Source organism: Dongia sp., assembly GCF_041905885.1.
Lineage (GTDB): Bacteria > Pseudomonadota > Alphaproteobacteria > Dongiales > Dongiaceae > Dongia.
On the sequence record NZ_JAYRKD010000001.1, the window covers coordinates 228,259 to 340,606 of the forward strand.

The following is a 112,348-nucleotide window of genomic DNA, read 5'->3' on the forward strand; positions in this document are numbered from 1 at the left end:
AATAGCCGCAGGCGGTGGTCCTGACCGCCGCCAGGAAGCCGGTCACCGCCGGCGCGGGCTGATCGGCCGGGCGGACGGCGAGGCGGCGGCCGTCGGCGAGGGCAAAGGCGGCGAGGTCGAGGGCGTTGCCCTTGGCGTGTTCGCTGATCTTGCCGGTCGCCTGGTTGTTGCGCTTGCGGCAGACATAGCCCGGCCCGCTCTCGATCGCCGCCAAGCCGGACCCGAGGTGATGGCGCGCCAGCGGTTCCACGACATTGCCGATCCAGTCGGCGAGCCGCTCCGCCAGCCGGCAATCCAGGACCGGCGCCTGGCTGAACGCGATGCTCTTGTCGCCGATCGCGAGCGACCGCAGCCGGACCGGCAAGGGGATCGCGCATTCACCCTCGACGACCGGCAGCGCGAAGGAGAAGGTCAGGCCGCGGGCATCGAGCTGCTGCCGGCAGGCTTCGGCGCTCATGACGCTTGCGGTGTTGCTCTGCGCGAGGCCGGGGCGTACCGGCATCCAGCAACCCAGTGCGATGGCGATGAGAAGAGTCGTCCTGGCGAAGCGCATGTTACCAGGGGAGCATAGCCCGAAGCCTTGTGCAAATGGGGTCGACCGGCGGCCGGCGGTGAGATATTTGTCCAGGCTCGCCGCAAGAAGCATCCCCGGTCATGTCCCCCGCCGCACTTTACCGCCAACCGCTGCGCGGCCTCGCCTACATGGCGGTGGCGATCCTGCTGTTCTCGGCCATGGATGCCGCGGCGAAGTGGCTGACCACGGGATACAGCGTGGTCGAGATCGCGCTGTTCTCGCGGCTGCTCTCGCCCTTCTTGTCCCTGGGGGTGGCGCTGCATCAAGGCGGCATCGGCACGTTGCGGACGCGGCATCCCGGCTGGCACCTCGCGCGGGCCACGGCCAACGGCGTGACCCTGGTCACCTTCTTCGCGGCGCTCATCTATCTGCCGCTGGCGGATACGGTGGCGATCACCTTCGTCAGCCCGCTGATCATGTGCGCGCTCGCCGTGCCGCTTCTCAAGGAGCGGGTCGGCCCGCGGCGCTGGATCGCGATCGTCATCGGCTTTGCCGGGGTGCTGGTCATCACCCAGCCGAGCGGCGTCGGCTTCGGGCTGGGCGCGGCCCTGGCGCTTGCCGCCGCATTGGGCAGCGCGTTCGAGATCATTCTGACGCGGCGGATGAGCGGCACCGAGAGCAGCCACAGCATCCTGTTCTGGTCGTCGTCGCTGATGATCCTCGCCTTCGGGTCGGTGGTGCCGTTCGCCTGGACCACGCCGGTGCCGGCAGACTGGCCGGCGATCGCGGTCCTGGCGCTGTCCGGGAGTTGCGCGCAGTTCGGCCTGGTGCAGGCCTTCCGCTATGGCGAAGTCTCGATGCTGGCGCCGCTGGAATACAGCGCGCTGATCTGGGCGACGCTGTTCGGCTATCTGTTCTGGGGCGACCTGCCGACGCCGACCGTGCTGGGCGGCGTCGCCATCATCGTCGCCAGCAGCGCCTATGTCGCGCATCGCGAGGCCCGGGCCAAGGGACAGGCGACCGCGCCGACCCGGGACCTGATCTAGAGAACGCGGCGGTACTGGATGAAGCCCGACTTGTCGGCGATCCGGTCATAGAGCTGCATCGCCGTCTCGTTGGTTTCGTGCGTGAGCCAATAGACGCGGGCGCAGCCGGCCTGCTTCGCCACGGCGTAGACATGCTCGATCAGCTTGCGGCCGACCCCGCCGCCGCGCAGGTCGGGCGCGGTGAACAGGTCCTGGAGATAGCAGTAATTGCCGATGGTCCAGGTCGAGCGGTGCTCGATGTAATGCACCAGGCCGACCGCGCGCATGCCGGCCCAGGCCAGCGTGCCGTTCATCGGCTCTTTGGGGTCGAGCAGGCGCTCGAAGGTGGTCGCGGATACCTCCTGGGCGATATCGACCTTGTAGAATTCCTGGTAGCCGCGCCAGAGCGGCATCCAGGCATCATGGTCCTCGCGCCGGATCGGGCGGAGGACGAGATCAGCTGCGGCAGTCATGATGACTTCTTTCTTCAAAAGCTGAGCTTGCGGTATTGCTGCCCTGCGGCGTCGAAGTTCCCAGGCTCCAGCCACTTCTCGTAGCCGGCTTTGAGGCGCGGCCAGTCCTGGTCGATCATGGCAAACCAAGCGGTGTCGCGGTTCTTGCCCTTGACCACCATATGCTGGCGGAAGATGCCTTCGAAGCTGAAGCCGAAACGCTCGGCCGCCCGTTTCGAAGGTTCGTTCAGGTTGTTGCACTTCCATTCGAAGCGACGGTAGCCGAGATCGAAGGCATATTGCGCGAACAGGAACAGGGCTTCGGTGGCGATGCGGCTGCGCGCGATCGCCGGACCCCAGAGGATGTTGCCGATCTCGATCACGCCGTGGACGGGGTCGATCCGCATCAGGGACTGCCGCCCCTCGGCGCGCCCAGTCCGCTTGTCGATCACGGCGAAGAACAACGGATCGGCGCCGGCCGCGGCTTTCTCGATCCAGGCGTTGAAGGCCGCGGCATCGGCCGGCGCTTCCTCGAACAGATAGCGGAACCGGTCCGCGGCGCCTTCGGCGCGCGCCGAGGCGAAGAGCTCGGCGCCGTGCCGCGCGGGGTCAAGCGGTTCCAGGCGGGCGTAACGGCCGTCGATGGGCGCGCGGTCGGGGCGCGGCACGCCCTTCCAGTTCGAGAGATTCATGAGAGATATCCTGGGGTGAATGCGTCCCCTGGATGTGCGCCATAAAGCGGTATCCTGTAAAATACCACTTTCGACAAAATCAGGGATCCACTTTGGGGCGGGGCCGCAACGGGAACGCCGCTGTCGAAAGAACTCGAGTGAGACAACGCGCCGTCGCCGGCGAAGGTCGCGCGGCTGCGTCAGGTGTGCAGGTTCCGCGGGGCGGCAGCGGCAGTGAATTGGCCAATTGCAGCGGTTCTCTGCGGAGCCGATGGTGGGTGCGACAGGGATTGAACCTGTGACCCCTACCGTGTGAAGGTAGTCGGCAATGACAAATTTACTATCTAAATCAAATAGTTATAGAAAACCCTCGATCTGCTGCACGCGTTTTGCACACTCTCCTACGAGCGCCTTTGCGAGGCTGGTTCGTGGCTTCAGTTACTTCGAGTCGCCGCTCTTTAATCGCGCGGCGACGAGGCGGGCGATCTCAGCGGGCACTTGATCTGGAACTGCGAAGACCGAGCTGACGTTGATTTCACACAAGACATAAGTGTCCTCACCCGATGCGGTACGCGGTCCATAGAGAAAGTCCGCGTCCCAGATGATCGGCAGGGAAGCCTCGTCGATCCCGAGAACCTCCATCATCTGCGGAGTCCACTCGGCCTCCATTTTCTCTCTCAATCTCTGAAATGGCTCGGCCGAAGCGAGGTGCATGATCTTCGAACCCGGCTGTGCCGCCGGAGAGGCCGGGCCTTCCGGCGGTGGCGGGATCAATGCCCTGATCAGCTGATGGCCAAACCCGACGACCCGGTCGGCGCCCATGTAGCAGCGGATCATGCCCTCGGCCAGGCGCATCTGGAACGGCTGGTCCACGATGCATGCGTCCGATGCGAGATAGGCCTCGCATCGCGTCATGAAGGCGGTCAGCGGCATCTCCTCGGGGATGCTTCCGCTCTGCGCCTGGAGGACCCGGACGTTGGCCGTGCCGCCATCTCCATCGAGGCTCTCGACCTTCCAGACGCCCTGACCCGCATTGCCCCGATTCCGCTTCAATACGCGCGAGCCCGACGCTCGCAGGCGGCGTGGAAACTCTATCCGGAAGGTCTCGGCGGACTCATATATATGGGTATCGCTGCCCCACCCGAGATGCTTGGTGCGGTACAGCACTTCCTTGGTGCCCATCTTGGGGATCACGTCGGGGTGCGCGCTCACCCAAGGCCCGCGTGACGCGACGTCGCGAAGCAGGGTATCGAGCGATTTGCGCGTTTTCCCCTCTTGCAGTGGATTGACCCAGACCAGCACGCCATCGACGGACAAAAGCTGGTCACGGACTTCGTCCGCGAATTCCTCGTCATAGACCGCGGGCTCGGGGCGAATGCCGACAGCTTCAAGTTCCTCGAAGACGCGGAAGTACCGGTTGTTCCCGGGCGTCGCCGTGCGACGCGCCTCCCAGTCGCCGCGCCAAACAACCGCCACCTTTGATGTCATTGTCGTTGTCACCTTGATATGTCGTCCCAGCTCTTGGAAGCGCCGCCTTCTCGGCCGCCGGCGATGTGGACCTTGGCGGTGTAAAGCAGGTCTGAAACGCCGCAGGTCTGGCAGATCCTCATCGACCCCGGATTCTAGTTTCTCTTGGATGGCCTCTGCAGGACACCGTCAATTGTCTGTCCCGTTCCATCTACGTCACGCAACTCGATCGTCGCTCCGGACAGCCAAACCAGATAACAGCGCTCGTCATTGTTCAGAGTAATGCAGAGCTGGTCGTTTTCGACACGCCATGTTCCGTCGCCCTTTTTCTCGAGGTAGTACGACGTAATGTGCCCATCGCCCCCGTAAACGTCTGCCCAGTGGAAGGTGTCGGTGAATTCCATTCCAACGAACATGGCTTTGATCTGCTCGCCATTCAGCTGCCTGAATGTTTCATCCGCGTATGTCATCTGCGGGGGCAGAGGAACCAAGATGAAGCTTACCGCAAGAGCCCAAGCCTGGCTCAGCAATCGCGAGGGTGAACCTGATTCAAGCAAGATGTGCAATCGGGGAGTACCGGTGACGCGCGTCTGATCGTGGGCGTGTCCGGCATCGCACGTTCGCGATGCCGGACATCCGTTTCCGGGGTTAGCTTTTCGCGATGGCGACTTTATCGAGCGCTGCGCGTAGACCCCTAGCCAGCTTTGACGCGTCGTCATTGGCCCAGAAATGCATGAAGTAGAGGCTGGGCTGCTCGTCCAGCATGTGGCTGTGGAGGGCTGTCACCTCGATCCCGTTCTCCCGCAGTGCCCGGAGCACGGGATTGACCTCCGAAGCGATCAGCACGAAATCGCCGGTGATGGCAGCCTTGCCGTCTCCGGTCGGCTGGAAGTTGATGGCGATACCGGTTCCCATGGCAACCGGGATGGTCATGCCTGCGTCGGTCACCGCACCGGCGCGCGGGATGGTGAACTGATAGACGCCGCCGTTCGCCTTGCCCGCGTGGCCCAGGGTCTTTTCGATGGCCGCGGTATCGAGATCGATCGGCGGCGGCGTTGTTGCGGCAGCGGCCGACCCGAGCGGCGTCTTGCTGAGACCGAGCGCCGTATGCAGTGTCTCGGCAAGCTTCACCGGATCGCCCTCGCTCTCGACATGCATATACATCGTCGCCGGCTCCGCGCGGAGCAGATGGTTGTGCAGCGCGGTGATCTCGAAGCCGCCTCCGCTGAGACTGGTCATCACCGGCTCGATTTCGTCCTGGGTCAGGACCAGATCGCCCATCACCATCGCGCCATTGCCCATCGGCTGAAAGGCGACCCAGCCGCCGAGAGCGAGCGCCGGCTTGATCGCGACGCCGTCCACCGTGACCTTGAGATCGCTGCGCGGCAGTCCCACGCGGTAGACACCGCCGGGCATTTCGGTGCCGGTCTTGCCCAGGGCCGCACCGACCTTGCTCCAATCCGGGTCTCCAAGGGCAGGGTGGGCGATCAGCAGCGGCAGAGCGATGACGAGAAGTGATTTGATCGAGAGTCTCGACTGCATGGCTGTTCTCCTGGTTTGAGGTACCCCGAAACCCCCCGAAACTCTGAAATGATCGCTGGCGACCAGCGGAGGCCGCTCTCAGCGCGCGGTCGCGGCCCCCGGCGTCATTGCCGGCGGCCAGCTATGGGCCTCCTTCTGCCGTCCCTTGGCCCAGGCATAGAGCGCGTCATAGATGACGAAGCCGTGTCGCAGCACCTCGTGATCGTCCGGCGTCACGTCGCGCAGACCCTGCGAGATCGCCAACAGCCCCGCCGATTGCGGGGTCAGATCGTGGCGGCTGGTATCGGCGCCGCGCACGATCGGTGCCAGCACCATGATCGCCGGATCGCCATTAAGCGCGTATTTGGCGATGAAGGTGTCGAAGCTGCATTGGTCGCCGACATGGGTGAGCTCGACTCCGGGAATGTCATAAGGCGTCGCTCCGGTTTCCTCGGCGACCGCCAGCACACGGTCCGGCGGCGCGAACAGAAACTGCGGCGCCTTGTCAATGAACCGCGCGATCAGCCAAGGACAGGCGATGCGGTCGATGACCGGACGTTCGCGTGTGATCCATTTCATGGTGACCTCCTCCTTTTGTCGCGGAGCCGGCATTCGAGCGGCCGGGTCACGAGATCCAGAACCGCTTGTGCGCTTCTGCTTCCGCTTCGTGGCGCGAGACGCCGATATCCCGCAGCAACCAGTCTTCGAGCTCGCCGAGGCGGCGCCGCTGCCGGCTGCGCTCGCTCCAATCGCGGACGAGGGACAACAGTCGCTGCGGCACCAGCGCCAGCGGGGCATCGGTCGGGACAGCCGGCCACTTGCGCGCCCAGGTGTAGAGCGCGTCATAGACCACCAGCCCGTGTTCCAGCATTTGCCGGTCATCACGGAAGTTCCGTGAGAGGCCATGCGAGATCGCGAACAGGCCGGCGGATTGCGGCGTCATCTCCAGCTTGCCTGTGTCGGCGCCGCGCACGATGGCGGCGACGCGGTGGAGTGCCGGATCGTCCAGCCGGTACTTCGCGATGAAGGCATCGAAGCTGCAGCGCCCGGGCTTGTGCGACAGCTCCGCCCCGGGCACGTCGAACGGCGTCGCGCCCGTGCGACCGGCTGTTGCGAGAACGGCGTCTCCGGGAACAAACAGGAATTCCGCGGCATGGTCGATGAACCGGTTGATCAACCAGGGACAGGCGACCCGATCGATCTTTGGGTGCTCGCGTGTGACCCATTGCATGGGCTTTCCCTCCCTCAGGCTACGATCGCGGCAGACAATGCGCCCGAATAAAAAATGATACAAGTGTTGCATTAATGAATTTTTTGAGATACGGTATGACTATGGTCGGGGGCGAGATACAAACAGGCGAGCGTTGGCTGCTGCTGATCCATCAGCTGCCGACCAAGCCGGCCTATTTCCGGGTCAAGGTCTGGCGGCGGCTGCAGGGCATCGGCGCCGTGGCGGTCAAGAGCACGGTTTACGCACTGCCGGCCAACGCCGAGACCCAGGAGGACTTCGAATGGCTGCTGAAGGAGATCGTGGAAGGCGGCGGCGAGGCCATGGTCTGCGAGGCGCGGCTGATCGACGGCCTGTCCGACCCGCAGGTCAGGGCCCTGTTCGACGCGGCGCGGGATGAGGACTATCAGGCGGTCACCGATGAGCTGCGCGCGCTCGTCGCCAAGCTGGCCGCAAGTGCAAGCCGCGAGGATTTCGCCGACGCCCGCAACCAGGCGCGGCGCCTCAGGAAGCGCCTGGCGGAGATCGTGAGCATCGATTTCTTCGGTGCGACGGGCCGCCTCTCGGCGGAGAGTCTGATCGCAGAACTGGAACAGCGGACGGCGGAGGACGAGCGGATGCCGGAAGAGCAAAAACAGACGGTCTCATCCGCGGTTGAGGATTTCAAAGGCCGCGTCTGGGTCACGCGCAAGGGCGTGCATGTCGATCGCATCGCGTGCGCCTGGCTGATTCGCCGCTTCATCGACCCCAAGGCGACCATCCGCTTTGTGCCCGGAAAGGGCTACGTCCCCGCAGAAGGCGAGCTCCGCTTCGACATGTTCGAAGGCGAGTTCACCCATGAAGGCGATCGCTGCAGCTTCGAGGTGTTGCTTGCCCGCGCCGGCCTTTCCGATCCCGCGCTCGCGTCGATTGCCGAGATCGTCCACGACATCGATCTCAAGGACGGCAAGTTCGGCCGTGAGGAAGCGACCGGCATCGCGCATCTGATCGCCGGCATCGCCATGGCGAATGACGATGATGAAGAACGGATCGCACATGGGGGTCCGGTCTTCGACAATCTCTACCAGTATTTCCGCACCAAGCGCGGATAGCCGAAGAAGAGGAAACGGATGAGCAAGGTGGAACCGATCGACGCCATCGCGGCGCCGGCGAGCGCCACGCCCGCGCACGGCGTCCCGTTCGGGGAAGCCGTGCGGGTCTGGGCGCGGGTTGCCGCCCTGAGCTTTGGCGGGCCAGCGGGCCAGATCGCGGTGATGCACCGGATCATCGTCGAGGAGAAGCGCTGGATCGGCGAGACGCGGTTCCTGCATGCGTTGAACTACTGCATGCTGCTGCCGGGCCCCGAAGCGCAGCAGCTCGCGGTCTATATCGGCTGGCTGATGCACAAGACCCGCGGCGGGCTGGTGGCCGGCACGCTCTTCGTGCTGCCGGGCATCATCGCCATCATGGTCTTGAGTTGGATCTACGCGATCTTTGGCGATGTCGGCGCGGTCCAAGCGCTGTTCTTCGGGTTGAAAGCCGCCGTGCTGGCGATCGTGCTCGAAGCCGTCGTCAGGGTCGGCAAACGCGCGCTCAAGAACCGGGTGATGATCGGCCTCGCGGCGGCGGCCTTCTTCGCCATCTTTTTCCTCCATGTGCCGTTCCCGATCATCATCCTTGCTGCGGGCGTGATCGGATTCGTCGGCACCAAGGCTGGGATGAAGGCATTTGTCGTCGGCGGCGGTCACAGCAAGGTCGGCGACAAGCAGGTGGCCGATGCCGACAGCCTGCTCGGCGAATCCGTCCCGGAGCATGCCCGGCCCAATCTCGCCTGGTCGCTGAAGATTGGTGCGGTCTTCCTGCTGCTCTGGCTGGTGCCCGTCGCCGCCTTGCTGCTGCTCGCCGGTCCTGGCGATGTCTTCAGCCAGATCTCGGTCTTCTTCTCCAAGATGGCGGTGGTCACCTTCGGCGGCGCCTATGCGGTGCTCGCCTATGTGGCGCAGCAGGCGGTCGGCACCTATGGCTGGCTCCGGCCCGGCGAGATGCTGGACGGGCTCGGCATGGCGGAGACGACGCCGGGGCCGCTCATCATGGTCACGCAGTTCGTCGGCTTCATGGGCGCCTTCCGTGCGCCAGGTGGTCTCAACCCGCTGCTCGCGGGAACGCTGGGCGGCCTGCTGACGACCTGGGTCACCTTCACGCCGTGTTTCCTCTGGATCTTCGTCGGCGCACCCTTCGTCGAGGCGCTGCGCAGCAACAAGGCGCTCTCGGCGGCACTGGCCACCATTACCGCCGCGGTGGTCGGCGTCATCCTCAACCTCGCCGTCTGGTTCGCGCTGCATGTTCTCTTCGGCGAGGTCCGCGGTGTCGCCGCGCTCGGCACGACGCTGGACGTGCCCGTTCTCTCGTCGGTGAAGCTGCCATCGCTCGTCCTCACGCTCGGCGCGATGCTGGCGGTCTTCCGCTACAAGGTCGGCATGTTGAAGGTGCTTGCCGTCTGTTCGGCCATCGGCCTGATCTATGGCCTCGCACTGGGAGGAGTCTAGGATGTTGCACGCCGTCAAGCCATTGGCGTTCAAGCCGCCGCGCCTCGCCGGCCTCTCCGAGCGCCTGCTCGCCAGCCATTACGAGAACAACTACGGCGGGGCGGTGCGCCGGTTGAACGCGATCGAGGCGCGCCTGGCCGAGCTCGACTGGTCGAAGGCACCAGTCTTCGAGATCAACGGGCTGAAGCGCGAGGAGCTGATCGCCGCCAACTCGATGATCCTGCACGAGGTCTACTTCGACGGGCTCGGCGGATCGGGCGACCCGTCGGGCGAGATCGCTGCGCGCCTCGAGCGCGACTTCGGCTCCGTCGCGCGATGGCAGGCGGAGTTCTCCGCGATGGGCAAGGCGCTGGCCGGCGGATCGGGCTGGGTCTTGCTCACCTGGTCCGACCGCCACGGCCGGCTGGTCAACACCTGGGCCGCCGATCACACCCACGGCCTCGCGGATGGTCGGGCGCTCGACATGTACGAGCACGCCTATCATCTCGATTTCGGCGCCAAGGCGGCAGCATATGTCGATGCCTTCATGAAGAATGTCCAGTGGGACCGCGTCGGCGCGCGCTATGCGCGCGCGATGCGCGGCGGAAATGCCGAAGCCCCGTCCGTTGCCGACCATATCTCGGTCGAATCCCTGCGCGCACGGCTGGAACGTCGCGAGGACATCCTCGTGCTCGACGTCTGCCTGCCGGAGGATCTCGCCAAGCGCTCGGACATGCTCCCGACAGCGCAGATCCGGGCACCGGAGGCGATCGATGCCTGGGCGACGGAGTTGCCGCGTGGCAAGGAGATCGCCGTCTATTGCGTCTATGGCTTCCAGGTCAGCGGCGATGCGGTCGCCGAGTTGCGGCGCCGGGGCTATGACGCCAAGAGCGTTGCCGGCGGCATCGCCGCCTGGCATGCGATGGGAGGGCCGACGGTACCGCTCGCGCATTGAGCGCTCGCCGCAGTAGTGGAGTTTTCCATGGCTTCCACCAACCTGATGCGGGTCGATCGACTGACCAAGTGATACGGCGATCAGCTTGCCCTCAGCGCCGTCGCGTTCGACATCCGCGAAGGCGAAGTCTTGGCGTCATCGGACCGAACGGATCCGGCAAGACCGCCCTGCCGAGCCTGTCTAGCTCAGGTCGAATCGACCATGAACTGACGCGGCGACAAGCGGCGTCTCGTGATTGCTGGGAGTGATCCGCTCGGCCGCGGTGGCTTATGCGCGGCCGGCCAGCCCCAGGACTGAAATCACACCGATCAGCAGGATGATGAAGGCGCTACCGATTTCCAGGGCGCTCAGAAGGCTGGCAAAGCCGTCTAGCCGTTGCCGCAGGCCGGCAAGGGTGCGCCGGATGACGATCGCCACCGTGCCGATGACGGCGATCGTGGTCATGATGCCGAGGGCCATCACCGCGACCAGGATGAAACCGATGCCCAAGCTTGCATGTGCAAAAGCCATGCTGAGCACCATGATGGTGAGCGGGCAGGGTAGCAGTCCGGCCGCGAATGCGATGCCCGTGTGATGGTGCCGTGCTTCGACGGCAGCCCGAGGGCGGAGCGCGCGCCAGACGTACCAGCAACCTGCCCCGGTCACCGCGAAGGCGCTGACCGCTTCCAGGACCGTAGCCGCGCCCGAAGGTCGGCCCAGCATGGTCGAGGCACCACCGAACAACAGGACCAGCATGATGGCCGTCCCGACATGGGTGCTTGCGAGCTGCGCCGCAGCGGCGATGCCGGTCAAGGGCCGGGCTTCGCGCCCGAGGAAATAGGTGAACAGGATCGTTTTGCCGTGGCCGGGTGTCAGCGCATGGACCATGCCGAGCAGGAACGCTGCGGCTGCCAGGGAGAGCGCTGCCGACCGCCCTCCCTCGGCGGATTGCAAGGCCGCCGAGAACGCCCCTTGGAGCTGCCGGTGAAGTTCAAGAACCTGATGGACGATTGAGGCCAGGAAATCCATGCGCTGTCCGGGTTGCCGAGAGTCTTGCGGCTCCCAACCTGCCACGGAGCGAACACCTGGACCACCAAGTCCCGCATCGGCTCGCCGTCTGCCAGGCAAACCGGCGCACGACCCGGAACGTCGGACTATCGCGGCGAAAGACTAAGCTGCGCGCACAGCTTCGAGGAAGCGCTCGACTTCGCCCTTCAGGCGCTCGCTGTTCTTCGCGAGCTCGGATGCGGCGCCGAGCACTTGGGATGACGCGGCACTCGTGCGCTTCGAGGCTTCGGTGACGCCGGAGATGTGCGAGGAGACATCCTCGGTGCCGCCTGCCACTTCCTGCACGTTGCGGGCGATTTCCTGCGTGGCGGCGCCCTGTTCCTCGACGGCCGAGGCGATGGTGGTCGAGATCTCGCTGACCCGGCCGATGGTCTGCGTGATGTCCTGGATCGATTGCGCGGAACTCGAGGTCGCTTCCTGGATCGAGCGGATCTGCCCGGAGATCTCGTCGGTTGCTTTCGCGGTCTGGGTCGCGAGGTTCTTCACCTCGCTCGCGACAACCGCGAAGCCCTTGCCGGCTTCGCCGGCGCGCGCTGCTTCGATGGTGGCGTTCAAGGCGAGAAGGTTGGTCTGACCGGCGATCTCGCTGATCAGCGTGACGACGGCGCCGATCCGCTGCGCCGAATCGGCCAGCGCCTTGACCTTATCGTTGGTCTCATCGGCCTGGGTGACCGCCGTGCCGACGATCCGGGTCGATTCAGTCACTTGGTTGCCGATCTCGCGGATGGAAGATGTCAGCTCTTCGGTGGCCGCCCCGACCGTCTGCACGTTCTGGCTCATTTTCTGCGCCGCGCTGGCGACCGCGTTCGACTGCTCCGAAGCTGTGTCCGCGGTCTTGGAAAGGCTCTGGGCGGTGGACTGCAGCTGAGTCGCCGCGGAATTGACCGAGGTCACGATCTCAGAGATCACGCGGTCGAAAGCGGATACGGCGGCCTGCGTCTTGTTCGCGCGCTCGAGCTGGCGGCTCTGCTCCGCCTGTTCACGGGCGGCCAGATCGCGTGCCTTCAAAGTGTTGTCCTTGAAAACCTGAACCGCCCGCGCCATCACCCCGAGCTCGTTGGGACGCTCGACGAAGGGGATCTCCTGACTGACATCACCATCGGCCAGGGTCGTCATCGAAGAGCTGATCCGCGCCAGGGGTCGAATGACGCCGGTCAAGGAGAAGAGCGCCAGCAAAGCGGAACAGGCGATCAGCAAGGCGACAACCCCGGCCACGGTCCACCAGGTCTGCGCGTATGTGACGTCGCTGCTTTCGTTGACTTCCGCCGCCTCGTTGCGGTGGCGCTGAATGAGGTCGGCGACGCCGGCGGTGACGATGTCGAAGTCCTTGTCCATCTGGCCGCGGAAAAGCGCACCGGCCTTCGCGGTATCGCCGGAGTTCACCAGTTCGAGGAACTGCGCATTGTTCTTGCGGTAGTCCTGATAGGCATTCGACATGTTGGCATAGATGCCGAGTTCCTCGGTGGCGTCACTCGGGATTCGCGAGCTGAATTCCTTGCCCCATTTTTCGAAGTCCGCAGCATATTGCTGCATGGATTTCTGGGTCTCGGTCCGCTCCGCGTCGGTGACGGCCATCAGATATTGTGCGCCGTCGATGCGCATCTCGCCGAACGCGATCCTCATCTCCTGCGCCGAGGTCGCGCCGGGGAAGAGATCGTCGGAGAAGGATTTCTCGCCTTCCAGGATGATCCCGAGGCTGCGGAGCCCGATGAAGCCGACGACGATGGAGAGCAACATCGTGGCCAGAGCGGCCGACAGGAGCGCGGTTCGCAACTTCAAGGATTTCATGAGACGAGGTCCGGTTATTACCCGTGCGGGCAGTGTTGTGGGCGTGCTGCTTCATATTCTGGAAACCACTAATAAATTCCTAAAATTGATGCCCAAATCCACAGTGGGGACCATAATATCCTCCAGGATAGGTTTGATTCCGTCGGCTCTAGTGCCTGTTCACAAGCTTGCTATGCGGTGCCGCGGACTGTGCATTTACATCCTCCAGGATAGGTTTTAACCTTTGTGGTCATGATGAGCGCCGATCCAAGGCAACTCTTGGCGCGTGGCCGGCGAAATGCGGCGGCCTCAAGATTTGTGCTGTGCTGGGCCGCCACCGCCATGATCGCGACGGGAGCGAGCGGCGAGGAGGGGGCGCCGCCTGCTGTACCGAGCGGCCTGTTGCTGGGAAACCTCGCTTGGCTCCGGGCCGCAGCTTCGGTTTGTGAACAGGCCTTTCCAAGCGCTTCGGATGGCGTTGGTGCCGCGTATGACGTCTGGCTCCGCAGCAACCCGCAGGTGAAGGCCACGCTCACTTTGCTGGACGAGGAGCCGCGATCCCCGATGCAGGGAGAGACGCGACAGAAATATGCGCGCTCCTATGCGCAGGCCTTTCGCATCTTCGATGAGAAGAGAAAGTACGACCCGGAGGATCTCGCGAATCAGTGCAAGACCACGGTCCAGGAACTGGCCGACGGAGTCTACGATCTACCCAAGGCGGCCCCGTGAACGAGGACCGGGTCCCCTGGACGGCGGCACTATTGCGGCGTCTGGCCCATGCTCTGATGCTCGTTGCGGCGCTTGCCACGGCGATCGCTCTGCCTCTGCATACGATGGGGATCGAGCATGCGATCGAGCACCTGCAGGAGACGCAAAGCGCCAGTGCGGCCGGGTATGATCAGAACGGCGCCGGCGGTGATTTCGAAGCCACATCCCACGACAGTCTGAGTGGATGTCATGTCATTGCCGCCGCGCACGTCGCTTTGGCATTCCCGTCCTGTGATCGCGGAAAGGCGCGCGCCTCGACAAGTGACCAGAGCTGGCGGTCCGCCAATGCGATCTCGCTTCAGCGCCCTCCCATCTCCTAGTGCGGATCCCGATCCGCCCGCCTTCCACTAACCAGGAAGGCCGATCGCGCATGCAAATCCGCGCGCGACCCTCGGTGACCGACGATCCGGGGAGCGTTGCCGAAGGTATCTGACCAGGCCATGAAGCGAAGTCACGACGATGTCGTCCAAGCCCTGAAATGGCTCGAGACGCGACCAACTCTTGAAGCACTGCGGCAGAAGTATCCCGACGACTGGCACTGGGTCGAGAAGGAACTCGCCACGGCGGTCGAGGTCAAGGATCACGCCCGGCTCCACGCATTGATGCGCCCAATCGAGAGCGCCAGCATCAAGCGCGGCATGCGCCTGAAACCGACCGAAGCCGTCCGGATCACGCGGGCTCTGATTCGACAGCGGATGGCGGCGACCGCGATCCAGCAGTTTGTCCGGGAGGCCCTGCCGGAAGGCAGCATTCGTGCCGGCTGGTCGGATCGGCTTCTCTTCAGACGGCTTTTCTTCACCCGGCAACACCAACGCAAGATCGTGTCGGAAACCGCGTTCCGGCTGCTTTGGCCGCTCGTGCGGCGACCGAGCGCGCTGATGCCTCTTGCCGAGGCAAATGGCATTTACGGGTTCTTCACAGCGCGCTTCGTCTCGGCGCTGGCGGGCCGGATCGACGGATCCTGCCTCGAGATCGGCGCCGGAGACGGCGCCCTGGCGCGCTGTCTGCGCGATGCGGGCGCCGATATCGTCGCCACCGACGATTACAGCTGGTCCGGCAAGATCGACTATCCACCCGAAGTCCAGAAGCTTCCGGCGGTCGAGGCATTGTCGCAATACCGGCCGGAATCCGTGCTCTGCTCCTGGCCGCCCGGGGGAAATCCCTTCGAGGCGGCGGTATTCGAAACGCCATCGGTCCGGCGTTACATCGTCATCGGCAGCCGCCACCAGTTTGCATTCGGCAACTGGCGCAGCTACCGGGCCCAAGCCGCCTTCTCGATGCAGCTCGATGAGGCGCTCAGCGGAATGCTGCTGCCGCCGGATTTCGGCGGCGCGGTCTATATCTTCGACCGAAGATCGATGGTGGTCTGAGGCCGCCGGGAAGCGGCCTCAGCCGACCCTAGAGAGCGTTCTTCAGCTTCTCGTAGTTCCCGTTGGTGCGCAGGGTGACCGTAACGTCGCGCGTCGTGCGGTTACGCCAGAACCAGCCATGATTCCCGTCGAAAGCGGCCTGAATGACGCCGGTGTCGGATTTGACGCCCCGGCCCTTCGCGTAGGAGATCTTGCTGCCGCCGCCGTCGCCATGCGTGTCATAGTTCACGACATCTGTTGCGGACCAAGCATAGGCTGCTTTCGCGCCTTCGCGCATCACCAGCTTGACCTCGAGCCCTTCGCCCGGCGTCAAGGTGAAGCTTACCTCATCAGTCCGACCGGCCGCGGCTGTTGCGGCCTGTTGGGCGGGGGCATTGGGAATCGCCGGTGCGGCTGCCGGCTGTGTCGGTGCTTCCGCCTGCTGCGCGGGCGCGGGCGCTGGCACCGGGGCCGGAGCGGGCTGAATCGGTGCCGCTGGTGGTGGAACGGCCGCGGCCTGCGCAACCTGCTGGCTCTTGGAGGCGTCCATCGCGGCTTCGGCGGCGAGCTGCATCTTGATCTCGCCCATCTGCGTCAGGCCGAGCAGCCGACCGATCCCGGTGGGATCGAGTGCATATTCGGCGGGCAGTACGATGAATGCCAGAATGATCCCGGCGATCGACGCCGCGATGCTGGAGGAGCGCTGTAGTTGAGCGGCGGTGGGGAGGTCGGCGCGCCGGGGAAGATTCGAATTATACATCTGGGAATTCTCCGGATCACATTACGAAGAAGCCGGTCAACTGATAGCCGATCAGCACGAAGCCGGCGGTCATCATTGCGACATTGGCGGTATAGGCGTACGTCCAGAAGCTCTTGGTGCCGCGCCAGTAGCCCATGACGATGAGGATTGAGCCGAGCGCCAGCATCTGGCCGATCTCGACACCGACGTTGAAGGCCAGCAGATTGGGGATGAGGCCGTCGCGCGAGATCTGGTAGTCTAGAATCTTGGTCGAGAGGCCGAAGCCATGGAAAAAGCCGAAGATCAAGGTGGCGGCTTTGGTGTTCGGCTGGAAGCCGAGCCAACGCTTGAAGGCGCCGACATTGTCGAGCGCCTTGTAGACCACCGAGAAGCCGATGATCGCGTCGATGATGTAGCTGTTGACGCCGATCTCGAAATAGACGCCGAGCAGCATGGTCGTGGAATGCCCGATCGCGAACAGGCTGACATAGATCGCGATATGCTTCATTCGGTAGAGGAAGAAAATCACGCCGAACAGGAACAGGATGTGGTCGTATCCAGTCACCATGTGCTTTGCGCCAAGATAGAGAAACGGCAACAGGTGGATGCCGGTGATTTCCTGAATGTAACCCTTGTCACCGGCAGTGACGCCGTGCGCGAGTGCCTGACTCGCCGTCGCCATTAGGGCGAGGACGGCAAGTCCTATGCGGAATGCGGCGTTGCGCGCCGGGGGGCGCGTGGTAAGCGTCATTTCAGAGCTCCGAGAGAAATGCGGTTGCGGCCGGTTGGGCCGGATGGGCCGGCCGTCAGGCCCTCGGGGGACGCTCGAATCCGTCGCCTTTGCGCGCGACCCGGAGCATTGTCGGCTGCGCGAACCAGTTTCTGGGCAAGTCGAAGAAGGCGCTCTCGCTCGCCGGAGCCTCGCGCCCGACCTCATGGTGGTCCAACGTCTCGCCATGATGATCGAACGGGGTGTCAGGATCAGAATGGCTGGCGGCCGAGGCCGAATTCAGCCGCTCGAGTGAAATCCCATGCGGAGCCTTGGCGCCTGGAAGAAGACCGCAGGTCACCGCCAGCAACGCCGCGAACAGGACGCGAAGCCCCGATCGCAGAATCGCGTCTGGCAACCAAGCTCGATTTCGGGCTTCCGTTCGGGCCATGCTGGTCTCTTGGTGAGCGAGTCGACTCGCGCTGCTGCAATCTTATCCTCTCCAGGAGGATGCTGCGCAAGAAAGAAAGCTGCCGCTCCGGCCTGCCGATGTGGGAAGCCCCTCCCAGGGGTCAGGAGGGGCTTCGTGAGAGCACCGGTGTGGGGATGCTTCCGGCGCTACCACCGGACATCACGCTAGTGATGATGTCCGACCGGCTCAGACATATGGAACGGGACGGTCGCCGTCCTGTCGCCCGCCGCCTTCAGCTCAAGATTCGCTTCGAACTCATGCGGCTCGGCCGGGGCGGACTGACTCTCGTAGATGCGCGCATCGTCCTTCGACCGGAGCAGCGGCAGGATCTCGGTCGTGCTCCCGCGAAAAATATGCACGACCGCCCGGATCTCGGAATCCGGCTTCGTGAGCGACAGGCGCATCCGCTCGCCGAGGTCGGTGTCCACAATGGCGATGGTGCCGGCTCCGAACGCGCAATCGAAGGCGAACGGCTCCGGTGCATGATGTCCGGCCGGTGCCGCCGGCATGGCGTCGCCCGGACCGTCCGCGTCAAAGATGACCGTCGCGGCGCTCAGTGGCGGGATATGCGCGGCAAGTTCGCTTTTGAGGTTGCCGGCGATCTCGTTCGCGGCTCCGACGCTGAGGCTGTTGTCGACGGCGACGGTGATCTCGGCGCGCAGCTTGTGGCCCAGCCAACGGGCCTTCACATCGGTGACCCCGCGAACGCCAGCGACATGTTCCGCGGCGTGCCGGATCTCGGCCGTCACCTCGGGCTGGATCCCGTCCAGCGAGCGCTTGATCACGGCCTTGGCCGACTGCCAGACGATCCCGAAGATCGTCAGGGTGATGAGCAGGCCGACGATCGGATCGGCCAGCGGGAAACCGAGCCAGACGCCGGCCGCACCCAGCACCACGGCAAGGCTGGTGAGCCCGTCCGTGCGGGCGTGATAGCCGTCGGCAATGAGAGCGGTGCTGTTCATCTCCCGCCCGACGCGAATGCGAAAGATCGCGACAGCTTCGTTTCCGATGAAGCCGACAATCCCCGCGATCGCAACGGCCAGCAGCTGGGTGACCGGTTGCGGATGGATCAAGCGGTCGATCGCTTCATATCCGGCGATCAGCGCGCTCACCAGAATGATGAAGACGATGACGAGGCCGGCGAAATCCTCGACCCTGCCCAGGCCATAGTTGAAGCTCGCCGTCGCCTTCCTCCGCACCAGGACAAAGGCAATCCAGAGCGGCACGGCGGTGACGGCGTCGCCGACGTTGTGGATCGTATCGGCGAGCAACGCCACGCTGCCCGTGTAGAAGACCACGACGAGCTGCAGGATCGACGTCACGGCCAGGATGGCGAATGACCATTTGATCGCCCAGACGCCGCGCTCCGATGAGGAAAGGGAGGGATCTATGACGCCATGGGTGTGACCGTGCGACCCCTGCTGCCCGGCATGGGCCGCCGATGTCTCAAATGACAGCGCATCCTGCCTGCCAAAGCCGAACCACTCCTTCATGCGTCCAATCATCGTATCACCTGGTTTTGAGCGAATAGGCGGGCATCTGCCAGCATGTCGAGCCGGCCGGGTTCTCTGCACGGGGGCGCCGGCCATGGGCATTGGTCAGAAGCCGCGATGGACATAACCTATCCTCCAGGGGAGGATATGGCAAGAGCCAATCCCGACGATCCGGGTCCGATACCCGTGACATCTTCGCTCACCCCGCCCAAACCTCGCGCGACCGCTGCGCGGCAAGGAAAATCAGGCGGCGGCTCGCCTGGCGCGCCTTGAATAGCGGGCTCAATGCGGCTCGGGCCCGGGACGCCGGCCCTGGACTTCCGGTTCGGTTTGTGATCTATCCTCTCCAGGAGGATAGGAAATATCATGACTGACGAAGATTTGCACGGAAGCCACCCCGATATCGTGAAGCGCCTGAAGCGCGGGCAAGGCCACCTCCGCAGCGTCGTGGAGATGATCGAGGCCGGCCGCCCCTGCCTCGAGATCGCGCAGCAGCTGTACGCCGTTGAGAAGGCGATCAGCAAAGCAAAGCGGGTGCTGATCCAGGACCATATCGATCATTGCCTCGAGCATGCGGTCAACGGCAGCCGTCGCGCGCCGTTGGGTGAGTTCAAGGAAATCTCGAAGTATCTCTGACCGAGGCTAAAACATGACATCCTTCACCGATCTGCTGCAGCAGGGCTCGGCTCACGCCTGGCTATTCATCCCGAGCGCCATTCTATTGGGGGCGCTGCACGGGCTGGAGCCCGGCCACAGCAAGACCATGATGGCGGCCTTCATCGTCGCCGTCCGCGGCACGGTTGCGCAGGCCGTTCTGCTCGGAATCATGGCCACCATTTCGCACACGCTGATCGTGTGGGTGGTGGCTTTGGGCGGCATGTATCTCTGGAACGGGTTGAGCGCCGAGACCGTGGAGCCCTATCTGCAGCTCGCATCCGCCGTCCTGATCATCGGCGTGGCGCTGTGGATGTTTCTGCGGACACTGCGCGACAACCAGCAGGCCAAGATGGCGGTCGCCGGCCATGACCACGGACACGATCATGGGCATGACCACAGTCACGACCATGGGCATGACCACGACCATCCCCATCCCCATCCCCATCCCCATGGCGAGGGCGCGCACGCCCATGCCGCGGATGTGCGCAAGATCGATACCGGCCACGGCATCATGAATGTCGAGGTCTTCGAGGATGGTGTTCCGCCGCGCTGGCGCATTACGCAATCATCCGCGTATGGCTGGAAGGCAGCCGAGGTCTCGATGCGAACCGATCGGCCGGACGGAAAGACCCAGACTTTCCGCTTTGTCGATCGCGGCGGCTTCATGGAATCGATCGAGGAGATTCCCGAGCCGCATGAATTCACCGCAAGGCTGACCCTCGCGCATGGCGGCCACAGCCACGATTACGACCTTACCTTCACCGAGCACGCCCATGGCGAATCGCATGGTCATGCCGAACTCGAAGGACTGGATGTGTCGTCGAGCGACTATCAGGATGCACATGAAAGAGCGCATGCCAACGATATCCGCAAGCGATTTGCCAACCGCAATGTCACCACCGGCCAGATCGTTCTGTTCGGATTGACCGGGGGCCTCATTCCCTGTCCGGCTGCGATCACCGTGCTGCTGCTCTGCCTGCAGCTGAAGGAGATCAGCCTCGGAGCGGTCCTGGTGCTCTGCTTCAGCATCGGGCTGGCGGTCACTCTGGTCGTGGTCGGTGCCGTCGCCGCGCTCGGCGTCCATCATGCGTCGAAGCGATGGAGCGGCTTCAGCACCTTTGCCCGGCGGGCGCCCTATTTCAGCAGTGTTCTCATCGCTCTGGTCGGAATCTATCTCGGCGTGCAGGGTTGGTACGGTCTTCAAGCCCTCGGATCAGCCACTTAGGAGCGGGCGGCAGCGCGCGTCCGGCGCGCTGCCGCAGGCCCACCGGCTGTGCCAATCGTCCGGAGCTTGTCGTTTGCAACGCCATATTCCTCGCGGGTAAGATGAACCTGAGCGCAATGCGAGGAATGGCTTATGAAGCGGGACGAAAAAACCAAGTCTAAACAAGGGGAAGGGCACGCTGCCTCGGAAGGCACCGTCCATCGAAGCCATAAGCAATTGATCAACCGGCTGCGCCGCGCCGATGGGCATCTGAAGAAGATCATTGCAATGCTGGAGGGTGGCGAGAGTTGCTTGTCCATCGCGCAACAGATGCAAGCCGTCGTCAGTGCCCTGGACACCGCCAAGACGGTCCTGATCCACGACCATATCGATCACTGCCTGGAACAAGTGACCGGTCCGATCGAACGCAGCAAGCGCGGACCGATCGACGAATTCAAGGAGATCACCAAGTTCCTGTGATGCCGGCATGAAAGCCCCGAGGGTCGAAGTGTCACGTCTGCACTTCATTTTTCCGGTCTCGATGATCCTCGCCGGCCTCGCCTTGTCGGGCCTATCGGCGTCGGAACTGCAGGCCCAGAATGCCGCCCATCAGATCGACCACGACACGCTCAGCAGGTTGGCTTGGGTGCGCGCCGGCGTGAAGGCCTGCCGTGACGACTCTCCCACCATGGCCGGGCATCTCGTTGAGGCTTACGAGGGTTGGGTCGCCAAGACCCCTGTCATGGAAACCCTGATCAAGCAGATCGACGATCCCGCGGACGCGGCGCTGACCGCGGAGACGCGCGGGCAATACGGCGAATCCTTCAAGCAGGTCGCGCAGATATTCGAATGGAAGCGCGTCAACGAGCCGGAGGATTTCGCGGAACTCTGCGACAAGCTCACCAAGGATCTGGCCGGGTTCAGAGACGACAACACTGCCGAATAGGCGCTTTTTTAGGCGCGCGTGCCTCGGCTGAAGGCAACGTCCACCGCCGCGCGAACAGCACACTCCGCCGCGGCGCTTGCGACCACAAAAGCGCAAGCTTGGTTTCAATTGTATAGACAAGTATCCTCCCCCAGAGCATTCTGAGTCAAGCGCACGGCCGGGCTCAACGGCCGTCTTCGACTCGAAAACAGGGAGACAAGAATGGACAAACTGCACCGTCGCGACTTCCTCGCCGGCTCCGCGGGGCTCGCTTTCCTGGCGGGGCTGCCGCGCCTCGCCATCGCCGAAGCGCATAATGTGCTGAAGATCGCGATCGCTTCAGAAACCGGCGATCTCGACCTGCTGCAGAACGTCTCCAGCCTCAGCTCATACACCGTTGTGTTCGACGCGCTCATCCAATACGGACCGGATGGAAAGCTCGAACCCGGCCTTGCTACCAAATGGACCGTTGCCGAGGACCAGAAGTCGATCGCGTTCGATCTCCGCGAAGGCGTCAGCTTCAGCGACGGCACGCCCTTCGACTCCGCCGCGGCGGAGTGGAACCTCCGCCGCTGGATGGGTGTGGCGGACTTCTCCTGGATCGGTGTCTCCGACGCCTTCGACACAGTGGCGGTCGATGGCCCGAACAAGATCACCGTGAAGCTGAAGCGACCGGTTCCCGCGGCGCTTCTGGAGCTGACGATCGTGCGCCCGGTGCGCTTCCTGTCGCCGAAAGCGGTGGATGCCAGCGGCAAGCAGAAGGCACCGATCGGCACCGGGCCCTGGATCGTCGAGAAATATGATGCGAGCGAGACCATTCTGGTCCGCAACGACAAATACTGGGGCGAGAAGCCGCAGATCGAGCGCCTCGAATTGAAAGTGGTGCCGGACGAACTGGCGCGGGCCAATGCGCTGCGCTCCGGCGACCTCGACGTGATCGGCGGTGACTGGGTCGCGACCCTCTCGCCGCGGCGGGCGAAGGCCTTGAAAAGCGAGGGGATGGAAGTCTTCGCGGCGCCGGGCACCGCGACACTGATCGTCGGATTCTCGCCCAAGTCCAAGAACGTGGCCGACAAGGCGGTCCGCCAGGCCGTCAACCTCGGCATCGACCGGGCGGCCGTCGCCAAGGTGTTGTTCGAGGGCTATGCCGATCCGATCAACGATGTCTTCCCGGCCAATGTCCCGTCATCGGGCAAGCGTCATGAGATCCCGGCACGCGATGTCGCCAAGGCCCAGAAGGCCTTGACCGAGGCCGGCTGGGCGCAAAGCGGCGCCGCCTGGTCCAAGGATGGGGCGCCGCTGGCGCTGGACTTCCTGGTCTCCGAAGAATCACTGCCCGGCTCGCGCCGCATCGCCGAGATGCTCCAGGCGCAGCTCCGTGAGGTCGGTTTCGACGTGAAGGTGTCCTCGGTCGACAACGCCACGATGCACGAGCGCCGGCCGGCCTTCGACTACGACCTCACCTTCTTCCCGACTTACGGCGCGCCCTACGATCCGCATGGGACGCTCGGCAATGCCTTCGTCTCGACCGTCGATAGCGGCCCGGATGGAAAGATCTATGTGGCCGACGCGCTCGACGCCATGGTCAAGGCGGCGCTGGACGCGGGCGGCGCGGAACGCGAGACCAAGTTGCAGGCGGTTTACGACTGGCTCTACGACAATGCCGCCGTATGCCCGCTGGTCGTGGCCCAGCGTCTCTGGGCGCACAGCAAGCGGGTGCAGAACTTCTCGCTGCCGGCGACGGATTACGATCTGCCGTTCCAGGGAATCTCGTTGAAGGCCTGAGGCCCGAGGCTGGATTCCGAAGATGTGGCGTAACATCCTGCGCCGGGTGGCGCTGGCCTGTCTGCTCGTGGTGGCCGCTTCCGCCGTGACCTTCGGTCTGGTCACGGCGGCGCCGGGCAACGTCGCTGCGCTCATTGCGGAGCGCGCCGCGGGGCCGGGCGCCGATGCCGAGATGATCAAGAAGATCGGCAACGAGCTCGGCCTCTACGATCCTCTGCCCGTGCGTTACGGGCGCTGGCTGCTCTCCGCTGTGACCGGCGATTTCGGGGTCTCGCTGCGCACCGGCAAGCCGATCTCGGAAGAGTTCGCGTCGCGCCTGCCGATGACCGGGGCATTGCTCGCCGGCGGCGGTGTGCTGGCCTTCGTCCTGTCGCTCGGGCTCGGGCTGGCGGGTGCCATCAGCAACGGCGGTCCGACCGACCGACTGCTCCATGGCTTCTCCCTGATCGGCGCGTCGACGCCGAACTTCTTCGTCGCGGCGCTGCTGGTGATCCTGTTCTCGGTGATGCTCGGCTGGGTTCCGACCTTCGGCGTGAGCGGCTTTACCTCCTGGCTGCTGCCATGGGTCACGGTGGCGCTGTTTCCGGCGTCGGTGCTGAGCCGGGTCGTGCGGGTCAACCTGCAGGAAGTGATGTCGCGACCCTTCGCGACGACCGGATTCGCCAAGGGCTACACCCGGACCAATGTGCTGGTTCGGGAGGCGCTGCCGAACATCGCCGTTCCCTTCCTCACCACCTTCGGCGCGCAATTCACCCTGATGATGATCGGTGCCATCGTGGTCGAGACGGTGTTCGCGCTCAGGGGCATCGGCGCCTTCTTCATCGACGCGATCCGGTTCCGCGATTTTGTCGGCATGCAGGCGGTCCTGCTGCTCTTCGTCGTCTTCTTCGTGTTCGTGAACCTCGCCTTCGACATCATCTGCGTCTTCGCCGATCCGCGGCTGCGCCGGACGAGGGGGTAGGGCCATGTTCGAGCGCATCCGACATTGGCCCTGGCTGCTGCTGACACCAGTGCTGCTCTTCGTGCTGGTCGCGGTGCTCGGCCCTTCCCTGGTGCCCTACGACCCCGCGGCGCAGGACTATGACGTCACGCTCCAGGGTCCGAGCTGGGTCCATTGGCTCGGCACCGACTATCTCGGCCGCGACATGCTGAGCCGTATCGTCGGCGGCGCGCGGGTTTCGCTGATCGCGATGTCGATCGTGCTGGTCGCGGCATTGGCCATCGGCGTGATGATCGGCTCCTTCGCCGGCTATGTCGGCGGCCGGGTGGAGCTGGCGCTGATCAGCATCATCGACATCGCCCTGGCACTGCCGAGCTTGGTGATCGCGCTGGCGCTGATCGGGATCCTCGGCGCCGGCTATTGGTCGATGATCGTGGCCCTGACGCTGGCCTGGTGGGCGAATTACGCCCGGATGAGCCGGGCGGTCGTGATCGCCGAGCTGCAGCAGCCCTATATCGAAGCCGCTCGGATAATGGGCGCCAGCCATCTCTGGATCTTCGTCCGTCACCTGCTGCCGCATGTGCTCGGCCTGGTGGTCGTTTACGCCAGCGCCGATGCCGGGGCGCTGGTGCTCGCCATCGCCACCTTGAGCTTCCTCGGCCTCGGGGTGGCGCCGCCGACGCCGGAATGGGGGCAGATGCTGGTCGATGGCATGAGCTATATCGAGGAGTTCCCGCGTCTCGTCGTCATGCCCGGCATCGCCCTGACCTTGGTCGTCGTAAGCTTCAATGTGTTGGGCGAAGCCTTCGCGCTGCAGAAGGTGCCGAAGCCGGTCCGTGGCCGGTCGCTCCGCCGGCGGAAGACCCTGCGCCAGCGCGAAGAGGTTGCCCGCGCCGTAGCCGAGCACGGGACGCACCCGGCATGACCAGCGCGGAATCCATCTACTCGGTCGAAGACCTGGTCATCGATCTCTATGCGGCCGATGTGACGGTGCGGGCCGTGGACGGAGTCTCCTTCGGTGTCGGCGAAGGCGAAACGCTGGCGATTGTCGGCGAGAGCGGCTCCGGCAAGACGGTCATGACATTGGGGCCGCTCGGTCTGCTGCCGGAAGGGGTCGCGGTCAACATGCGCGGTCGGGCCCAGGCGAACGGCAGCGAGCTCCTGGAAATGGACCAGGGCCAGCTCTCTGTGCTGCGCGGCGGATTTTTCGGAGTCGTGTTCCAGGACCCGATGAGTGCACTCAACCCGATGCTGAAGATCGGCCCACAATTGGCCTCGCAAGCGATGCGTTTCGCCGGTCGCACCAAGGCCGAGGCGCGCCGCGATGCGGTGTCGCTGCTGGCCCGCACCGGCATCCCGGATCCCGAGGACCGGTATCATCGCTATCCGCATGAGCTCTCCGGCGGCATGCTGCAGCGCGCGATGATCGCGCTGGCTTTGGCGGCGAAGCCGCGGGTCTTGGTCGCGGACGAACCGACCACAGCGCTCGACGCGACCGTTCAGGCGCAAATCCTCGCCCTGATCCGGGACATTCAACGGGATGAGGGGGTTGCGGTCATCCTGATCACCCATGATATCGGCGCGGTTTCCTCGGTCGCCGACCGCGTGGTCGTGCTCTATGCCGGGCAGGTGGCGGAGACGGGAACCGCCCTCGATGTCCTGACCCGGCCGGTGCATCCCTATACGCGCGGTCTTCTCGCATCGGTCCCGGATTTTCGCTCGGCCGACGCGGCGCAGGCGCTGCGCGAGATCCCGGGCAGCCCGCCCAGCCAGATCCGTTTGGAGGCCGGGTGCCGTTTCGCCGATCGCTGCGCGCTCGTCGAACCGGCCTGCCGACAATCGCGTCCCGTCCTTCAGCCGGTTCCGGGATCTTCCGCGGGTCACAGTGCCGCCTGCCCGGTCGTGCTGCGGGAGCAGGGTGCGGCTCATGGCTGAAACTCCGGCCATCGAAGTCAGAGGGCTGAAGGTGCATTTCCCTGGCCGGGCCGGCCGGGGCGTCGTGCGCGCCGTCGATGGAGTCGATCTTTCGATCCGGCGCGGCACATTCCATGGCGTCGTCGGCGAATCCGGTTGCGGCAAGACCACGCTGGCACGCGCGATCATCGGCTTGCAGAAGGTGACCGAGGGCCAGGTTCTGATCGAGGGACGCGACCGCGCAGAGTGGCAGCGCGACGATCGCAAGGGCTTCAGCCGCGCGGTGCAATTCGTGTTCCAGGATCCACTGGGTTCATTGAGCCGCCGCCAGACGGTTCTGCAGTCGATCGAGGAGCCGCTGCAGATCCATGGCGCCGGGAGTCGCGATGAGCGAATGCGCCGTGTCGAAGAGTTGCTGGATCTCGTCGCCTTGCCGGCCACGGTGCTCCACCGATTGCCGCGGTCGCTGTCCGGCGGGCAGCGTCAGCGGGTTTCGATCGCGCGGGCGCTCGCTCTGCAACCCTCCATGCTGATCTGCGACGAGCCGCTGAGCGCGCTCGATGTCTCGATCCGGGCGCAGATCGTCAATCTCTTCAAATCGCTGCAGGAGAGGCTCGGGCTCACCATCGTTCTGATCGCCCATGATCTCGCGATCGTGCGCGAGATCTGCTCGACGGTCACCGTCATGTATCTGGGCAAGGTGGCGGAAGCCGGCGAGGCGCGGCCGCTGTTTCACGACCCGTCGCATCCCTACAGCCAGGCGTTGCTCGCCGCGGTCCCGTCGCCCGATCCCCGCATCGAGGCCGAGCGCCGCCGGGTGATTCTCGCCGGCGATCCGCCGAGCCCGAGCGCGCCGCCGCCGGGCTGCCGCTTCAGCACGCGCTGCCCGGTCGCCCGCGACATCTGCGGTCGCGAAGAACCCGCACTCCGCGCGGTTTCGCATGGCGGCCTGGCCGCCTGTCATTTCGCGGACCCGGAGGGTCATCCGCACGTCTGACGCGGGGCGCGGATCAGGTCCAGCTGAGTACGATCGCCGCCAGCACCAGGTAGCGTCCCACCTTGGCGATGGTGACCAGCAGGAGAAAGACGCCCAGCGGCTCGCGCAGGATGCCTGCGGCGAGGGTGAGCGGGTCGCCGATGATGGGCGCCCAGCTCAGCAACAGCGACCACTTGCCGTAGCGCCGATACCAGGTCTGGGCGCGTTCCAAGGCTTGGTTGCTGGCTGGAAACCAGCGGCGACCGCGGAAACGCTCGACGCCCCGGCCGAGCAACCAGTTGACGGTCGATCCGAGAACGTTGCCGATGCTGGCCACCAGAATCAGAAGCCAAGCCGGCTGGCTGCCGGCCAGCAGCAGACCCGCCAGCACGGCTTCGGATTGCATGGGAAGGATGGTCGCTGCGGCCAGCGCCGTCACGAACAATCCAGCATACACGGCGAGTTCGGTCATGCGCCGAAAATAGACGACCGGCGCGGCGTTGCCCTTGACGAAATCGTCCATATGACAAAGTTCTTGTAGGGACTTCCTCTGCCACGACGTTGAGGTCGCTCTTTGTTCCGCAATGCCGCATTCATGATGGTGCTTGCGCTTGGCAATACGTCGCCGCGACTTGCGCGTTTGGCGACACCGTCTCTTACGCCGACCCCACCAAGGTCGACATCTCGGTGTTCCGCCAGATCGCCTGGGTCCGATCCGCGACGGATATGTGCATCGATGACTCGAAAACGCCTAACGACAGTCTAATCGAAGCCTATACTGATTGGCTGGGCAGCAACCATGAAATCGAAGGACTAGTGGGTTGGCTTGATAGGCAGGCGGTGCGGGGCGAAGGGGAAGATGGGCGCCTAGCCTACGCCCGTGCCCTCGAAGTCGCGGCGAGCCTCTTCGCCGACATCCGAACGCAAAGTCCTGACCGCCTGGCTGCTCTCTGCGACGCGCTGACGGAGGATCTCGCCGGAGGAAAGTACGACTTTCGTCAGCCTCATTGAACCCCAGCCCGGCCTCCCGCCCGTCGTCGGAGCACATCGCGGCTGCTTAGGTGGTCGTCTCCGGCGCCTGGCGCTATTTTACGCGCGTTCAGACCGGTGAATTTCGCCCCGCCGCGTTATAAGATCGGCGATGTCCATCGAGACAATGGGGAGGCGCGCATGTTCAAGCGAGTCACATTCGCATCGGCGCTGCTTGCCTCGATGGGTGACACGTTGCCCGCTTCGGCCTTCGAAGTGGATGGCTTCAAATCTGGCATGACCGAGAGCGAGGCGCTGGAACGGCCCGGAGCCGCGGAGTTCGCACGAGGAAAATCCGACCCGGAAAATCGGGCCGAGCAGTACGTGGCCCAGTCGCCGCTGCGCGTCCTTACGTTTTGCGACAAAGAGCTGATCGCCTATCAACGCGACTTCTCCAGTGACTGGCACAGTTTCGTGCAAGCGCTCGAGAAAGCCTCGCGTGATTTCGGGGCGGGGTCGAACTCCGAGCGCATACGGGATGTCGCCGGCCTTGGAACAAGCAGCGTCCTTTCCATGGTGTGGGAGCGACCCGGCGGCGACTTATACGAGATTGCCCGAGGACAGGTCGGCGACAACGCCGCGCAGAACTACGAGTACTATTTCGCCCCGAACAAATGCTTCAAGCGGGGAACATGAGCTTCGAAGGTCGTCCAACCGGAGGCAGTCGGCCGGCATGCCCAGATGGTTCAAGATAACGTTGTTTGTGTTGAGCCCGTTCATTCTGGCGGCCCTTGGGTTCAGCGTAGTCAAGCTGTTGAACCACCCGAATGAGCACCGCGCCGAGGCCGTGCAAGAATGCATTTCGCTCAGCGGCTATGGCCACTGGGTTCCTTCCGCGCGGCAAACGCTGGAAGAATTCTGCGCCGAAACGCAGTGGTCCTACGAAAACGATCTCGCTCACCGCCGTTGATCTCGGTCACCGGACCCCGTTCATCGAGTTCCCAAACGCTTGCCGGCTCCGCGGAGTTTCAAACCATCCGGCCGTCGGCGTCGCGCAGCGCGAGACTGGGTCATCTCCCCTTGCTAGAATGCCCCGAATGAACAGCTTCATGCCCCATGAACAGCGGAGGCCTGACCCATGGGCCAGCACAAGAGACCTATTGCGGCGGTAGCCTATGCCCTGGGATCCGCCGCCCTATTCGGCCTCAGCACGCCTTTTGCCAAGATGCTGCTTGGCGATGTTTCGCCTTGGCTGCTGGCCGGTCTGTTCTATCTTGCGTCGGGCCTCGGCCTCGGCGCCATTCGCCTGTTCAGGCGCAGCGGCGAAGCGCAGCTCAGTCGAGGCGATGTTCCCTGGCTGGGTGCGGCGATCTTCGCAGGCGGCATCTGCGGCCCGGTCCTTCTGATGTTCGGACTGACAGTGACGCCCGCATCGCAGGCGGCGCTCCTGCTCAATCTTGAAAGCGTGCTGACCCTCTTTATCGCCTGGATCGTGTTCAAGGAGAACGTGGATCTCCGCCTTTTCATCGGCGCGGCAGCGATCGTCGCTGGGGCGGTCATTCTGTCCTGGCCGGGAAAGATCGATACGGATTGGGGCTGGGGGCCTGTATTGATCGCCGGCGCCTGTCTCGCCTGGGCGATAGACAACAACTTGACCCGAAAGGTGTCTAGCGCCGATCCGGTCCAGGTCTCGATGTTGAAGGGACTGGTCGCTGGCAGCGCCAACGTCGCGATCGCACTTGTGCTCGGGGCGGCATTTCCATCGGTCGCTCTCCTGGCGGGAGCAGCGGTTGTCGGTTTCCTCGGCTATGGCATATCGCTGGTGCTGTTCGTCTTCGGTCTACGGCATCTCGGGACGGCGCGGACCGGTGCTTACTATTCTCTGGCACCCTTTATCGGCGCCGGCGCTGCGATCGCCTTTCTGGGTGAAAGCGTCACGACGACGTTCATCATCGGCGGTATCTTGATGGCCGTCGGCCTATGGATGCATTTGACCGAACGTCATCTGCATATTCATGACCACGAGCCGTTGGAACATGAGCATGCACATGTCCACGACGCGCATCACCAGCATAGCCATGCGGAACCCGTCGGCGCCGAGCCGCACAGTCATCCGCACAAGCATGGAAGGCTGTCACACGGCCATGCTCACTATCCCGATCTGCACCATCGGCATCCGCACCCGCACTGACTGACATACGGGCGGCGTGCCGGCGTTCGGCCGACTATCCCTGGGCCTGGCTGATCAGTGCGAAGGATCGCGACGGTCGCCGGAGCGTGCCGCGCAGCATGACGGTCCCGCGCGAGACGGCGGGCAGGCCGCGCTCGTTCGCCCATTCGCGCAAGGCCACATGCTCGACCGGGATGTCCAGCCGCGCGAATTCAGCGTCCGGGAGCACGCTCTGCACCAGCGCCGTGGCTTCAGTCTCGGTCTCGGCGACGACCGGTCCGATCACGCTACCGGCGCCGAAGCGCCGGCGGAATGCGAAGCCTGCGATCCGGCCGCCGTCCAGAAGGACGCTGCCGGATGCGATGCCCATGAGGCGCGAGAGAATCTCCGGGCGCGGGTAGCCGAGCTGCCGCGCGTCTAGTTCCGCGACGGTGTCGAAGTCCGCTTCCGTGATCGGCCGGATGCCGCCGCGGCTCTGACCCGGCGCCAATCTTGCGATGCCTTGATGCTGCTCGACCTCACCGATCGTGACGAAGCCCAAGGCTTGATAGAGGGCGAGGCCCGCGGTGGTGGAAACCAGTTGCAGCGATCTCGAGCCGGCATCCTCGAAGATGGCGGCCATCAGCCGGCGGCCGATGCCGGCGCGCTGGGCATCCGGCGAGACGACCACCATGCCCACCGAACCGTGCTTCTCTCCGAACGGCCACCAAAGTGCTGCACCCACCAGGGCGTTGTCGGTGTTCCAGGCGCCGAAGCCGCGCGCGGTCGCTTGGAGAAACGCCCAATCCTCCAGGCGATGGGCCCATTTGAGTGCTGTCGTCAATCGATGCGCATCGGGCAGATGCGCCGCGTCAAACACATCGATCCGGATGCCGGATTGGGAGGTCATCGTCTGGCCGTTGCGCTCTGTGCTATCACGGTGCGGGGGCCCGCCAGCGGTCGATCGCATCGCGGACCTGGAGATAGCTGCCGACCGCCGGCAGGAACCAGGGCGTTCCGGTATAGGCGCGGTGACCTTCGAAAGGGCTTGCCTCGAAGGCGCTGACCGGCATCCGGTCGTCGCCGGCGATCTTGCCGCTCAGCGCGTGGCCGAGATGCGTCATGAGCGAGATGCCGCTGCCGTTGCAGCCGACGCAGTGGTAGAGCCCGTCATGCGCGCCGATATGTGGCACGGCGTCGAAGGTGAGACCCACCAGACCGCTCCAGACATGCGCGATGCCGACATCTTTAAGCTGGGGAAACCGCTCGACCATGGCGCGGCGCAGCAGCATGGCCGCGCGCGCCGGCGATATCGGGTAGAACCGGGTGCGGCCGCCGAACAGCAAGCGTCTGCCCGACGGCGTGAAGCGGAAGTAGTTCAGGACGCGGCGGCTCTCCGAAATGCTGCGCCGCTGCGGAATGATTTCCGCGGCGATCCGCTCCGGGATCTCCTCGGTGACCACCACGTGGCTCGCGACCGGAATGATCCGGCGCTTGAGATAGGGATCGAGGCCATCGCGGTAGCCGTTGGTGGCGAGAACCACGGCACCGGCATCGATCGGACCGCGGCTGGTCGTGATCCGGAAACCGGCAGGCCGCCGTTCCAGGCGCAGCGCCGGCGTGCCGCCGGCCAGCCTGGCGCCATGGCGGCGCGCCGCCTCGGCCAGGCCAAGCGCCAGCTTGCCCGGATGGAGCTGGGCCGCGCGCTTGATGAGCAGGCCGCCATGGTAGAAACGGCTGCCGAGCTCGGCTTCGGTCTCCGCCTTGTTGAGGACCGAGGCTTCGGCGCCGGTGACGGTGTTCAGCTCCTCGATGCGCGCGCCGAACTCGTCCGCGTGCTGCGGCGTCCAGGCAGCCGTGATTCGCCCGGTCGACTGGTAGTCGCAGTCGATCGCGTGCCGGGTGATCGTCTCTTCAAGGAAGGTCATGGCGCCGGCGGCTTCGCGCAACATCGCGCGGCGCTGTTCCGGCGAACTGTTCGGCAGCTTCCTGCCGGCCAGCGACTTGCCGGTGGTGACGCCGCCGGACACCTGTCCCGCCGACCGGCTGCTGGCGCCATGCCCGATCTTGCCGGAATCGATCACCGTCACCGATATGCCGCGCTCGGCGAGGCCCAGCGCGCAGCTCAAGCCGGAAAGTCCGGCCCCGATGACGACGACATCGTCGCGTTCCGGCAGATCCGGCGCAGTCTCGGGCGGATCCGCATCGCGCCACCAGAAGGAGGATTCCTGCGGCGAGGCCACTTGCGCTCGACCCGCGGTCAGAGATGCCGCATCTGCGGGCTCTGTCCCATGATCCAGAGAATCTCGGCGGGCTCGCTGGCCTCGTTGATGACCTGATGCTCCAGCGTGCTTGCGAACTGGAAGCTGTCGCCGGGGGAGAGTTCGGCCTGTTCTTGCCCGACCACCAGCCGGATCTTGCCCTTCAAGACCAGCCCCGCCTTCTCGCCCACACCCATCACCACTTCTTCGGACTTGGCGCCGGGCGGGAAGGCGATCAGCATGAACTGCAGGCCTTGGGTGTCGCGCGGCGAGAGCAATTGCTTGGCCAGCGCGTGCGGCCCGACATTGAAGTGCGGCCGATCGCCGAGACGGCGCACGAAGGAGGGATCCTCGGCATGTCCCGACGGTGCATCTTCCAGCAGAGCGCTCATCGAGACGCCCAGCGCCTTGCGGATCCGCTCCATGGTCTTCAGCGATGGGTTCGCCCGGTCGCGTTCGATCTGGCTGACGATGCCGACTGAGAGGCCCGATTTCAGCGCCAGTTCATTGACCGTCCAGCCGCGATCGCGGCGAAGGGTTCGCACCCGTAGGCCAATCGAAGGGCCGAGTTCCCCATCCTCGTCGTTCGGTTCAATATTCTGCGTCATCGCGCTGTCCCTGACCTGGCTTTAGCCGCTGATTTTCAACCTAATGCGTTTTTTCTGACCTGTCGGTCGCGGCACGCTTCTACAACGGCCGGCGCGGTTGCGCAATATGCCTCAGTTAAGTGTATGTAATGCATAAATTTTTATCCTGAGTACGGCAAGGCGCCGAGGATTTGGCGTTACCGGGCGCTCCAGATTTTTTCACTATCTTGAGATTCGCGGCTCGTTGTGGAAGAGTTAAATGAACAACAGCGATGACGGCCGCATCATGCCGCTGCCTGCTCCCCAGTCGATGGATTTCAATCCGGACGAGGTGCCGATGCCCGAGGGGCATTGGATCGACGGCGCCCTGCTCACCGCGGGCAGCGACCGGATCCCGGTCCGCCGGCCTTCCGACGGCAAGATCTTCGCTGAAATCCCCGATGCCTCGGAGGATGTCGTCGATCGGGCGGTCGCCGGCGCGGCCGCGGCCCTGCGGACCAGCGGATGGGCCGAGCAGCCGCCGCGCGCGAGAGCGCGGGCGATGCGGCGGTGGGCCGATCTGATCGATGCCGATACCGAGCGGCTGGGGCGGTTGGAAGCCGCCGGGACCACCCGTCCGATCGCCGAGATGCTGGCGAACGACGTGCAGTTCACCGCCGAGGGCATCCGCTTCTTCGCCGAATACGCCGACAAGCTCGGCGGCGAGGTCCTGGCGACCCAGGCCGACCATTTCGCGATGTCGGTCGCCGAACCCTACGGCGTGGTCGCGGCGATCGCGCCCTGGAACTTTCCGCTCTCGCTCGCTTCCTGGAAATGCGCCCCGGCTCTGGCGGCCGGGAACGCGGTCGTGCTGAAGCCTTCGGAGCTGACACCCTTCTCGGCGGTGCGGCTGGCTGAGCTCGCGATCGAGGCCGGGATCCCCAACGGCATCCTCAATGTGATCCAGGGCCGGGGCGCCACGGCCGGCCGCAGCTTGGTCCGCCACGGCCAGGTCGGAAAGATCACCTTCACCGGCTCGCCCGCGACCGGCGCCTCCATCATGGCGGAAGCGGCCTCAAGCGGTATCAAGCCGGTGACGCTGGAGCTTGGCGGCAAGAGCCCCCAGCTGGTCTTCGGCGACGTGCCGGATGTGGCTTCGGTCGCGCATTGCATCGCCCGCGGCATCCTCGGCAATGGCGGACAGGTCTGCGTCGCCGGGTCCCGCCTCATCGTCCAGCGCCGGATCGCGGACGAGCTGCTGGCGCGGGTGTCCAGCCTGATGCGGCAGGTGCGCCCCGGTGCGACCTGGTGCGGCGCCACCAAATTCTCGCCGATCATGAACAATGCGCAGCTCACCCGGATCGAACGGATCGTCGCCGAGAGCCGAGCAATGGGCGCCGTCCTCGAAACCGGCGGCCGGCGCATGGAGGAAGGTCCGGGCGGGGACTTCTACGCACCGACGATCCTCTCCGGGGTGCGGCGGGATATGCCCTGCGTGAAGGCGGAGATCTTCGGGCCGGTCCTGACGGTGCAGACCTTCGACACCGACGAGGAGGGGATCGGACTCGCCCAGCATGAGGACTACGGCCTCGCCGCCGGAATCCACACCGAGAATCTCGGCCTCGCCCTCTCCGCCATGCGGCGCATCCCCGCCGGGACGGTCTGGATCAACCGCTACGGCCGCACCCATGATTTCATCATCCCGACCGGCGGCTTCGGCCGTTCCGGCTTCGGCAAGGATCTCGGCCGCCAGGCCGTGGAAGCCAATCTCCGGCACAAGAGCGTGCTCATGGATCTGGGCTTTCGGCCGGCTGCACAGGCAGTATAGTGAAATATCGGCCGCCAAAGCCTGCGGAAATTTCATTTATATGAATATTGGACTCGACAAGGTGCCGAATCTGGGCGCATTCTGATCATCAAGGCTGAAAGACGACAAGAATCAAACAGCCGTCACGCGTTCGCTAACAGGGAGAATGCAAAATGATGAACCTGCCTCGCAGAGCCTTCAACCGGGCCGTGCTGCTTGGATCGCTCGGCGTTGCCAGCACGCAGGCCTGGCCCGGCATGGCCGTCGCCGCCGAAGGCGACACCCTCAAGATCGCCCTGATGAAGCCCGCCGGGAATCTCGACCCGCATATCTATCGCGGGGTCTGGGGCGTGCAATCGATCATCTACGATCCGCTGGTGGTCTACGGCGACAACGGCACGCTCAATCCAGGCCTGGCCGAATCCTGGTCCGTCTCCGAGGACGGCAAAGTGCTGACCTTCAAGCTGCGCAAGAATGTGAAGTTTCACGACGGCACGCCCTGGAATGCCGAAGCGCTGAAATGGAACTTCGACCGCTGGATCGGCAAGGAGGATCACAGCTGGATTGTGACCTCGGCGAATTACGACAGCCTGAAGATCGTCGATCCAGAGACCGTCGAGCTGCATTTGAAGAAGCGGATCCCGCAGGCGCTCATGGAGCTGACCGTGGTCCGCCCGGTGCGCTTCCTGAGCCCGGCCTCGGCCGCCGCCGACGGCAAATACCAGACGCCGATCGGAACCGGTCCCTGGAAAGTGGAGAGCAGCGACGAAGGCAAGACCGTGATGGTCCGCAACGAGGACTATTGGGGTCAGAAGCCGAAATTCGCGAAGATCGAGTTCGTCGTCATGCCGGACGGCCGCAGCCGCACCGCGGCCCTGCGGGCGGGCGAGATCGACATTGCCGGCGGCGACTATGTTTCGCCGATCACGCCGGAAGATGCCGATATCCTCAAGTCCGGCGGCGTCGGCGTGGTGACCGTCGAAGGCACCAACACCTTCGTGCTGGGCTTCAACACCCAGCGGCCGAAGCTGCAGGATCCGCGGGTCCGCCAGGCGATCTCGCTCTCGGTCGATCGCACCGCCATCTGCAATGTGATCTATGCCGGTTACGCCTCGCCGACCGCCAACCTGTTCCCGGCCTCGGTGCCCTATGGCGGCAAGCGCATTCCGGTTCCGGCGCGCGACGTCGCGGCGGCGAAGAAGCTGCTCGACGAGGCGGGCTGGACCGGTGACGGGACGCGCAGCAAGGACGGCCAGCCGCTGGCCTTCGAGCTGGTGCTCTCGGAAGAAGCGGTGCACGGTTCACGCGCGGCCGGCGAGGTCATCCAGGCGGAGCTTCGCGAAGTCGGCATCGAGGTGACCATCCGCTCGCTCGACCATGCGACGCGGCACGGCGACATTCCGGAAGGCAAGTACGACCTCACCTTCTTCTACAGCATCGGCGCGCCCTACGATCCGCACAGCACGCTGACCAACTATTTCCTCTCCACCTTCTACAACGGTGCCGACGGGAAGATGTTCACCAGCACGGAGCTCGATCCCTTCCTGACCGAGGCGATCGAAGGCACGGGGGCCAGTCCGGAAGAGAGCTACCAGAAGGTCTACGACTGGATCGAGAAGAACCACGCCATTGCGCCGCTGTTGCACCCGCAGCGGATCTGGGCGCACACTGCCCGGGTTCAGAACTTCAAGATTCCTCCGACGGAATACGACATGCCGTACGAAGGAATTTCGCTGCAGAGCTGACGGATCATGCCGCAGTTCATACTTCGGAGAGCCGGACTGGCCGCGGTGCTTCTGCTCTTCGCGTCGGTCCTCTGCTTCTCACTTGTCATCGCCGCGCCGGGCAACGTGGCGGTGCTGATCGCCGAGCAGCGATCGGGCACCGTCACCAAGTCCGACGTGGAGAAGGTGGAGAAGGAGCTTGGGCTCAAGGATCCGATGCCGGTGCGCTATGCGCGCTGGCTGGGGCAAGCGGCCCAGGGCGATCTCGGGCCGTCGCTCCGGACCGGTGAGGACATCGTCACGGCGTTCTGGAAGCGGCTGCCCAACACCGGGCTCCTCTTGTTGGGCGCCGGGATCGTCTCGCTGGTGGTCGGCGGGGTGCTGGGATTTGCCGGCGCCCTGCTGCCCGGTTCCACCTTGGACAGGCTGCTCCGGGCGGCGGCGATGCTCGGAATCTCGGTGCCGACCTTCTTCACCGGCGCCTTGCTCATTCTGATCTTCGGCGTGGTGCTGCGCTGGCTGCCGGTCTACGGCTATGACGACATCAAGGGCTGGATCATGCCCTGGCTGACCCTCGGCATCTTCCCGGGCTGCGTGCTCAGCCGCTTGATCCGCGTCTCGATCGAAGACCTCGCGACCCGCCCCTTTGTCATCACCGCGCGGAGCAAGGGATTCGGACAGCTCCACGTCATTGCCAAGGAGATCCTGCCCAACCTCGCGCCGATCCTGGTCACGGCCTTCGGCACTCAGTTCGGCATCATGATCTTCGGGGCCATCGTGGTCGAGCCGATGTTCTCGATTCAGGGCGTCGGCTACTACTTCATCGAGGCGGCGAAGTTCCGGGACTTCACGGTCGTGCAGGCCTGCCTGCTGCTGTTCGCCGCCTTCTTCATCGTGCTGAATGCCACGGTCGATGTATGCGCCATCGCCGTCAACCCCAAGACGCGCCGGATCTGACCCATGTCGCTTATCACCGAAGTCGTCCGGGAGATCTCAAAGCTGCCGCGCGCGGCGAAGATTCCGGTTGGACTGTTCCTGCTGGTCGCTATCTTCGGCCCGATGCTGGCGCCCTATGATCCGGTCGCCCAGAATCTCCTGGATGCGAAACAGGGCTTCAGCTGGACCCATCTGCTCGGCACCGACAACCTCGGCCGGGACACTTTGAGCCGCCTGCTGGCGGCGGCGCGTGTCTCCGCGGTCGGCATTTCCTTCGTGCTCGGCATCGCACTCGCGATCGGCGTCACGCTTGGCGCGATCGCCGGTTTCATGCGCGGCGTGGTCGATGAGTTCATCATGCGGCTCGTGGACGTCGGCCAGAGCGTTCCCAGCCTGGTCGTGGCGCTCGCGGTGATCGGCGTGTTCGGCACCGGCTTCGACATCATGATCCTCGCTCTGGCGCTGGCCTGGTGGCCAGGCTACGCTCGCGTCAGCCGCGCGGTGGTGACCTCGGTCCTGCAACAGCCGCATATCGAGACTCTCTACGTGCTCGGTGCCCATCCCGCGCGCATCTTCCTGCTGCATCTCCTGCCGACCGCGATCGGCGCGGTCATCGTCTATGCCAGCGCCGATGCCGGCGCCATCGCGCTCACCATCGCCACCTTGAGTTTTCTCGGCCTCGGCATTCAGCCGCCCACCGCGGAATGGGGGCAGATGGTGGTCGATGCGCTGCCCTTCCTGGAGACCCATCCCTTGCAGGTTCTGCTGCCTGGTGCTGCGCTGACCCTGGTCGTGGTCGGTTTCAATGTGCTCGGCGAAGCGGTCGCGCTCGGCAAGACGCCGCGGCCGCTTGCACGCCGGACCATCCGGGAGCGTCGCACCGAGGCCTTGAAGGCGGGGCTTGCATCATGAATCGCATTGAGCCCGTGGCGACGGCACTGCTCACGGCACGAAATCTTTCCGTCATGCTGCACACCCGCTCGACCAGTGTCAGCGCGGTCCAGAACGTGAGCTTTTCCTGTCGGGCGGGATCGACGCTTGCCATCGTCGGCGAGAGCGGCAGCGGCAAGACCGTTCTCAACCTGGCGCCGCTCGATCTCATGCCGGTCGGGGTCACCGTCGATCTCGGCGGCGAGCTGCTGCTCGACGGCCAGGATCTCCTGAAGATGTCGGCCGGCGAGCTCCGGAAGGTCAAAGGCTCGAAGATCGGCGTCATCTTCCAGGACCCGCTGAGCGCGCTCAACCCGGCGCGCCCGATCGGGCGGCAGATTGCCGAGGTGGTGGAGCGGCATCTGGGCGTGAGCGCCGCCGCGGCCGAGGCGCGCACCGTCGAGCTGCTGCGCACGGTCGGCATCCCCGATGCCGAGACCCGGATGCGGCAGTACCCGCATGAGCTCTCCGGCGGCATGCGGCAGCGCGTGATGATCGCGATCGCGATCGCCGCCGAACCCAAGATCCTGATCGCCGACGAGCCGACCACCGCCCTCGACGTGACGGTCCAGGCCCAGATCATCCGCCTGCTCAAGGATCTGCAGCAGCGTTTCGGCATGGCGATCATCCTGATCACGCATGATATCGGCGTGGTTTCCGGCATGGCGGACGATGTTGCGGTCATGTATGCCGGCCGCTTCGTCGAGACCGGCAAGGCGGCGGATGTGCTGGTCGATCCGGCGCATCCCTATACGAAGTCGCTGCTCGCGGCGATTCCGCGGGAATCCGATCCGGTCGGCGCGCCGTTCCGGGGCCTGAGCGGTATGCCGCCCAATCTCAGCCAGAAGATCGTCGGCTGCGCCTTCGCGCCGCGCTGCGAGTCCGCGATCCCGATCTGCGGCACCGACCGGCCGGCGCTCGGCGGCGTGCCCCTGATGACGGATCGGTTCGCCGCCTGCCATCTGCTGGATGCCGCGGTCGTCAATAAAAGGGCCCGCGCATCATGACGGCACTGCTGAAGGTCGAGCAGCTGGTGACCCGCTTCGCGGGTCCGAAGCCGGGAACCTACTTCCACGCCTGCGATGGGATCGATCTCGAGGTCCGGCAGGGCGAGATCCTGGGCCTGGTCGGCGAATCCGGCTGCGGCAAGTCGACGCTCGGCCGGAGCATCATCGGGCTTGAGAAGCCGGCGAGCGGCCGGGTCATCTTCAACGGCGTCGATCTTGCCACCTTGCGCGGCGCGATGCTCCGGAAGACCCGGCGGCGGATCCAATACATCTTCCAGGACGCCTATGCCTCGCTCAACCCGCGGCAGACCATCGGCCAGACGCTCGATGAAACCCTCATCATCAGCGGCGAGCGGAGCGATGCGGCGCGGTCCCGCGCCATCGAAGGCCTGCTGGACAATGTCGGCCTTGCCGGCGAGATCGCCCAGCGGTTTCCGCGCGAGCTCTCCGGCGGACAGCGCCAGCGCGTCTCAATCGCGCGGGCGCTGGTCATGAAGCCCGAGCTGCTGATCTGCGACGAGCCGGTCAGCGCTCTCGATCTCTCCGTGCGCGCCCAGGTGATGAATCTCATCATCAAACTGCGCGAGACCATGGGCATGGCATGCATCTTTATTGCCCATGACCTCGCCTTGGTGCGGCAGGCGGCACAACGGACCATGGTCATGTATCTCGGGAAGATCGTCGAGCTGGCGCCCAGCGACGAGCTCTATGCGACGCCGGGCCATCCCTACACGAAGGCCCTCCTGAGCGCGATCCCGGACCCCGATCCGCGGATCGAAAGCACACGCGAGCCGATCCTGCTCTCGCGCGAACTGCCGAGCCCGCTTGATCCGCCGAGCGGATGCCGTTTCCACACCCGCTGCTGGATGCAGACCGAAACCTGCACCGCTTCGGCGCCTTCGCTCGATGCCGTCGGCAAGCCGGGCCATCTGAGCGCCTGCCACTACCGCGACCAGGTCCTGCAGCAGGCCGGCGCCCGGTAGGGGTCCAGGATCCCAACTTCATCAATTTGATTCGCTTGGAGTTTCCGGAGAGCGACGTCCGGTCGCAAGCCCCGGCATTTACATTCGGCCTCTTATAGGATAGGGGTCTACCCTATGCATACGAAGTCGAACAAGGATCTGCTCGCCCGCATCCGGCGCATCGCCGGCCAGGTGGCGGCCATCGAGAAGGCGATCGAGGGCGACGCCGGCTGCTCGGCGATCCTGCACCAGGTCGCCGGCGTCCGCGGTGCGGTGCGGGGCCTGATGGATCAGCTGATCGAAGACCATGTGCGCGAGCACGTGGCCAAGCCCGGCCTTTCCGATCGGCAGCGCTCGGAAGGCGCGGAAGAGCTGGTCGACGCCGTACGGCAATACACGAAATAGGACCAGCCATGACCGCTCGTTTTCATTCTGACCCCGCCTTGGGGCACGACCATGTATTTCTCGGCGATGCGCATGATGCCAATGCCCGCCGCACGCTGTGGGTCGTCGCCCTGACCGCCGCCATGATGGTCGGCGAGATCGTCGCCGGTTTCGCGTTCAACTCGATGGCGCTCCTGGCCGATGGCTTCCACATGGCGACCCATGCCGGTGCCCTCGGCGTCGCCGCGGCCGCCTATGCCTATGCGCGGCGCCATGCCCGCAGCCGTCTCTACAGCTTCGGCACCGGAAAGGTGGGCGACCTTGCCGGCTTCGCGTCGGCGCTGGTGCTGGGGATCGTCGCCCTCGGCATTGCGATCGAATCCATCGGCCGCCTCGCCGATCCGCGGCCGGTCGCCTTCATGGAGGCGACCGCGATTGGGGTCGTGGGTCTGCTGGTCAACATCGCGAGCGCCGCGTTGCTCGGCCATGCCGGTCACACGCATGACCATGACCATCATGCCGGTCACGGCCATGACCATCATGCCGGTCACGGCCATGACCATTCCGATCGGAAGCGACCGCGGGACAACAACCTCCGTTCGGCGTACATGCATGTTCTGGCGGACGCGTTGACGTCGGTCCTGGCCATCGGCGCCCTGCTCGGCGGCCGCTACCTCGGCTGGGTCTGGCTCGATCCGGTGATGGGTGTTGTCGGCGCCGTTGTCATTGCGATCTGGTCGTTGAACCTGCTGCGCGACACGTCGGCCGTGTTGCTGGATGCTTCGGACCCGGCGCTCGAGGCGGAGATCCGCGAGCAGGTCGAGGGGCCGGGCGACGCCGCGATCACCGACCTTCACCTCTGGCGGGTTGGACCGGGCGCGCATGCCGCGATCGTCAGCGTGACCGGCGCCGACAACCAGACGGTCCGGGAACGCCTGGCGCCGGTTCACGAGATCGCCCATCTGACCGTCGAGGCCAACTAGGGTTCGCGAAGAACCCGTGGCCCGATCCAAGCTCCGCGCCGGCGCGCGAAATGGCACGGGTGAAGCAGGGATTTGCGCGTCGGCTTCTCTGGGCCGCGCCGCGGGGGGCCGAGTCTGCTGTCGGCGCAATGTATGGTTCGGCCGTGCGTCGCAAGGGTGTTTCGTCGAACTGGCGGTGATAGTCCTGCATCAATGTATCCGGCATCTGATTTGAAGCGGTCGCCTCGGGCCATCATGTCGCCGACGACCGAGAACTCCATCGCGCTGCTCGGATACAAAGAACGAATACGCCGAGTGATTGATTCGGCGAATCTCACATGGGACGCTGGACGGACACCACGCGGAATCGGCGACCGTACTTGGGATACGTGTCCATCTGGGACCGCATTCTCGGCAAGGACAGCGCGCTTGAGGTCAAGCGCGGAATGAACGGCCCTGCAACGGCATGGCCGCGACAATTTTCCGGTCCCCTGGGATTGATCCCGAACCTGCGGCGGGGCAGGGGCGTAGTTCCCCTCCCCGCCAATCCGGTCCGCCGACAACCGGGTGGTGCTGAGATGCTGAGAGAATCCAGAAGCTGGAAATGGTTCGCTCAGATCCTGCTGCTCGCCGCCGCTGCTGGTCGCATCCACTACCGTTATTGCACTGAGATCGAGGCGCCTCCGCAAAATCGGCAAGCCGCGCACGCAGCTGAGTTGAGTTGAATACTATTCGGAAGGATTCTGCTCAGAAGATCCCAGATTCTCAACACGCGTCAGAAACTCTGCAGCGGTTAGGACCTCTGCATACTTCTGCTGCATGTCGAACAAGTTGGCTTCATGAGGCGCCAGCGCGCGATCCCCGACGCAATCGCTGAGCACAAAGGGCCGTAATCCGAGCTGCATTGCATCGACCACGGTGGCCCGAACGCAGCCGGAGGTGACACAGCCGCACACTGCCAACGTCTGAACGCCCTTTAAGGTCAACCACGCAGCGAGCCCTGTGTTGGCAAAAGCCGAGGGCGTGCTCTTCCGTACGACAAACTCGCCTCTTGCCGCCCGCAGCTCCGGCACCAGTGCACTCTCGCGCGCATTCTCCGTCAGGCGCAGCATTCCGGGTACTTTTTCGCAGAATATGTTGGCATCGCTGCCATCTTCGGCGAAGACGATCCGGGTATGTGCGATGGGCCATCGCTTGGCGCGCGCGTAAGCGAGGATCGGCTGAGTGGCCGAGATCGCGCTGGCAATATTGCCGCCGCCGAATACTGCAGGATCGGCAAAGCCATTGATAAAATCGATGACCAGCAGGCCGATCCGGCTGCACAACTTCAACGAACCATTGAAGCCTTGTGCCTTGTAGATATCATCTCGGTCAGTCATCCGGCCCCCGGTTAACTCATACGGACATTATTAATCGGTTGGTGAATTCTGGCAAGAAGATTGGAATCTTTCTCTTACTGTGGCAGTTATGCTGTCGAATTGAAGGGGTTGGATTGTGACGACAGGGAAAATTCGAACTTCGAAATCTCGGGGAAGGGGTCGCCCGTCGGAGCAATTGGGCATGGAGGAGCGAATTCTCGATGCAGCCGAGTGTATCTTCGCGGACAATGGTTTTTCCGAGACGACAACGCGCATGATTGCAGAGGCGAGCGGAGCGAACCAAGCCCTCATCCGGTACTACTTTGGAACGAAGGAGAAGTTGTTCGAGAAGGTCTTCAAACGCCGCGGAATGGAAATATCGGGCCGCCGCCATGTGCTGCTCGACGAACTGGAGATGGCGCCAACGGCGCCGACGGCACGTCAAATTATCGAGGCCTATTTACAACCTCAGTGGGAACTAAAGAAGAAGGGTGCAAAAAATGGCGGCGCTTTTGTGAAGTTGCAGGCGCGTCTACACAATGAACCGATCGAAGCGGCATTTAAACTGCGACGAGAAGTTTACGACCTTCCGGTCCGGCGATACATCGCTGCACTGCAGCGGGCGCTCCCCAACGTTGACCCAACCGAAGTCGCGTGGCGCATGGTTTTTCTAATCGGTACCTATCTTTACATGCTAAGCGATGTCCATCGCTTCAGCGACATCACAAATATTCGTCTGCCAAAGGACGACAAAGTGGTGCTCGACCATCTGGTCCGGTTTCTCGAGGCGGGTATGGCAGCGCCCGGGATTCCTGATGGTCGAACCAAGGGGCCCTCGACTCGCCGATAAATGCGACAAGGCGCCCGGATCGGGGGCGGACCCCCTTATGCGGTGCGCAAATGGCAACTTGTAATTCGTCAGTCGATTAATTATTCTCCGGCCGAGAAAGCTGCCGGAGCAAGACTGCATGATAACCACTTTCCGGATCGGCCAAATCGTGCCGAGCTCGAACATAACAATGGAAACCGAGATTCCGGCGATGTTGACGGCGCGTCAGCTGATTCGCCCGGAACGATTCACGTTCCATTCGGCACGCATGCGAATGAAGCATGTAACGAAGGAACAGCTGGCCGCGATGGATGCACAATCCGACCGTTGTGCGCTGGAGCTGTCGGACGCGAAGGTGGACGTCCTGGGCTATGCGTGCCTGGTAGCGATAATGTCGATGGGGCAGGGCTATCATCGTAAGAGCCAGGCACGGCTCGCGAAAGTCACCGAGGAAAACGGCGCTCCGGCCCCGGTCGTTACCAGCGCAGGGGCGCTGGTTGAGGTCCTAAGCGTGATGAAAGCGAAGAAAATCGCTGTTGTCGCGCCCTACATGAAGCCGTTGACGGCGATGGTGATCGACTACATGCAGGCGGAGGGGCTTGAAGTGGTTTCTCATCGGGCGCTTGAGATCTCGGACAATCTCAAGGTCGCGGCGCATGATCCCACGCGTCTGCCGGCCATCGTCGCGGAACTCGACACCTCGGGAGCAGATGCCATCGTTCTATCGGCCTGCGTCCAGATGCCGTCGCTTGCAAGCGTGGCGAAGGTCGAAGCACTGACGGGCAAGCCGGTGGTCAGCGCGGCGATCGCTACGACTTATCAGATGTTAAGGGCACTCGATCTGGAGCCTGTCGTCCCGGGCGCAGGTGCGCTTTTGTCGGGCGCTTACTGAAGGGGCGAACTCATGAATCCGAAGGGCTATAACGTCAACGCAAATGGAATCCGGCATCACCTGCTGCGCTACCAGGGGCCGGGGCCGACGATGCTGCTTGTGCCCGGCATCACCAGTCCGGCAGTCACTTGGGGCTTCGTCGCAGAGCGACTTTGTGCGAGCTTCGACGTGCATGTCCTGGACGTGCGTGGCCGAGGGCTTAGCCAAGCGGGCGAGTTGGACTATTCACTGGATGCTATGGCGCAGGATATTCTGGCCTTGGTGGATACCCTGGATTTCAAGAACTGTGTCGTGCTCGGGCATTCAATGGGCGCCCGAAACGCCATTCGTGCCCTGGCCGGACAAGACAGCAACCGCATCGCCGGGATTGTGCTGGTCGACCCCCCGGTCAGCGGTCCCGGCCGACGCGCCTATCCGGCAAAGCTGGACTGGTACATGGATTCCATCGCGCTCGCACAAAAGGGATGCTCCGCGCAAGACATGAAAGCCTTCTGCCCGACTTGGACGGAGGAGCAGCGCGCGTTACGCGCCGAATGGCTGCATACCTGCAATGAGGCCGCCGTGCGGATCACGTTCGCGGGATTCCACACGGACGACATCCATCATGATTTGCCGGCAATAAAGATTCCGACGCGGCTGGTTGTTGCGGGTGGCGCCACGGTGATCGGCCCTGACGATATCAGCGAGATCAGATCTCTTTTACCGTCGATCGAGGTCCGCACCGTCGAAGGTGCTGGGCATATGATCCCTTGGGACAATTTGGAAGGATTTCTCGACGCAGTCATGGATTTCACTCCGCGGCTTGACTGATGACTCCGTTGAATTTCGTGGTGAGTTGACACGGCATCGACATTTGGACCGCGCATCAGAGGAAAGACCCATGGACGCCAACGGGATGACGGAGATTTGCCTGCACCAACTCACGCTCAGCGGCGTGCGCGAGGGTGAGCGCGTGATCGTACTGTCTCAGGGAAACCAGCGCATCGACTACGCCGATGCATTCCTGGCGGCTGGTCAACGCCTTGGTGCAATCACGTATCATATGCGGCTCCCAGCTCCCATCCCCACCGACGGGACCTGGTCTGTCGGCAAGACGGGATTGGCCGCCAATCCCGAGGCGGTCGAGGCGCTCAAGCAAGCGGATATGGTGGTTGACCTCATCTTTCTGCTGTTCAGTCCGGAGCAGATGGCGATCCAGGCTTCCGGTACCCGCGTCCTGACGGCTGTCGAGCCGGCGCCCTTGTTGGCAAGACTGCCGCCCACAACGGCGTTGCGCGAACGAGTCGAGATCGGCGCAGAACTTTTGGCGAAGGCCGGAACAATGCGGATTACGTCGAAGCATGGCACCGATGTCACGTACAAGATCGGCATGTACCCGACGGTAGCTGAATACGGTTATACCGATCAGCCTGGTCGCTGGGATCACTGGCCGGCGGCTTTCGTTTTCACCGGAGGCGCCGATGACGGCGTAGATGGGCAGATCGTGCTGGCACCCGGAGATGTCGTGTTGCCGTTCAATACCTACGTCCGCGAGCCCGTGACCTACACGATCGAAAAGGGATGGATCACCGATATTCGCGGCGGTTTAGAAGCGGAGCTGATCAAGAGCTATATGGCCGAGTTCAGGGATCCCCGAGGCTTCGGCATGAGTCATGTGGGGTGGGGTCTGGATCATCGTGCTCAATGGCACGGTCTCACCCAATTCCCCGGCGGCATGGGGATGGAGTTGCGCTCCTTCTATGGGAACGTGATGTTTTCCACCGGGCCGAACAATGAGCTGGGCGGGACGAACAATACGCCTTGCCATCTCGACATTCCGATGCGCGGCTGTTCCTTGTTTCTCGACGATGAGCCGATCGTTCTCGATGGCGACATTGCCGTTAAGGAGATGCAACAGCGCTGAGGCCGATTCATGTCATCGGCGCCCGACTGGCATCGTTGTTCGCTTCAATCAGGCGGTAAAGGATGTCCAGAAAATATTTGCGTTCTTTAATCGTCAACGGCGCGATCAATCTTTCCTGGGCGCGCTGCATCGCGGGGCGCAGATTGCGAACCATCGCTCTTCCCGCTCGCGTGATTTCCACGATCTTTGCGCGACGATCGGTCTTCGATACCTGCCGGCTCACCAATCCGCGGCCGACCAGCCGCCTGATGACATCCGCACCGCTCACGCGATCTACGCCGACAGCCATTGAAAGGCTGAGCTGATCCAGGCCGCTGTTCTTCTCGAGTATGGAAAGGACCGCATATTGTACGGCTGTCAGATCGCACTCGGAAAACTCTTCGGCAAACAACCCGACGTGAATTTGATGCAGTCGTCGGATCAGGAAACCTGGCCTGTCCCAGAGATCGTCGTACTCCGAGGATGGTCCCAAGATTGTCTGGTTCATCGTGAGCTCCATGTGCCGGGTGAGTCGAGCAAATTTCTAATGGTCGGCCGCGGTGATGTTGCCAACACACAAAATAGGACGTACGCTTCGTATATAGAAACCGTCGCGACTTCAAGTCTTAACAGCGGTTCTCAGGTCGCGTCATCAGGGAGTTGCCCAGTATGACTACGGGAATCGGGGATCGTGTGCCACGCAAAGAAGATGCGAGACACCTTTTCGGCAAAGCTATGTTCGTTGGCGACATAAAGATGCCGCGGTTGTGGGAAGCGGCCTTCCTTCGCAGCCCAGTGGCGCATGCCAAGATCCGCAAGATCGTTAAGCCGGCCGGTCTCGAGTCACAAGTCTTTGCTGCCGAAGACATGCCCGATCTCCTGCCGATGCGCGCGCGGTCGACACTGCCTACCTACCGTATCTCCAACTATCCGGCGCTCGCCCGCGAGAAGGTTCGTTTCGTCGGCGAATGCGTGGCGATCTGCATCGCTCCCACACGAGCCGAGGCGGAAGATATCGCTGAACGGGTGGAGCTGGAACTCGATCCTCTGGAACCCATCATATGCGCGAAGGATGCGCTGAAGCCCGACGCGGGAAGGATACACGACGAGTGGGAAGACAATCTCTTTCTCAGAACGGTGCATCCCGGAAATATCGACGCCGCTCGTCAGAACGCCGCGGTCGTCATCGAGCGCGAGTTCGTTACTGCGCGGCAATGCATGAGCCCGATGGAAGGCAAAGGCGCGCTCGCCTACTGGGATGCGCGGGCCGACCAGCTGGTTGTCTACACATCGACCCAGGTTCCGCATCTAATAAGAACCGGCCTCGCCGATTTCCTTCAGCTCAGCCAGGGACAGGTGCGGGTCATAGCGCCGGACGTCGGCGGCGGTTTCGGATACAAATGCGTACTTCAGCCTGAAGAATTGTCGGTGTCATGGGTCGCGCGAAAAATCGGTCGCCCGATCCGCTGGACCGAAGATCGCCGCGAACATCTGGTGGCCGGCGCCAACACGCGTGAGCACCACTACAAGATTACGGCCTACGCCGACGCAACCGGGCGCTTGTTGGCCATGGACGCTGATGTGACCGTCGACATCGGCGCCTACTCCGTCTGGCCGTTCACGGCATGCCTCGAGGCTGCACAAGCAGGCGGCAATCTGCCAGGCCCATACGTGCTCGCGAACTATTCCTGTCGGACATATTCCGTGGCTACAAACAAGCCGGCATTTACGCCTTATAGAGGCGTAGCCCGACCTGGCGTCTGTTTCGCAATGGAACTGACCATGGATGCCATCGCGCGCGCCGTTGGCCGCGAGCCGCTGGAAGTACGGTTAGAAAATCTAGTGCCTCCTGCCGCGATGCCATACACGAATGTGACGAAGAAGTTCTACGATTCCGGCGACTATCCGGCAGCCGCGAAGGCGGCTGCCGATATGATCGATCTCATGAGCTTTCGGACCCGCCAGGCGGATGCCCGCGCGCAAGGCCGCTACCTCGGACTGGGACTCAGCTGCTTTACCGAACAATCGGCGCATGGCACCAAGGTCTTCGCGTCGTGGGGGCTGCCGCTGGTGCCGGGCTACGAGCAGGCCATGGTCAAGATCACGCCATCGGGCTCGATAGAGGTCCGGTCGGGCAATCAAGGATTCGGACAAGGATTAGAGACGACCTTGGCTCAGGTCGCGAGCGAATGGCTGACCGTGGACGTTTCTCAAATCAAGGTGACCATGGGCGACACCGCGACCACCCCGTATTCGACCGGCGCCTATGCGTCGCGGGGCATGGTCATGGCCGGCGGAGCCGTATCCAAGGCCGCGGAGGAGCTGGCTAGGCGCGTGCGCATCCATGCCGCACACCTCCTGCAATGCAAACCGGATAACATCGTTCTGCGAGACGGCGCCGCCTTCCACGGCGCCACCTCGGTGACCTTGGCCGAGATTGCCTACGCATGGTATTTGCGCCCAGATCAGCTCGCCAGCGACGTCAACACACAAGGCCTCGAAGTGACCGAAGGCTACAAGCCCGATGTTGACAGTGGCGTCTTCACCTACGCCACTCATGCCGCGACAGTCGAAGTGGATGTCGAGACCGGGCAGACCCGGATACTCGATTACGTGATCTTCGAGGACTGCGGGCGGCGCGTGAACCCTTTGATCCTCGAGGGGCAGGCCTATGGGGGCGCCGCGCAGGGGATCGGCAGCGCACTGTTCGAGGAGGTGCTCTACGATTCGGCTGGACAGCCGCTGACGTCCACTTTCGCCGATTACATTCTACCAGGTCCGGCGGAGTTGCCGCAATTCCGGCTTGGGCATGCCGAGACACTCTCGCCCTACACTCGACATGGCATTAAGGGGGTGGGCGAAGGCGCGGCGATTGCGCCCGGCGGAGCCATTGTCAACGCAATCAATGACGCGCTCTCGCCGCTTGGCGTGGAAATCAACCAGATCCCAGCCACACCTGACCGCGTCTTGGCGGCGATCATCAAAAGCAAGGGGCGCGAAAGGAGCGCCGCATGAAGCCCGTCGCATTTGAGTATCAGATGGCCGACAGCGCCAAAGAGGCGGCGCAGGTGGCAGCCAAGCCGCAAAGCGGCGCGAAATTCATTGCGGGTGGTCAATCCCTCGGCCCGATGCTCAATCTTCGTCTTGCCAGGCCCCAGCGGCTGCTCGACCTGACGAAGGCCAGCGATCTCGCGCGCATCGAGCGAAGCGGAGACAGCATCCGGATCGGGGCGGGAGTTTCGCATGCGCGGATAGAGGACGGCGAGGGGCCTGATGGCTTGCCGCCGCTGCTCCCTTATGTTGCGCGCGGCATCGCCTATCGTGCGGTGCGAAATCGCGGCACCGTCGGCGGAAGCCTCGCTCACGCGGACCCGGCCGCGGACTGGATTGCGACGATGACGGTGCTGAACGCAAAGGTCGAAGCAGTTTCTTACGACAATCGCCAGCGCCTAAGATCGAGACAGATCGCAATGGCCGACTTCATGCTGGGCGGCTTCCGTACGGCTCTCGGCGCTGATGAACTTATCGCGGCTGTGGAAGTGCCGGCCTGGAGTGGTGGCGAGCGCTGGGGATATTACAAGATCTGCCGCAAGGTCGGTGAGTTCGCGGATGCGATCGGCGCCGTCGTCATCGATCCGCGACGTTCATATGCCTGCGTGGTCGCCGGCGCCACAGGCGGGGCGCCTATTATCCTGGACGAGCTGGCGTTTGAATTGGCCCGCACGGCGCGCCCGCTGCCGGATCCCCGCGTTCGTGACGCCGTCGCGGCCGGATTGGCCGGCTTCGGCGACGACGTGAAGCTCCAGAAGCTCGTTGTTGCCTTGCAGCGAGCGATCAGCAAGGTCCTGCCCCAATGATTGTCAGGATGAATGTGAACGGCGAGCAATGCACGCTTGATGTCTCCCCCCGCACACAGCTTGCAGAAATGCTGCGCGACCATCTCGATCTGACCGCGACGCATCTTGGCTGCGAACACGGCGTCTGTGGCGCCTGCACGGTCATGCTCAATGGGAGCCCGGTTCGGTCTTGCATCGCGTTCGCCGGTTCGTGCGACGGCGCGAAGGTCGAGACGATCGAGGGCTATGTCGGCGATGCCTCGATGGACCTTCTTCGCGAGGCATTCGCGCGACATCACGCGCTGCAATGCGGCTTCTGCACACCAGGCATGCTGGCAACGGCGCGTGATCTGGTCGCGCGACTGCCGGACGCCGATGAAACGCGCATCCGCAATGAGTTGAGCGGCAATCTCTGCCGCTGCACCGGATACATCGGTATCGTCCACGCAATCCAAGAAGTGATCGGACGGCGTAACGAGCTCGGAATCGAGCCGATACTGCCGCGGCAGCCGGATGCAGTGCAGCCGCGCGGTTTTGGGCCATTCGAAGCCAAAGGCGTCAGGCGCAAGAGCACCGATATCGCCGCTGGCGGTAAAGTAAGGCTGGAGAGGGGGTGGACCGTTGTCGAGCGCGAGGTAGGACTTGCGCATGATGCCGAGGCCGTCTGGAGGCATTTCAGCGACTTGCACGCGGTCGCCCGCTGCCTGCCGGGCGCAGTCTTAAGAGACGTCGCGGGCGAAACCTTCTCCGGGTGGATGGAGGTTCGCTTCGGCCTAATCTCGGCGAAGTTCGAGGGTGAAGGAACGTTCGGTTTCGATCATGCGAACCGGAGTGGTGAACTGACGGCTCATGGCAAGGATAAGGGCGGTCAATCCAACGTAACCGGCAACATGAAGTATCAGGTCCAAGGCGACAGGCAGTCCGGCAAGTCTCGCGTGAGCGTGATATTGCGGTTTCGCATCGAGGGCAGTTTGGCGCAATTCAACCGACCGGAACTCGTAACCGGCTTCGTCGATTTTCTCCTGGCCCAATTCGTCGCCAATTGCGACGCCGTATTGTCAGGCGGCACGGTGCGTTCCGGTGGGGTGAGTGCTTTCGCCCTCGGCAAGGCGGTGCTGATTGGATTGCTGCGCAATCTCTTCAGACGGAAGTAGACACGTCTAGGGTATAAATTTCTTCTTGCGAATAATTATAAAGGAAGCATACTTCGTATTCAAGCAATCGCCCGCGCCTAAGCCCTAGTTCAGCACGGAGGCCATCGATAATGGTCAAGACCGGTAAGATCGCGTTTGAAGAGCACTTCATGGCGCCGGGTTTCGAGAAACATTCGCTGAACTTCATTCGGCATCTGTCCGCGGAAACCGCAGCGACCCTCAATAGGCGCCTGAACGATTTCCATCACGAGCGGATCGACGAGATGGACCGGGGAGGGATCAGCTACGCGATCCTCTCCCTCACTGGGCCCGGCGTCCAGGGCGAAGACGGTTCGCCGACGCAAGCCGCCGAGCGCGCCAACGATTTTCTGGCGCGCCAAATCGAATCCCGGCCGGATCGACTAGGCGGCTTCGCCGCGTTGCCTATGCAGGATCCCAAAGCGGCTATCGCGGAATTAGAGCGCTGCGTCCGGCAGCTCGGCTTCAAAGGCTGTCTGGTCAACGGTCACACGGCAGGCGTCTACTATGATGACGTCAAGTATGATGTCTTCTGGGAGGCTCTGCAGGCGCTCGACGTGCCCTTCTATCTTCATCCGGCCAATGCCTACCGGAACCCTTACGTCCTCGAGGGCCATCCGGAACTGTTTGCCGCAAGCTGGGGCTGGGGGGTCGAGACCGGGAGCCATGCCTTGCGGCTGCTGTTCGGGGGCGTGTTCGACCGCTTTCCACGGATCAAGGTCATTCTCGGCCATATGGGAGAGGGACTTCCCTTCCTCCGCTGGCGCTTCGACAGTCGCTTTGCCGCTTATCCCATGGGCGTGTCGTTGAAGAGAACTCCGTCTGAATATTTTGGCAGCAACATTCTCATCACCACGTCCGGTGTCTGCTCGCACCCGGCTCTCATCGGAGCGATCGGGGAAATGGGCGCTGAAGCTGTGATGTTTTCGGTCGACTATCCATACGAGAACACCAAGACAGCGGCCGATTTCATCGAGACAGCGCCAATCGACGCGGCGACCCGCGATCTCGTTTGCCGCGGGAACGCGGCCCGGCTTTTCAAGCTGTCGATGGGAAGCTAGGAAAGGAGACCCGGAATGCCATGGTTTGCGACAATACCCTTGGCGACGCTTAAGGAGAAAAGGGTTATTCCGGTAGAAGTCGACGGCCTGCGCCTGGCGCTCTTTGATCTCGAGGACGGCGTCTATGCGACGAGCAATGTCTGTACTCATCAGTTTGCGCTGCTGACCGATGGATTTGTCGAGAACGGCTGCGTGGAATGCCCGCTACATCAGGGCCTTTTCGATATTCGCACGGGAAAGGCGCAAGGAAGCCCGGTTACCAAGGACATCACGACTTATCCGGTCAAAATCGAAAATGGCATCGTACATGTCGATGTCACTCCAAATGCGCCGCACGGGATAGCAGCGCCACCCGCCATGAAAGCAGGCCGCGCCTACGGCCGCCTTGTTGTCATTGGAGCAGGTCAGGCCGGAGCACAGGTGGCGTCAACCGCGCGCGAGCACGGGTTTGCCGGTTGGATCACGATCATCGGCGATGAGGCAGAGCTTCCCTATGAACGGCCACCATTGTCCAAGGATTTCCTTCTTGGCAAATGCACGCTGGAAGACGCGCGCGTGTTCAAGGCGGTCGATCAGCAGAAGCTCGATATCGACCTTCGCACTGGGGTCGCCGCAACCGGAATCGATCGCGCGGTACGGCGCGTGACGCTGTCGACTGGAGAGGCGATAGAATACGATACCCTCGTCATCGCAACCGGCGCCAGGCCGCGGACACTGGCGATCCTGGGTGCGGAAAGAGAGGGCGTCCATCTTTTGCGCACCGGGGACGACGCGGCGGCCCTGAGCGCGGGTTTGTGCGCGGCATCGCGTGTCGTGGTCATCGGGGGTGGATTCATCGGCATGGAGATCGCTTCCAGCGCCCGGACACTGGGTAAGGACGTTACCGTTCTGGAAAGCCAGTCTCGCCTGATGACGCGCGTTCTGCCCGAGCCGGCGGCAGCGCACTTGGCTGGAATAGCAAGGAGTGCCGGGGTCGAGATCAAGACCGGTGTGGGCGTTGCACGCATAGACGGTGATGAGAATGGCGTGACGGCGGTCGTTCTGACCGACGGAGCCGTCTTGCCGGCGGACGTCGTGATTATCGGCGTAGGCGCCATACCCAATACGGAATTGGCGATTGCAAGCGGGCTCACGGTCGAGAGTGGCATTGTCGTCGATCATGAGGGCAGAACAAGTGACCCGCTGATCTTTGCAGTCGGCGATGCGGCGTCGCGGCGCGATCCGGCGACCGGCGCGCTCCTTCGACTTGAATCGTGGCAAAACGCCAAGAACTCCGCCATCAAGGTAGGGCGCCTCATCGCCGGGACGAGCGGGGGCGCAGATGAGGTTCCCTGGTTCTGGTCGGATCAGTTCGGACGGTCGATCCAGATCGTGGGTATTCTTGGATCGAACGACGAGACCGTGGTCAGGCCATCCGCCCACGGGCCGAGCTTTTTCTGTATCGCACCGGACGGCAAGCTTGCGGGCGCGGTCACCTTCGGCGATGCCGCCGCGCTCCGTCTGGCGCGCGAACTTCTGGAAAGCGGAACGCGCGACGCTCGCAATGCGCTCGCACATGGATCCCATGAAATGACGCTACCGAGATCACCCGCCAATGCGATTAGGAACTCCAAGATGGAACACGCTGCCAGCCTGGAACAGCGCTATGTGTGGCCGAATACCGGACTCACGACCATACCGGATTGGGTTTATACAAGCGAAGAGATCTACAAGCGCGAGGTCGAGCGCATTTTTCATGGACGCACCTGGAATTTCGTGGGGCTCGAAGCCGAGTTGCCGAATGCAGGTGATTACATGCGCTCGAGCGTGGGACCGACCCCGGTGGTGGTGACGCGCGCCGAGGACGGTTCCATCAACGTGTTTGAGAACCGCTGCGCTCATCGTGCCGCCGAATTCTGCCGCGAGCTGCGCGGCAACGCTGCCGAAATCGTATGTCCCTATCACCAATGGAGCTACGATATGAAGGGGAACCTTAAGGGCGTTCCATTCAGGCGCGGCGTCGCGGGACAGGGTGGGATGGGAAAAGACTTCTCTCCCGAGGAGCACGGGCTGCGCAAGCTCTTTGTCACCACGCGAAACGGCGTCATTTTCGCATCGTATCAAGCGGAGATGGAATCGATCGAAGACTATCTCGGCGAAGAAATGCTCAAGGACTTCGACGCCGTCTTCAATGGCCGCAAGCTGAAGATTCTCGGTTACTACCGACACACGCTGCTCGGCAACTGGAAGCTCTATCCTGAAAATCTCAAGGACCCGTATCACGCAACTCTATTGCATACTTTCCTCGTGACGTTTGGGCTGCTCGTCGCGGGTAACAAGTCGGCGATGATCGTCGACCCGCGAGGCCGGCACTCGACCATGGCCTCGGCGAAAAGCGACTCCGGAAACGTTGCGGACGAAAACAAGAAAGAGATGCGGGCCTATCGCGAAGGTATGACTCTCCAGGATCCGCGGTTGATGGATTTCATACCGGAGTTCGAGTCGCCATGGTCGGTAACGATGCAGGTGATATGGCCGAACCTGATCGTGCAACGTGAGATGAATACATTGGGCGTACGTCATATCATCCCGAAAGGCCCCAACGATTTCATCATGACCTGGACCATGTTCGGTTACGAAGGCGATGATGATGAGACCACGCGCCATCGTCTGCGGCAGGGTAACCTCATGGGGCCGGCCGGATTTCTTGGCGTCGAAGACAACGAGGCAATTAAATTCGTACAGGACGGGATGCTGAACGCAACCCCGGACCGGCACTATGTCGCGCTGGATCCTGCAGTGGAGGCAGGCAGTTCGGACACGCTGATCTCAGAGGCAGCGATCCGGGCCATGTACCAACACTGGCGGCAGGAGATGGGGCTGTGATCAATCCAGTTTTCCTGCGGGCGCACGCCAATCGGGCAGCGTTCCGGGAAGCGCGATGGGAAATCGAAGAATTCAACGCGGAGTATTGTGCAGTTCTTGACGACGGGAGGCTTGAAGATTGGCCGCACTTCTTCGAGAGGGATGCATTCTATAACATCACATCCCGTGAGAATTACGATCGCGGCCTACCTGTTGGGCTCGTCTATTGCGAGGGCCAAGCGATGCTTTTCGACCGCGCATTGGCGATCACGCGGACTACGATGTTCGGGCCCCGTTATCTGCGGCACTACCTGGCCAACACGCGGGTGACTGACATCGATGAGGCGGGCGGCCTTATTTCCTCGGAGACGAATTACATCCTGATCGAAACGGTGGCCGACTCGCCGTACGGCCGTTTGCATCAGGCGGGTCGCATGCTGGACAAGTTTGCACGCCAGCCGGATGGCCGCCTGCTGCTGCGCAGCCGCATCTGCGTTTACGACACATTGCTTGTGAATAACGCGCTGGTTCTTCCGGTTTGAGAATCCCCAACCACGCCGAACTGCCTGCACCCCCTGGTTGCGCTCCTGACGCGGGTCAGCCCGCGCTAAGAACGCAGAGAATTTGGCAGTCCAGCGGCGCCGAGTTGCAGAAGATTTCGTCAATCGATTAATTATCGTTGCGCTTCGGAGAAAACGGAGTACCCTACTTAAGAATATGAAGCGATGGCTCGACCTTGCGTCGATTGTCAGAAGAATTCGCTCTAACAAAGGCAGAGACAGGGAACAGGCAGAAAGTGAGGCGGGGCCCCGCAACGGGACTCAAGCTTCCGAAGCCCAGGCGTTAGCAAAGGACCTGGCGCAATCTTTCAGAGGTAGGTAGCTGTGTTGTTATTCGGTCAGTTCGTGGTCACGGGTATTGTGACCGGCTGTTTCTTGATTCTTGCAACCATCGGCTTTTCGCTGACCCGGCGTGTTGAAGGTTTCCTGAATATCGCGCACGCCGAACTCATCGGAGTTTCGGCATTTACAACCTGGGCTCTCAACGCTGAACTCGGGTGGCATATTTTGCCGGCCGCTTTGTGCGGCATCCTCGTCACGGCTCTGTTGGGCCTTGCAATCGGGAGGCTTGTGTATGAGCCAATTCGCAGCCGCGGCCCAGCAACGCTCCTGATTTCGTCGGTTGGAGTCGCTTTCGTTATAGGAGGTTTCGTTGACGTCATGGTTGGCGTCGGCATCCGCAGCTTCGATATTCCGCTCGCCAAGAGCCTGCGGTTCTTTGGCCTCCGCATCACCAACTACCAGCTGATCCTGGTCATCCTCGCAACACTTTCGGTCATCGCGATCGCTATATTCCTGAACAAGACCAGGATCGGCCTTTCAATTCGGGCCATGGCGACGGACCCCAAACTGGCGTCATTGCGCGGCATCGATATTCGCAAGACTTCTCGCGCGGCCTGGCTCCTCGCATCAGGCCTCGCAGGTGTCGCGGGTGTCGTGCTGGGACTTATTTCTACGCTCTCGACTGACATCGCGTTCGGCCAAATTCTACAAATCATCGCCGTTGCAATTCTTGCGGGCCTGGGATCGCTCTATACGGTCATTGTCGCCGGGCTGATCGTGGGCCTGACAATGGATCTCTCGGTGCTCTGGTTGCCGGCAGGTTACCGCCCGCTCATAGCTTTTGCCCTGGTCATCCTCGTTCTCGTATTCCGCCCTGAGGGACTTGCAGGAAGGAAGAAGCAATAATGTGGACGCAGCTCGTTACCGCCGTTCTTTTGTTCGGCAGCGTCTATGCAGTTTTGACGCTGGCTTTGAATCTCCAGTACGCACGCGGTGGCATGATCAACTTCGGCATCGTCGCCTATTTCGCGGCGGGGGCGTATGCCTATGCGATTGTCACCCAGGACCCGCCGACTGAAACGGACCAGTATATGTTTGGTTTCGCGGCGCCGTGGTGGATGGGGTTGATAGGGGCTGCAGCGGCCTCATTCACCTTCGCTGTGATAACCGGATGGCCGACGCTGCGTCTGCGCGGTGAGTATCTCGCGTTGACGACATTCGCTTTCGCCGAAGTCCTCGGGTCCCTGCTTCTGAATGACAGCAGGATAGGAAATGGAAACCTGGGCCTTTCGAACATCAGGCGTCCGGACATCAGTTGGACGGGGTTAGATGACAGTATTGCCTATGCACTCGCTGCGATGCTGTTGATGATAGTGACGATGCTGCTGTTTAGGCGCATTCTCGCTTCGCCCTACGGCCGCGTGATGGATGCCATCCATGATGACGAGTTGGCCACACAGGCAATCGGAAAGCGCGTCACTCGGATACGCCTGGAAGTTTTCCTTATTTCAGCGGTTCCCGTCGGTCTCGCCGGCGCAATGTACGCGATGATCACGACGCTCGTCGCTCCCAGCCTCTACACGGCCGAAGTTACCTTCACAGTATGGATTGCATTGGTCATCGGCGGTGAGCGCACCATTCTCGGTGCGATACTGGGCACCATGTTGCTCATTTTGATTCAAGAAGGCATCCGGGTCTATCCGTTCGAAACGGTGCGTGGCGCGCAGATGGCGTCGTCCGCTCAGGAAATCCTCACCGGCATCCTGTTCATTGTTATTCTGCGTTGGCAACCGTTTCAACGTCTGTTCAGGAAGGAACGCGATGCATGAGCGATCAGTTTCTGTTCGTTGATCGGGTGGCGAAGCGCTTCGGCGGTCTGAAGGCGGTGGGCGGAGACAATGGCCTAAGCTTCGCGGTCACCAAGGGATCATTTGTCGGCTTGATAGGTCCCAACGGTGCTGGAAAGTCCACCTTATTCAACTTGATCAGTGGATTTCTGAAGCCTACTTCGGGACGGGTCGTGCTGGAGGGCAGGGATCTTTCAACCTGCCCATCCTCCGAGATTGCATCTTTGGGGATCGGGCGGACATTTCAGACACCGCGTGCTTTCCACTCTCTGTCCACATTGGACAATGTCCTGGTCGGGTCGGACAATATTGGAGAGAACCTGGTGTCGGTGCTCAACGGCGGCTGGCGTTCCGCCGATGCAGCTCTAAAGCAGAAGGCACTCGATATTTCGGCCCGAGTGGGCTTGAAGGATCGGATGAGCGCCTCCGTCTCGAAGTTGTCGGGCGGTGAGTTGCGCATGCTGGAAGTGGCTCGGCAGTTGATGCGCTCTCCCAGAATATTGCTCCTCGATGAACCGACCGCCGGCGTAACACCAAGCTTTCAGGTCAAGTTGAAGAACCTACTCGTAGACCTCAACAAGGAGGGCGTTACTTTAGTTGTCGTCGAGCACAATCTGCGCTTCCTCCTTGAAATTGCCGACAGCGTCGTCGTGCTCCAGAACGGCCAGCTGCTGTCACAAGGCTCGCCAGCGCAAGTCCGCGCTGATCCCAAAGTGGTCGCGGCGTATCTTGGAGCTGACAATGCAGCTTGACGTTACTAGCCTCAGTGCCGGCTACGGCCGAATGACCATCTTGCATGACCTGAATTTCGCCGCGAAGCCTGGCGAGATTACGTGTCTTCTCGGTCCCAACGGGGCGGGCAAGAGCACATTGATGAAAGCCCTCGCCGGTCAACTGGCTGTGACGGCAGGGGACATTACGCTGGATGGCAGATCTGTCGTCGGCCTGGGTCCGCTACAGATTGGCAAGCTGGGCGTGGGGTATGTGCCTCAGGAACACAATGTATTCACTGAATTGTCGGTGCAGGACAACCTCAGGGCGTCTTCGTTGGCCTTCAGGGGCGGCGAGGGCAGGATCGAGGAGGTATATAAGCGCTTCACGATCCTGAAGGATCGGTCGCGGCAGATGGCCTCGACATTGTCGGGCGGCGAGCGCCAAACGCTCGCGATTGCGACGGCACTTCTTGCCGCGCCAAAGATCCTGCTGCTCGACGAGCCGACCGCTGGCCTTGCCCCCATATTCATCGACCGGATCGTCAAATGGATCGGCGAATTGGCTTTCGACGGAATGGGCGTGGTCTGGGTGGTGGAGCAAAATCCGGAACATATCCTGTCGTCCTCTACCATGACGTTTGTTATGGAAGCCGGACGGATCCGCGAGGTACTCGAAAGCAAGCGGCTCCTGGAGCCGGGCCGCCTAGAGGCAGCCATGCTTTAATCCCATATCTTCGAGTGCTGGTGGAAATATTTAAGAACACTGAATCAACAGCGCACTAAATGGAAAACAGAGGAGAAAGGCACAATGCAACACGGAGCTGTTCTTCGAAAACTAATGCACGCCTGCGCCGCGGCATCGCTCGTCGTCACATCGACTGCAGTCGTCGGGATCGGTGCAGCAGCAGCCAAGGATATCACGGTCGGGGTGCTCGTTCCCCTTACCGGTGAGCTCGGTCGGTTTGGCGAGATCGTCGCCTCAGGTTTTGATCTGGCCTTAGACGAGATCAATGCGGCTGGCGGGACGAAATGTGGCAATCTCCGCTTCGTTGTGGATGATACTCGCGGTCAGCCCGATCACGCCCTCCGAGCTGCGTCAAAAATGATCGATACGGACAAAGCCGTTGCCATCATTGGCCCGTCCTCGAGCGAGATGGTGGCGCTGGTTGACCTGGCGAAGCGCAAGAAGGTTGTGCTTGCGTCCTCAATCGCCGGCAGTATTACCCTCAACAAGCTGGGCGGCGACTTTGTCTATCGCACCGTTTCCTCGGATCTCGGGGACGGCATCGCCGCCGGCCTGTGGCTGTCGGAGCGTGGATACAAGCGTGTTGCATTCCTCGTTCAGAACGAGGAGTCGACCATTTCGACGGCGCAAGCCGCTAGGGCGCGCGTCGAGGCCGCGGGTATTGCGATCACTGACTATGTTGTCTTCAATTCGAACCAGCCGTCCTATCAGGCGGAGCTTGTTTCGGTGCTGGCCAATCAGCCGGACGCGATTTATCTCGCAGGTGGCCAGGTTTCGGGCGTCACGGTGATCAAGGAGGCCAGTGTCGGCGGCTTTGAAGGGCAGTGGCTCCTGTCTGCCGACCTCGCGGTCCCGGAGACCTTCGGTGCGGTCGGAGCGGACCTCCTCAATGGTCGCGCTTTTGTGGAATTTGCCGATGCCGACAATTCATTTCCTGAGTTCAAGGCGTTCCGGGAGAAATATCTCGCGAAGACCAAGAACGAACCAGGCCCGTTTGCCTCCAACTCCTATGATCTCGTAAATTTGGTCGCGCTCGCGTTGGAAGCCAGTGGTGATTGCACCGGCAACGGCATCAACGCCGCTATCAGGAACGTCTCGGAAGGCGGAGAGCCGGTCACAACTTTTGCTGAAGGCAAGGCAGCTTTGGCGCAAGGCAAAGACATTGACCTCGTCGGCGCCTCCGGTTCGCTCACCTTTGACAAGAGCGGAACCGTGTCGGGCGCTTACACGATCCAGGGTGCCAAAGACGGTGCCTGGGTGACCGAAAAGTTCTATCCCGCAAGCACCTTCGAACAAAAGTAGCCGGGCATTCGGGAGTCCATGCCGCATCCAACACTCCGCTGGCCGTCTGATAAGACGGGCGGCCAGCGGATCCGAGGGGCTCGAAGCGCGCCGGCACCGAGGCCGTGTCAGCCAGCCTCGGCACGGGTGAGAGTGATACTCGTGCCGCCCTGTTTATGCTTGGCGCTGGCACCCGGCTTGCGATAGTCGTGGCAATGTTTTCCGTATCCTTGGTCCACTTCAGCTGCCGCTCGGAGGACTCCCATTATTGCGGAGACTGTCTAGCCATTTAGTTAGGCCACGGGCTCAACGGAACCGAAATCGCTTCGAACGTCCGCACGTCTCCCCATGTCCGCCAGAGTCTGTTGTTGGCGCCAACAGCGGACTTTAGCTCCTCAGAAAGCTATAGTCTCGGTGGGTGCCCCGATAATTCCACGCTTGAGCACAGTCATTTGCCAACGTGCTTGCGTGCAGCCGTCTTGACCGGATTCTTTCTGGACGCGACCGGAGCCGATGGCATGCCATCCAGCGACACCGTTTCTGCGAGCTCTTTCGACTCACTTTGACCGAGATGCGAGTAGCGAGCGATCATCTGCGGCGATCGATGTCCACTGACCGCCATGATCTGACGGTCGCTCATGCCCGCAAGAACGGCGCGACTGATCATCGAATGTCGGCCCCAATGGCCGGTAGCGCGTTTGGCCATCTTGATCCAATTCACGAGTTCGCGGATCCTGACGTCGTTTCCTCGTCGCTTCGCCGCCTCCAAGTCCAACGTCAATTCGTAGATAACCTTCCGGCGGGTTGAGTTCCACGCTGAGCGGAACTGAGAGCCCCTCTGCACCCTGGCGCGCTTGTACGGCACACCCTTGTCGGTGAGGAAGAGGGCGTCATGGCCATCCTTGCGCGCTTTCAAAGCCTGCTCCATGCGCCGAGCGAGCCGACCGGAAATCGACCGGGTTATCGCTTTGCCGTCTTTCGTGACACCAAGGTGGAGGAACTCACTGCCTTCCTCGAGGGAAAGGCCGCTCCGGCGCGGGTCGTCATCGTCAGGCTCGGTGCGATTGAGGAAGAGCAGCTCACCGCCCCGAAGTCCGGTGTCGAATATGGTTTCGAAAAGCAGCTTGGCATGCTGCGGCGCAAATTTGATGAACAAGTCGATGACGGAGCGCGGCAAATTCTTGTTGACCGGAATCTTGCGCGGATCGTAATTCGGCAGTTCAGGCATAGGGAAATCCGCCCCACAATACTCTTCCGCGACCGCCCAGTTCATGACGGCCAAGTAGTTGTTGCGGCAGCGGTGGAGGTATGAAAGCTCTTTGCCGCGCAGATGATTGTTGAAGTAGGCTTGGATGTCCTCGAGCCTAAGGTCGCCGATGGGGCGACCAGCCGCCTTCCGCCTGATCAGGAAGTTGGTCAAGCGCAGCACATAGCCAGCTTCCGGATCGATCGTGCCCTCTAGCTCCGGCCGCTTGCTGATGCGGCTGAGGGCGCGAGCTTTACAGTAAAGCATGGCCACTTCGGTCCAGGAAAGATCCCGAGCTGGCTTCCCTGAGGTCAACTCCTCTAGGAGTTCAGATTGCCGCCGGATCAGGAGTTCTTGCGCCCTTGCTTTTGCTCCGGGCGTGCCAATGCGAATGCCTGTAGTCTCGTATATGCGGACCCGCTTGCGGTTCGCTTTGACGGTGCCGCGTAAATAATAGTACGGGCGGCCTTTATAGGTCTTGAGCTTAAGAGGCATGCGGTTCTCTCTACGATGCGGTCATAGTGGAATTTCTCGAACCTTTGAGCGCGACGGCTTCCGAATGAGAAGTGCTCGTCCGGGAATTTGATGCGGAGTTCCTGGAGCCACGAATTCAAGGTCCGCTTGGAGATGAGCAGCTTCGCGGCCATTGCTGACATGGTGATGGGCCACGCCTCAGGACCTCGCGCAGACGTCTCAGCGTCTTCGCGATCGAATCCTCGGTCCAGCATGATGTCAGTGCTCGCTCTCATGACTCTGATATAGAGCCGTGAGCTACGCTGTGGTCGCGCTGGGCCTAGAAATTCCAATATCTAGGCGAAAAAACTTTCGATCCATCAGGATACGATCTCAAGAGATTGGACCTGCCAAGGGATTTGACCCGAGGATTCATTCATCGTACGTCTAACCAGCCATCCGCAGCTGGCCGGCGTTTACGGGCCAAGCCAGCATCATGATCACTTCCGCCGCCGTCGTCCCGAAGAGCGGCGGTGAGCGGAAGTGCCCGAGATTTCTAAGCCTGTCGGCGATCTTCTCGGTTTCATGTCCCAGTCGTCTGACATCGCTCGCTTCCTCGGCATTTCGCGAGTGGAGCCTATCGGCTATCGTCCACTGCCACGGGACATCATCGCTCATGACGTCGTTGGCGCTCGAGATCGGCCGAAAGGCCGCATCGTAAGTTTCACCGACGCCGATGCGCGGACGCGATCCCGCAGGGGAGCCGCGCAATCGACCCCTGAAAACCACCGCGGAGTTCTCGATAGCTTGCAAGCTTTCTATCAAACAGATCAAAGTAGACATTGGTCCGTGCCGGGGGGCCGATTGGAAGCCAGTGCAAGCAGGTTTATCGGGTTGGATCTGCGGTGCTGCAGACCAGCGCTGGCAGCCCTGAAAAGACCCGGCGAATGGCTGGAGCACTGAAGAGAGCTCCAACGGGTGTAGCGCTCCGTTCGAGAGCACCGAGATCTTCGAGGTCGCTCAAGAGAATTCGTCCGTTCTCCTCATCCCTGAGACTCTCAATGAAGATGCATCCAAGCATCTCTTCTGCTCGCTTCCACACCAGATCATCGGAGACACCAGGACCGAGGCAATCGGGATCGCGAAGTGCATCGATAAGGCGCGTACGCTCGGGCACGATCACCTGCATCATCCGGTCACCGATGGCGATTGCGTCCCCCCAAACCTTGAACATGGTTTTGAAGAATCCATCCAATTGGCCAGACAACAGAGCGTCGCGAAGGGTCGCGATGTAGAGGTCGAAGTTGCATTCGATGGCGGCTTCCCATGGCAAGATCGGCCAACCGGCACGGTGCAGATCGAGACTAAAAAGAAGCCGCCCGATGCGGCCATTCTCGGACTGGAGCAGCGAGAGCTCAGCGAACTTGAGATGTGAAAGCACTGCCCAGATAAAGGGGTTTACACTCAGCCAGCGCCCGGGATCGCGGTCCGCCAGCCAGAGTTCGGCCGCATGCGGCAAGGCCTCGACTGGCATATAGCTCGGGACTGGAAGCCGTTGCCGCAGGTCGTCATCCAACCAACATTGGAGCCGCCATCTCGGGATGGTTCGCAGGCGCCGCGCCGTCGGCTGAACCTCATCATGGATTGCAACCAGCTGCTTAATCAGCTCAAGCGGCTGGTAGTGGATGGCGAGGGGGTCGTATCGGCTCAATGCGCTACAAGTCGCGTCCGACAGTTGGGTCGCATGGTCGATGCTCTGGCGCAGCGACCCACGCCGGCTCTGTGACATAAGCCGAGCGACCGAGCCCCGTCGTCCGTCGTTCCGAGTGTCCAGCGCGAGCCGAATGCCGAGCTCAGCATGGCAGGAAAGAGAGGCGATCAACATCTCGCAATCGGCGACGGCGAGGCGCGATCGATAGCTTTCAAGCTTGCTGGCAAGCTCCCCCAGTTCGGTCGCGTAGGCCACGCTCAGCCACTGGCCTTGCTCGAGCAGTTTCGGATGCCAGGGACTGATGGACTCTTCGGGCATTGTGGGCCTCAGTCCGGTCTCGGGTCCGGAAGTGGCTGCGCCGAACCGGTCTATGAGCGCACACCGGTCGTGCGCGGTGAAGTCGTCCGACTCTTCGATGACAGCTTGCAAGTTGCCAATCAGACTCGAGACGACCTCGTGCGAGAGTGGCGTCGGCCAGGCCCATTGCGTCACGTCTACGTCATCGGGGGCGATGATGAAGGCCACGACCTCGGTCTTGCCCACCGGTCGAGCCTTGAGGCCGAGCGCGCGAAAGTTCGCCGTAATGACGAACACCTCATCGCCGGAATGGCCGATGAAGGACATCTCCAGGCCGAGTGCGCGGAGAGCGGTGGCGATGTTCCAATGCGCGCGGTGGAATGTGATGAAGAGGTCGTTGGGGAGTGCCAGGATCTGGCTTGCCATCTGGGTACTCTTTCTATGCGGGAGATTTGGGAGTTTCCCTCTCTGGGAGGGGAGCCGCGGGTGCGGGCGTTCACGGTGGACGCCCGCCCCCGCGGCCGGCTCTATGCGGCCGAACGGCCTCTGATCTCGAAATCGCAGCTTTCGACCCGGATGGGCGCGATGACGATGAGGAGAGTCTTTCGCTCGGTCTCGCCCTCGAACTCGATGGAGACGCCTGCCAGAACATGGCGGCCGGTTGTGAGGCGAAGGCGTGCCAGCCGATCGGTGACCTGGCGGACGAGAATCCGCTTCATTGCGTGGGGATCGCTCATCAGGTCCCGAAGCGGCCAGGCGAGGGACCTCAGTGACTCGGTGATCCGCGAGATCTCGGAGTCGGGGAGGGGGGTGGTGCCGACCTGATAGACGAGGAGATCGTCCATGGATTCGGCCAGCTGGGCGAGATCCGCGCCGCTTATCATCGTGCAGGGAATGACCTGTCCGCTCCAGTCCTGCACATATGTTCTGTGGCTAGATTGCGTATGCGGTGACCTCTTCGCCGAGGGCTCTGTCATGAAGGTGCCCATCTAATCGTGGGCGCAACAGCAGAGGCTTCTTAAGCTCTGACTTTCCGGTCTTGGCCTTCTGGCCTCGACCGCCGTCGCGCACGATGTGGCGACGACGGTCGAGGCAAGGGATGGGCGTCCATGCTTCTCGGGGACCGATGTCTAGATCACGGGTCCGTCGTTACCCTTGCGGGGCTTGGGTGTGGACTTGGGCAACGGCGCATCGTTCGATGGAGGCGGCGCCGGTTGCTGCGGGGCCGGTCCGGCCGGCCGTTGCGGCGGTGGTGTAGCAGGCCCGACTGCCGCTGGCGGGACGTTCTTCGGAGGCTCCGGCGTCCGCGGCCGCAGCGTTGGGACGATGGTGAACGCTGGCCGCTGCGGCTGACGCGTCGTCGGCGCGGCCGCCGCCGGGGGAACGTTCCGCGGGGTCTGCAGTTGCGTCGTGGGCGGTGTGATCGCCGGCCGTTGCGGTTGCGCCGGCGCTGGCGCGTTGGCCGGCGCGGCACCCCGGCTGGAGGCATTTTGCTGGACATTCGTCAACGCGCTGGGCCGGTTGCGTGCGGAAACAAATCCAAGCACATCGGCCAGGATCGAGCCATGGACGGGATGGTTCCGATGGAGCCGGAAGCGGCCATAGGTCTGGCGCGGAACCGGATTGAGCGACCGGAGATGCCGGAACTCGCGCCGGGTCCGTGCCGGGCGGAGCTTGCCCTCGGAATCACGCCGCTTCAGCAAGGCGGCGAAACGAACGAAGTGTCGTGCAACGACCAGATCGGAGAAGAGATCCGCCTTGGCCATTACGTTGTTGATGCGGCTGGCGATCATGTCCAGCTGCCGTTCGATCGCGTGCAGGACATGGTGATCGAGTTGGCGCAGCCGGCGCAAAATCTTGAACCAGGCGCCATAGTTCAGGGTCTCGATGTTGACCACGATGGGGCTGACATCGAAACCGCCTTTCCCAGGGATGAGCGCCGGATCCATGCGCGGGTTCTTGGGGAGGAAGTCCTTGAGGCAGCCTGGATCGCGGTATCCGGTCTTGGGTAGAATTCCGCGATCGAGCGCCGCTTCATTGGCGCCCTTGAAATGCGCGTGGATCAAAGAATAGGGGCTTGCGGCTTTGGCGGCCTTCTTGAGCGCGGAATAGTCGCGAGCGAAGCGCCAGTGCGGCGTCAACCGCCAATGATCGGCGAGTGCCTCGGGAGCGGCCTCGCCGGCAGCGACTTCCCGCGGCGCGCCGTGTTCCTGGACCGCCTTGACGAGCGCCGTTGGAAACAGGGTCGCGGCCTCGTCGCGGCTTGCATAGGTGAGGGACGCCTCGCTGTCATCGCCGCGGGACATCTGCCGGCCGAGCTGGCCAAGATCGCTGGCGAGGGACTTCGGCACGAAGAGATCGAACCCTTTCCGGTGCCGGGTCATGGCGACGTAAGCCGAACGCCGGGACCAGGCGCGCTCACGGTCGTAGAGCGCGTAAGTCCGCGGCAGCGTTTGGCCTTGCCCTCGGTAGACCGTGCCGCAGCGCCCGAGCCCCCAACCGTCAAAGACGGTTGGGTCGAAGGTGATCATGTTCCCGGCATCGGTCTCCACCACGATCTCGTCGGGTGCCATGGAGACGACCTTGCCGGCCGCTCCATTCATGATGCCAAGCTTCTTGTCGGTCGCGTGGAACTGCACCTGGTCCTCCGGAAAGAGGCGGATCTTGCCTCGCACGCAGGTGAATTCCATGAAGTCCCGTCGGCCGGCGAACTGGATCGCCTGAAGCCGGTTGTTGAGCTCGTTGGCGACGACATTGGTGGCGCAATAGACGAACTTGGGGGTGTCGGGGTCCAAAGCGAAATCCTCGCTCCAGCGGAGGACGAGGCGGTCCATCGCACCGTCAAGATCATCCGACCAATGGATCCTGTCCCGGGCTGCATAAGCTTCCACGGCCTCTGACATCCGTCCCTCGGAGAGTGCCAGGCTCGCTTCCTTGGCCCAGCTTTCATCCTGGCGCCGGACCTCCTTGAGCTCGACGGCACCAAGCTCTTTCTTCAGGATCGCGAACATGCCGCCACGCTCGACTGAAGTGAGCTGGGCCTCGTCGCCGACCAGGATCAGCTTCGCACCGGTCTTGGCGGCGGTCTCGATCAGCCATTGCATCATTCCGGAATCGATCATGCCGGCCTCGTCCACGACCACGACCGTGTTGGCATTCCAGAGGAGAGTGTTGCGGCGAGGGTGTTCCAGCCGGTACCGCTCTGAGTGGAGGGTGTTCGCATACGAGAACCCCTCTGTCCGCATCGTGTTGACCACTTTGTTGGTGGGGGCGAGACCGACGACCCGGAGACCGGCGGCCTCGTAGGTGGCCTTGATGCCTTTGATGACGTGAGACTTGCCGGCGCCGGCGATACCGCGGCAGATCGCGATCCGGCCGGAGAGCAGCAGGTGCTCATAGGCTACTTCCTGTTCGGACGAGAAGGTCATCGCGGCGATGCGTCCAGGCATGTCGGCCTTGAGTTTGGCCAGCTGACGCTTCGTCGGTTTACGCCCTAAGAGCTTCCTGGCCGTTTCCAGGATCAGCCGTTCTTGGTTGCGCACCGCATTGGTCGTGTAGACCTTCAGCGGCTTTCCGGTCTCCGGATCGAAGAGCGGAATAACCTCCGGATCGGCCAACACTCGGTTGATCAGATCGGAGGCTTCCTGGCCGAAGACGTTGTTGGCCTTCAGCAACCATCGGAGCCCGCGCCGGGTGAAGGTGGCGCGGTTGCGCAGGGCGTCGGCGAGGAGGTTCTTCGGATCCAGGATCCGGTCACGAGCCGCTTTCCGGGTGATCTCGTCGTTCTCCACCCGGACGCTGTCCGGAATGAAGCGGGCCTCGCCCCAGTGCACGCCGCCGGCTTCAATGGAGGCATCGACCACCAGCGGAATGCCGCGGTCGCGGAAGAAGCGGTTCTGGAAGTTCCGCCACTGGCCCGGCAGATCCTGCGATTCGACATGGACCGACCGGCCCGCCCGATAGGAGAACTTCGGCTCGAGGTAGGTCGCCTTCTTGCCAAACCCCTCCGCATCGAGCGTCCGTGTCGAGATGAGCAGATGGGCATGATGATTGCCGATCTCGGGGTCGTCGGCTTCGTGGATGACCGCCATGACGGCGACGCCAGGGTAAGCATGCTCCACCCATGCACGCAGAAGATCGCGCCGTTCATCGTCGGTGATGTTCTTGGGCAAAGCGAGGACGACGTGCTTTGCAAGCGTCGCCTTCTTCTTCGGTCTGGGAAGGCCGTCCTCGCGGTCCACGGTCATCTCCGCTGCCTCGGCCGCCCGCCATAGGGTCAATGGATCCTTGAATCGCTTCGGGGCACCGGTCGGTAGGAAGATCATGGGGCGACCGACGATGTCGCTCTTGCGGCGCTTCTTCCTGGGCTTCTTCTCCCTAGGCTCGCCTTTCTTGCGCTTCCGCTTATTCCGCTTCTCCGCATCGATCGCGGCGGCGGCCGCTTCCAGGGCGGCGGCCTCCCGGGCCTGTTTCGCTTCTTCCGGGAGGAAGTTGTAGGTCTCGCCGGTCAAGTGGCTCTTCCACCGCTCGCGGCAGATATAAGCGCCAAGACCGACGGCGCTTTCGCCGCGACCGGTCGAGAGCACGCGGACCTCGATGTAGTTGATAGCCATGTCTGAAGACTCCTCTGCATGGGCTGGGAAGACGGGAAATCCGCCCCCTAAGAGCTAGAGATAGAGTCGAAACATGAGCGCGGCCGGAAATTGCTTGCCGGCTCTCATTCCTTGCCGCTGCAAACTCGGAATTTGCACTCTGCGCAAATTCCATATTGCGCTCTCGCGTCAGCCGAAGCGGCTGACGCTCGTCACCGGCGAAGCCGGTCATCCATTTTGATGGAAGTTGGTCGAGGGCGGGATCGACGGTTCCTCGCGCGCGCGAGGCGCCGGCGCCGGAGCGGATCTTCCCGAAATCAGGAAGCGGCAGTTCGAATCCTACTCCTGAATTCTGCGTCGCGGAGTGGCGAGCGGATCAGCGCAAGACCATCTCTCACAGAGACAGGTAGCAGATGAACAGACCGCTGGAGGCAATCGTGAAGAACATCGAGCAGCTCGACCAACAGATCTTTGAATCCGTGCAACGAGAGCAGGCCGCCATGGGCGCGCTCCAAGATTCCGTAATCCGGGAGGTGCTCCGCTCCGGACGGAAGACTGCGAAACGAGATGCGCGGAGCAAGCGCACAGGGCGTCTCTGGTGCCTCGGGGTGTTGGGGGAGATCACTGGGATTCGGGATGAGGATCCGGAGGTGGTGCTCGGTGCCTTACGGTTGGCATCGTCCTTCGGGCAGGACCAGGATTGGCAGGGAAAATGGGCGGCTGAGGGGCGCAAGCTCAGCGAGCAGGCTCTTCAGTCTGCGAACGCGAAAGCCGAGCCGGTGGTCAAGAAATCGACCAAGACGCCGGAGGACATGAAGGCGAGAAAGGCGCTGGACTGGAAGCGCATCGCTTTCGGCGGCATCGTCAACAAGGCGGAAGTCGCGAACTGGGACCAGAACGTCCTTCTGGGAGTCTTCTGCAGTATCGCGCGCGGTCGCCATGATGGCGAGCGCATGCAGCGATGGCGAGCCGCCGGTGCTGCAGCAGCCGGCAAGCCGGGAACCGCAAAGACGAGCAAGGGGAAGACCAGGCGCCGCCGACGCCGGATCCAGATCCAATATCCGGCTGCGATCCCACCGACGCTCGCGGCAGAGCTCGACGCGCTTGGGCTGAAGTTCGACCGCTGGACCCTGGTCTGGCGTGGCTTCGCCAGCATGCCGGTCGCGCGCCGCCTCGCCGCCAAGGCCGGCGGAGCGGTGACCTCGCCACCGAAGAACCGCGGCAAACCGGGAAAAAAGCGTTCGTGCAGAAATTCTGGAAATCGACGTGCTCGTTCTCCGGGAGATGCCAACATTACTCCTGAGACGACGAACAAGGAGCGGAAGTCGTGAGATCGAATTCACGTGGCAAGACCCAGGCGAAGGCAGCGGCGAGTCCGTTGAAACCGACGAACTCCGGTGCCGGCAGCGGTGCCGATTTGGGGCGAAAGCCGACCGGCGGGGCGGCGGGCGAGTCCGCACCCCGGACCGAGCCGATCATGTTCCGGGTGCGGCCGGATCTGGCGACCGCGATCCGGCGGATGGCGCTCGAGCGCGGTCTCTCGGTCCAGAGTCTGATCTTGCTGGCGCTCCGCGAAACCGGGATCCCGGTGCTCGACGCCGACCTTGAGGATCTCCGCGGGCGCGGCAATGGGGAGCGGCGAGGCGCGGCCCCGCTCCGGACTTTCCCCGTCGCTGCCCACCATAGCTTTGCCACTTCCCTGTCGCCGGGGGCGATCGACGATGCCCTCGTCGAGCGTCTCGCGGCACTTCTGATGCGAGTTCCGGCGTCGCCGCCGAGCCAACAGGTCACGATCACAAATTGCTGCTGCCGAGGTCACCCGGCAGCGGATGAAGCCGTCACCCCCAACCCCAAGACCATGAAAAGGAACTAGTTATGGCGTCAAAGAACACGAAAATTCAATGGACGGACGACACCTGGAATGTCGTCGCCGGATGCTCGCTGGCGAGCCCCGGCTGCACGAACTGCTATGCGATGAGCTATGCGCATCAGCGGCTCTCGCACCTGATGAAGTATGCCGGTACTACGGACGCCGTGAACGACAATGCCGTCTGGACCGACGTGGTGCGTCTCTGGGAACCTTCGCTTCGCGAGCCGTTTGGGTGGCGCGCGCCTCGTAAGATCTTCGTCAACTCCATGTCGGATCTCTTCCACAAGAACCTCGCGGACACCGCCATCGCCCGTGTCTGGGCGGTGATGGCGTTGACCGGCCGGCACACCTATCAGGTCCTCACCAAGCGCGCGGACCGGATGCAGCGCTGGCTCAACGATCCGGCGACCCCGAAGATGGTCGAAGCGGAAATGCGGCAGTACGACATGACCGCCAAGCTCGCATGGCCGCTCAAGAACGTCTGGGTCGGGGTCTCGGTCGAGGACCAGAAGCGGGCACGGGAGCGGATTCCGCTGCTGCTGGGGTCACAGGCACAGACGCGCTTCATATCCGCCGAGCCTCTGCTCGAACGGGTCGAGCTTCGCGGGGCACTTGGCGGTACCGCCGGCGCGCCGGGGGCAGGGACGCTCAAGGAGATGGGGCTCGACTTGGTCATCGTCGGTGGAGAGTCCGGAACGAAGGCGCGGCCGATGCATCCGGACTGGGCGCGCAGCCTGCGCGACGAGTGCGCCGCCGAGGACATCGCCCTCTTCTTCAAGCAGCGCGGGGAATGGTGCTGGGAGGCGGCGCGCAAGGGCGCGGAGACCATCGGATTGATGCCGGATGGGACTGTGGTTGCTCCGGACACTCCCGGCACCACGACGCTCCGGAAGGTCGGCACCCGGGCATCCGGATCGCTGCTCGACGGTCAGACGCATCTGGCGTTTCCATGATCTCCGCGATCTAATCCAAGGCCACGCCATGACCGCGATCGTTGAGAACGTGCCCGACGGCGATGCCGGACTACGGCGAAAACGGGCGAGGGATATTCTCGCTCGCCCGTTGCTGAGCGCCTGCGGCCAGAGCGTCACTGTGAGCCAGCAGGCAAAGGCTATCCTCGAACCCTGTCTCGATCTGGTGCTCGTTCTTGGCGAAGCCGTAGGCAAGGTTCGCCTGCGTCGCGGCTGGGTGGAGTTTGAGGTCGACCTCGGCCGGCGGGTGGGGTGGGAGCGTCACGTCCGAACCAATCATGTCGGCTTGGACGATGAGACTTGGTTCGTCCTGCGGTGCGGCCATGCGGGTGCCAGTCGAGTTGAGGTCGAAGAACTGCCGGTGTTGCAGCCGACATCGAAAGTCACACTCGTCATCGACGGGGGTTGGCCGAAGAAGGACGCGATTCCGCGCCTGGAGACGGCATGGATCGGCGGCCTTCGGCCTCCTGAACCCTGGGAGCCACGATTGTCTGGGAAGCAGGCTATTCGTGCCTTGGCATTCTGGTCACAGCACGCATTCGAGGATCAACCGGACGCCCAGGAAGGCAAGCCGTTTCGATCCACATTTCGAGAAGTCATCAAAGAGGCGAAGGTGATGTCGGCGTATCACGAAATCCGATGCGGCAGACCCGACTGGAGGCACTCGAGTTCGCGTACGCAGTCCTTCGGCCGATGAAAATTCCAATATAGGGATAGCCCCCAGAAGGGCGTCAAATTCTGAAGTGAGGAAAATCATGAGCAAACGATTGGCACAGGCAGTCACTATCCGCGACCACGTCCTGCACCTTGTGCGTAAGGAGGGCAAATGGTCCGAGGTCAGCGGGATTAAAGTACGCGAGTGGGAACGCAATGGTTTCAGGGCATTTCTCAACACGGTCTTCAACCCAATGCCGGCATCTGCGCCACCTATCTCCACACCTGAGGAAGCCATTCTTTACCAGCGCGCCAGCAGACCACAGCCAAACCAGCTCAGTGTCTGGATGGGTGGCAAGGTGCTTTCGGTGGAGTGGGCGGACGACAGCACGCCTAGGATCATCTCGTTCCGCCGCGGTGAGTGGGAGCAGAAGCTGCTCGATATGGCGTAGGTGCGGCGCAATTGAGCCCCACGGCGAAGCGTTCCCAATGCCAAGCCTTACCGTGTACAGTCCAGAACCTCGACCCGGATGCTGCCTCGTCGGGATGGCGGGATGCAAGCCGTGAGCGCCTCGCGCAACTGATCGGGCGTTTCCGGCTTCGGTTTTCCACTAGGTGGGGGCTTTAACCGAAAATTGGCGTCCACTTTGGCTCCGAACCAGTAAACCAGATAAACACCTCGATCCTGAGCTCGCCAGTCACGGAGGTAGAAAGCGTCTAGCTGGTCTCCGGCGGCTGTCCACAGATCGCGATTCCACTGCCCTTTGCACTCAATTGGGAGCGCGGCATCGCCGATCGAGTAGAGCAGATCCGCTATTTTCCCTCTTGGCATATCCGCCTGGGGCGTTCGTCGTATTCCGAAATTCGGCAGGAGCCTATCAATGTCCTCGGCGAGCGCGTCGGTGCAACGATCCTCTATCCGAGGCTTATTGTCATCGGTCCAGTACTTGACTATTGAATCCGTGTCGTTGCCCCGCAACTCCGCCTGGACACGCGCAAGTGTCTGCTGCACGACAGCTAGAAGGTCGTCGCTCGTCCGCGGTGGGTGATGCGCCACAACATCTTTCAGTCTCTCAAGAGGTATTCCCGGGAATGCAATTTCCCGTCGCGCTCGGCGCTGCCGGTCTGCGGCGTGGAGAATCGAGTTGGTGTATCCGTCGCTTGCTCCGGCGATCAGTTGGGTTAGTGTTTCGGTCGCGGCGGGTGAAGTATCGCCGGCGAGCCGGTTAATCGCATCGCGGATGAAGTCGGTTGCGTTCCAAGCGTTGGTGTCGCCGGTAGAGACGCCCGGTTCGCGATCCTCGTATGGCCAAAGTTGGCGAAACTGCGCAACGATCCAGCCAAGTTGAGCGGGGCTTACCCCTGGTGTTGTGCGCGCTTCGCGGCCACCCCCGAAGCGGTGTCTAAGGTACCAAAGTAGATCCCTGTCCGCGGTCGTAACCGGACCGACGCGATCGCGAGTCTGCTCGAAGTCGCATAGAATACCGACGGCAAGCCAGGTTCGGCGTCTTTCGTCAGAATCATAGCCTTCTGCTATGTAATTCATGGCGAGTTCATTGAGAACATCAGATTCGCCCGCCCCAGCAAGAACATCAACGAGTTCGACTTCGACCCCGACCGGCAGTTTATCGAAGCGGTGAAGCCACTCTATCGCCAGCCGCACGGCGAGCGGGCGGTCAACGGGGGATCTCGCATATTCGTAGAGCCCAAAGACGTGGCTTTGCCGGCTTTCTAGCGCAGGCTCCAGCAGGAGGCGGAGATATCGTTCGTAACCTGCAGGATCGCGCCTCAGATAGTTGTCAATCTCCTGTTCGACGCGGCTCTGCGAAATTCGTTCGCCGAGATGTTCGTTGTCGAGACCGATACGGACAGCGAGCAGCACGTCGCGGGCGATGCCATCTAAGCCACCGCCGCCGAGTACCCGAGCCACAACGCCTGCAATCATAGGGTAGATGAAGTTCCACCGTCTGCCTTCGGCGTAACTCCGCGCCACTTGCTCCGGGGACGGCAGGTCGCTGCGGTGGAGCACGGCCTCAATACCGGCGAGACCTGCCTGTTGAAGTTCCTGTCCAAGCCACTCCCCGATCCGGTCCGCAGGCGCTAATTTCGCGCTCACGTCACTAAACCGTGCCAGGAAAGTCTTGGCGATAGGGTAAGAGCGCTTTAGGTCTCCGGCACGCACTGCAGCTATGTCCGCTGCGAACACCTTCTGATGCTCCTCACGTGCCTTGGCCTTGGCGAGATCCTCGGCATTGCGGCGCGCCTCCTGCTTTACTTGCCACTCCGGTGTCGGAAGCGGCGTCTGGAGCTGATTGAAATAGGTCTCGAGCTTGGCATCACCAGCCACGAACGCTTGTGCGGCGGTCATTATTCTGGATCCCTCTGCGCCGCCACGCCTCGCTGCGGACGCGAGCTCACGCCAGATATCTGCCGTCTTGTCGCTTCGGTCTTGGCCGCCAGAGAGTTCGGTTAAAAAGTGAACTATATCATCGGTGCTGAGCGCCAGTGCGGTGTTGTGTTCAGTTAGTCGCCAAATCCTACTCCAGACGGTCTCATCGGCATGTTCCTGAAAGATGGCGTGGCGCTGGATGGCTCGGCGCGTTTCATGGGCTTCCTCGATATAAGTCTTCAGGCCTTGCTGATGTTTGCGAGAATAGCCGTGCCGGCCTGGGGTTATTCGCATCCATCTATAAAGCTCGAGGGGATCGGGCGCAGCGCCGTCGAGTCGTCGAACGATCAGTTCGCAAACCGTGTCGGCAAGTTCAGTACGTTCGTCGTAGTCTCCATCTATATCGCCCGCGGGGAGAAGCTCGGCAATCCCGTTAAGTACTCCCGCCACCATCGTGTCGGGCAGCTCGCGTGCAAGTTGGTAGAGCACTCCGATCGTCGTGCTGCGGCCCATTTCGGCTGCGGCATCGGGAGTGAGTAAGCCGAGATAGGCAAGAATCGATCGGGCGACGAACTTGCTCGTGACCGTCTCGTAGCCGATCTTCTCCAGGATCTCGAGGGCGAGCCTGGTCGAATCTTCGTCACCGGCCGCAACGAGTACGTCCAGGATGTTGGGCCAGTCTGCGCGGCCTTTCTCGAAAGCAGCCATGGTGAGCGCTGCGCTATGGCGCTCAGCAAAGTTATAGGTCTCCGGTTTGCTTAGCACCAAGCCGCGCAGGTCATCGGCGAGTGATTCAGCTAAAAGCGAGCCCCGGATCGCACCTAGCAGAAGTGTTCGCAGATGAAATGTAGTCTCTTTGCCGAGTATCGCCTCGCGCATTTCATCGCGTAGCTCGGGATGCGTCAGGCCCTTAGCAGAATGGTGTAACCAGTCTTCAGAACGGAAGAACGGGTTACCACGCTGAAGTGTTTGCAAGGCCTGGAGAAGCGCACGGCCCTCTCCGATCGATAACCGGTCAGCATCGCCGTAGCGCAACACTCCATATGGATCTGTGGCTATGACCCGCGGCGCAAATGCGCCATCCTGGACGAGCCACGCATGGAGGCCGCGGAGCGAAGCTGGTACGCCGCCGTCGATCGTCATCATCGAGAGAACGCGTTCGCGCGAGAGCGCATCGTCCGCTGTGCCTGCGAGCCAACGGGCGCCAAGATACTCGGCCACTGTCCGGTGGACTGGCTTAAACTGATCATCGGTGCCCGGTACAGTGCTGAACAACCGACTCCGAACGATCGCGCGCGCCGCACCTCCGTCGGGTAACACCTGGAGCTCGGTCGCCTGCAGAACCCCAGCTTGCCCTGTGCTCGATGGCTTTAGAGCAATCGCATCTGACCCAGTGAGTAGGTACGCGGCGCAGGCCGCACCGGCAGCTTTCAGCGCCGCCTCCTCATTCATGCCAGCCAGATCAGAACCATCGCGACGGTCGTTGCGCTCGCTCCACATGATCTCTGTGGCAGCTTTCATCAACGCGCCGCGCGTTTCTGGAAGGACGGCCCGCCGCTCAGCAACCTCCGCGAACAGCCTGAGCGTGAGCGGATTGCCGAATAAGTCCGGTATGCCTTTCTCAACTAAGTACGCGATGACGTCGCTGGCGCGCGCTTCGCCGAGGTGGGGCGCCAAGTAAGCGACCGCCTTAGACTCAGAGAAAGGCTCGAGCGTGCACTCCAATGGCTCCGCGGTATACTCTTCGGAGATGTCCTGGCGAGCAATAGCACCCCGCCAGTCTGCCGCCCGGCAAGAGAGGACAAAGGACGGGCAGCCGGCACTAATAAGTTGGCCAAGCACCCTATTGACCGGATCGGTCTCCTGTGTGGCGGCGAGCTCGTCCAATCCATCAATGATCACCCGCTGGCCGCCGGCTACCAGTTTGGTAGGCTCTGGGTGTGCAACGAAGCTCGCAGCAGATCGGAATGTCCAGCCATAAAGATCCTCCAGACGCCGAAGCAGCCGCGTCTTCCCCATGCCGGGCTCGCCGAGGACTATTAGAGGGCGTGTGATACTGGCGAGTTCTGTGTCCTCGATCCGAGCGAGGTCACCCTTATCGGTCGAATAGGTGAGAGTTCGTCCGACGTAGTCGTCCATCAGTTCAGTCTGCGCGATTCGCCCTTCGTCTGATCCATATCAGAAAGAGTTGTGGGCTTTGGAATCAACTCGGAGCGCGCTTTTTTACGAGATCAAGCCGCGAACAGACTGCACGCTTTTTGCACACTTTTAAGCGCAGATTCGTGTTATGTTCTGTTTCAAGTTTCCACTTTCGACGCAACAGTCGGAGCTGCCGGATTCCCTAAAAACCACGTATTTTCAATACGTTTACATGATGGGACGATGGTGGGTGCGACAGGGATTGAACCTGTGACCCCTACCGTGTGAAGGTAGTGCTCTCCCGCTGAGCTACGCACCCGGGACCGACCGAGCCGCCCCGAGAAATGCGCGGGGAGGCGAGTGGAAGGCGGGTTGTTTAACCGCCGCGCTTCCGCCTGTCAAACGATCCGGGCAAACCCTCCCGCCGACGGTCAAACCCGCGTGAAGCCGGCGGCAAAGGAACGCCCCGGCCCAGCCGACGGTTGACCGTCAGCCTGTCGCCAGCCCAAATGCTCAAGATCGCGGATCGGGCGCGGAGCTGCAGTGCGCTTGATCGATTTTCCGAAGGATAATCAATGGCTTGGATTCTTGGTCGAGTCGCAGGTCTGGGCCTCGCCTTGGCGGCCCTGCCGGTGGCTTCGGCGACGGCGAAGCCGGTCACCCTGACCTATCTCGGCTATCTGGCCGGGTTTCCGGTCCTGCAGATGAGCGCCCAGGCCGACCTGCCGGTCGGGGCCGGCGGCGCAGTCGGCGACGGCGTCTACGGCCTCAACGCCAGCATCGTGACCCAGGGGTCGCTGGCGACGCTCTATCCCTACCGGATGACGGTCTCGGCCAACGGCCGGATGGCGGCCGCGCAGGCCAAGCCGACCCAGTTCCATTCCGAGGGCCAGATCATGTCGAAGACCGAGAGCGTGACGCTCACCTATCGCCAGAACGGCAAGGTCGACATCAAGGCCGTGCCGCTGACCCGCCAGGCGCAGCAGGCCGCCGCCGAAGGCACCGCCAACGGCACGATCGATCCGGCGAGCCTGGTCCTCGCGGTCATCGCCAATTATGCGCAGAAGGACACCTGCACCGCGCGCTACCAGCTGTTCGATGGCGTGCGCCGCTACGACCTCAGCGTCACCGAGGTCGGCAACGGCAATGTGCAGATGTACAAGCGGTCCTACTACCAGGGCCCGGCCACCGCCTGCCAGGCGACGCCGCAGCTGATCCAGGGCTTCTCCCAGATGGCGGTGCAATCACAGCTCTATCCGGAATCGGCCAAGATCTGGATCGCCAATGCGGTGCCGGGGATGCCGGCCGTGCCGGTGCGCATCTACACGCAGAACGCCCTGGGCGAGATGGTCTTCGACCTGATCGGCGTGCAGTAGGGCGAAAGCTTCAGGCGTCCGCGCTGCCGCGGCGGCGGCGCAGCCAGCGGAAGCCGCCCAGGCTGCCGAGCGCAGTCCCGAACATCAGCATGGCCGCGGGGATCGGCGTGGTCGCGATTGGCGCCGCGGCAAAGCTGCCCGAGAAAGTGAACCCGTCGAACCGCTCCACGCCCGGCGCTGTCAAAAGGGTCACGTAAGCCTGAAGGATGTACTTGCCGGGATTGAGCAGGATATCCGGAGCGGTGAAGCTGACGATGGCGGTCGGTGAGACGTAGAGAGAAGGATGGCTGCACGAACCGGAGGTGCAATCCAGCACGCTCAGTTCGAGCTCGAGTTCCGGGATGCCGTTGTACTGGTCGTCCTGCAGCGTGAAGTTCACCAGTTTGGTCGGCGCGGCGAGGTCGATCGGCAGGACGGTGTAGGTGTTCACAATGCCGGTGCCGTCGATCGCGCCGAGCAGCGAGAAGCTGTCGCCCGCTTGATAGGGCGTGTAGGTGATGGCAAAGGACTCATCCGGCAGGCAGGCCGCAGCCAAGGCCAGTCCCGCGACCAACGCGAACACGAACCGCTTCATGTGATCCCCCGAAGAGCGATGTTGTCTTGCTCGAGACTGTATGCGTGGGTTCCCGCGCATACGCAAGCAGCGACGCGGTTAATCCGATGCTGCACAAGCCAAATGCAAGCCGATCCGCAATTTCTTACAGAATCCTGACGATTCAGAGCCGCGCGATTGCCGCGGGCAGCTCGGAAAACCGCGAGAGCTTCAGGTCCGCGTCTTCCGCCGGATTGCCGTAATCGGACGGTATCAGGATCGCGGTGACCGAAGCGGCACGGGCGCACAGCACATCGTTCGCGCTGTCGCCGATCATCACCGCGCTCGAAACCGCGCCGCCGACACCTGCGATCGCCGCCAGCAACGGCTCCGGATCCGGCTTGCGCTGCGGCAAGGAGTCGCCGCCGATCACCGCGCCGAAGAAGCGGTCGAGCTTCAGCGCCTTCAGGATCCGCTGCGTCGGGTCGAAAGGCTTGTTGGTGCAGACCCCAAGCTTGTGTCCCTGCGCGCGCAGCAGCTCCAAGGTCGCCTCGACCTCGGGGTAGGCGCGGGTCTGGTCGATCAGACAGTCACGATAGAGCGCCAGGAACCGCTTCAGCGCCGCCGGCCGGTCGGCATCGCCGAGGCCTGAGGCGGCGAGGCCGCGCTCGACCAACACCCCCGCGCCGTCGCCGACCAGCGATCGGACGGTGCCTTCGGTCAGGGCCGGCTTGCCCATCTCCGCCAGCAGCCCATTGAGCGCGGTGGCGAGATCCGGCGCGCTGTCCACCAGAGTGCCGTCGAGATCGAAGATCAGGTGCCGGGCACCCGCAACCCTGTCGGTCATATTTCCGCCGTCTTCCGCTTCTATCAGGGCGGGGGATATGGCATTTTGCTAGGCATCGCAAGGCTCCGAGCCATGCGGTTTCGTCGGGGTCTTCGTCCCAGGGGATTCGAAAGATGAGTGAAATCGCCGCCATCGTGCTGGCAGCGGGGAAGGGCACGCGGATGAAATCCGCCCTGCCGAAGGTGCTGCACCGGATCGCCGGGCGCAGCATGATCGGCCATGTGCTGGACAATCTGGCGGCCTTGAAGGTTGCGAAGACCGCAGTGGTGATCGCCCCCGGCATGGACGCGGTCGCCAAGGAAGTGGCGCCCCATGCCGTCGCAATCCAGCAGGAGCAGCTCGGCACCGCCCATGCCGCCGCCGCGGCCCGTGATGTCATCGGCCGGATCGACGGCACCGTGCTGGTGCTGTTCGGCGATTCGCCTTTCGTCACCGCCGAGACCATCGGCCGCATGATCGCGCGCCGCGCCGCTGCCGACCGCCCGGTGGCTGTCGTGCTCGGCATGCGTCCGCAGGATCCGACCGGCTACGGCCGGCTGATCACCGATGCGCAGGGCAATCTCGCCGCGATCGTCGAGCATCGCGACGCCAGCGAGCAGCAGCGCGCGATCGGCCTCTGCAATTCCGGCGTGATGGCGATCGATGGCGCGGTGATCTGGGACCTGGTCGCCGCGATCGAGAACAAGAACGCCAAGCAGGAATATTACCTGACCGACATCGTCGGCGTCGCGAGCGCGCGCGGCCTCAACGCGGTCGTGGTTGAGGCGCCGGCCGACGAACTGATCGGCATCAACAGCCGCGCCGAGCTGGCCGCCGCTGAAGCGCTCTGCCAGCAGCGTCTCAGGGCCCGCGCCTTCGAGGGCGGCGTCACCATGACCGATCCGGCTTCGGTGTTTCTCTGCGCCGACACCCGGCTCGGCCAGGACGTGATCATCGGCCCCAATGTCGTGTTCGGCCCCGGCGTCAGCGTCACCGACAATGTCGAGATCCGCGCCTTCTGCCACATCGAAGGCGCCGCGATCGAGAGCGGTGCGATCATCGGTCCCTATGCGCGGCTGCGCCCGGGCTCGAAGATCGGCCGGGACGCCCATGTCGGCAATTTCGTCGAGACCAAGAACGCGGTGCTGGGGAAGGGCGCCAAGGCCAATCACCTCACCTATCTCGGCGATGCCGAGGTGGGGGCGAAGGCGAATATCGGCGCCGGCACCATCACCTGCAACTACGATGGTTTTCTCAAGGAGAAGACCATCATCGGCGAGGGCGCCTTCATCGGCTCCAATTCCGCGCTGGTCGCACCGGTCACGGTCGGCGCCGGCGCCATCGTCGCGGCCGGCAGCGTCATCACCCGCGACGTCGAGCCGGATGCGCTGGCCGTCGCCCGCGGCCAGCAGGCCGACAAGCCCGGCTGGGCCGCGAAATTCCGCGCGGCGCGCGAAGCCTTCAAGAAGTCACGGAGCAAGTAACGGCATGTGCGGCATCGTCGGCATCATCGGCAAGGCGGAAGTGGCGCCGCTGCTCTACGACGGCCTGAAGCGCCTGGAATACCGCGGCTATGACTCCGCCGGCATCGCCACCCTGGTGGGCGGCAAGATCGAGCGCCGCCGCGCCGAGGGCAAGCTCGGCAACCTCGAGGCGCGGCTCAAGGCGGCGCCCTTGCCCGGCGTCATCGGCATCGCCCATACCCGCTGGGCGACCCATGGCCGGCCCAACGAGACCAACGCCCATCCGCACGCGACCGAGCGCGTGGCGCTGGTTCACAACGGCATCATCGAGAATTTCCAGGAGCTGCGCGACGAGCTCGCCGCCGCCGGCCGCAAGTTCGAGACCGAGACCGACACCGAAGCGGTGGCGCATCTGCTGACCCATTACTTGAACCAGGGGCTCGACCCCGAGGCGGCGATGGCGAAGATGATGCCGCGGCTGCACGGCGCCTTCAGTCTCGCGATCCTGATCGCCGACCGGCCGGACATCATGATCGGCGCGCGGCGCGGCAGCCCGCTCGCGGTCGGTTATGGCGACGGCGAGATGTATCTGGGCTCCGACGCCATGGCCTTGGCGCCCTATACCGACCGCATCTGCTATCTGCACGAGGACGACTGGGTGATCATCTCCCGCGATACCGCCACGATCTACAATGACGGCCGCCGCGTGAACCGCGAGGTCAAGAAGACGGCGCTCTCCGGCGCCCTCATCGGCAAGGGCAACCACGCCCATTTCATGATGAAGGAGATCGCCGAGCAGCCCGCCGTGATCGGCGACACCTTGCATGCCTTCGTCAACCCGCTGAAGCGCCGGGTCGAGCTGCCGCCGCTGCCGATCGATCTGGCCAAGATCTCGAAGTTGACCATCGTCGCCTGCGGCACCGCTTATCTCGCCGGCTTCGTCGCCAAATACTGGCTGGAGCGGATCGCGCGCCTGCCGGTCGAGCTCGACGTCGCCTCGGAGTTCCGCTACCGCGAGGCGCCGATGGACAAGGACGGCGCGACCCTGGTCATCTCGCAATCCGGCGAGACCGCCGACACGCTCGCGGCGCTGAAATACGCCAAGGCGCAAGGCCAGAAGGTGATCGCCGTCCTCAACGTCCCGGAAAGCACCATCGGCCGCGAATCCGATGTCGTGCTGCACACGCTGGCCGGTCCGGAGATCGGCGTCGCCTCGACCAAGGCCTTCACCACCCAGCTGGTGGTGCTGGCGGCGCTGGCCATCGCCACAGCCCGCGCCCGCGGCGCCATCGACGAGCAGCGCGAGGCCGAGCTCTCGACCGCGCTGACCGAAGTCCCCGCCCGCGCCGCCGAGGTGCTGAACCACGACGCGCGGCTGAAGGAGATCGCCCTCAAGGTCGCGGAATGCCGCGACGTCCTGTTCCTCGGCCGCGGCCCGAGCTACCCGATCGCGCTCGAAGGCGCCTTGAAGCTGAAGGAGATCTCCTACATCCATGCCGAGGGCTATGCCGCCGGCGAGATGAAGCACGGGCCGATCGCCCTCATCGACGACAACGTGCCGGTGATCGTGGTCGCCCCCAGCGACGATCTGTTCGAGAAGACCGCCAGCAACCTCCAGGAGGTGCGGGCCCGCGGCGGCCGGGTGATCTTCTTCTCCGACAAGCACGGCATCGCCAAGCTGGGCGACAAGGCGATGGCGGCGATCGAGCTCCCGACCGTCGATCCCTTCGTCGCGCCGATCCTCTACGCGATCCCGGTCCAGCTCCTGGCCTATCACGCCGCCGTCGCCAAGGGCACCGACGTCGACCAGCCGCGCAATCTCGCCAAGAGCGTCACCGTCGAATAGCTGGACAAGCACGGCGTCCGCGGCCACCTTCAGCGCATGCTTGCCGAAGCGCCCGCGCCGCCAGCCGATCGAGAGCAGCTCCGACTCTGGAGTCAGCGCTCGGACGCGCCGGGCCTTATCCATCTCGCCGCACACCTCGTGGCGCTGGTGCTGACCGGCTTCTTCATCTGGCTGTCCCGCGAGACGGCCTGGATCTGGCCGGCGATGTGCCCGCACGGGATCGTGCTGGTCTTCCTGTTCACGCCGCTGCACGAATCCATCCATCGCACTGCCTTCAGGACCCGGGCGCTCAACGAGACGGTCGCCTTCGTCATCGGCTTGCTGATCCTGCTGCCGCGGGAATATTTCCGGGCTTTCCATTTCGCGCATCACCGCTTCACCCAGGATCCGGCGCGCGATCCCGAACTCGCCAGCCCGAAACCGGCCAGCCTCCGGCAATGGTTCTGGCATGTGAGCGGCATGCCTTATTGGATCGCCCAGGCCCGCGGCACAGTCGCCCATGCGCTCGGCCGCACGACCGAGGACTTCTACAAGGACGACCGCCAGCGCCGCGCCGTGGTCATCGAGGCGCGGATCGCGCTCGCGCTCTACGCCCTCGTTCTCATCGCCTCGGTGGCAAGCGGCAGCACGGCGGCGCTGGTCTATTGGGCGATGCCCGCGCTGCTCGGCCAGCCGGCCTTGCGCCTCTATCTCATGGCCGAGCACGGGCTCTGCCCATTGGCGCCGGACATGCTGGAGAACACGCGCACCACCTATACCAACCCGATCCTGCGCGCGCTGGCCTGGAACATGCCCTTTCACGCCGAGCACCATGCCTATCCCGCCGTGCCGTTTCACCGCCTGCCGGAGGTCAACCGCACCATCGCCGCTCGGCTGAAGGTGACCGCGTCCGGCTACATCGACGTCCAGCGCCAGATTCTCCGGTCCTATCGGCGCTGACTTGCCCTGGCGATCCGCGCTGTCTAGCCTGTCGTCTCGATCCAGGGCTTCGGGATGCTCATGCCGGTTCGGAAATTCGGTTTCGCCCTGGCGCTGCTGCTGACGGCGATCCCGCAGCTGGCTGCCGCTGAGTCCTTGCGCGCGCTGGTCGGCCGGCTCGGGGCCGAGGACTGCCCGGACAGTGCGCTCACTTGCGTCGACCTCGCCGTGCCGGTCGATCGCGCGCAGCCCGGCTCCAACCGGACGATCACGGTCCGCTTCGCCGTCAACTTCGCCGCCAAAAAGAGCCGCGGCATCCTGTTCTATGCCGTGGGCGGCCCCGGCGGCAGCGGGCTGGCGGTGGCCGACAGTTACCTGGCGAGCTTCGACAAGCGCCTGACGGAGAACATGGACGTCATCTTCTTCGACCAGCGCGGCGTCGGCCCGTTGAACGGCATCGCCTGCCCGAAGGCCGGCCTCGCCTTCGACACCACGACCTTCTCGCTCGACCGGCCGGAGGCGGCGATCGCCGCGGCGAAGAGCTTCGCCGAATCCTGCGCCGCCGAGACGCCGCATGCCGAGCTCCTGCCGTATCTCTCCACCGATGACGCGGTCCAGGACCTGGAGGACTTCCGCCAGGCGATCGGCGCCCCCAAGATCTGGCTCTACGGCGAGAGCTACGGCACGCAGTTCGCGCAGGTCTATGCCGCGCGCTATCCGCAGGCTTTGAAAGGCCTGATCCTCGACGGCGTGCTCGACCTCACCCGCGATGCGACGGCGTTCTACGGCAACGATGTGCGCAGCGCCGAGAAGCTGCTCGCCAAGACCTTCGCCGCCTGCGATGCCCTGGCTGAATGTCATGCCGACATGGGCGCCCCGGCCGGGGCGGTCTACGACGCGCTGGCCGCGAAGCTCGCCGCGGCACCGCAAGCCGTCGATTATCCCTTGGCCAGCGGCCGCTTCGCCAAGCGCGAGATGACCGCGGCCATCCTCGAAACCAATGCCTTCTACGCGCTCTACGGCACCGACAGCCGCATGAGCTTCCTGCGCGCGCTGGCGGCTTCGACCCAGGGCAATTTCGTGCCGTTGCTCCGGCTCGACTATGACAACCTCGGCGTCGATCCGGAGACGGCGGAACCGGACGACGATCCCACCTGGTATGGCGGCGCCTATTACGGCATCACCTGTCCGGATTTCGACGATGCCGGCCAGGATCCGGTCCGGCACACCCAGGAGATCCTCGACCGGGCCCGGCGGCTGGCGCCGGAAGCGCCGCGCCTGATCCGCGACTTCTATGCCGAACGCCTGGCCTGCAGCTTCTGGCCCGTACCGGGACGGCCACAGCGGCCCGCGGCCTTTCCCGGCGGCGACTATCCGACCCTGCTGCTGAATTCCGACAGCGACCCCGCGACCCCGGTCGATAACGGTTACGCGGTCTTCGACCAGGCGAAGAATGCCTACATGGTGACCATGCAAGGCGGGCCGCATGTCATCTGGGGTCGCGGCCTGGACTGCCCGGACCGCATCGTCTTCGGCCTGATGCTGGACGGCCGCAAGCCGGAGAAGCGCGAGCAGCTCTGCAAGCAGGACTTCATGGACCCCTATGTGCCGCTCACCGCGGCGAGCACCGGCAACGCTCTCGGCCTTGCCCAGGCGATCGAGGCCGAACTCGGGCAGTCGCGCGACCTCGCCAACTGGGACGCCTACAGCGAGCTCACCTTCGGCTGCGATTTCGGCGGCACGCTGACCGTCAACGCCGCGCGGAGCGGCGTCGAATACAGCTTCGGCCGCTGCGCCCTCTGGCCGGGGCTTGCCGTCAGCGGCAGCGGCGTCTCGATCGATGCCGACGGTGGCACGCGGCCGGACGGCCTGACCCTCGACGTGAAGGTCTCCGGCGCGCATCGGGGCGAGATCGTCTACCGCCACGACAGCACGACCGAGGCGCGCAGCGTCAGCGGCAGCTTCGACGGCAGGGAAATCGCGACGCCGCGACCGCTTCCCTAGACCGAGGGCTCCAGCGCGCAGCCATGCAGCGCGCGCTCTTCCAGATGATAGGGATCGCCCGGCACCGGCGGGCCGCTCAGGAAGGTCAGCGGCCGCCCGGCGTCGTCGATGCCGCTGAAGGCGAGCGAGCCGTCGGACTTGCCGAACATGTCGAAGCAGCGCGGCAGCTGGTAGTTGTTGTACTCGTAGGCAAAGCAGACCTTGCCGTCCTTGGTCCACCATTTGCCGAGATTGATGCCGCCGAACTCGTAGAGGCTGCGGCCGGTGTCGCAATAGAACTCGGTCCAGCTCTCGCCGGTCTCCTTCAGCACGCCGCTCAAGGTGTTGCCGGCCATCCGGCTGGTGATCTCGGCCGGGCTGGTGATCGGTTCACCCAGCGGTGCGCCCTGCGGCGGCGCATCATCCGCTGTCGCCGGCATTGCGACCAGCATAAGCAGTGCGGCGACGGCCGCGACCCGCAGCATGATCAGACTCCGACGCAGGGACTCTTCTCGCCGATCGCCAGGTTGGCGGTGTTGCCATGCTCGACCTTCAGGCTGAACGAGGCGAGGTAGGTGGAGCCGTCATCGGAGATCGCCACGAACTGCACACTGCCGTCCGGCCGCACGAACAGGATGAAGCAGTTCGGCGCGCCGTTGCGATAATTGGCATAGGCGTAGCAGACCTCGCCGTCCTGCACCCACCACTTGCCGGGATAGGTGCAGCCCTTCTCCCAATAGGCGGTGCGCCCGTCGGCCAGGTGGTATTCGATCCAGTTCTCGCCGTCGTAGTAGCGGCCGTAGATGGTGAGCTCGTCCAGCTTCGCCCGGATAGCGTCGGGATCGGTCACCTCGACTGCGTCGGTGGCGAGGTCGCCGGGCAGGGCGTTGGGCGCGGCGGCCGGGGGTGGCGCCCCTTCCGGGCCGAAATCGCCGTCCGCGAAAGCCAGAACCGGGGCCAGCACTTGCAGGCCAATCGCCAAGGCCACCGCGAAGGCGGCCGATCGAACCAAGCCTGAAGAGAACGTCACCCGGGTCTGCTCCTGGGGCCAGAACTGAATCATTATCTCCTTGAATCTATTGACCCGGCGATGATCCGGGTCAAGCCGCGCGATGGCCTGCCGCGAAAAATCCGCATTCGCCCACCGGCAATATCGATCGGATGCGACAACCTGTTGCAACACCGCAATTTATTCGATGACAGCCCGGCATTTGCCGCTATTGTTCGGCCGACAGAGGGCGCGGAGAGGGAATGCTGGACGATATCGATCGCGTGCTGCTGCAGATCCTGCAGCGAGACGGTCAGGTCTCTTACGCCGAGCTCGGTTCGAATGTCGGGCTCTCGGCCTCGGCCGTCAACGACCGGCTGAAGCGCCTCAAGGCCAAGGGTATCCTGCTGCGGATCACCGCCGAGGTCTCGCCGGCGATGCTGGGCCGCGAGTTCCTGGTCTTCATCCTGATCGAGCTCGGCGACCTGAAGCAGGAGCCCGAGTTCCTGAAGCGGATGCGGGAGCGGCCCGAAGTGCTCGAATGCCACCATGTCGCCGGTGACTACTCCTATCTGCTGAAGCTGCGCCTGACCGGCACCGGTCATCTGGAGCGATTCCTCTCGGAGCAGGTTAAATCGATCGGCGGCATTCAGCGCACCCATTCCATCATCGCGCTCTCCTCCGCCAAGGAGACCCGCGAGATCGACACCATGGTCCCCAGCAGCGGCCAATGATCGAACACCTGCTTGCGAATATCTGGATGCTCGTGAAGGGCGCCGGCATCGGCTTCGCCGTCGCCGCCCCGGTCGGCCCGATCGGGATGCTCTGCATCCGCACCACCCTGGAACGCGGCCGGATCGCCGGTTTCGCCGCGGGCTTGGGCGCTGCCGTGGCCGATGCGATCTACGGCGCGATCGGAGTGCTCGGCGTGACGGCGATCAGCGGCTATATCGAGGCCCAGCGCTTCTGGCTGGAACTCGGCGGCGGCATCTTCGTGATCGGCTTCGGCATCCATCTCTGGCTGACCAAGCCCAATGTCCAGAACGGCACCGACGAGATCCCGATCAGCCTCTGGGCGGATTTCGTGAAGACCCTGGTGCTGACGCTCGCCAATCCCGCCACCATCCTCACTTTCATGGCGATCTTCGCCGGCGTGCCCGGCGCGGGTGCTGCCAGCATGTCGGCGGTCCCGATCATCGTGCTGGGCGTCCTGCTGGGCTCGGCCGCCTGGTGGCTGTTCCTCAGCCAGGGGGTGGGCGTCATCCGGCACAAGATCTCCGTGCAGGCCCTGACCTGGATGAACTGGGCGGCGGGCGCCCTGCTGGTGGCCTTCGGGGTCTACACGCTCGGCCATCTGCTCTTGCAATGGCCGGCTTGATCTGCGATTTTCCGGCCCGATTTTCCGCGATTTTCCTTTAGAAATTAGAGCTTTCAGCCATGTCCCTCGACCAGAAGCAGGTGAAGCATATCGCGACCTTGGCGCGCATCCGCGTCGAGGACGCCGAGCTGCCCGGTCTCGTCAACGAATTGAACGGCATCATGACCTGGATCGAGCAACTGAATGAGGTCGACGTGACCGGCGTCGAGCCGATGGCCGGGGTGCAGAGCCGCGACCTGCCGCGCCGCCCGGATGTGATCAACGACGGCGGCGATCCCGACAAGGTGCTGAAGAATGCGCCCGACGCGACGCGCGTGGGGTCCAATGGGGGCTTCTTCGTCGTGCCGAAGGTGGTCGAATAATGACCGAGCTCAACCACCTCACCATCGCCGGCGCGCTCGAGGGCCTGGCCAAGAAGGAGTTCACCTCCTTCGAGCTCACCATGGCCTGCCTCGCGCAGATGGAGCAGCACCGCGACCTCAACGCCTTCATCACCGAGACCAAGGAGCGCGCCCTGGCCATGGCGATGGCCTCCGACGTCCGGCGCGCCAGCGGGCAGCCGCTGGGGTCGATGGAAGGCATTCCGCTGGCGATCAAGGATCTCTTCTGCACCGAAGGTGTCCTGACCACCGCCGGCTCGCACATCCTGGACGGCTTCCACCCGACCTATGAATCGACCGTCTCCGCCAACCTCTGGAAACAGGGCGCGGTGATGCTGGGCAAGGTGAACATGGACGAGTTCGCCATGGGCTCCAGCAACGGCACCTCCTATCACGGCCCGGTCGCCAACCCATGGCGCCGCAAGGGCGACAACACCCGCCTCGTGCCGGGCGGCTCTTCCGGCGGCTCGGCCACGGCGGTCTCCGCGCGCATGGCCTTGGCCGCGACCGGCACCGATACCGGCGGCTCGATCCGCCAGCCGGCCGCCTTCACCGGCATCGTCGGGCTGAAGCCGACCTACGGCCGCTGCTCGCGCTGGGGCATCGTTGCGTTTGCGTCGTCGCTCGACCAGGCCGGCCCGATGTGCCGCAGCGTCGAGGACACCGCGATCATGCTGGGCGCCATGGCCGGCCATGACCCGAAGGATTCGACCTCGGTCGATGTGCCGCTGCCCGACTTCCGCAAGGCGGTCGAAGGCGGCGTGAAGGGTCTTCGCGTCGGCGTGCCGAAGGAATATCGCCTCGACGGTCTCTCGCCGGAGATCGCCAAGCTCTGGGACCAGGGCGTCGCCTGGCTGAAGGCTGAGGGCGCCGAGATCAAGGAGATCACCCTCCCGCATACCAAATACGCGCTGCCGGTCTATTACATCATCGCCCCGGCCGAGGCTTCGTCCAATCTCGCGCGCTATGACGGCGTACGCTTCGGTCTGCGCGTGCCGGGCGAGAGCCTGGATGACATGTACGAGCTGACGCGCGCGGCCGGCTTCGGCAAGGAAGTGCGCCGCCGCGTCATGATCGGCACCTACGTGCTCTCGGCCGGCTACTACGACGCCTATTACCTTCGCGCCCAGCGCATCCGCGCGCTGATCCTCAAGGACTTCACCGATGCCTTCAAGGACGTGGACGTGGTCCTGACGCCGTCGACGCCCAGCGCCGCCTTCGGCCTCGAGGAGAAGTTCGACGATCCGGTGGCGATGTATCTGAACGACGTCTTCACCGTGACCGTGAACCTCGCCGGGCTCCCCGGCATCTCGGTGCCGGCCGGCCTGGACAACCGCGGCCTGCCGCTCGGCCTGCAGCTGATCGGCCGCGCCTTTGACGAAGACACGGTGCTGCGCGCCGGCCGCGCCATCGAGCGCGCCGCGAACTTCACCGCGAAGCCGGAGGGCTTCTAATGAGAGACATCCCTGTCGATGAGAAGAACCTGATCGAAGGCAAGACCGGCAAGTGGGAGGTCATCCTCGGCCTCGAGGTTCACGCCCAGGTGATCTCGAAGTCGAAGCTGTTCTCCGGCGCGGCCACTGCGTTCGGCGCCGAGCCCAACACCCAGGTGAGCCTGGTCGATGCCGGCTTTCCCGGCATGCTGCCGGTCATCAACGAGGTCTGCATCGAGCAGGCGGTGAAGACCGGCCTCGGTCTCAACGCGAAGATCAACTTGAAATCGGTGTTCGACCGGAAGAACTATTTCTACGCCGATCTCCCGGCCGGCTATCAGATCAGCCAGTACACCCAGCCGATCGTCGGCGAGGGCACCATCATCCTCGATCTGCCGGAAGGCCGGCGGCGCGAAGTCGGCATCACGCGGCTGCATCTCGAGCAGGATGCGGGCAAGAGCTTGCACGACCAGCACCCGACCAAGACTTACGTCGATCTCAACCGCGCCGGCGTCGCGCTGATGGAGATCGTCTCCGAGCCCGACATGCGCAACTCGGAAGAGGCGGCCGCCTATTTGCGGAAGCTGCGCTCAATCCTGCGCTATCTCGGCACCTGCGACGGCAACATGGACGAAGGCTCCATGCGCTGCGACGTCAACGTCTCGGTCCGCAAGCCCGGCGGCGAGCTCGGCACCCGCTGCGAGATCAAGAACGTGAACTCGATCCGCTTCGTCGCGGCGGCGATCGAATACGAGGCGCGCCGCCAGATCGAAGTGATCGAGGAAGGCGGCACGATCAAGCAGGAGACCCGCCTCTGGGACACCAACAAGGGCGTCACGCGCTCGATGCGCTCCAAGGAGCATGCGCATGACTACCGTTACTTCCCGGATCCGGACCTGCTGCCGCTGAAGCTCGACGCCGCCTGGGTCGAATCGCTGAAGCAGCATCTGCCGGAATTGCCCGATCCGAAGCGCGCCCGCTTCGCCAAGGATTTCGGCCTGTCGGATTACGACGCCGGCGTGCTGGTCGCGGAAAAGGAAACCGCCGATTATTACGAACAGGCGGTCGCCAGTGGACCGAATGGGGGCCGCGACGCCAAGCTCACCGCCAACTGGGTGATCTCGGAGCTGTTCGGCGTCCTCAACAAGTCCGGCAAGGCGATCACCGAGAGCAAGATCTCGGCCCAGCATCTGGGCGAGCTGGTCGGCCTCATCCAGGACAACACCATCTCGGGCCGCATCGCCAAGGACGTCTTCGTCGAGATGTTCGAAAGCGGCAAGGCGCCCGCGGCAATCGTCGAAGAGAAGGGCCTGCGTCAGGTCACCGATACCGGCGCGATCGACGCCTCGATCGACGAGATCATGGCCAAGAATGCCGACAAGGTCGCCGAATACCGTTCGGGAAAAGACAAGCTGTTCGGCTTCTTCGTCGGCCAGGTGATGAAGGCGACCGGCGGCAAGGCCAACCCGGCGATGCTCAACGAACGCCTGAAGGCGAAATTGAACGGGTAGGGCGGTGCGTGGCCTGATACGCCTCAAGCTACGGCAAGCCCTCCCCCTGTCCCTCTCCCTACGGGCGAGGGGACGCTGTTGCACCAGCCTTCGAGATATCTCCCTCTCCCGTAGGGAGAGGGCTGGGCTGAGGGCCTTGAAGCTGCGTGAGACCCCTCCAGCAGAACAACGGAGCCCATCATGCAAAAGCGCAAACTCGGTACCCTCGAAGTCTCCACCATCGGTCTCGGCTGCATGGGCCTCTCGCACGCCTATGGCCCCGCCGTGGAAAAGAGCGCGGGCATCGCCTTCCTGCGCACCGCGGTCGATCGCGGCGTGACCCTGTTCGACACGGCGGAGATCTACGGCCCCTTCACCAATGAGGAGCTGGTCGGCGAGGCCCTGGCGCCGGTCCGCGGCCAGGTCAAGATTGCGACCAAGTTCGGCTTCAACCCCGATCCCAAGACCGGGAAAGGCCAGGGCCTGAACAGCCGCCCCGAACATATCCGCGCGGTGGTCGAGGCCTCACTGAAGCGCCTGCGGACCGACGTCATCGATCTCCTCTACCAGCACCGCGTCGATCCCAACGTGCCGATCGAGGACGTGGCCGGGGCGGTGAAGGACCTGATCGCCGCCGGCAAGGTCAGGCATTTCGGCCTCTCCGAGGCCGGCGCCAAGACCATTCGCCGCGCCCATGCCGTGCAGCCGGTCTCGGCGCTGCAGAGCGAATATTCCCTCTGGTGGCGCGAGCCGGAGGAGTCCGTCTTCCCCACTCTTGAGGAACTCGGCATCGGCTTCGTGCCGTTCAGCCCGCTCGGACGCGGCTTCCTGGTGGGCTCGGTCGATGCCAACACTGCCTTCACCGAGGGTGACTTCCGCAACACCCTGCCGCGCTTCTCCGCCGAGGCGCGCAAGGCGAACCAGGGCATCGCCGACAAGGTCGCCGAGCTGGCGCGGTCGAAGGGCGTCACGCCGGCGCAGATCGCCCTCGCCTGGATCCTGGCGCGCAAGCCCTGGATCGTGCCGATCCCCGGCACCACCAAGTCGCACCGGCTGGAGGAGAATATCGGGGCCGCCGCCGTCTCGCTGTCGGCCGCGGACCTCGACCAGATCGACCGGGCGTTCGCCGCGATCCCGGTGCAGGGCAACCGCTACGCCGAGGCGATGCAGAAGCAGATCGACCGCTAGCCTTCCGCGCGTTACCCGCCCGGGTAATACCCCATGCGCCGCACCCGCGGCTTCGGCTCGCGCAGCAGCTGCGTGTTCAGCACTGGCCGGTAGCGCGCAACGAGGTCGCGCTCCTGCACCCGGCGCACGCGGACACCATCGGCATTGAGGTTGACCAGCACATGCGTGCAGCCGAGGCGCTGCGCGGCCTGCCATTGCGCATGGGCCCGCATCCGCGAGAGCAGGTTGGCGGTCTCGCCGAGATAGACGAGCTGCCAGGCCCCGCTCTCATCCACATACCCGAAGGCATAGTTAGCCGGGTCGGCATGCCAGCCGGTCTCGGCGAAGGGGTAGGGGGTGTAGAAATATTCGATGCCGGATGCGCCGGCCAGGAAGACACCGTTCATCGCGTCTCTCCTCGTTCTGATGTTCCTGATACGTTCTCAGTTTCATGCAGGCGAGTCAATCCGACTCCGCCGACCGAGATGCAGATCAGGACGCCGCGACCGGCTGGCTCAGGAAACGTCCGGCAGAGGTCGAGATGACCGGCTCTTCGAGCGGCGAAGGTGCTCCCAGGCGCTCCGCGAGAATACCGTGCAGCACTTCGACCTCGTGGGTGATGTGCTCCTTGAAGTTGGCCACCACCTTGTCGAGAAACGCCTGGTCCTTCGGCTTCGGCTTGGCGATCCGGATCTCGACATGCGTTCCGCCGTCCTGCTCGATGAAGGCGTAGCCCATCAGGATCTTCGGCGCGTCGGGCATGGGGACGAGTGTGGTCAGGGTGATGGTGTCGAACGGTCGCCAGTCGAGGATCTCCTCGATGATGGCGGCGGCGCCGTGCATGCAGTGATTGACGGTGCCGACGCCGCGGCGACCGCGCTTGTCTCCGGCGGTCGCCTCGCGCACCTCGTTGGCGGCGCGCCATTTCGGACGCAGATCGGGCATCGTGAAGTATTCCCATACCAGCGGCCGTGGGAAGGCGAAATCGAATTCCAGGACGAAAGCGGATTTTTCCCGCGTCACCTCGTTGCGCGGGCGCGCGTCCTCTTCGGTCCACGCGGCTTCGAGGTCGCGAACCCAGCAAACCGTCTCACCGATGATGTCGATCGTCTCGCGATGCTCGATCAGGCCTTGCGCCGCGGGATCTACTCCCATTGCGCGGATGCAGGCATCGGAGAAGAGGGCGTAGGCACGGCCGCCGAGCCGCTCATTGACGCCGTTCTTCAGCAGCCGATGGACGACGATGACGTCGCTGCCGGCGAGTTCCTCGCGGCCGGCCATCTTGTGCTTGATGAACTGGCCGTAATGCGCGACGAACTTCAGGTCCAGGTCCCTCATCTTCGCACAGGCCTTGCAGGTGCAGGTGGTCGACTGGCTGATGTCGCGCAGCCGGCGGCGGAAAGCGAAGTAGGCGGCCTCGATCGCATCCTGCACCATCGATCCGTCGATCTTGTCGCCGACTGCGTAGACGAATGCCGCGTCGCCCTCGAATTTCGCCAATCGGAACTTCGGGCGCAGGCGCTTCAGCACCGTGTCCATCACGTCGGCGATGATGTCATGGGCGTGGTCAAGCTCAACGCCGGCGAGAAAGCTGGTGTATCCGGATATGTCGGCGATGAGAAAGCAGGCGGATTCTGGCTGCGCAAGCATGGCGTGGTCCTCCCCCAAGAAAGTTGTGTCACGTTCCGGAGGCGTGGGGAAGATGAATTTCGAGTGTCGGTTGCCGCACATCGGGCTGTGCGTCAGAGATTGTAGGGCGTCACCACCATGGCGCGGCTCGGCTGGTTGGAATGGTGGCTCTCGATCCGGCGATGATGGAACAGGATCGCCCGCAAGGCGTCGCGCGCGTCGGCGACGAGATCGTGGTCGATGATGGCATCGATCCGCCCTTGCTGCAGCAAGGCGCGGTTCTCGTCGTCGAGGTCATGGCCGATATAGGCGAGCACCGGCCGCGCCGCATCGTCGAAGGCCTGCAGGATGCCACGGTTGCCGCCGCCCATGCTGTAGACCGCGATGATGTCGCGCCGCTCCTTCAGGCATTGCGCGACCTGCCGCCGCGTCTCGCGGTCGAGGCCGAAGGTGCCGCTGACCTCGACCACCGGGAGCTTCGGGAAGCGCTCGCGCATCAGCGCGCGGAAGCCGATCTCGCGTTCCTCCTCGCCCTGGAAATTGTGGCTGCCGAGATGGGCGATGACCGCACCTTTCCTTTCGCCCAGCAGCCGCCCCAGCAGGAAGGCCGCGGTGCGTCCCGCCGCGCGGTTGTCCATGCCGACATAGGCGAGGCGCTGCGAGCGCGGGAGATCCGTCACCAGGGTCACCACCGGTACGCCGCTCATGGTCACGCGGTTGACCGCCTCGGCGATTTCCGGCTCATCCGAGGCCTTGAGGATGATGCCACCCGGCCGGTCGGCGGCCCGCGCCTCGATCAGCTTCACCAGTTTCGCCGGTGCGATGTCTTCGTGCAGGTGAAACCGCGCCGAGACCCGGAACGGGTCGAGATCCGCCATCGCCCGCTCGACCGCTGCCTGGACCAGGCTGGTGAAGCGCCGCGGCGAATGCATGATGACATCGACATAGAGATTCCAGCCGATCGCCAGCGAGGCCGCGGCGCGCCGCTCCAGCTCCGAGATCGCGTGCTCGACCCGGAGCCGGGTCTGCGCGTGCACGCCGGGCCGCGCGTTCAGCACGCGATCGACCGTCGCGGTGCTGATCCCGGCCTGGGCGGCGATCTGCTTCACCGTGAAGCGCTGCGGCATGGAAGCCTGCTGATGGCTTTTTGATGTGACCTTGATCTATTCCTGATGCGCCGCGGCTGTCAAACTCCCACGCGAATAAGAAGCCTTCGCGGGAGAGAGACGAGATGGACGGCGGGACTGCCAACGGCCCAGTGCCGAGCGCGCAACAGGTCCAGGCCTGGATCGACGAGCTGATGCACGGCAAGGGCTACTTCACCCTGCCGCAGGTCTTCACGCCGGCGGAGATCGCCGAGGCGCGGGCGATCATCATGGAGGAATCCGACCGCGGGGTGGACAAGGTCACCCACTTCCAGGGACAGAACAAGGACAAGCTGCACCTGCAGCGCCGGGTCTGGAACCTGCTCAACAAGGGCGACATCTTCGTCACCATGCTGAAGCGCGAGCCGATCGTCTCGATCGTGAAGGCCTTCCTCGGCGACGAGTTCATCCTGGGCTCGATCGCCGCCAACCGCTTGCTGCCCGGCGGCCCGGGCCAGGAACTGCATGTCGATTACCCCTACTGGGACATCTACAAGCGCTCGAGCTTCCCGCACAACATCAACCCCTCCTTCCCAATGAACATGCAGGCCACCATCCTGCTCGACGATTTCACCGCGGAGAACGGCGCCACCGCGATCGTGCCGCATACCCAGAAGCTCGGGCGCTATCCCGACGAACCGGCCAAGCTGCCGCCGGAGACCGAGCGCATGGTGGGCAAGGCGGGCGACGTCGCGGTCTTCTACGGCCTCTGCTGGCATTGCGCGATGCCGAACAACAGCGACAAGGACCGCACCGGCCTGCTGATCGAATACCTGCCGAAATTCGTGAAGCCGCTCGAGGACCAGCTCTCCGGCGTGCGCAAGGAAGTGATCGAGAAGGGCGGCGACTTCGTGCGCCAGCTGGTCGGCCTCGCCTATCCCTATCCGCAGCTCCTCGACAAGGCCGCCGGCGGCAACCAGGAAGGCTACTACTCGAACAAGTATTGAGACCAAGAAGAAGCAGGGGGGAGCATGCGCAATTCGGAAACCCGCGCCGTCATCACCGGCGGCACGCAGGGCCTCGGGCTCGCCATCGCCAAGCGACTGGCCGCCGAGGGCGCCAAGAGCATCGTCATCAGCGGCCGCAACTTCGAGAAAGGCGAGGCGGCCGCGAAGATGATCTCCGGCCTGGGCACGCCCTGCGAGTTCGTGAAGGCGGAGATGGGCAATCCCGCGGACGCGAAGCGGCTGATCGCGGCGGCGATCGACACCTTCGGCAGCGTCAACGCGCTGGTCAACTCCGCCGCCGAGACCAGCCGCGGCACCTTGCTCGATACCAGCCTCGAGACCTGGGACAAGCATTTCAACACCAACGCCCGCGGCCCCTTCCTCACGATGCAGGGCGTGGTCAAGCATCTGATCGAGACCGGCCAACCGGGGAGCATCGTCAACATCCTCTCGATGGTGATCTATGTCGGGCAGTCCTATCTGACGCCGTACTCCGCCTCCAAAGCGGCGCTGGCCAATCTCACCCGTAACACCGCGAATGCCTACGCGACCAAGCGGATCCGCTGCAACGGCATCAACGTCGGCTGGATGGACACGCCACAGGAAGACCAGACCCAGCAGACCTTCCATGACCGCAAGCCCGGCTGGCTGAAGGAGGTCGAGGCCCAGCAGCCAATGGGCCAGCTGGTTAAGCCGGACCAGCTGGCAGGCCTGGTCGCCTATATGCTGAGCCCGGAATCCGGCGTCATGACCGGCGCGCTGGTGGACTACGACCAGAACGTCGCCGGCCGCTATCCGGAATAGACCGGCACAATTCGGCTTCCGCCGAAACGTCGGCGCGTGACTCGTGAGAGCCGCGGGCCTATCTTTCAGCCATGAACAAGTCCATGCCCTCCGGCGCCTCGATGGCCGAGATCGCCGCCCTGGTCGGCGACCCGGCCCGCGCCAACATGCTGACCGCCCTGCTCGGCGGCCAGTCGCTCTCGGCCAGCGATCTCGCCTGGCATGCCGGGGTCACGCCGCAGACCGCCAGCGGTCACCTTGCTCGTATGCAGGCCGCCAGTTTGGTCACCGTGCAGGCGCTCGGCCGGCACCGCTACTACAAGCTCGCTTCGCCCAAGGTCGCGTCGATGCTGGAGACGATCTACCAGGTGGCCGGCGACCAGCCGCAGCCGCGCCGGCGCCTGCCGTCCTATGTCGACACCGCGATGCGCGAGGCCCGCACCTGCTACGACCACCTCGCCGGCGAACTCGGCGTCGCGATCGCCGAGGCTTTGGTCGAACGGCGCTATCTGGTCCTCGACGACGAGGCCGGTGTGGTCACCCGGCGCGGCCGCGGCTTCTTCGCCGATTTCGGCATCGACCTCGACGCCATCGGCCGGCAGCGTCGCTGCTTCTGCAAGATCTGCATCGACCTGACCGAGCGGCGACCCCATGTCGCGGGCGCGGTCGGCGCCGCCTTCTGCGCCCGCTGCTTCGAGCTCGGCTGGGTCGCGCGGGTCAAGGACAGCCGGGCCGTCTCGCTGACGCGCAAGGGGCAGGCCGGCTTCCGCGACCGCCTCGGCATCGCCTTGCCACCATCGGAACTGCGGCGCCGCGCCGCATAGTGTGCAGTTGGGCCGAAGGTTAACGCATCCTTAGGCCGCAGTTCTTATTGGATTGAGCTATACTACTCACGCTTCCGGCGTTTAGAGGCGGCATCTTGGACGGCATCTGGCAGACAATCTGGGACAGCTTCTGGATCCGCGCGCTGCGCGATCCCTTCCGTTATCCGGTCGATTTCAACGAGCGGATCTTCATTGGTTATCTCGCGACCTCGCTGATCCTGGCGGTGGGCGTCTACATCTATCTCCGCCGCCATAAGCCGGACGCGACGCCGCGCGGCCTGTTCGCCTTCCTGTTCCCGAAGCAGGTCTACCTGCACAAATCCGCGATCGCCGATTACAAGTTCTTCCTGGTGGACCGCATCGTCTTCGTGCTGATGGCGCCGATCGCCTTGGTCTACGTCGAGCCCTTGATCGGGATGACCGACGCGCTGCTGACCCGCGTGTTGGGGCCGGTTTCCAGCCCCTGGGATCCGGGTTCGCCCTGGGTCATGGGCCTGGCGATGGTCAGCCAGATCCTGCTGGTCGATTTCCTGCTCTTCTACATGCACTACCTCTGCCACAAGCTTCCGCTGCTCTGGGAATTCCACAAGGTGCATCATTCGGCGGAAGTCATGACGCCGCTCACCGCCTATCGCATGCATCCGCTGGAAGTCGTCTTCAACATGAACGTGACGGCGATCTTCACCGGGCTGCTGCTCGGGTTGTTCGGCTATCTCACCAACGGCGGCCGGCCGGGCTTCGAGATTCTCGGCATCAACGCGATCCAGTTCGCCTTCTACGTGGTCGGCTTCAACCTGCGGCATTCGCATGTGCCGCTGGGTTACGGCTCGATCGTCAGTCAGCTTCTGGTCAGCCCCTGGATGCATCAAGTCCATCACAGCCGTGAGACGCGGCACCTGGACATGAACATGGGCTTCATCTTCTCCTTCTGGGACCGGATGTTCGGCACGCTCTACGTGCCGGGGAAGGACGAGGCGGATTACGCGCTCGGCCTCACCACCGGCGAGCACGTGCATTTCCACGGCGTGCTGGCCATGTATTTCCGCCCCTTCGCCAATCTCGCGCGCCGCTGGTTCAAGCCCGCGAAGGCCGCGTGATTCAGGCAACCCGGCTTCTCCTCCTCCTCGGCCTTGTTGTCGCCGCGCTCGTCGGGTCGGCGCGCGCTGAGGATTCGGTGATGATCGAGGACCTCACCTGGCCGGAGATCAAGGCGCGGATGGAGGCGGGCGCCACCACCATCATCCTGCCGACCGGCGGCACCGAGCAGAACGGCCCGCATATGGTCCTGGGCAAGCACAACGTCATCATCCGCTACACCTCGGGGGAGATCGCGCGGCGGCTCGGCAAGACGCTGGTCGCGCCGGTGCTCGCCTATGTGCCGGAGGGGAGCTGGGATCCGCCGCAGGGCCATATGCGCTTTCCCGGCAGCATCAGCCTGCCGGACGGCGTCTATGAAGGCGTGCTCGAATCCACCGTGCGCAGCTTCGCCGCCGAGGGCTTCAAGGTGATCCTCTTCCTCGGCGATTCCGGGCCGAACCAGCGCCCCCAGGCGGCGGTGGCTGAGCGGCTCGACGCCGAGTTCCAGCCGAAGGGCATCCGCGTCTTCCAGGTCGGCGACTACTACGCCCGGAACGGCCAGGAGGAATGGCTGAAATCCCAGGGCTTCAGCGCCGCCGAGATCGGCGTCCATGCCGCCCTGATCGACACCGCCCAGCTGATGGCGATCGACCCGGCGGGGGTGCGGACCGCGCTGCTTTCCTCGAGCGCCGGCGACGCGGATGGGAGTAAAAACGGGGTCATCGGGGACCCGGCCAAGGCCACGCCGGCCCTGGGAAAGCAGCTTCTAGAGCTCAAAATCGAGGCGGCCCTTCGGCAAATCCGACAGGAACTTGCTGCAATTCCCTGATTCCAGGGACAGAATCGCCATTGTCGGCGGGGCGCTTCCTGCGTAAAATGGCCCATCAACCGATCCGCGAGCGGGGGAAGCGATGCGGGCTGCGTTAACACTTTGCGTCCTGGGCACCACGGTGCTCCTGGCCGGCTGCGCCGGGCGCGAGCCCAATCCGACGCCGGTCGCCTGGGTCTATGACAAGTACTATACCTGCCAGGACATCCGCGAAGAGAAGGACCGGATCGCCGAGGCCATGCGCGACCGCAATATCGAGCAGGCCTCGCTGGAATCCCGCGACAACGATCTGATGGCGCGGACCATTCCGTTCCTGGCGCCGGGCGTGGCGGCGATCGAGGAAACCAGCGTCAGCAGCAAGGCGAAGACGCCGCAGCAAGTCGAGAACGACGCGCTGCTGGAGCGGGACAAGCATCTCGACGGCATGGCCGCCGATCGCGGCTGCTGAAATCAGTTCGGGGAAGAACGATGCGGATCAGTGCGAAACGGCTTCTCGGCGGCGCGGCGGTGCTCTCGCTCGCGGCGATGCTCGGTGCCTGCGCCGGCCGTCCGGCGGCGCCTGTCCAGGTCAACCAGGCCGGCGACGCCGACAAGTCCTGCCACGCGCTCCTGAAGGAGCTGAACGACAACCAGTACTACATGGCGCGGCTGGTGCGAGAGAGCAACCACGTGCGAGCCGGCAATGCCGACGTGGTGGCGGGCGACGCCTTCTTCTTCCCGCCGGTCCTGGTCGCCTATGACGAGGGCAAGGCGCAGAACATCGAGCTCCGCACCTACCAGGAGCGGAACAAGAAGCTCGCCCAGCTTGCTGTAGATAAGGACTGCTGATACCCCATTCGGATCCGGAACAGGTTCCTGACCTTGTCGGGGAAATCCCTTGTCTGGGGTACGATCGGATCAAATAATCCCGTTTCTTTTCAAGCTTCCGGCTAATCCAGTCAAAATTTAATCTCTTCTTAGGCTTCACTCCCTAGCTTCATACAGGACTGCCGTCTTCGCTGCGGCTGCGAACTGTGAAAAGGGATCGGGGCTTATCATGGACTTCCGCTCGGCCGCGTCGCGGCCCCTGGCCAAAACCAGCATGACCAAAGCCGGCTTGTACTTCGCACCGCTGGCCTTGCTGCTCTGGGCGATGCCCGCTTTCGCGCAGGATGCCCCGGCGGCACCGACCCCGCCAACCCCGGCTGTGGAACCCGCACCGGCCGTCGAGGCTGCAGCGGCGCCCGCTCCCGCGGCGCCCGCCGCGGCTGAGACCGCTGCGAAGCCGGTCGGGCCCGATCCGATCAAGTTGATCACCCCCGATGTCGTCGCCGCGGTGAAGAAGCTGCTGGCCCAGCCGGTCACCACGATCTCGATCGGCGCCAGCAACGACGCCCATGCCAAGATCGACCAGGCCGGCATCGACGCGCTCGACAACGAGTGGAAGGCCGAGGCCAAGACCGAGAAGCAGCCGCTGATCGCCGAGATGCTTTCGAGCCCGCTCTCCACCTACCTGCTCTATCTGCAGGCCAGGTCGGCCGGTCTTTACACCGAGATGTTCGTAATGGACGACAAGGGTCTCAATGTAGGCCAGAGCTCGGTCACCTCGGATTACTGGCAGGGCGACGAAGGCAAGTTCCAGAAGACCTTCCAGGTCGGTCCCGACGCGGTCTTCATCGACGAGGCCGAGTTCAACGACGATGACAAGACCTGGCGCGCCCAGCTGAACTTCACCCTGGTCGATCCCCAATCCGGCAAGCCGATCGGCGCCGCGACCATCGAAATGAACCTGACCGAGCTGGAGCGCCGTCAGGCGCAGTCGCTCTAAGCGCCGAACGGAGAATCCCTGCCATGAACGCGTTCCAGAACATGAAGCTCTCCGGCAAGCTCGGCGTCTGCTTTGCCGCGATCCTTGTGGTGATCATCGCGGTCGGTGCGATCAGCTCCCTGCAGAACCGCATCATTCGCAGCGCCAGCGAGCAATCGCGCCAGACCGCCGAAGACGGCGTCCTGCTGCAGAATGTCACCGAGCGGGTGACCTCGCTGCAATGGGCGATCGGCGAGATGCTGATCACCGGCAGCGCCACCTACAAACAGGCCTATCTCGCCGGCATTGCCGGCTACGAGGACGCGCTCGCCAAGGCCAAGGAAGCGGTCGCCGGCGATGCGACCCTGACCCAGGCGTTGAGCGATGCCGAGACCGCGATCGCCGACTGGCGCACCAACACCGCCGACCGGCAGGTGGCGCTGATGGAGCATCCCGCGACCGTCAACGAGGCCCGCGCCATCGAGCTGACCGGCGTCGGCGCACGCCTCAACGAGGCGCTGCAGAAATTCTCCGGCCAGGTCCACGCCTATCAGAACTCGCTCTCCGACCAGCGCTTCGCCGAGCAACAGTCGGCCATCAGCCTGACCCTGCTGGCGACGCTCGTCGGCGCCGCGATCAGCCTGGTGATCGCCGTCCTCTCCGGCATCGCGCTTTCGCGCGGTGTCGCCAGGCCGATCATCAACCTCAACGGCTCGATGCAGAGCCTGGCCCAGGGCAACCTGCTGACCGAGGTGCCGGTGACCGGACGCAGCGACGAAGTCGGCCAGATGGCGAAGACCGTGCTGGTGTTCAAGGAAAGCATGGTGCGCAACGAGGAGCTGCGCCAAGCGAGCGAGGCCGAGCAGCGCGACCGCGAGCAACGCGCCGAGCATATGATGAACCTGACCCGCGCTTTCGACGAGCGGGTGAAGGGGATGGTGCAGACCCTGGCCGACGCCGCCCGCGGCATGGAGCGGACCGCCGTCGATCTCACCAAGACCGCCGACGTCTCGGCGGCCGAGTCCCAGACCGTCGCCGCCGCCGCGCAAGAGGCGCAGGCCGGCGTCGAGACCGTCGCTTCGGCTTCGGAAGAGCTTTCGGCTTCGATCTCCGAGATCAGCCGCCAGGTCACCAACCAGGCCAATCTGGCGCAGACTTCTGTGAACGCGATCGAGCTCACCACCAGGAACGTGACGGAGCTCAGCGAAGCCTCCACCAAGATCGGCGAGGTGGTGCGTCTCATCAACGAGATCGCCGAGCAGACCAACCTGTTGGCGCTGAACGCCACGATCGAAGCCGCGCGCGCCGGCGAGGCGGGCAAGGGCTTCGCGGTGGTGGCCAGCGAGGTGAAGAACCTCGCCAACCAGACCGCCAAGGCGACCGAGGAGATCGGCGCTCAGGTCGGTGGCATCCAGGCCACCACCAAAGGCACGGTCGACAGCATCGCCGCGGTCGGCGGCCAGGTGCGGCAGATGAACGACATCTCCTCCGCGGTTGCCGCCGCGGTCGAGGAGCAGAATGCCGCGACGCAGGAAATCTCCCGCAACGTCCAGCAGGCCTCCGAAGGCACCAAGGGCGTCACCCAGTCGATCGAGGTGGTCAGCACCGAGGTTGCCAAGACCCGCGCCGCAGCCCAGTCGGTGATGGAAGCCGCCAAGCAGATGCTCGGCGAATCCGAGGGGTTGAAGACCTATATCGATAGTTTCTTGAGCGAAGTCCGCGCGGTTTGAGCGGAGCGCTGGATCGCTGATCGAGCGACACCCGGCTTCTTCACGGCTGCACGCCCCACCCAACCCTCCCCCTGAAGAGGGGAGGGCTTTCCGCCGAGCCACCGAACCGATCTTCCCCTTCTCCCTTCAGGGGGAAGGGCGGGATGGGGGCGCGTGCAGCCTGAGCGCCCAAGATCCGGCGCGCGGCGGCTCCACCCCTTGACCGCCCCCTGAATCAGCGGCAAACCAAACCCGCTGATCCTTGTGCCACGTCCTTTGGCGGTCCCATGATTCTCGATCAGGATCCGGGTCAACCCGGTCCGCTGCGCCGCAATCTGCGGGCGCTCTATCGTGCCGACGAAACGGATGTCGTCGAGCAGCTGCTGAAGGAGGCCGAGCTTCCGCCCGAGATGCAGGACCGCGTCGCGGCCCGGGCCCGCAAGCTGGTGGATTCGGTCCGCGCCAATCGGGTCGGCGGCGGCGGCATCGATGCCTTCATGCATGCCTACGAGCTTTCAAGCCGCGAAGGCGTGGTGCTGATGTGCCTCGCCGAGGCGCTGCTCCGGATCCCCGATGCCGAAACCGCCAACCAGCTGATCCGCGATAAATTGCGCGAAGCCGATTTCGGCCAGCACCTGGGGGAATCGGATTCGCTCTTCGTCAACGCCTCGACCTGGGCCTTGATGCTGACCGGCCGCGTCTTGAAGCTTGACCAGGGCGGCAGCGATCTCGGCGGCATCCTGAAGCGCCTGGTCACCCGCAGCGGCGAGCCGGTGATCCGCCAGGCCGTCACCCAGGCGATGAAGATCCTCGGCCGCCAGTTCGTCATGGGCCGCACCATCAACGAGGCGCTGGAACGCGCCGAGGCGACCGAGGCCAAGGGCTATCGCTATTCCTATGACATGCTGGGCGAGGCCGCGCGCACCGCCGGCGATGCCCGGCGCTATTTCGATGCCTATGAGAAGGCGATCCAGGCGATCGGCAAGGCGTCGGCCGGCAAGGGTCCGATCAAGGGCCCCGGCATCTCGATCAAGCTCTCGGCCCTGCACCCGCGCTACGAGTTCGCGCAGAAGCAGCGCGTCATGACCGAGCTGGTGCCGCGCATCGTGACCTTGGCGCAGTCGGCCAAGCGCTTCGACATCGGCTTCACCATCGATGCGGAGGAGGCGGATCGTCTCGACCTCTCGCTCGACGTCATCGAAGCGGTCTCCGCCGACCCGAGCCTGGTGGGCTGGAACGGTTTCGGCCTTGCGATCCAGGGCTATCAGAAGCGCTGCTCGGCGCTGATCGACTGGCTGGGCGACATGGCGCGCCGGCACAAGCGCCGCCTGATGGTGCGGCTGGTGAAGGGCGCCTACTGGGACAGCGAGATCAAGAACTCCCAGGAGCGCGGCCTGCCGGGTTACCCGGTCTTCACCCGCAAGGCCTCGACCGACGTCTCTTACCTGGCCTGTGCTCGAAAGCTGCTGGCGGCACCCGATGCCTTCTTCCCGCAATTTGCCACCCATAACGCGCACAGCCTCTCCGCGGTGATCGAGATGGCCGGCGGCGAGGTCGCGGCCCGCGACAAGCTCGAGTTCCAGCGCCTGCACGGCATGGGCGAGCCGCTCTACGAGCAGGTCGTGCCAGCGGACACCATGGGCATCGCCGCGCGCATCTACGCGCCGGTCGGCAGCCATGAGGATCTCCTGGCCTATCTGGTGCGGCGCCTGCTCGAGAACGGCGCCAACACCTCCTTCGTCAACCGCATCGTCGATGAGAAGGCGCCGCTGGACGAGATCGTCGCCGATCCCATCACCAAGGTGCGCAAGCTCCCGCAGAAGCCGCATCCCCGGATCCCGCAGCCTTCCGGCATCTATGGCGCCGAGCGCCGTAACTCGCAAGGCATTGATCTCACCGATCTCGACGTGCTCGCGCCGCTCAAGGCTGAGATCGAATCCGCCGCCGAGCGCAGCTGGAAGACCGCGCCGATCATCGGCGGCTATCCGACCGGCGGGGAGGGTGAAGCCGTCCTCAACCCGGCCGATCTCCGCCAGACCGTCGGCCGCGTGGTCAACGCCACCACCAAGGATGTCGACAACGCAATCTCCCGCGCCCAGCGCGCCTTTCCGGAATGGGCCGCGACCCCGGCCCAGGAACGCGCCGCTTGTCTAGACCGCGCCGCCGATATGCTGGAAGCGGAGCGGGGTGCGGTCATGGCGCTCTGCATCCGCGAGGCCGGCAAGACCGTGATGGACGCGATCGCCGAGCTGCGCGAGGCGGTCGACTTCTGCCGCTACTACGCCGCGCGCTGCCGCGAGGATTTCGGCAAGCCGATGCTGATGCCGGGGCCGACCGGCGAGCGCAATCAGCTGGCGCTGCACGGCCGCGGCGTCTTTGCCTGCATCAGCCCCTGGAACTTCCCGCTGGCGATCTTCATGGGCCAGGTGACCGCGGCATTGGCTGCAGGCAACGCGGTCATCGCCAAGCCCGCCGAGCAGACGCCGCTGATCGCCGGCCTCGCGGTCGCGATCCTGCACCGCGCCGGCATCCCGGGCGACGTGCTGCATCTGCTGCCCGGCGACGGTGCCACCGTCGGCGCGCCCTTGGTCGCCGATCCGCGCATTGCCGGCGTCGCCTTCACCGGCTCGACCGAGACCGCGCGCGCGATCAACCGCGTGCTCGCTGCCAAGGATGGGCCGATCGTCCCGCTGATCGCCGAGACCGGCGGACAGAACGCGCTGATCGTCGATTCCTCCGCCCTGCCCGAGCAGGTGGTGCGCGACACCGTGGTCTCCGGCTTCCAGAGCGCCGGCCAGCGCTGCTCGGCTCTGCGCGTGCTGTTCGTGCAGCAGGATATCGCGCCGAAGCTGACCGAAATGCTGGCCGGCGCCATGGCCGAGTTGAAGATCGGCGATCCCGCTTTGCTCTCGGCCGATGTCGGTCCGGTGATCGACAAGGATGCCAAGGAGATGCTGGAGAAACACGCCGCCCGCATGGCGCGCGAAGGCCAGCTGATCCATGAGGCCAAGCTCAGCAGCGACTGCCAGCTCGGCTATTTCTTCGCGCCGCGCGCCTACAGGATCGATTCCCTGAAGCGGCTCGAGCGCGAGGTGTTCGGCCCCATCCTGCACGTGATCGCCTATGCCGGTGATCGCCTGGACGAGGTGATCGAGGCGATCAACAACACCGGCTACGGCCTGACCCTCGGCATCCACACCCGGATCGACAGCCGCGCCGAGCACATCGTCAGCCGGCTTCGCGTGGGTAACGCCTATGTGAACCGCAACATGATCGGCGCGGTGGTGGGCGTGCAGCCGTTCGGCGGCGAGGGTTTGAGCGGCACCGGCCCCAAGGCCGGCGGTCCGCATTACCTGCACCGCTTCGCGACCGAGCGCACGCTTTCGGTGGACACCACGGCTTCCGGCGGCAATGCTTCGCTGCTCAGCCTGAACGAGGAGGCCTCTTGATGAGTTTGCGGCGGACCTGGTTTGGCGTGGTGCTCTTAGCGGCCGGATGCGTCGTCGGGATGGCACGCGCGGCAGACTCGCCGTATCAAGGCCAATTCGCGAAGGCGCCGATGCCGCTGGTCACATGTGCCGTGGCGGAGTTGATGAAGGGCCACCCGGAAATGTATATCGAGCTCGGCGGAACGGACAAAACCTTCAAGAAATTCTCGATGTCGGGCGCCCCGACCAAGCTTGCGGCGCTTTCCTGGAGCCTCTCTGCCGAAGATGCGGGCTCAGGCAAGTCGACGGCCATGTTGCAAGGATCTGGCGCCAGTGCTGCAGAATTGGACGAGTTGTGGAACTTCGTGAAGTCTTGCGGCGCTGCTGATCTCTGAGCGAGGGTAGGCTTTCGGGAGACACGACGGCTTGCGGCGATGCTTCGCTGCTGGCGCGACCGACGGAGAGCCGATGAGCTATCACAATTCCTCCTTCCACCCGGAACCGCTGGCGGCCTTCCCCTCGGGTACGCCGGACCGCTTCGCCGAGGCGCGCTATGTGGGCGAGTTGGAAACGCCGATGCGCGACGGCGTCGTCCTGCGCGCCGACCTGACGCTCCCGGCCGGCGTCGACCGGGCGCCGGTGATCCTCATCCGCCAGCCCTATGGTCGCAAGACGCCGGCGATGATGCTGGACCAGACGGCGGCTTTCTGGGCCCGCAAGGGCTATGCCTGCATGGTGCAGGACGTGCGCGGCAAGTTCTCCTCCGACGGCCAATTCGAGCCGGTGGTCAACGAGATGAACGACGGCCACGACACCGTCGCTTGGATCACCCGCCAGGACTGGTGCAGCGGCCAGGTCGGCATGTGGGGCGAATCCTATTACGGCCTCACCTCGTTGGCCGCGGCGATGTCCGGCGTGCCGGGCCTCGCCTGTATCGCGCCCGGCGACATTGTCATGGACTGGCACAAGATCTGGTTCCGCCAGGGCGCGATGTTCCAGAACACCATGGCGCCCTGGGCGATCTCGATGGACGCGCCGGAATATGCCGACCTCTCCAAGCTCGATCCCTGGCATCTACCCTTGAACGACATGGCGCGCGCGGCCGGGCAGGGCGGCGCTTACTTCAACAGCGTGCTCGCCCATGTGACCGACCGCGCCTGGTGGGAGCGGCTCGACCTCACCTCCAGCCTCGATCGCGTGAAGATCCCGGTGCTCTACTGGTCGGGCTGGTACGACAACTTCACCGGCGGCGCGTTGCAGGACTTCAAGCGCCTCGAAGCGGCGGCCGGCGCGGCGCATATCCACCTGATGGTCGGGCCCTGGGATCACGAGGGCAGCTCGGAGCACACGACCAAGGCGATCTGCATGCCGCTGCCGGCCACCGGCAGGGCGCGCTGGGATACCTATCAGTATTTCTTCGACCGCTACCTGATGGGGATCGCCAACGGCTTCGGCCGCGACGGCCGGGTGCGCTATTTCACCATCGGCGCCGACCGCTGGCAGGTTGCAAAATCCTGGCCGCCGGCCAGCATGCAGCCGACCCCGTTCTATCTCCGCGGCGAGGGCCAGCTCTCGGAAACCAAGCCGAACGACGACGCGGCACCCGACCGCTTCACCTACGACCCGGCGGATCCGGTGGTGGAGACCGTCGGCCTCAATTGCTGGGCGGTCTGCGGCCAGCTCGGCGATCGCCGGCCGATCGAGGCCCGCGCCGACGTGGTCAATTACACGACGCCGCGACTGGAAGCCGACGTCGAGCTCACCGGCCCGATTGCAATGAAGCTCTATGCCGCCTCGGACGCCACCGACACGGATTTCACGGTGGCCTTGAGCGATGTCTTCCCCAACGGCGTCTCCAACCCGATCCAGGACGGGATCATCCGCGCTTCCGCGCGCGAGGATGCCTTCGATCCCAACCCGATCGAGCCGGGGCGGATCTATGCCTATGACATCGACCTCTTCGCCACATCCTATCTGGTGAAGGCCGGACACCGGATCCGCGTCTCGATCTCGTCCAGCTGCTTCGACCGCTACGACCGGAATCTGAATACAGGTGAGCGGTTTGGCACCGGCAGCGCGATGCGCGTCGCCCACCAGGAAATCCACCGCTCGGCCGCGCATTCCTCGCATATTCTGCTGCCGCTGAAGCGTTAAAGGAGCCGCTTCCCCGGGCGGTTGCGCCTCCAGCTGTATCATGGCAAGGTTGTTGACAAGGCAAAGTCGACATAACAAGCCAATGCGACAGGGAGGACAGAATGCAGAAATCCGAGTTCCTTGACCGGCTGCAGGAAGGCAAGCTCAGCCGCCGCCAGGTCCATAAGATACTGCTCGGGGCCGGCATGGCCCTTACCACGATCCCGCTCACCCGCAACGCCGCGGCAGCCGACGACCAGGCGATCTATTTCACCTGGTCGGGCTATGACGATCCCGGCTTCTTCCCGGCCTATGTGAAGAAGCACGGCGCCAACCCGCAGATGCCGGTCTTCGCCGATTCCGAGGAAGCGCGCACCAAGATCCAGAACGGCTTCGTGGTCGATATCGACCATCCCTGCAGCACCGACGTGAAGCGCTGGACCGACGTCGATCTCTTGCAGCCGATCGACACCTCGCGCCTCTCCGCCTGGGGCACCGTGTTTCCGCAGCTGAAAGCGCTGCCCAACACCCAGATCGACGGCAAGCAGTTCTTCATCCCGATCGACTGGGGCAACACCTCGATTCTCTATCGCCCGGACCTGGTCGACATCCAGGAGGAATCCTGGACCCTGCTCTGGGACGAGCGCTACAAGGGCCAGCTCTCGATGGCGGCGGACGGCACTTCCAGCGTGCCGCTGGCCGGCATCGTCGCCGGCGCCAAGAATCCCTTCGACATGACCGATGCCGAGGTCGCCAAGACCAAGGAGCTGCTGGTGAAGCAGAAGCCGCTGCTGCGCTTCTACTGGGACAGCAACTCCACCGTCGAGCAGGCGCTCGCCTCCGGCGAGCTGGTCGCTTCCGACGGCTGGAACAGCTCGGTCGTGGCGCTGCAAGGGCAGGGCGTGCCGATCAAGTTCATGAACCCCAAGGAAGGGATCATGAGCTATTGCTGCGGCCTGGTGCTGACCAAGAACGCGCCGCATCTCGACAAGGCCTATGACCTGATTGATGCCATGCTGCAGCCGGAAGCCGGCAAGTGGCTGGTGACCGCGATGGGCTACGGCCATTCCAACAAGGCGACCTTCGAATCGCTGAGCGACGACGAGCTCAAGGCGGTCAACCTGCCGCGCGACCCGACGGTCTTCTTCGAGAAGAGCATCTTCCAGCAATACATCCCGAACACCGATGTCATCCAGAAGATGTTCGAGGAAGTGAAAGCCGGCGCCTGATCCGGGATGGCGGAAGCAGGCGCGATCGAGAGCAGGGCAAGGCGCAGCGCGTCCATCGGGGACGCGCTGCGTCGTTTCTGGCGCCTCCGCCCCGGCCTGCGCGGCCTCGCGCTGCTGACGCCGGCGCTGATCATCCTCATCGTGATGATGGTGGCGCCGCTGCTGCTCACCATCGCGCTCTCCTTCGCCAGCCAGAAGGGCTTCGTGATCGACCGCACGCCGACCTTGGCGAACTACGCGGTGCTGTTCGCGCCGGAAGGCAAGCTCTACCGGATCCTGATCTGGAAATCGCTCTGGATGTCCTTCACCGCGACCATCGCCGTCGTGCTGCTGGCCTATCCGATGGCCTACTACCTGGCCTTCCGGGTGCATCGGCGCAAGCTGCTCTGGATCATCCTGATCACCGTGCCGTTCTGGACCAGTTACCTGCTGCGGGTCTTCGCCTGGAAGGTGATCCTCGGCTATAACGGCGCCATCAATTCCGGCCTGGTCTCGCTCGGCATCATCGAAAAGCCGCTGGAGTTCCTGCTCTACAACCCGACCGCGGTCACCATCACGCTGGCGCATGCCTGGGCCGCCTATGCGATCCTGCCGATCTATGTTTCGTTGGAGAAGATCGACCGCTCGCTGCTGGAAGCCGCGACCGATCTCGGCGACGGGCCGCTGCGCCGCTTCCTGCGCATCACCTTCCCCTTGTCGCTGCCCGGCACCATCGCCGCCACCTTGCTGGTCTTCATCCCGACCGTCGGCGACTACCTGACGCCCTCGCTGGTCGGCGGCACCTCGGGCATCATGGTCGGCAACAGCATCGCCGCGCTCTACGGCAAGGCCAACAACGGGCCGATGGGCGCTGCGCTCTCGATTGCGATGATGCTGGCGATCACCCTGGTGGTCTGCGCCTTCCTGGCGCTGATCGGCCCGAAGCGGCTGCGGCGCAAGGGGGCCTGAGATGCGGTCGCAAACCATCTCCCGCCTGCTCACCGTCTTCGCGCTCGGGTATCTGGCCTTCCTCTACGTGCCGGTCCTGCTGCTGCCGCTGTTCTCCTTCAACGACAACATCTACGTCACCTTCCCGCTGAAGGGCTTCACCTGGAAATGGTATGAGTCGATGCTGGCGAACCAGCCGCTGATCGACGCCATGGTCGCCAGCGTCCAGGTCGGCCTCGCGGTCTCGGTGGTCTCCACGGTGATCGGCATGCTGGCGGCGATGGGCCTGACCCGCTACCAGTTCCCGGGCAAGGGCATCATCACCTCCACCATCATGCTGCCGCTGGTCATTCCCTACATCATCCTCGGCATCTCGCTGCTCTCCTTGGCGCGCCAGGTGTTGGGGATCGATCTCTCGCTCTGGACCATCGTCGCCGCCCATGTGCTGGTCTGCGTGCCCCTGTCGATGCTGGTGCTGATCGCCCGCATGGAAGGCTTCGACAAGAGCCTGGAGGAAGCCTCGCTCGATCTCGGCGAGGGCGCCTGGCGCACCTTCTGGCGGATTACCTTTCCGCTCGCCATTCCGGGCATCGTGTCGAGCTTCCTGCTCTGCTTCAGCACCTCCTTCGACGAGTTCGTGCTGGCCTTCTTCCTGAGCGGCACCGAATCGACCCTGCCGATCTACATGTACAGCCTGCTGCGCTTCCCGGCGAAGGTGCCGGGCGCGCTGGCGCTGGCCAGCTGCATCCTGCTGGGCTC

Annotated in this window: 108 protein-coding genes and 1 tRNA gene (2 of these 109 running past the window's edge); 75 read left to right on the top strand and 34 right to left on the bottom strand. The window is 63.6% G+C overall.

Annotated elements, in window-relative coordinates; all coding sequences use genetic code 11:
• A protein-coding gene (locus ACH2CY_RS01075) for an extensin family protein (protein ID WP_395014969.1) crosses the window boundary here: on the bottom strand, positions 1-502 show its 5' portion. It extends 104 nt beyond the left edge of the window; 502 of the gene's 606 nt are visible here — the first part of the coding sequence; its start codon is at positions 500-502; the stop codon falls past the left edge of the window.
• A 152-nt stretch (positions 503-654) separates the two neighbouring features.
• Between ACH2CY_RS01075 and ACH2CY_RS01080 the strand changes: the two genes are divergently transcribed.
• On the top strand, positions 655-1,560 hold the full coding sequence (locus ACH2CY_RS01080) for a DMT family transporter (RefSeq protein ID WP_395014970.1): 906 nt from the start codon (positions 655-657) through the stop codon (positions 1,558-1,560).
• Here ACH2CY_RS01080 and ACH2CY_RS01085 read toward each other — a convergent pair.
• The 7 genes from ACH2CY_RS01085 to ACH2CY_RS01115 form a co-directional block, all read right to left on the bottom strand.
• The gene (locus ACH2CY_RS01085) at positions 1,557-2,012 is read right to left on the bottom strand and encodes a GNAT family N-acetyltransferase (protein WP_395014972.1); all 456 of its coding nucleotides are present in this window, start codon (positions 2,010-2,012) and stop codon (positions 1,557-1,559) included. The genes ACH2CY_RS01080 and ACH2CY_RS01085 overlap by 4 nt on opposite strands.
• A 14-nt stretch (positions 2,013-2,026) precedes the next feature.
• A complete protein-coding gene (locus ACH2CY_RS01090; RefSeq protein ID WP_395014974.1) occupies positions 2,027-2,683 on the bottom strand; it encodes a GNAT family N-acetyltransferase in 657 nt (218 codons plus the stop codon).
• Positions 2,684-3,100: 417 nt separating this feature from the next.
• Positions 3,101-4,150 (bottom strand): Cj0069 family protein, encoded by a 1,050-nt coding sequence (locus tag ACH2CY_RS01095; RefSeq protein WP_395014976.1) that lies wholly within the window; start codon positions 4,148-4,150, stop codon positions 3,101-3,103.
• A 134-nt stretch (positions 4,151-4,284) separates the two neighbouring features.
• Entirely contained in the window at positions 4,285-4,686 is a 402-nt protein-coding gene (locus ACH2CY_RS01100) for a hypothetical protein (protein ID WP_395014979.1), read from the bottom strand.
• Positions 4,687-4,777: 91 nt separating this feature from the next.
• Entirely contained in the window at positions 4,778-5,671 is an 894-nt protein-coding gene (locus ACH2CY_RS01105; RefSeq protein ID WP_395014981.1) for a DUF1259 domain-containing protein, read from the bottom strand.
• A 78-nt stretch (positions 5,672-5,749) separates the two neighbouring features.
• The gene (locus ACH2CY_RS01110) at positions 5,750-6,229 is read right to left on the bottom strand and encodes a chromate resistance protein ChrB domain-containing protein (protein WP_395014982.1); all 480 of its coding nucleotides are present in this window, start codon (positions 6,227-6,229) and stop codon (positions 5,750-5,752) included.
• 46 nt (positions 6,230-6,275) lie between these two features.
• Positions 6,276-6,881, bottom strand: coding sequence for a chromate resistance protein ChrB domain-containing protein (locus tag ACH2CY_RS01115; RefSeq protein WP_395014984.1), 606 nt, complete (start codon positions 6,879-6,881; stop codon positions 6,276-6,278).
• A gap of 95 nt (positions 6,882-6,976) precedes the next feature.
• Here ACH2CY_RS01115 and ACH2CY_RS01120 point away from each other — a divergent pair, with 95 nt between their 5' ends.
• From ACH2CY_RS01120 to ACH2CY_RS01130, 3 genes are read left to right on the top strand one after another with little or no spacing between them, the layout of a single operon-like run.
• Positions 6,977-7,969, top strand: a complete 993-nt coding sequence (locus ACH2CY_RS01120) for a chromate resistance protein ChrB domain-containing protein (protein ID WP_395014987.1) — start codon at positions 6,977-6,979, stop codon at positions 7,967-7,969.
• Between the two features lie 18 nt (positions 7,970-7,987).
• Complete coding sequence (chrA, locus tag ACH2CY_RS01125; RefSeq protein ID WP_395014990.1) at positions 7,988-9,403, top strand: chromate efflux transporter; 1,416 nt, start codon at positions 7,988-7,990, stop codon at positions 9,401-9,403.
• Position 9,404: 1 nt separating this feature from the next.
• Entirely contained in the window at positions 9,405-10,337 is a 933-nt protein-coding gene (locus ACH2CY_RS01130; protein ID WP_395014992.1) for a Fe-Mn family superoxide dismutase, read from the top strand.
• Positions 10,338-10,604: 267 nt separating this feature from the next.
• On the opposite strand, the gene ACH2CY_RS01135 is transcribed toward ACH2CY_RS01130, so the two are convergent.
• The gene (locus ACH2CY_RS01135) at positions 10,605-11,345 is read right to left on the bottom strand and encodes a hypothetical protein (RefSeq protein ID WP_395014993.1); all 741 of its coding nucleotides are present in this window, start codon (positions 11,343-11,345) and stop codon (positions 10,605-10,607) included.
• Between the two features lie 141 nt (positions 11,346-11,486).
• Positions 11,487-13,172 carry a methyl-accepting chemotaxis protein gene (locus ACH2CY_RS01140; protein WP_395014996.1) on the bottom strand — a complete coding sequence of 562 codons (1,686 nt, stop codon included), beginning with the start codon at positions 13,170-13,172 and terminating at the stop codon, positions 11,487-11,489.
• A 321-nt stretch (positions 13,173-13,493) separates the two neighbouring features.
• Between ACH2CY_RS01140 and ACH2CY_RS01145 the strand changes: the two genes are divergently transcribed.
• The 3 genes from ACH2CY_RS01145 (at position 13,494) to ACH2CY_RS01155 (ending at position 15,289) form a co-directional block, all read left to right on the top strand.
• Positions 13,494-13,880 carry a hypothetical protein gene (locus tag ACH2CY_RS01145; RefSeq protein ID WP_395014998.1) on the top strand — a complete coding sequence of 129 codons (387 nt, stop codon included), beginning with the start codon at positions 13,494-13,496 and terminating at the stop codon, positions 13,878-13,880.
• The gene (locus ACH2CY_RS01150; RefSeq protein WP_395014999.1) at positions 13,877-14,239 is read left to right on the top strand and encodes a hypothetical protein; all 363 of its coding nucleotides are present in this window, start codon (positions 13,877-13,879) and stop codon (positions 14,237-14,239) included. Before ACH2CY_RS01145 ends, ACH2CY_RS01150 begins: the two co-directional genes overlap by 4 nt.
• A 318-nt stretch (positions 14,240-14,557) precedes the next feature.
• On the top strand, positions 14,558-15,289 hold the full coding sequence (locus ACH2CY_RS01155; protein ID WP_395015001.1) for a hypothetical protein: 732 nt from the start codon (positions 14,558-14,560) through the stop codon (positions 15,287-15,289).
• Between the two features lie 28 nt (positions 15,290-15,317).
• Here the strand turns inward: ACH2CY_RS01155 and ACH2CY_RS01160 are convergent, their stop codons facing one another.
• The 4 genes from ACH2CY_RS01160 to ACH2CY_RS01175 form a co-directional block, all read right to left on the bottom strand.
• On the bottom strand, positions 15,318-16,028 hold the full coding sequence (locus tag ACH2CY_RS01160) for a hypothetical protein (protein ID WP_395015002.1): 711 nt from the start codon (positions 16,026-16,028) through the stop codon (positions 15,318-15,320).
• A 16-nt stretch (positions 16,029-16,044) separates the two neighbouring features.
• Complete coding sequence (locus ACH2CY_RS01165) at positions 16,045-16,758, bottom strand: HupE/UreJ family protein (protein ID WP_395015004.1); 714 nt, start codon at positions 16,756-16,758, stop codon at positions 16,045-16,047.
• Between the two features lie 55 nt (positions 16,759-16,813).
• A complete protein-coding gene (locus ACH2CY_RS01170) occupies positions 16,814-17,167 on the bottom strand; it encodes a hypothetical protein (RefSeq protein ID WP_395015005.1) in 354 nt (117 codons plus the stop codon).
• A 185-nt stretch (positions 17,168-17,352) separates the two neighbouring features.
• Positions 17,353-18,681 (bottom strand): cation diffusion facilitator family transporter, encoded by a 1,329-nt coding sequence (locus ACH2CY_RS01175; RefSeq protein ID WP_395015007.1) that lies wholly within the window; start codon positions 18,679-18,681, stop codon positions 17,353-17,355.
• A gap of 366 nt (positions 18,682-19,047) precedes the next feature.
• Here ACH2CY_RS01175 and ACH2CY_RS01180 point away from each other — a divergent pair, with 366 nt between their 5' ends.
• From ACH2CY_RS01180 to ACH2CY_RS01220, 9 genes are all read left to right on the top strand, one after another.
• Positions 19,048-19,317, top strand: coding sequence for a metal-sensing transcriptional repressor (locus ACH2CY_RS01180; RefSeq protein ID WP_395015009.1), 270 nt, complete (start codon positions 19,048-19,050; stop codon positions 19,315-19,317).
• A gap of 13 nt (positions 19,318-19,330) precedes the next feature.
• Positions 19,331-20,563 (top strand): nickel/cobalt efflux transporter, encoded by a 1,233-nt coding sequence (locus ACH2CY_RS01185; protein ID WP_395015011.1) that lies wholly within the window; start codon positions 19,331-19,333, stop codon positions 20,561-20,563.
• Between the two features lie 132 nt (positions 20,564-20,695).
• Entirely contained in the window at positions 20,696-21,022 is a 327-nt protein-coding gene (locus ACH2CY_RS01190; RefSeq protein ID WP_395015014.1) for a metal-sensing transcriptional repressor, read from the top strand.
• Between the two features lie 28 nt (positions 21,023-21,050).
• Positions 21,051-21,488: a hypothetical protein gene (locus ACH2CY_RS01195; protein ID WP_395015016.1), complete on the top strand. Its 438-nt coding sequence runs from the start codon at positions 21,051-21,053 to the stop codon at positions 21,486-21,488.
• A 201-nt stretch (positions 21,489-21,689) separates the two neighbouring features.
• Positions 21,690-23,252, top strand: coding sequence for an ABC transporter substrate-binding protein (locus tag ACH2CY_RS01200; RefSeq protein ID WP_395015019.1), 1,563 nt, complete (start codon positions 21,690-21,692; stop codon positions 23,250-23,252).
• Between the two features lie 22 nt (positions 23,253-23,274).
• The gene (locus tag ACH2CY_RS01205) at positions 23,275-24,213 is read left to right on the top strand and encodes an ABC transporter permease (protein WP_395015021.1); all 939 of its coding nucleotides are present in this window, start codon (positions 23,275-23,277) and stop codon (positions 24,211-24,213) included.
• 4 nt (positions 24,214-24,217) lie between these two features.
• Positions 24,218-25,117: an ABC transporter permease gene (locus ACH2CY_RS01210; protein ID WP_395015023.1), complete on the top strand. Its 900-nt coding sequence runs from the start codon at positions 24,218-24,220 to the stop codon at positions 25,115-25,117.
• Positions 25,114-26,127 (top strand): ABC transporter ATP-binding protein, encoded by a 1,014-nt coding sequence (locus ACH2CY_RS01215; RefSeq protein ID WP_395015025.1) that lies wholly within the window; start codon positions 25,114-25,116, stop codon positions 26,125-26,127. Before ACH2CY_RS01210 ends, ACH2CY_RS01215 begins: the two co-directional genes overlap by 4 nt.
• Positions 26,120-27,103 (top strand): ABC transporter ATP-binding protein, encoded by a 984-nt coding sequence (locus ACH2CY_RS01220; RefSeq protein WP_395015028.1) that lies wholly within the window; start codon positions 26,120-26,122, stop codon positions 27,101-27,103. Before ACH2CY_RS01215 ends, ACH2CY_RS01220 begins: the two co-directional genes overlap by 8 nt.
• Before the next feature lie 13 nt (positions 27,104-27,116).
• Here ACH2CY_RS01220 and ACH2CY_RS01225 read toward each other — a convergent pair whose 3' ends face one another.
• Positions 27,117-27,554, bottom strand: a complete 438-nt coding sequence (locus tag ACH2CY_RS01225; RefSeq protein ID WP_395015269.1) for a YqaA family protein — start codon at positions 27,552-27,554, stop codon at positions 27,117-27,119.
• A gap of 215 nt (positions 27,555-27,769) precedes the next feature.
• Here ACH2CY_RS01225 and ACH2CY_RS01230 point away from each other — a divergent pair, with 215 nt between their 5' ends.
• The 4 genes from ACH2CY_RS01230 to ACH2CY_RS01245 all read left to right on the top strand — a co-directional run bounded on the left by ACH2CY_RS01230 (position 27,770) and on the right by ACH2CY_RS01245 (position 30,242).
• Positions 27,770-28,093, top strand: a complete 324-nt coding sequence (locus ACH2CY_RS01230; protein WP_395015030.1) for a hypothetical protein — start codon at positions 27,770-27,772, stop codon at positions 28,091-28,093.
• Positions 28,094-28,252: 159 nt separating this feature from the next.
• The gene (locus ACH2CY_RS01235; RefSeq protein WP_395015032.1) at positions 28,253-28,747 is read left to right on the top strand and encodes a hypothetical protein; all 495 of its coding nucleotides are present in this window, start codon (positions 28,253-28,255) and stop codon (positions 28,745-28,747) included.
• A gap of 37 nt (positions 28,748-28,784) precedes the next feature.
• Complete coding sequence (locus ACH2CY_RS01240) at positions 28,785-29,021, top strand: hypothetical protein (RefSeq protein ID WP_395015034.1); 237 nt, start codon at positions 28,785-28,787, stop codon at positions 29,019-29,021.
• A gap of 168 nt (positions 29,022-29,189) precedes the next feature.
• On the top strand, positions 29,190-30,242 hold the full coding sequence (locus tag ACH2CY_RS01245) for an EamA family transporter (RefSeq protein ID WP_395015036.1): 1,053 nt from the start codon (positions 29,190-29,192) through the stop codon (positions 30,240-30,242).
• A 34-nt stretch (positions 30,243-30,276) separates the two neighbouring features.
• Here the strand turns inward: ACH2CY_RS01245 and ACH2CY_RS01250 are convergent, their stop codons facing one another.
• The 3 genes from ACH2CY_RS01250 to ACH2CY_RS01260 are packed head-to-tail and all read right to left on the bottom strand — an operon-like array spanning position 30,277 to position 33,069.
• A complete protein-coding gene (locus ACH2CY_RS01250) occupies positions 30,277-31,110 on the bottom strand; it encodes a GNAT family N-acetyltransferase (protein ID WP_395015039.1) in 834 nt (277 codons plus the stop codon).
• A 25-nt stretch (positions 31,111-31,135) separates the two neighbouring features.
• Positions 31,136-32,443, bottom strand: a complete 1,308-nt coding sequence (locus ACH2CY_RS01255; protein WP_395015040.1) for an NAD(P)/FAD-dependent oxidoreductase — start codon at positions 32,441-32,443, stop codon at positions 31,136-31,138.
• Positions 32,444-32,460: 17 nt separating this feature from the next.
• Entirely contained in the window at positions 32,461-33,069 is a 609-nt protein-coding gene (locus tag ACH2CY_RS01260) for a helix-turn-helix domain-containing protein (RefSeq protein ID WP_395015041.1), read from the bottom strand.
• 238 nt (positions 33,070-33,307) lie between these two features.
• On the opposite strand from ACH2CY_RS01260, the gene ACH2CY_RS01265 reads away from it, so the two are divergent.
• From ACH2CY_RS01265 to ACH2CY_RS01305, 9 genes are all read left to right on the top strand, one after another.
• Positions 33,308-34,855, top strand: a complete 1,548-nt coding sequence (locus ACH2CY_RS01265; protein WP_395015043.1) for an aldehyde dehydrogenase family protein — start codon at positions 33,308-33,310, stop codon at positions 34,853-34,855.
• Positions 34,856-35,007: 152 nt separating this feature from the next.
• Positions 35,008-36,579: an ABC transporter substrate-binding protein gene (locus ACH2CY_RS01270; RefSeq protein WP_395015044.1), complete on the top strand. Its 1,572-nt coding sequence runs from the start codon at positions 35,008-35,010 to the stop codon at positions 36,577-36,579.
• Between the two features lie 6 nt (positions 36,580-36,585).
• Positions 36,586-37,515 carry an ABC transporter permease gene (locus ACH2CY_RS01275; protein ID WP_395015046.1) on the top strand — a complete coding sequence of 310 codons (930 nt, stop codon included), beginning with the start codon at positions 36,586-36,588 and terminating at the stop codon, positions 37,513-37,515.
• A gap of 3 nt (positions 37,516-37,518) precedes the next feature.
• Positions 37,519-38,406, top strand: coding sequence for an ABC transporter permease (locus ACH2CY_RS01280; RefSeq protein WP_395015048.1), 888 nt, complete (start codon positions 37,519-37,521; stop codon positions 38,404-38,406).
• Positions 38,403-39,431 carry an ABC transporter ATP-binding protein gene (locus ACH2CY_RS01285; protein ID WP_395015051.1) on the top strand — a complete coding sequence of 343 codons (1,029 nt, stop codon included), beginning with the start codon at positions 38,403-38,405 and terminating at the stop codon, positions 39,429-39,431. The genes ACH2CY_RS01280 and ACH2CY_RS01285 overlap by 4 nt, the downstream gene beginning before the upstream one ends.
• Positions 39,428-40,414 carry an ABC transporter ATP-binding protein gene (locus ACH2CY_RS01290; RefSeq protein WP_395015053.1) on the top strand — a complete coding sequence of 329 codons (987 nt, stop codon included), beginning with the start codon at positions 39,428-39,430 and terminating at the stop codon, positions 40,412-40,414. Before ACH2CY_RS01285 ends, ACH2CY_RS01290 begins: the two co-directional genes overlap by 4 nt.
• 114 nt (positions 40,415-40,528) lie before the next feature.
• A complete protein-coding gene (locus tag ACH2CY_RS01295; RefSeq protein WP_395015055.1) occupies positions 40,529-40,798 on the top strand; it encodes a metal/formaldehyde-sensitive transcriptional repressor in 270 nt (89 codons plus the stop codon).
• Between the two features lie 8 nt (positions 40,799-40,806).
• Positions 40,807-41,760 carry a CDF family Co(II)/Ni(II) efflux transporter DmeF gene (gene dmeF, locus ACH2CY_RS01300; protein WP_395015058.1) on the top strand — a complete coding sequence of 318 codons (954 nt, stop codon included), beginning with the start codon at positions 40,807-40,809 and terminating at the stop codon, positions 41,758-41,760.
• Positions 41,761-42,128: 368 nt separating this feature from the next.
• Positions 42,129-42,464 (top strand): hypothetical protein, encoded by a 336-nt coding sequence (locus ACH2CY_RS01305; RefSeq protein ID WP_395015059.1) that lies wholly within the window; start codon positions 42,129-42,131, stop codon positions 42,462-42,464.
• A 3-nt stretch (positions 42,465-42,467) separates the two neighbouring features.
• On the opposite strand, the gene ACH2CY_RS01310 is transcribed toward ACH2CY_RS01305, so the two are convergent.
• Positions 42,468-43,118: an isochorismatase family protein gene (locus ACH2CY_RS01310; RefSeq protein WP_395015062.1), complete on the bottom strand. Its 651-nt coding sequence runs from the start codon at positions 43,116-43,118 to the stop codon at positions 42,468-42,470.
• 181 nt (positions 43,119-43,299) lie between these two features.
• Between ACH2CY_RS01310 and ACH2CY_RS01315 the strand changes: the two genes are divergently transcribed.
• The 4 genes from ACH2CY_RS01315 (at position 43,300) to ACH2CY_RS01330 (ending at position 46,721) form a co-directional block, all read left to right on the top strand.
• On the top strand, positions 43,300-43,947 hold the full coding sequence (locus ACH2CY_RS01315) for a TetR/AcrR family transcriptional regulator (RefSeq protein ID WP_395015064.1): 648 nt from the start codon (positions 43,300-43,302) through the stop codon (positions 43,945-43,947).
• 118 nt (positions 43,948-44,065) lie between these two features.
• The gene (locus tag ACH2CY_RS01320) at positions 44,066-44,818 is read left to right on the top strand and encodes an Asp/Glu racemase (protein ID WP_395015067.1); all 753 of its coding nucleotides are present in this window, start codon (positions 44,066-44,068) and stop codon (positions 44,816-44,818) included.
• A 12-nt stretch (positions 44,819-44,830) separates the two neighbouring features.
• Positions 44,831-45,628 (top strand): alpha/beta fold hydrolase, encoded by a 798-nt coding sequence (locus tag ACH2CY_RS01325; RefSeq protein WP_395015070.1) that lies wholly within the window; start codon positions 44,831-44,833, stop codon positions 45,626-45,628.
• 70 nt (positions 45,629-45,698) lie between these two features.
• Positions 45,699-46,721, top strand: a complete 1,023-nt coding sequence (locus ACH2CY_RS01330) for a leucyl aminopeptidase (protein WP_395015072.1) — start codon at positions 45,699-45,701, stop codon at positions 46,719-46,721.
• A gap of 7 nt (positions 46,722-46,728) precedes the next feature.
• On the opposite strand, the gene ACH2CY_RS01335 is transcribed toward ACH2CY_RS01330, so the two are convergent.
• Positions 46,729-47,208, bottom strand: a complete 480-nt coding sequence (locus ACH2CY_RS01335) for a MarR family winged helix-turn-helix transcriptional regulator (RefSeq protein ID WP_395015074.1) — start codon at positions 47,206-47,208, stop codon at positions 46,729-46,731.
• A 161-nt stretch (positions 47,209-47,369) separates the two neighbouring features.
• Here ACH2CY_RS01335 and ACH2CY_RS01340 point away from each other — a divergent pair, with 161 nt between their 5' ends.
• The 11 genes from ACH2CY_RS01340 to ACH2CY_RS01390 all read left to right on the top strand — a co-directional run bounded on the left by ACH2CY_RS01340 (position 47,370) and on the right by ACH2CY_RS01390 (position 61,062).
• Positions 47,370-49,715, top strand: coding sequence for a xanthine dehydrogenase family protein molybdopterin-binding subunit (locus ACH2CY_RS01340; protein WP_395015076.1), 2,346 nt, complete (start codon positions 47,370-47,372; stop codon positions 49,713-49,715).
• On the top strand, positions 49,712-50,557 hold the full coding sequence (locus tag ACH2CY_RS01345) for an FAD binding domain-containing protein (protein ID WP_395015078.1): 846 nt from the start codon (positions 49,712-49,714) through the stop codon (positions 50,555-50,557). Before ACH2CY_RS01340 ends, ACH2CY_RS01345 begins: the two co-directional genes overlap by 4 nt.
• An 8-nt stretch (positions 50,558-50,565) precedes the next feature.
• On the top strand, positions 50,566-51,690 hold the full coding sequence (locus ACH2CY_RS01350; RefSeq protein WP_395015080.1) for a 2Fe-2S iron-sulfur cluster-binding protein: 1,125 nt from the start codon (positions 50,566-50,568) through the stop codon (positions 51,688-51,690).
• A gap of 110 nt (positions 51,691-51,800) precedes the next feature.
• A complete protein-coding gene (locus tag ACH2CY_RS01355) occupies positions 51,801-52,769 on the top strand; it encodes an amidohydrolase family protein (RefSeq protein WP_395015082.1) in 969 nt (322 codons plus the stop codon).
• Between the two features lie 15 nt (positions 52,770-52,784).
• On the top strand, positions 52,785-55,634 hold the full coding sequence (locus tag ACH2CY_RS01360; RefSeq protein WP_395015084.1) for an FAD-dependent oxidoreductase: 2,850 nt from the start codon (positions 52,785-52,787) through the stop codon (positions 55,632-55,634).
• Positions 55,631-56,155 (top strand): aromatic-ring-hydroxylating dioxygenase subunit beta, encoded by a 525-nt coding sequence (locus ACH2CY_RS01365; RefSeq protein WP_395015087.1) that lies wholly within the window; start codon positions 55,631-55,633, stop codon positions 56,153-56,155. Before ACH2CY_RS01360 ends, ACH2CY_RS01365 begins: the two co-directional genes overlap by 4 nt.
• Before the next feature lie 345 nt (positions 56,156-56,500).
• Positions 56,501-57,361, top strand: a complete 861-nt coding sequence (locus ACH2CY_RS01370) for a branched-chain amino acid ABC transporter permease (protein WP_395015089.1) — start codon at positions 56,501-56,503, stop codon at positions 57,359-57,361.
• Entirely contained in the window at positions 57,361-58,284 is a 924-nt protein-coding gene (locus tag ACH2CY_RS01375) for a branched-chain amino acid ABC transporter permease (protein ID WP_395015091.1), read from the top strand. The genes ACH2CY_RS01370 and ACH2CY_RS01375 overlap by 1 nt, the downstream gene beginning before the upstream one ends.
• The gene (locus tag ACH2CY_RS01380; RefSeq protein ID WP_395015092.1) at positions 58,281-59,054 is read left to right on the top strand and encodes an ABC transporter ATP-binding protein; all 774 of its coding nucleotides are present in this window, start codon (positions 58,281-58,283) and stop codon (positions 59,052-59,054) included. Before ACH2CY_RS01375 ends, ACH2CY_RS01380 begins: the two co-directional genes overlap by 4 nt.
• Positions 59,044-59,739: an ATP-binding cassette domain-containing protein gene (locus tag ACH2CY_RS01385; protein ID WP_395015094.1), complete on the top strand. Its 696-nt coding sequence runs from the start codon at positions 59,044-59,046 to the stop codon at positions 59,737-59,739. Before ACH2CY_RS01380 ends, ACH2CY_RS01385 begins: the two co-directional genes overlap by 11 nt.
• Positions 59,740-59,823: 84 nt before the next feature.
• The gene (locus ACH2CY_RS01390) at positions 59,824-61,062 is read left to right on the top strand and encodes an ABC transporter substrate-binding protein (RefSeq protein WP_395015096.1); all 1,239 of its coding nucleotides are present in this window, start codon (positions 59,824-59,826) and stop codon (positions 61,060-61,062) included.
• Positions 61,063-61,489: 427 nt separating this feature from the next.
• On the opposite strand, the gene ACH2CY_RS01395 is transcribed toward ACH2CY_RS01390, so the two are convergent.
• The 5 genes from ACH2CY_RS01395 to ACH2CY_RS01415 form a co-directional block, all read right to left on the bottom strand.
• Positions 61,490-62,782, bottom strand: a complete 1,293-nt coding sequence (locus tag ACH2CY_RS01395; protein WP_395015098.1) for a tyrosine-type recombinase/integrase — start codon at positions 62,780-62,782, stop codon at positions 61,490-61,492.
• Between the two features lie 405 nt (positions 62,783-63,187).
• A complete protein-coding gene (locus tag ACH2CY_RS01400) occupies positions 63,188-63,583 on the bottom strand; it encodes a hypothetical protein (protein WP_395015101.1) in 396 nt (131 codons plus the stop codon).
• A 43-nt stretch (positions 63,584-63,626) separates the two neighbouring features.
• Entirely contained in the window at positions 63,627-65,174 is a 1,548-nt protein-coding gene (locus ACH2CY_RS01405) for a hypothetical protein (protein WP_395015103.1), read from the bottom strand.
• A gap of 101 nt (positions 65,175-65,275) precedes the next feature.
• Complete coding sequence (locus ACH2CY_RS01410; protein ID WP_395015106.1) at positions 65,276-65,668, bottom strand: hypothetical protein; 393 nt, start codon at positions 65,666-65,668, stop codon at positions 65,276-65,278.
• A 210-nt stretch (positions 65,669-65,878) separates the two neighbouring features.
• Positions 65,879-69,361 (bottom strand): AAA family ATPase, encoded by a 3,483-nt coding sequence (locus ACH2CY_RS01415; protein ID WP_395015108.1) that lies wholly within the window; start codon positions 69,359-69,361, stop codon positions 65,879-65,881.
• A 416-nt stretch (positions 69,362-69,777) separates the two neighbouring features.
• Between ACH2CY_RS01415 and ACH2CY_RS01420 the strand changes: the two genes are divergently transcribed.
• From ACH2CY_RS01420 to ACH2CY_RS01440, 5 genes are read left to right on the top strand one after another with little or no spacing between them, the layout of a single operon-like run.
• On the top strand, positions 69,778-70,671 hold the full coding sequence (locus ACH2CY_RS01420; RefSeq protein ID WP_395015111.1) for a conjugal transfer protein TraD: 894 nt from the start codon (positions 69,778-69,780) through the stop codon (positions 70,669-70,671).
• Positions 70,672-70,718: 47 nt separating this feature from the next.
• Positions 70,719-71,213 carry a hypothetical protein gene (locus tag ACH2CY_RS01425; protein WP_395015114.1) on the top strand — a complete coding sequence of 165 codons (495 nt, stop codon included), beginning with the start codon at positions 70,719-70,721 and terminating at the stop codon, positions 71,211-71,213.
• Positions 71,214-71,215: 2 nt separating this feature from the next.
• Positions 71,216-72,163, top strand: coding sequence for a phage Gp37/Gp68 family protein (locus tag ACH2CY_RS01430; RefSeq protein ID WP_395015116.1), 948 nt, complete (start codon positions 71,216-71,218; stop codon positions 72,161-72,163).
• A 28-nt stretch (positions 72,164-72,191) separates the two neighbouring features.
• Positions 72,192-72,878: a hypothetical protein gene (locus ACH2CY_RS01435; RefSeq protein WP_395015118.1), complete on the top strand. Its 687-nt coding sequence runs from the start codon at positions 72,192-72,194 to the stop codon at positions 72,876-72,878.
• 58 nt (positions 72,879-72,936) lie between these two features.
• The gene (locus ACH2CY_RS01440; protein WP_395015121.1) at positions 72,937-73,287 is read left to right on the top strand and encodes a hypothetical protein; all 351 of its coding nucleotides are present in this window, start codon (positions 72,937-72,939) and stop codon (positions 73,285-73,287) included.
• 47 nt (positions 73,288-73,334) lie between these two features.
• Here the strand turns inward: ACH2CY_RS01440 and ACH2CY_RS01445 are convergent, their stop codons facing one another.
• The gene (locus tag ACH2CY_RS01445; protein WP_395015123.1) at positions 73,335-77,363 is read right to left on the bottom strand and encodes a hypothetical protein; all 4,029 of its coding nucleotides are present in this window, start codon (positions 77,361-77,363) and stop codon (positions 73,335-73,337) included.
• A 244-nt stretch (positions 77,364-77,607) separates the two neighbouring features.
• Positions 77,608-77,682, bottom strand: a tRNA-Val gene (locus tag ACH2CY_RS01450).
• 256 nt (positions 77,683-77,938) lie between these two features.
• Here ACH2CY_RS01450 and ACH2CY_RS01455 point away from each other — a divergent pair.
• Complete coding sequence (locus ACH2CY_RS01455) at positions 77,939-78,739, top strand: DUF3108 domain-containing protein (RefSeq protein ID WP_395015125.1); 801 nt, start codon at positions 77,939-77,941, stop codon at positions 78,737-78,739.
• Positions 78,740-78,749: 10 nt separating this feature from the next.
• On the opposite strand, the gene ACH2CY_RS01460 is transcribed toward ACH2CY_RS01455, so the two are convergent.
• Together ACH2CY_RS01460 and gph are read right to left on the bottom strand one after the other, a co-directional pair.
• Positions 78,750-79,313: a hypothetical protein gene (locus ACH2CY_RS01460; RefSeq protein ID WP_395015128.1), complete on the bottom strand. Its 564-nt coding sequence runs from the start codon at positions 79,311-79,313 to the stop codon at positions 78,750-78,752.
• 142 nt (positions 79,314-79,455) lie between these two features.
• Complete coding sequence (gene gph / locus ACH2CY_RS01465) at positions 79,456-80,118, bottom strand: phosphoglycolate phosphatase (RefSeq protein ID WP_395015130.1); 663 nt, start codon at positions 80,116-80,118, stop codon at positions 79,456-79,458.
• Between the two features lie 113 nt (positions 80,119-80,231).
• Here gph and glmU point away from each other — a divergent pair, with 113 nt between their 5' ends.
• Genes glmU through ACH2CY_RS01485 form a run of 4 tightly spaced genes read left to right on the top strand, consistent with a single transcriptional unit; the run spans position 80,232 to position 86,328 of the window.
• A complete protein-coding gene (gene glmU, locus ACH2CY_RS01470; RefSeq protein ID WP_395015133.1) occupies positions 80,232-81,581 on the top strand; it encodes a bifunctional UDP-N-acetylglucosamine diphosphorylase/glucosamine-1-phosphate N-acetyltransferase GlmU in 1,350 nt (449 codons plus the stop codon).
• 4 nt (positions 81,582-81,585) lie between these two features.
• Entirely contained in the window at positions 81,586-83,406 is a 1,821-nt protein-coding gene (gene glmS, locus ACH2CY_RS01475; protein ID WP_395015135.1) for a glutamine--fructose-6-phosphate transaminase (isomerizing), read from the top strand.
• Between the two features lie 36 nt (positions 83,407-83,442).
• Entirely contained in the window at positions 83,443-84,345 is a 903-nt protein-coding gene (locus ACH2CY_RS01480; RefSeq protein ID WP_395015138.1) for a fatty acid desaturase, read from the top strand.
• Between the two features lie 60 nt (positions 84,346-84,405).
• Entirely contained in the window at positions 84,406-86,328 is a 1,923-nt protein-coding gene (locus tag ACH2CY_RS01485) for an alpha/beta fold hydrolase (protein ID WP_395015141.1), read from the top strand.
• Here ACH2CY_RS01485 and ACH2CY_RS01490 read toward each other — a convergent pair.
• Entirely contained in the window at positions 86,325-86,792 is a 468-nt protein-coding gene (locus tag ACH2CY_RS01490; RefSeq protein ID WP_395015144.1) for a hypothetical protein, read from the bottom strand. The genes ACH2CY_RS01485 and ACH2CY_RS01490 overlap by 4 nt on opposite strands.
• Positions 86,793-86,794: 2 nt before the next feature.
• Entirely contained in the window at positions 86,795-87,370 is a 576-nt protein-coding gene (locus ACH2CY_RS01495; RefSeq protein WP_395015146.1) for a hypothetical protein, read from the bottom strand.
• 188 nt (positions 87,371-87,558) lie between these two features.
• Here ACH2CY_RS01495 and ACH2CY_RS01500 point away from each other — a divergent pair, with 188 nt between their 5' ends.
• The 6 genes from ACH2CY_RS01500 to ACH2CY_RS01525 all read left to right on the top strand — a co-directional run bounded on the left by ACH2CY_RS01500 (position 87,559) and on the right by ACH2CY_RS01525 (position 93,164).
• Positions 87,559-88,029, top strand: coding sequence for an Lrp/AsnC family transcriptional regulator (locus ACH2CY_RS01500; RefSeq protein WP_395015148.1), 471 nt, complete (start codon positions 87,559-87,561; stop codon positions 88,027-88,029).
• Positions 88,026-88,673: a LysE family translocator gene (locus ACH2CY_RS01505; RefSeq protein WP_395015150.1), complete on the top strand. Its 648-nt coding sequence runs from the start codon at positions 88,026-88,028 to the stop codon at positions 88,671-88,673. The genes ACH2CY_RS01500 and ACH2CY_RS01505 overlap by 4 nt, the downstream gene beginning before the upstream one ends.
• Before the next feature lie 59 nt (positions 88,674-88,732).
• A complete protein-coding gene (gene gatC, locus ACH2CY_RS01510; protein WP_395015152.1) occupies positions 88,733-89,035 on the top strand; it encodes an Asp-tRNA(Asn)/Glu-tRNA(Gln) amidotransferase subunit GatC in 303 nt (100 codons plus the stop codon).
• The gene (gatA, locus tag ACH2CY_RS01515; protein WP_395015154.1) at positions 89,035-90,507 is read left to right on the top strand and encodes an Asp-tRNA(Asn)/Glu-tRNA(Gln) amidotransferase subunit GatA; all 1,473 of its coding nucleotides are present in this window, start codon (positions 89,035-89,037) and stop codon (positions 90,505-90,507) included. The genes gatC and gatA overlap by 1 nt, the downstream gene beginning before the upstream one ends.
• Entirely contained in the window at positions 90,507-91,997 is a 1,491-nt protein-coding gene (gene gatB / locus ACH2CY_RS01520) for an Asp-tRNA(Asn)/Glu-tRNA(Gln) amidotransferase subunit GatB (protein ID WP_395015157.1), read from the top strand. Before gatA ends, gatB begins: the two co-directional genes overlap by 1 nt.
• Positions 91,998-92,177: 180 nt before the next feature.
• Complete coding sequence (locus ACH2CY_RS01525) at positions 92,178-93,164, top strand: aldo/keto reductase (RefSeq protein WP_395015160.1); 987 nt, start codon at positions 92,178-92,180, stop codon at positions 93,162-93,164.
• A gap of 11 nt (positions 93,165-93,175) precedes the next feature.
• Here ACH2CY_RS01525 and ACH2CY_RS01530 read toward each other — a convergent pair whose 3' ends face one another.
• The 3 genes from ACH2CY_RS01530 to ACH2CY_RS01540 form a co-directional block, all read right to left on the bottom strand.
• A complete protein-coding gene (locus ACH2CY_RS01530; RefSeq protein ID WP_395015163.1) occupies positions 93,176-93,550 on the bottom strand; it encodes a hypothetical protein in 375 nt (124 codons plus the stop codon).
• Between the two features lie 85 nt (positions 93,551-93,635).
• Complete coding sequence (locus ACH2CY_RS01535; RefSeq protein WP_395015166.1) at positions 93,636-94,793, bottom strand: DUF2652 domain-containing protein; 1,158 nt, start codon at positions 94,791-94,793, stop codon at positions 93,636-93,638.
• Between the two features lie 92 nt (positions 94,794-94,885).
• Positions 94,886-95,899, bottom strand: coding sequence for a LacI family DNA-binding transcriptional regulator (locus ACH2CY_RS01540; RefSeq protein ID WP_395015167.1), 1,014 nt, complete (start codon positions 95,897-95,899; stop codon positions 94,886-94,888).
• Between the two features lie 104 nt (positions 95,900-96,003).
• On the opposite strand from ACH2CY_RS01540, the gene ACH2CY_RS01545 reads away from it, so the two are divergent.
• From ACH2CY_RS01545 to ACH2CY_RS01615, 15 genes are all read left to right on the top strand, one after another.
• A complete protein-coding gene (locus ACH2CY_RS01545) occupies positions 96,004-96,864 on the top strand; it encodes a phytanoyl-CoA dioxygenase family protein (RefSeq protein WP_395015169.1) in 861 nt (286 codons plus the stop codon).
• Between the two features lie 24 nt (positions 96,865-96,888).
• Positions 96,889-97,668, top strand: a complete 780-nt coding sequence (locus ACH2CY_RS01550) for an SDR family oxidoreductase (RefSeq protein ID WP_395015172.1) — start codon at positions 96,889-96,891, stop codon at positions 97,666-97,668.
• A 71-nt stretch (positions 97,669-97,739) separates the two neighbouring features.
• The gene (locus tag ACH2CY_RS01555; RefSeq protein ID WP_395015173.1) at positions 97,740-98,471 is read left to right on the top strand and encodes an ArsR/SmtB family transcription factor; all 732 of its coding nucleotides are present in this window, start codon (positions 97,740-97,742) and stop codon (positions 98,469-98,471) included.
• A 95-nt stretch (positions 98,472-98,566) separates the two neighbouring features.
• Positions 98,567-99,568, top strand: a complete 1,002-nt coding sequence (locus ACH2CY_RS01560) for a sterol desaturase family protein (RefSeq protein ID WP_395015176.1) — start codon at positions 98,567-98,569, stop codon at positions 99,566-99,568.
• 80 nt (positions 99,569-99,648) lie between these two features.
• The gene (locus ACH2CY_RS01565) at positions 99,649-100,377 is read left to right on the top strand and encodes a creatininase family protein (RefSeq protein WP_395015178.1); all 729 of its coding nucleotides are present in this window, start codon (positions 99,649-99,651) and stop codon (positions 100,375-100,377) included.
• A gap of 82 nt (positions 100,378-100,459) precedes the next feature.
• Positions 100,460-100,825, top strand: coding sequence for a hypothetical protein (locus ACH2CY_RS01570; protein ID WP_395015180.1), 366 nt, complete (start codon positions 100,460-100,462; stop codon positions 100,823-100,825).
• Positions 100,826-100,845: 20 nt separating this feature from the next.
• Complete coding sequence (locus ACH2CY_RS01575; protein ID WP_395015183.1) at positions 100,846-101,205, top strand: hypothetical protein; 360 nt, start codon at positions 100,846-100,848, stop codon at positions 101,203-101,205.
• 208 nt (positions 101,206-101,413) lie between these two features.
• Positions 101,414-102,184, top strand: a complete 771-nt coding sequence (locus ACH2CY_RS01580) for a hypothetical protein (RefSeq protein ID WP_395015185.1) — start codon at positions 101,414-101,416, stop codon at positions 102,182-102,184.
• A gap of 23 nt (positions 102,185-102,207) precedes the next feature.
• Positions 102,208-103,893, top strand: coding sequence for a methyl-accepting chemotaxis protein (locus tag ACH2CY_RS01585; RefSeq protein WP_395015187.1), 1,686 nt, complete (start codon positions 102,208-102,210; stop codon positions 103,891-103,893).
• 266 nt (positions 103,894-104,159) lie between these two features.
• Positions 104,160-107,321 (top strand): bifunctional proline dehydrogenase/L-glutamate gamma-semialdehyde dehydrogenase PutA, encoded by a 3,162-nt coding sequence (gene putA, locus ACH2CY_RS01590; RefSeq protein WP_395015189.1) that lies wholly within the window; start codon positions 104,160-104,162, stop codon positions 107,319-107,321.
• Positions 107,321-107,695, top strand: a complete 375-nt coding sequence (locus tag ACH2CY_RS01595; protein WP_395015190.1) for a hypothetical protein — start codon at positions 107,321-107,323, stop codon at positions 107,693-107,695. Before putA ends, ACH2CY_RS01595 begins: the two co-directional genes overlap by 1 nt.
• A gap of 73 nt (positions 107,696-107,768) precedes the next feature.
• Positions 107,769-109,454 (top strand): CocE/NonD family hydrolase, encoded by a 1,686-nt coding sequence (locus ACH2CY_RS01600; RefSeq protein ID WP_395015192.1) that lies wholly within the window; start codon positions 107,769-107,771, stop codon positions 109,452-109,454.
• Positions 109,455-109,555: 101 nt separating this feature from the next.
• Complete coding sequence (locus ACH2CY_RS01605) at positions 109,556-110,662, top strand: PotD/PotF family extracellular solute-binding protein (RefSeq protein ID WP_395015194.1); 1,107 nt, start codon at positions 109,556-109,558, stop codon at positions 110,660-110,662.
• A 6-nt stretch (positions 110,663-110,668) separates the two neighbouring features.
• Positions 110,669-111,610: an ABC transporter permease gene (locus tag ACH2CY_RS01610; protein WP_395015196.1), complete on the top strand. Its 942-nt coding sequence runs from the start codon at positions 110,669-110,671 to the stop codon at positions 111,608-111,610.
• A 1-nt stretch (position 111,611) separates the two neighbouring features.
• A protein-coding gene (locus ACH2CY_RS01615; protein ID WP_395015198.1) for an ABC transporter permease crosses the window boundary here: on the top strand, positions 111,612-112,348 show its 5' portion. 73 nt of this gene lie beyond the right edge of the window; the window shows 737 of its 810 coding nt (coding positions 1-737); it begins with the start codon at positions 111,612-111,614; its stop codon lies beyond the right edge, outside the window.

Bases quoted from the DNA above. Each gene is read 5' to 3' on its own strand.
- ACH2CY_RS01225 (WP_395015269.1), bottom strand. From the start codon at position 27,554: ATGACCGAACTCGCCGTGTATGCTGGATTGTTCGTGACGGCGCTGGCC.
- ACH2CY_RS01205 (WP_395015021.1), top strand. From the start codon at position 23,275: ATGTGGCGTAACATCCTGCGCCGGGTGGCGCTGGCCTGTCTGCTCGTG.
- ACH2CY_RS01575 (WP_395015183.1), top strand. From the start codon at position 100,846: ATGCGGATCAGTGCGAAACGGCTTCTCGGCGGCGCGGCGGTGCTCTCG.
- ACH2CY_RS01280 (WP_395015048.1), top strand. From the start codon at position 37,519: ATGTCGCTTATCACCGAAGTCGTCCGGGAGATCTCAAAGCTGCCGCGC.
- ACH2CY_RS01120 (WP_395014987.1), top strand. From the start codon at position 6,977: ATGACTATGGTCGGGGGCGAGATACAAACAGGCGAGCGTTGGCTGCTG.
- ACH2CY_RS01535 (WP_395015166.1), bottom strand. From the start codon at position 94,793: ATGCTTGCGCAGCCAGAATCCGCCTGCTTTCTCATCGCCGACATATCC.
- ACH2CY_RS01200 (WP_395015019.1), top strand. From the start codon at position 21,690: ATGGACAAACTGCACCGTCGCGACTTCCTCGCCGGCTCCGCGGGGCTC.
- ACH2CY_RS01600 (WP_395015192.1), top strand. From the start codon at position 107,769: ATGAGCTATCACAATTCCTCCTTCCACCCGGAACCGCTGGCGGCCTTC.
- ACH2CY_RS01485 (WP_395015141.1), top strand. From the start codon at position 84,406: ATGCCGGTTCGGAAATTCGGTTTCGCCCTGGCGCTGCTGCTGACGGCG.
- ACH2CY_RS01270 (WP_395015044.1), top strand. From the start codon at position 35,008: ATGATGAACCTGCCTCGCAGAGCCTTCAACCGGGCCGTGCTGCTTGGA.
- ACH2CY_RS01495 (WP_395015146.1), bottom strand. From the start codon at position 87,370: ATGATTCAGTTCTGGCCCCAGGAGCAGACCCGGGTGACGTTCTCTTCA.
- ACH2CY_RS01525 (WP_395015160.1), top strand. From the start codon at position 92,178: ATGCAAAAGCGCAAACTCGGTACCCTCGAAGTCTCCACCATCGGTCTC.
- ACH2CY_RS01185 (WP_395015011.1), top strand. From the start codon at position 19,331: ATGACATCCTTCACCGATCTGCTGCAGCAGGGCTCGGCTCACGCCTGG.
- ACH2CY_RS01330 (WP_395015072.1), top strand. From the start codon at position 45,699: ATGGACGCCAACGGGATGACGGAGATTTGCCTGCACCAACTCACGCTC.
- ACH2CY_RS01480 (WP_395015138.1), top strand. From the start codon at position 83,443: ATGCTTGCCGAAGCGCCCGCGCCGCCAGCCGATCGAGAGCAGCTCCGA.
- ACH2CY_RS01215 (WP_395015025.1), top strand. From the start codon at position 25,114: ATGACCAGCGCGGAATCCATCTACTCGGTCGAAGACCTGGTCATCGAT.
- ACH2CY_RS01325 (WP_395015070.1), top strand. From the start codon at position 44,831: ATGAATCCGAAGGGCTATAACGTCAACGCAAATGGAATCCGGCATCAC.
- ACH2CY_RS01335 (WP_395015074.1), bottom strand. From the start codon at position 47,208: ATGAACCAGACAATCTTGGGACCATCCTCGGAGTACGACGATCTCTGG.
- ACH2CY_RS01250 (WP_395015039.1), bottom strand. From the start codon at position 31,110: ATGACCTCCCAATCCGGCATCCGGATCGATGTGTTTGACGCGGCGCAT.
- ACH2CY_RS01390 (WP_395015096.1), top strand. From the start codon at position 59,824: ATGCAACACGGAGCTGTTCTTCGAAAACTAATGCACGCCTGCGCCGCG.
- ACH2CY_RS01290 (WP_395015053.1), top strand. From the start codon at position 39,428: ATGACGGCACTGCTGAAGGTCGAGCAGCTGGTGACCCGCTTCGCGGGT.
- ACH2CY_RS01550 (WP_395015172.1), top strand. From the start codon at position 96,889: ATGCGCAATTCGGAAACCCGCGCCGTCATCACCGGCGGCACGCAGGGC.
- ACH2CY_RS01505 (WP_395015150.1), top strand. From the start codon at position 88,026: ATGATCGAACACCTGCTTGCGAATATCTGGATGCTCGTGAAGGGCGCC.
- ACH2CY_RS01115 (WP_395014984.1), bottom strand. From the start codon at position 6,881: ATGCAATGGGTCACACGCGAGCACCCAAAGATCGATCGGGTCGCCTGT.
- ACH2CY_RS01180 (WP_395015009.1), top strand. From the start codon at position 19,048: ATGACTGACGAAGATTTGCACGGAAGCCACCCCGATATCGTGAAGCGC.
- ACH2CY_RS01385 (WP_395015094.1), top strand. From the start codon at position 59,044: ATGCAGCTTGACGTTACTAGCCTCAGTGCCGGCTACGGCCGAATGACC.
- ACH2CY_RS01400 (WP_395015101.1), bottom strand. From the start codon at position 63,583: ATGTCTACTTTGATCTGTTTGATAGAAAGCTTGCAAGCTATCGAGAAC.
- ACH2CY_RS01210 (WP_395015023.1), top strand. From the start codon at position 24,218: ATGTTCGAGCGCATCCGACATTGGCCCTGGCTGCTGCTGACACCAGTG.
- ACH2CY_RS01275 (WP_395015046.1), top strand. From the start codon at position 36,586: ATGCCGCAGTTCATACTTCGGAGAGCCGGACTGGCCGCGGTGCTTCTG.
- ACH2CY_RS01360 (WP_395015084.1), top strand. From the start codon at position 52,785: ATGCCATGGTTTGCGACAATACCCTTGGCGACGCTTAAGGAGAAAAGG.
- gph (WP_395015130.1), bottom strand. From the start codon at position 80,118: ATGACCGACAGGGTTGCGGGTGCCCGGCACCTGATCTTCGATCTCGAC.
- ACH2CY_RS01145 (WP_395014998.1), top strand. From the start codon at position 13,494: ATGATCGCGACGGGAGCGAGCGGCGAGGAGGGGGCGCCGCCTGCTGTA.
- ACH2CY_RS01445 (WP_395015123.1), bottom strand. From the start codon at position 77,363: ATGGACGACTACGTCGGACGAACTCTCACCTATTCGACCGATAAGGGT.
- ACH2CY_RS01355 (WP_395015082.1), top strand. From the start codon at position 51,801: ATGGTCAAGACCGGTAAGATCGCGTTTGAAGAGCACTTCATGGCGCCG.
- ACH2CY_RS01135 (WP_395014993.1), bottom strand. From the start codon at position 11,345: ATGGATTTCCTGGCCTCAATCGTCCATCAGGTTCTTGAACTTCACCGG.
- ACH2CY_RS01605 (WP_395015194.1), top strand. From the start codon at position 109,556: ATGCAGAAATCCGAGTTCCTTGACCGGCTGCAGGAAGGCAAGCTCAGC.
- ACH2CY_RS01435 (WP_395015118.1), top strand. From the start codon at position 72,192: ATGACCGCGATCGTTGAGAACGTGCCCGACGGCGATGCCGGACTACGG.
- ACH2CY_RS01375 (WP_395015091.1), top strand. From the start codon at position 57,361: ATGTGGACGCAGCTCGTTACCGCCGTTCTTTTGTTCGGCAGCGTCTAT.
- ACH2CY_RS01155 (WP_395015001.1), top strand. From the start codon at position 14,558: ATGCGCCTGAAACCGACCGAAGCCGTCCGGATCACGCGGGCTCTGATT.
- ACH2CY_RS01530 (WP_395015163.1), bottom strand. From the start codon at position 93,550: ATGAACGGTGTCTTCCTGGCCGGCGCATCCGGCATCGAATATTTCTAC.
- ACH2CY_RS01545 (WP_395015169.1), top strand. From the start codon at position 96,004: ATGGACGGCGGGACTGCCAACGGCCCAGTGCCGAGCGCGCAACAGGTC.
- ACH2CY_RS01160 (WP_395015002.1), bottom strand. From the start codon at position 16,028: ATGTATAATTCGAATCTTCCCCGGCGCGCCGACCTCCCCACCGCCGCT.
- ACH2CY_RS01340 (WP_395015076.1), top strand. From the start codon at position 47,370: ATGACTACGGGAATCGGGGATCGTGTGCCACGCAAAGAAGATGCGAGA.
- ACH2CY_RS01460 (WP_395015128.1), bottom strand. From the start codon at position 79,313: ATGAAGCGGTTCGTGTTCGCGTTGGTCGCGGGACTGGCCTTGGCTGCG.
- putA (WP_395015189.1), top strand. From the start codon at position 104,160: ATGATTCTCGATCAGGATCCGGGTCAACCCGGTCCGCTGCGCCGCAAT.
- ACH2CY_RS01130 (WP_395014992.1), top strand. From the start codon at position 9,405: ATGTTGCACGCCGTCAAGCCATTGGCGTTCAAGCCGCCGCGCCTCGCC.
- ACH2CY_RS01345 (WP_395015078.1), top strand. From the start codon at position 49,712: ATGAAGCCCGTCGCATTTGAGTATCAGATGGCCGACAGCGCCAAAGAG.
- ACH2CY_RS01235 (WP_395015032.1), top strand. From the start codon at position 28,253: ATGTTCAAGCGAGTCACATTCGCATCGGCGCTGCTTGCCTCGATGGGT.
- ACH2CY_RS01585 (WP_395015187.1), top strand. From the start codon at position 102,208: ATGAACGCGTTCCAGAACATGAAGCTCTCCGGCAAGCTCGGCGTCTGC.
- ACH2CY_RS01490 (WP_395015144.1), bottom strand. From the start codon at position 86,792: ATGCTGCGGGTCGCGGCCGTCGCCGCACTGCTTATGCTGGTCGCAATG.
- ACH2CY_RS01245 (WP_395015036.1), top strand. From the start codon at position 29,190: ATGGGCCAGCACAAGAGACCTATTGCGGCGGTAGCCTATGCCCTGGGA.
- gatC (WP_395015152.1), top strand. From the start codon at position 88,733: ATGTCCCTCGACCAGAAGCAGGTGAAGCATATCGCGACCTTGGCGCGC.
- ACH2CY_RS01175 (WP_395015007.1), bottom strand. From the start codon at position 18,681: ATGAAGGAGTGGTTCGGCTTTGGCAGGCAGGATGCGCTGTCATTTGAG.
- ACH2CY_RS01415 (WP_395015108.1), bottom strand. From the start codon at position 69,361: ATGGCTATCAACTACATCGAGGTCCGCGTGCTCTCGACCGGTCGCGGC.
- ACH2CY_RS01265 (WP_395015043.1), top strand. From the start codon at position 33,308: ATGAACAACAGCGATGACGGCCGCATCATGCCGCTGCCTGCTCCCCAG.
- ACH2CY_RS01395 (WP_395015098.1), bottom strand. From the start codon at position 62,782: ATGCCTCTTAAGCTCAAGACCTATAAAGGCCGCCCGTACTATTATTTA.
- chrA (WP_395014990.1), top strand. From the start codon at position 7,988: ATGAGCAAGGTGGAACCGATCGACGCCATCGCGGCGCCGGCGAGCGCC.
- ACH2CY_RS01315 (WP_395015064.1), top strand. From the start codon at position 43,300: ATGGAGGAGCGAATTCTCGATGCAGCCGAGTGTATCTTCGCGGACAAT.
- ACH2CY_RS01320 (WP_395015067.1), top strand. From the start codon at position 44,066: ATGATAACCACTTTCCGGATCGGCCAAATCGTGCCGAGCTCGAACATA.
- ACH2CY_RS01095 (WP_395014976.1), bottom strand. From the start codon at position 4,150: ATGACATCAAAGGTGGCGGTTGTTTGGCGCGGCGACTGGGAGGCGCGT.
- ACH2CY_RS01440 (WP_395015121.1), top strand. From the start codon at position 72,937: ATGAGCAAACGATTGGCACAGGCAGTCACTATCCGCGACCACGTCCTG.
- ACH2CY_RS01190 (WP_395015014.1), top strand. From the start codon at position 20,696: ATGAAGCGGGACGAAAAAACCAAGTCTAAACAAGGGGAAGGGCACGCT.
- ACH2CY_RS01260 (WP_395015041.1), bottom strand. From the start codon at position 33,069: ATGACGCAGAATATTGAACCGAACGACGAGGATGGGGAACTCGGCCCT.
- ACH2CY_RS01110 (WP_395014982.1), bottom strand. From the start codon at position 6,229: ATGAAATGGATCACACGCGAACGTCCGGTCATCGACCGCATCGCCTGT.
- ACH2CY_RS01105 (WP_395014981.1), bottom strand. From the start codon at position 5,671: ATGCAGTCGAGACTCTCGATCAAATCACTTCTCGTCATCGCTCTGCCG.
- glmS (WP_395015135.1), top strand. From the start codon at position 81,586: ATGTGCGGCATCGTCGGCATCATCGGCAAGGCGGAAGTGGCGCCGCTG.
- ACH2CY_RS01350 (WP_395015080.1), top strand. From the start codon at position 50,566: ATGAATGTGAACGGCGAGCAATGCACGCTTGATGTCTCCCCCCGCACA.
- ACH2CY_RS01240 (WP_395015034.1), top strand. From the start codon at position 28,785: ATGCCCAGATGGTTCAAGATAACGTTGTTTGTGTTGAGCCCGTTCATT.
- ACH2CY_RS01140 (WP_395014996.1), bottom strand. From the start codon at position 13,172: ATGAAATCCTTGAAGTTGCGAACCGCGCTCCTGTCGGCCGCTCTGGCC.
- ACH2CY_RS01595 (WP_395015190.1), top strand. From the start codon at position 107,321: ATGAGTTTGCGGCGGACCTGGTTTGGCGTGGTGCTCTTAGCGGCCGGA.
- dmeF (WP_395015058.1), top strand. From the start codon at position 40,807: ATGACCGCTCGTTTTCATTCTGACCCCGCCTTGGGGCACGACCATGTA.
- ACH2CY_RS01500 (WP_395015148.1), top strand. From the start codon at position 87,559: ATGCTGGACGATATCGATCGCGTGCTGCTGCAGATCCTGCAGCGAGAC.
- ACH2CY_RS01165 (WP_395015004.1), bottom strand. From the start codon at position 16,758: ATGACGCTTACCACGCGCCCCCCGGCGCGCAACGCCGCATTCCGCATA.
- ACH2CY_RS01220 (WP_395015028.1), top strand. From the start codon at position 26,120: ATGGCTGAAACTCCGGCCATCGAAGTCAGAGGGCTGAAGGTGCATTTC.
- ACH2CY_RS01570 (WP_395015180.1), top strand. From the start codon at position 100,460: ATGCGGGCTGCGTTAACACTTTGCGTCCTGGGCACCACGGTGCTCCTG.
- ACH2CY_RS01170 (WP_395015005.1), bottom strand. From the start codon at position 17,167: ATGGCCCGAACGGAAGCCCGAAATCGAGCTTGGTTGCCAGACGCGATT.
- gatA (WP_395015154.1), top strand. From the start codon at position 89,035: ATGACCGAGCTCAACCACCTCACCATCGCCGGCGCGCTCGAGGGCCTG.
- ACH2CY_RS01380 (WP_395015092.1), top strand. From the start codon at position 58,281: ATGAGCGATCAGTTTCTGTTCGTTGATCGGGTGGCGAAGCGCTTCGGC.
- ACH2CY_RS01565 (WP_395015178.1), top strand. From the start codon at position 99,649: ATGATCGAGGACCTCACCTGGCCGGAGATCAAGGCGCGGATGGAGGCG.
- ACH2CY_RS01295 (WP_395015055.1), top strand. From the start codon at position 40,529: ATGCATACGAAGTCGAACAAGGATCTGCTCGCCCGCATCCGGCGCATC.
- ACH2CY_RS01610 (WP_395015196.1), top strand. From the start codon at position 110,669: ATGGCGGAAGCAGGCGCGATCGAGAGCAGGGCAAGGCGCAGCGCGTCC.
- ACH2CY_RS01285 (WP_395015051.1), top strand. From the start codon at position 38,403: ATGAATCGCATTGAGCCCGTGGCGACGGCACTGCTCACGGCACGAAAT.
- ACH2CY_RS01405 (WP_395015103.1), bottom strand. From the start codon at position 65,174: ATGGCAAGCCAGATCCTGGCACTCCCCAACGACCTCTTCATCACATTC.
- ACH2CY_RS01080 (WP_395014970.1), top strand. From the start codon at position 655: ATGTCCCCCGCCGCACTTTACCGCCAACCGCTGCGCGGCCTCGCCTAC.
- ACH2CY_RS01455 (WP_395015125.1), top strand. From the start codon at position 77,939: ATGGCTTGGATTCTTGGTCGAGTCGCAGGTCTGGGCCTCGCCTTGGCG.
- gatB (WP_395015157.1), top strand. From the start codon at position 90,507: ATGAGAGACATCCCTGTCGATGAGAAGAACCTGATCGAAGGCAAGACC.
- ACH2CY_RS01580 (WP_395015185.1), top strand. From the start codon at position 101,414: ATGGACTTCCGCTCGGCCGCGTCGCGGCCCCTGGCCAAAACCAGCATG.
- ACH2CY_RS01540 (WP_395015167.1), bottom strand. From the start codon at position 95,899: ATGCCGCAGCGCTTCACGGTGAAGCAGATCGCCGCCCAGGCCGGGATC.
- ACH2CY_RS01430 (WP_395015116.1), top strand. From the start codon at position 71,216: ATGGCGTCAAAGAACACGAAAATTCAATGGACGGACGACACCTGGAAT.
- ACH2CY_RS01085 (WP_395014972.1), bottom strand. From the start codon at position 2,012: ATGACTGCCGCAGCTGATCTCGTCCTCCGCCCGATCCGGCGCGAGGAC.
- ACH2CY_RS01555 (WP_395015173.1), top strand. From the start codon at position 97,740: ATGAACAAGTCCATGCCCTCCGGCGCCTCGATGGCCGAGATCGCCGCC.
- glmU (WP_395015133.1), top strand. From the start codon at position 80,232: ATGAGTGAAATCGCCGCCATCGTGCTGGCAGCGGGGAAGGGCACGCGG.
- ACH2CY_RS01310 (WP_395015062.1), bottom strand. From the start codon at position 43,118: ATGACTGACCGAGATGATATCTACAAGGCACAAGGCTTCAATGGTTCG.
- ACH2CY_RS01090 (WP_395014974.1), bottom strand. From the start codon at position 2,683: ATGAATCTCTCGAACTGGAAGGGCGTGCCGCGCCCCGACCGCGCGCCC.